Here is an 82,821-nt window from a genome sequence, read left to right as displayed (position 1 = left end):
GCCGCGTAGTAGGTCGGGCTGTAGTCCTTGCGCGGACCCGCGCCACCATTGTCGCGTCCGCCGGACTTCAGGCCTTCGCTGTGGAATTTCTTCACGGCGTCGTGGTCCTTGGCGCGGAATGCGATGTGGGCGCCGTCGGCCTTGCGGCCCTTGTTCAGATGCAGCCAGAGCGCCGGCTCGCCCTTCGGCCCGAAGCCGGCATAGCCGTCGCCGCTCGAGCAGAGCACGTAGCCGAGGGGACTGAGCACCGCGGTATAGAATTGCGTGCTGGCGTCGAGGTCGGCAACGCGCAATCCGATGTGGTCGTACATGATGGTCTCCATTGCAAAAGCGCGCCTCGTCATGGCGCGACATGGAGACGAACCTAGTCAGTTGAGGGCAAGCTGCTCTTGGAAAATCTTGCGCATCCCCCGGGAGGCCTGGCGAAACTTCGTCGGAGAGACGCCGGCGGCGCGATGGAAGGTGCGGACGAAGTTGGAGAGATCGCCGAAGCCGACGTCATAGGCGATGTCGGTGACCGCGATGTCATGATCTGTCAGCAGGCGAGCGGCGTGCCGCAGCCGCGAGCGCACGAGATATTGATGCGGGGTGACGCCGAGCACGTTTGAGAACAGCCGCAGGAAGTGGAACGGGCTGAGACCAGCCTGCCGCGCTGCGTCGTCGAGGTCGATGTCCTCTCCTGAATTCTCGTCGATCCACAGCGCGCTCTCCACCGCGCGGCGGCGGTCGCGTGCCGTCGGCGCGACCTGTTTGCGCGCTTTGCCCGAGACCACCTCGACGAAGCGGCCCGCAAAGATCTGGCCGATCTCGTCGATGCCTAAGTCGCTGTTGCCATCTGCTGCCGTCTGGGCCAGCTCGCCCAGTACCATCAGCTCGGGGAGCGGCGGCGTGGCGCCGACCTGCCAGACCTCGCGCCGTCCGCCGAGCGCTTCGACGAGGTCTTCGCCGATGAAGAACGACAGGCATTCGTCGCCGCTGACGTGCTCATGCGTGCAGGTGTATTCCTCGCCGGGATGGCCGACCAGAACGGAGCCCGCCACCAACTCGAAGAAGCCGGCCCGGCAATGGCAGCCGAAACTTCCTTCGCGGACATAGGCGAGCGAATGGCCGGTGCGGTATTCGGCAAACGGCTTGTCGTCCGGTCCCGCATCGCAGCGAAACCGCGACACCGTCATCGAAGGCGTCGTCTTCAGCGTGGTCGCTTCCATCCACCCCATCTAGGTATGATCCGGAAAAGTGTGTAGCGGTTTTCCGATAAGATCATGCCCAAAAATAGAACTAAAAGCGCGATCACAATCGCGCTTTTAGCTGGCGCGCGGCGGGGCAACGGGCAGCAGCACCTCGAACAGCGTCTTGCTGGCGACCGGATGGGCGCCCTCGAGCGAGAGCAGCCGGCGTTTCGAGATCACCCCGCCATAAGGCGAGATCCGGTCGGCGTAGTTCCCGACCTCGAGCACGCGGTGGCAGGGCACGATGATCATGAAGGGATTTTTGCCGATCGCCTGTGCCACCGAATGTGAAGCGCCAGAGGCGCCCAGAGCCTTGGCGATGTCGCCATAGGTGCGGGTCTCCCCGCGCGGGATGGCCCGGGCGAAGTCATAGACGCGCCGGTTGAAGGGCGGCATGCCGCTCATGTCGAGGCTGATGTCGGGGAGATCGGCGGCGTCGCCATGCAGGAATGCGGTGATCGCCTCGATCGCAAGCTCGGTGTTGCCGTCCGGCCGCTGCTCGCGGGCCTCGGGATGGGCCCGAAAAATCCGGCGGCGGGTGTCGAGCTCCCGCGCCTCCGGCAATTGCACGGCCACGATCCCGGCGCTGCTCCAGACGATGCCGCAGCGGCCGATCGCCGTATCGAATATCAGGTAAGACCGCCCCACCATGTGCACGCCCCACTCATGCACGTCCTTAGCCCGGACAAAGATCATAACACCGCCACAATCCGGCGCACCCAGAATCTTGCTAACAGCTTAAGAAGCGTGAGGCCGACTGCGCCAAAGCGCTTGGCGCGAGGCGCCGTCTCGGCTAATCAGGAGGAAGCGGATCACGCATCCCCGCGGGCGTAGTTCAATGGTAGAACGGCAGCTTCCCAAGCTGCATACGAGGGTTCGATTCCCTTCGCCCGCTCCAAGCGCTCGCTCTTCCAGCCAACGCTCGTATCTGCCGACGCGCGAGCGTCCGCTGCCGCTAGCTCGGCAAGCTCCGCAAGAAATCGATCATTGCCGCATTCACCTCGTTCGGCCGTTCCTGCTGGGTCCAGTGACCACAGCCAGGGAGCATCTGGATGTCACGGAGCAGCGGCACCGATTGTTTCATGTTGGCGAGGTGCTCGGCCGCACCGGGGAATGCGATGACCATGTCGTGGTCGCCGGCGATGAAGAGCGTTGGCACGGTGACCTTCAGGCCCTCGAAGGCGGCCATCAGCTCCCAGTTGCGATCGACGTTGCGATAATAGTTGAGGGGACCGCGAAATCCGCTGCGGGCGAACTCGGCGGCATAGAAGTCGAGATCGCTCGCGCTGAGCCATGACGGCAGCGGCACCGGCACCTTCGGCAGCATGCCGCCGGTCCGCGACACCATGCCGACGCCGACGGTCCTGCCGGCGCTCGCGGCCCTGGCGCGGATCGCGGCGGCGCCTTCGCCCGATCCGCCATAGAGCATCGCACCGAGTGTCGCGCGCGGATCCTTTTCGAACTCCGCCTCCGCCACGCCCGGCTCCTGAAAATACAATTGATAGAACTGCGCCTCCGCCGTCTGCGGCATCAGGCTGGTCGGGGGCGCCGGGCTCCGCGGGCGGAATGGCACGCTGAGGATGGCGGCCGCACGAAAACGATCCGGCCGCAGGCGCGCAGTGTGCCAGGCGATCGTTGCGCCCCAGTCGTGTCCGACGATCACGGCGGTGGGTGCTTCCAGTGCATCGAGCAATCCAACGAGGTCGCCGACGAGATGGAAGATCGTGTATTGATCGATAGCCTCCGGGCGGTCGCTCTTGCCGTAGCCGCGCATGTCGGGTGCGACCGCATGGAAACCGGCCGCGGCCAGCGCGGCAAGCTGGTGGCGCCAGGAGTACCAGCTCTCGGGAAAGCCGTGGCAGAGCAGGACGAGCGGCCCTTCTCCCTGCTCGGCGATGTTGAGGCTGATGCCGTTGGTCCTGATCATCCGCTGCGTTGGCTGGCTCATGTGACTGCCTCCCACGGGTGCTCGGTCGATCGCGGCATCCTAACCGGGTGTGCGAGGCGCGCAAAGATTCTAATATATTAGCCTCTCGATCCCGGCGTTCGCCGCGCGCCGCGCTAAGCTCCCCTTGCCTTGGCGGGTGCGGTCCATTTCGCCGGCCGATGTACGGAACAGGGACCATGGACCAGCAAAAGCTCGACCGCGCGATCGGTCGCCGATTGAAGACATTGAGGATGCATGCCGGCATGACCCTGAACGAACTCGCCGCGCGCTCGGGCGTCAGCCGCGCGATGATTGGGCGCGTCGAGCGCGCGCAGAGCAGCGCCACGGCTTCGCTGCTCGGAAAGCTCTGTGCGGCGCTCGAGGTCTCGCTGAGCGACGTGGTCGCGCTTGCCGAGAAGCCGCCGGAACGGCTGGTGCGGCTTGCCGACCAGCCGCAATGGCGCGATCCCGAGAGCGGCTATCGCCGCCGTCACGCCTCGCCGACGGATGCGGCTAGCGGCATCGAGATCATCGTCGTCGACCTGCCGGCCGGTGCGCGCGTGCCCTACAGCCCCTGGGGCCGCACCGCCTTCACCCAGCAGCTCCTGATGCTGGAGGGCGCGATCTCCGTGTATATCGACGCCAAGACGCTGCGCCTGCGCGAAGGCGATTGTCTCGACTTCGACGTCATGCGCGCGGTGACCTTCGAGAACGAAAGCCGGCAGGATGCGCGCTACGTCATCGTCATCCGGCGCGGAACAACTCAAGGGAAAGCCTGATGCCGCTGATCGTGCGCGATGCCACGCTGGAAGACGCCGCCGAAATTTTGGCGATCTACAATTTCGCCACGCTGAACACCACGGCAGTATGGACGGACGGCCCGTCGGACCTGGAGGCGCGGCGCGACTGGATCCGCGCCCGCGGCGAGGCGGGCTATCCCGTGCTGGTCGCAATGCGCGGATCGGATGTGGTGGGCTTTGCCTCCTTCGGCGACTTCCGCCCGTGGCCCGGCTATCGCCACACCGTGGAGAATTCGGTGTATGTCGACGAGCGCCATCACCGCTGCGGCATCGGTCGCAGCCTGATGGCCGCGCTGATCGAGCGCGCCACCGCCATGCGCAAGCACACGATGATCGCAGGGATCGAGGCCGCCAATGCGGGTTCGATCGCGCTGCATGCCTCGCTCGGCTTTAGCGAAGTGGCGCGCATGCCGGAGGTCGGCTGCAAGTTCGGCCGCTGGCTCGATCTCGTCTTCATGCAGAAGCGGCTCGCCACTGACATCGCGCCGTGAGATGAGGAGCGACATGCATATCCGTACCGGCGATACCCATGATCCGCGCGTCATCGCGCTGCTCGATTATCACCGGACAAGCGCGGCGGCGCAGACGGCGCCCGGCAGTGCGCATGCACTCGATCTCAGCGGCCTTCGCGCAGCCGATGTCGCGTTCTGGACCGGCTGGGATGACGAGACGCTGGTCGCCACCGGCGCGCTGAAGACGCTCGCGGCCGATCATGGCGAGGTGAAGTCGATGCACACGCTTCAGACCGCGCGCCGGCGCGGCTTTGGCGCGCTCATGCTCAGCCATATCATCGGCGAGGCGCGCGGGCGCAGCATGGCGCGGCTGAGCCTCGAAACCGGATCGTGGGATTATTTCAGGCCCGCGCACGCGCTCTACCGGGCGCACGGCTTCGTCGATTGCGGTCCGTTCGAGGGCTATGTCGAGGATCGCAACAGCCTGTTCCTGACGCTCAACCTGACCGGACGCTGAGCCGCGGCGGTGGCGGCCGTCCTTCCGCCCGTCCCTCAAAATGAGTTGCGTACCTCAGAAAACCTCTGCTAGCCTTCAGCCCATGAAGCAGGACGCGCCCGCCGCGCTGACATTGAGGGACATCGCAAGCCAGGCTGGCGTCAGCCTCGCCACGGTCGATCGCGTTCTGCACAACCGGCCCGGCGTGCGGCCGGACACGGTCCGGCGCGTCAAGGAGGCGATCGAACGCAATTCCTTTCAGCCGCATGTTGCCGCCGCCGAGCTCGCCCGCGGCCGCGCCCGACGCTTTGCCTTCGTGATGCCGTCGGGACCGAACCTCTTCATGCAGCAGATCCAGTCCTATCTCGGCGAGATGACGGCCTGGCTCTCGGCCCGCCGCCTCGCGGTCGAGATGATCGCGACCGACGTGTTCGACGCTTCCGTACTCGCATCTTCGCTCGAGGCTCTCGTCGGCACCTATGACGGCATCGCCGTGGTGGCGCTCGATCATCCCGGCGTGCGGGCGGCGATCAACGATCTCGTCGAGGGCGGGGCCAAGGTGGTGACGCTGGTCTCCGACGTGCCGTCGTCGCGGCGCCACCATTATGTCGGCATCGACAACATCGCTGCGGGGCGCACCGCGGGCGCGCTGGTCGGCCGGCTCGTGGGTCCAAGGTCAGATTTAAGCTCCGGCAAGGTCGCGATCGTCGCTGGCTCGCAGGGCCTGCGCGACCACGCCGAGCGCATCTTCGGCTTCAACCAGGTGATGGCCTCGGAGTTCGTGGAGCTGAGCGTGCTGCCGGTGCTGGAGGGGCGCGACGAGGACGAGCGTTCCTGGCAGCTATTGGCGCGGCTGCTCGCCAAACACCCTGATATCGTCGGCCTCTACAATGTCGGCGCGGGCACGCAGGGCGTTGCGAGGGCGCTGATGGAGTCCGGCCGCGACAAGCAGATCGTGTTCGTCGGACACGACGTCACGGTCCTGACGCGCAAGCTGCTGCTGCAGGGCGTGATGGATGCCGCGATTTCGCAGAACCCCGGGCACGAGGCGCGCGCCGCCGTGCGCGTGTTGCTTGCGCTGGCGCGGGGCGAGCCGATCTTGAGCGAACAGGAGAAGATCCGCATCGACATCGTGATGCGGGACAATCTGCCTTAGCCGGCAGAACGGATGCGTGAGGACGGCCCGTGCGGGACAGGCGACAGAGATCGCCAGCAGGGCCGGAAAGGGAGGACGAAACGTGTTTCTCGGACTGGACATCGGCACGTCCGGTGTGAAAGCGGTGCTCACGAGCGAAGCCGGCGCGATTATCGCGACCGCCGCGCGCGAGCTTGCGCTGTCGCACCCCGCGCCGCTGTGGTCGGAGCAGGAACCGGACGCCTGGGTCGAGGCCGCGGTCGGCGCGGTCGACGATCTCGCCGCCAGCAACCGCAGCGAGGTCGCGCTCACTCGCGGCATCGGGCTGTCCGGCCAGATGCACGGCGCGACGCTGCTTGGCGATGACGGCCGTCCGCTGCGCCCTGCCATTCTCTGGAACGACGGCCGCTCGCATGCCGAATGTGCCAAGCTGGAGCGGCGCTGTCCGTCGCTGCATGCGATTGCGGGCAATCTGGCGATGCCCGGTTTCACTGCGCCAAAGCTGTTGTGGGTTGCGGGGCACGAGCCCGAGATCTTCAGGCGCGTCGCAAAAGTGCTGCTGCCGAAGGCCTATGTCCGCTACCGCCTCACTGGCGAGATGGTCGAGGACATGTCGGATGCCGCCGGTACGCTGTGGCTCGACGTCGGCCAGCGCCGCTGGTCGCCGCTGCTGCTGCACGCCACGGGACTCGATCTGCATCACATGCCGCGGCTCGTCGAGGGCAGCGAGGTCAGTGCAGTGCTGGCTCCGGAATACGCGCAGCGCTGGGGCATGGCGAAGAATGTGGTGGTTGCCGGTGGCGCCGGTGACAACGCGGCGAGCGCGATCGGGCTCGGCGCGATCGCGCCCGGCGATGCCTTCCTGTCGCTCGGCACCTCCGGCGTCATCTTCCGTGTCACCGACCGGTTTGCGCCGGCGCCCGCTTCCGCCGTGCACGCCTTCTGCCACGCACTGCCCGGCCTGTGGCATCAGATGGGCGTGATGCTCTCGGCGGCGGCTTCCCTCGCCTGGCTTTCCGACGTGATGGCAACGCCTGCGGCCGCGCTGCTTGCGCCGCTCGGCGAGAGCGTCGAGGCGCCGAGCCCGATCAAATTCCTGCCCTACCTCGATGGCGAGCGCACGCCGCACAATGATGCTGCAGCGAGCGGCGCCTTCGTGGGCCTGCGCGGCGCAAACGGACGCGACCAGATCGTGCAGGCCGTGCTCGAAGGCGTCGCCTTCGCCGCGCGCGACAATCTCGCCGCGCTCGGCAGCGCCAGCTCGGCGATTTCGGAGGTCGATCTCGTCGGCGGCGGATCGCGCTCGGCCTTGTGGGCGCAGATCTGCGCCGACGTGCTCGGCATTCCCGTCCACCGCGTCGAGGAAGGCGAGGTCGGAGCTGCGCTGGGCGCCGCGCGGCTCGGACGCCTGGCCGCCACCGGCGAGGAGCCCGCGCAAGTCTGCACGCGGCCGCGGCGCCTCGCGAGTTTCACGCCGCGCGCGTCCACCGCTGCCGCCTATGACGACGCCTATCATCAGTGGCGAAAACTGTATCCCGCGCTGAAGGAGTTCTCGCTGTGAACGCATCCCCAAATTTCTTTGGTGCGACCGCGCCGGTCGCCTATGGCGGTACGAACGCCAAGGGCCCGCTCGCGTTCCGCTGGTACGACAAGGACCGCATCGTCCACGGCCGCAGGCTGGAGGATCATTTGCGCTTTGCCGTCTGCTACTGGCATTCGTTCTGCTGGCCGGGCGGTGATCCCTTCGGCGGCGAGACGTTCCTGCGGCCATGGCATCACGGCAGCGATGCCATGGCGATGGCGCGCGCCAAGGCCGATGTCGCCTTCGAGCTGTTCCGCCTGCTAGATGTGCCGTTCTTCACCTTCCATGACGTCGACGCGGCGCCGGAAGGAGCCTCGCTCGCCGAATCCGTCGCCAACCTCAACGCGATCGCCGATCTGTTCGAACAGAAGATGGCCTCCGCCAAGGTGCGCCTGCTCTGGGGCACCGCCAATCTGTTCACGCACCGTCGCTACATGGCGGGCGCCGCGACCAATCCGGATCCCGACGTCTTTACCTATGCCGCCGGACAGGTGCGCGCCGCGCTCGAGGTCACGCACCGGCTCGGCGGCCAGAACTATGTGCTGTGGGGCGGGCGCGAGGGTTACGAGACGCTGCTCAACACCGACATCGGCGGCGAGCTCGACCAGCTCGGCCGCTTCGTCTCGCTGGTCGTCGAGCACAAGCACAAGATCGGTTTCGAGGGCCCGATCCTGATCGAGCCCAAGCCGAAGGAGCCGACCAAGCATCAATACGACTTCGACGTTGCCACCTGCTACGGCTTCCTCCAGCGCTATGACCTCCTCGAGGACGTCAAGCTCAACATCGAGCAGAACCACGCCATCCTCGCCGGGCACTCGTTCCAGCACGAGGTTGCGCTTGCCGAGGCGCTCGGCGTGTTCGGCTCGCTCGACATCAACCGCGGCGATGATCTGCTCGGCTGGGACACCGACCAGTTCGCGATGAACGTTTGCGAGCTGGTGCTGGTGTTCCACGAGATGCTGAACCGCGGCGGCTTTACCACGGGCGGTCTCAATTTCGATGCCAAGATCAGGCGACAATCGATCGACCCCGACGATCTGATCCACGCCCATGTCGGCTCGATGGATGCCTGCGCGCGGGCCTTCCTCGCGGCGGCCGACATGCTCGATGCCGGCGCGCTCACGGCGCCGCTCGCCGAGCGCTATAACGGATGGGCTGGAGCTGAGGGCCGCGCCATCCTTGCCGGCCAGCGCTCGCTCGCCGATCTCGCCGATCGCGCGCTCGCCCCCGGCTTCGATCCGCAGCCGCGGTCGGGCCGGCAGGAATACCTTGAATCCCTGGTCAACCGGTACGTCTGAGCGAGGCCGCTGATGACAAACGTTGAAGCAACACGGCAGCCGGTCCTCGAACTGACCGGGATCGGCAAGGAGTTCGGCGCCATCCGCGCGCTGCACGACGTCGACATGCAGGTCTATCCGGGCGAGGTGGTCGGCTTGATGGGCGACAACGGCGCCGGCAAGTCGACGCTGGTGAAAATTATCGCCGGCAATTTCCGTCCCAGCCACGGCGAGATCCGCTTCGACGGCAATGCCGTGCATTTCTACCGGCCGATCGACGCCCGCGCCGTCGGCATCGAGGTGGTCTACCAGGACCTCGCGCTCGCCGACAATCTGTCGGCGGCGGCGAACGTCTTTCTCGGCCGCGAGCTCAAGCGCAAATTCGGTCCCATCTCGCTGCTCGACCACAAGGCGATGGCGGCGCGCGCGCTGGACTTGTTCGGCGAGTTGCGCTCGGAGACGCGGCCGCATGATCTCGTCAAGCAGATGTCGGGCGGCCAGCGCCAGGCGGTCGCGATCGCGCGGACGCGGCTGTCGAACGCCAAGCTCGTGATGATGGACGAGCCAACCGCCGCGATCTCGGTGCGCCAGGTCGAGCAGGTGCTGAGCCTGATCCACCGCCTGAAGGAGCAGGGCGTCGCCGTGATGCTGATCTCGCACCGCATGCCCGACGTGTTCGCGGTCTGCGACCGCGTCGTGGTGATGCGCCGTGGCGAGAAGCGCGCCGACAAGGCGATCCACGATACCAGCCCCGAGGAAGTCACCGCCCTCATCACCGGCGCGAAGGAGGCGGCGTAATGGCGATCCAGATCGAATCCCCTATCACCTTCACCAATGTCGGCAAGGCAAGATGGTGGCAGCGCGGTCTTCTTGCGACGCAGACCGGCTACGTCCTGCTCGCGCTCCTGGTGCTGCTCGCCATCATGCATTTCGCCAGCCCCTATTTCTTCACCGAAGGCAACATGCAGAACGTGGCGAAGAACTTTTCCTTCATCGCCATCGCAACCCTCGGAATCACCTTCGTCATCATCACCGGCGGCATCGATCTTTCCGTCGGTTCGATGATGTGCTTCTCCGCCATGATCACATCCATGGTCATGGTCGAGCTGTCGGCACCGGGATCGCTGTTCGTCCATTTGGCGGCTGACGGCAAGACCGTCGTCGCCAACGTGCCTGGATTGATTCTCGTGATCTCGGTGGTGGCGGGGCTGGCGGCCGCACTCGTCGTCGGGCTCATCAACGGCTTCTGCATCGCGACGCTGGGGCTGTCGCCATTCGTCACGACACTCGGCATGCTCTCGATCGTGCGTGGGCTCGCTTATGTCGTCTCCAACGGCCGCGGCAGCTTTCCGGGTGGCCCCGACGCCGACTATTTCTACGCGCTCACCTCGGGCGACCTGTTCGGCGTGCCCGCGCCGTTCATTTACCTCGTGATCCTCGCCCTCGTCATGGCGGTGGTGCTGCACCACACCACCTTCGGTCGTCACGTCTTCGCGCTCGGCGGTAACGAGAAGGCAGCCGAATTGACCGGCATCTCGGTCGTACGCGTGAAGATCGAGGTCTACGTGATCTGCGCGCTCGCCGCGGGGCTTCAGGGCATCATCATCTCCGGCTGGCTGGGATCGGCGCCGGCGAACATGGCGACGTCCTACGAGCTCAACGTGATCGCGGCCGCCGTCATCGGCGGTGCCAATCTTGCCGGCGGCATCGGCGGTCCGTTAGGAGCCATCGTCGGCTGCGTGCTGCTCGAGGTGATCCGCAACGGCCTCGTGCTTGCGCAAGTCAACTCCTACTGGCAGCAAACGCTGGTCGGCGTGATCATCATCCTGGCCGTGCTGGTGGACCGCATCCGCTCGCGCATGGCCTGACAAGAGTTACTCCGGGAGGGCAACGAATGCATCGTCTATCCGCCTTCCGGAGCCATGGTTTTCAAGAGGATAGGCATAATGTGGAGGGAACGTAATGAGGAAGATCCTGCTTGCCGGAATGGCCATCGCGATGATGGCGACCCCGGCGTTCGCCCAGACCTACAAGTTCGCGGTCGTACCCAAGGCGATGAACAATCCGTTCTTCGACGTGGCACGCGACGGCTGCATGAAGCGCGCGAAGGAGCTCGGCAACGTCGAGTGCATCTACAAGGGGCCGATCGAGCACGAGCCGGCGACGCAGGCGCAGATCATCCAGGACTTCATCACCCAGAAGGTGGATGGCCTGGCGATCTCGGTTGCCGACGTCGCGGCGATGACCAAGTCGATCGAGGCGGCGACCGCAGCCGGCATTCCCGTCATCACGTTTGACGCGGATGCGCCGGGCTCCAAGCGCATCGCCTATATCGGCACCAACAACAAGGACTTCGGCCTCGCGCTCGGCAAGCAATTGCTCCAGCTCCGGCCCGAGGGTGGCAAATATGCCATGGTCTCCGGCGGTCCGGGCGCGAAGAACCTCGCCGAGCGCGTCGATGGCGTCCGCGAGGCGCTCAAGGGCTCGAAATGGGTGGAGGTCGCGGGCTCGCCGACCTTCTGCAACGACGATTCCACGCTCGCGGTTCAGCAGATGGCGGACCTGCGCACCGCGACGCCGGACCTCGCCGCGATCGTGCCGGTCGGCGGCTGGCCGATGTTCGCGCCGGAAGGCTTCAAGGCTTTCGTCAACAAGAACAAGAAGGACATCGATTCCGGCAAGCTGACGCTCGTCGTCGCCGACACGCTCAAGATGCAGCTTGAGCTCCTGCGTGACGGCTATTCCAACGCGCTCACCGGCCAGCGCCCGTTCGAGATGGGCGTGAAGTCGATGGACGCCCTGCTCGCGATCAAGAAGGGCGAGAAGGTGCCGGAGATCATCTACACCGGCCTCGACCTCGTGACGAAGGACAACGTCGCGCAACTCTTGAAGTAGGAACGTCTGTCAGCCCCGACGTTCCTGCGCTTCCTCTCCCGCCTGCGGACCCGCAGGCGGGAGAGGCTAGGATTTTGCCAGGTGGAGGGTGAAATATGGTGATTGACGGGCATCAACATTTCTGGGACCCAGCGCGCGCCGACTATCCCTGGATGGTGGCGGCCGAACTCGCCCCGATCCGCCGCGCCTTTGGCCCCGCCGATCTGGCGCCGCTCCTGAAGCAGAACAGCATCGATGCGAGCATTTTGGTGCAGTGCCGGTCCTCGGTCGCGGAGACCGAGGAATTTCTGCGCATTGCTGCGGCGACGCCCTTCGTCGCCGGCGTTGTCGGCTGGGCCGATCTCACGGATGGCGCGCTCGATGAGACGCTCGACCGGCTGCGGGCCTCGCCGGAAGGCAAGAAGCTTGTCGGCATCCGCCACCAGGTCCATGACGAAGCCGATCCCGACTGGCTGTTGCGCGAGGACGTGCAGCGTGGCCTGATGGCGGTGTTCGCGCACGATCTCACCTACGATTTCCTGGTCCGCACCCGCGAACTTCCCGCTGCTATCGCCACCGCGCAGGCCTTTCCGCAAGCGCGTTTCGTGCTCGATCACGCCGCCAAGCCGCCGATCGCGGAAGGTTTCAGTCGCGACTGGGCCGACCGCATCGCCGCGCTCGCAGCCTGCGGCAATGTCTGGTGTAAGATCTCCGGCCTAGCGACGGAGGCCCGCTGGAACGACTGGGACGCGGAGCGCCTATTGCCCTACGTCGAGCACGTCGCCAAACGCTTCGGCGAGGATCGCCTGATCTTCGGCTCCGACTGGCCCGTGTGCCTGCTTGCAGGAAGCTACGGTGAGATCAAGGGCGCGCTCGATGAATGCCTGACGAAGCTGGGCCCACAGGTACGCAAGAAAGCATTCGGAGCGAATGCTCAGCGGGCGTATCGATTGCGCTGATGTGGCCGCGAGCACTTCCTTCCTTCTCCCCCTTGTGGGAGAAGGTGGCATAGGCGGCCTACGGCCGCCGTTCTTAAGAACGCCGATGCTTCGCATCGGCTATGTCGCCGGATGAGGGGTTGTTTCCGCAATTTCAAAAGCAAGAGGGCCGTATGCGGAGAGAGACCCCTCACCCGTCTCGCCGCTGCGCGGCGAGCCACCCACTCCCACAAGGGGAGAGGGAAAGAGAGCGTGTTCGCTCTCTCACGTGCCGGCAGGCACCTGATCCAAGAATCCCGTGATGCTCTTGATGCGGCCGTCTTTCAGTACGGCGAAATCGGTGCCCTTGATCGGGCTGTCGACGCCGTCGGGGCCGAGGCCCCAGGAAAAGCGCAGGTGCTCGCCATAGCCGTTTGGCTCGCCGATCAGCTTGAACCTGAACTCCGGAAAGCGCTGCTGCACGCCGGCGATCAGCGCATCGACGCCGTCATGGCCGTCACCGCGCATCAAGGGATCGACATAGCTCGCATCCGCCGTCCAGTTCTCGCTGAGCAGTTCGCGCCGTTTGCCCGGCGTGCGCTCGTTCCAGAGATCGATATAGCGGCGGGCGAGGGTGATGTGGTCGGTCATGGTGGCCTCCTTCGAAAAACGCCGGATGGTTCGGCTGTCCCTGACTATCGAAGGTTTGCGCGCGCCAATCGATTACCTCGGAGGTCATGCGCATGATCCGGAAAGGTGTGAAGCGGTTTTCCGACAAAATCATGCGCCAACAAAGAACTGAAGCGCGATGATATTCATCGCGCTTCAGGCGCGCGCAATTTTGTCCGGGCGACGCTTACTTCGCCGCGGTCACCATGATCTCGACGGTGTATTGCGGGGCGGCGAGCTTGGCTTCCACGGTGGCACGCGCCGGCGTGTTGCCGGGCGACACCCAGGCGTCCCACACGGCGTTCATTTCCTGAAAGGTCTTCATGTCGGTGATGTAGATCGTCGCCGACAGCAGTTTCGATTTGTCGGTGCCTGCCTTGGCAAGATGGCTGTCGATGGTCGCCAGAATGTCCTGGGTCTGCTTCGTCACGCTTTCACCGGCGGCCTTGCTGGCGACGACACCAGCGAGATAGACGGTGTTGCCGTGCACGACGACCTGGCTCATGCGCGGGCCGGATTCAAGACGTTGAATGCTCATGGGGATCTCCTGTTGGAATGGCGGCCCTGTCTAGCGCAGCGCCTTGTGCTGTGCCACCCCGGTGACGCATGCGTCGCCGGTGACGCATGCGTCGCGGCCGATGCATGCGCGGCCTAAAGCGCGATGAGATTGAAATCAATCGTCACCGCGCTTTAGGTTCTTGATCGTGCATGATCTTTTTCGGAAAACCGCTTCGCACTTTGCGCTAACGCGGCCCTTCGGGTCCGGATCATGCGCTAAGGAAAGCGGCTGAAGAACGCCCAGATCGTATCGGCGCCGTCGATGTCGCCGTTCTGCGGGCCGAGCAGGCCGTTCGCGAGCTTTGGGAAATTCGCGTCGGGGAAATGCCCGGGCATGCGATGACCGCCGCCATTGACGCGATAGAGCACGACGTCGCGCCCTTTCGGGCAGCGAGAGCCGATCTGCGTCACGGTGGACTCGTCGTGAGGATTCCTGTCGGGCAGATCGGTTGCCGTGGCATCATCAGCTTCGCAGCCATCGACACTGCGCCAGAATGCCAGCGTCTTCGTGGTCGACCAGAAACCGTTGGCCGCGAAATAGCTCGTGCCGCGGCCGCCGCCATAGGGGATCAGCGGATCGACGGTGCCGTTCATGATCAGCATCGGCAGCGGACGCGATGGATGGCAGGCGGCGGCCGATTCGTCGGTGAGGTTCATGATCACGCTCGCGGCGGCCGCGAACAGATCGGCGCGGTTGCAGGCCAGCGTCATGGTCATCGCGCCGCCATTGGAGATGCCGGTGATATAGACGCGGCGCGCGTCTGCCGTGCCGTCCTTCACGAGCTTGTCGACCAGGGCCACGATGAAAGCGATGTCGTCGGTGCCCTCGGGCGGTCCGCGGCCGGCGCGTCGTGCGTCGGGTCGCGCATCAGCCCAGGCGTTGCTCAGTCCATCAGGGAAAACCACGGCAAAGGAGTCGCGCCTGGCAATCAGCGGCCAGGATGTCCGCGTCACCATGTCGGCGCCGCGCTGCGTCTTGCCGTGCAGCACGATGACGAGCGGCGCCGGCTTGGTCGGCGCCCGCATCATGATGAACGTGCGGGTCACGCCATTGACGTCGATCGTGTCGGCCTCGGCATGTACGGCGAACAGCAGCATTGCAGCCACAACTCCAATGCCCCACCGCCACAGCACGATGTCACCCCACAGCCTTCGCCGCTGCGCGCCCGGCGTTGCGGCCCGAGAACAGGCAGCCGCCGAGGAACGTGCCTTCCAGCGAGCGGTAGCCATGCACGCCGCCGCCGCCGAAGCCGGCGGCCTCGCCCACGGCGTAAAGCCCGGGAATGACCTGGCCCTCTTGTCCGAACACGCGCGAGTCCAGATCGGTCTCGAAGCCGCCGAGCGTCTTGCGCGTCAGGATGTTGAGCTTGACCGCGATCAGCGGCCCGTGCTCGGGATCGAGGATCCGATGGGGAGCGGCGGTGCGGATCAGCTTGTCGCCGATATAGCGGCGCGCATTGTGGATATTCATGACCTGCGCGTCCTTGACGAAGGGATTGGCGATCTCACGGTCGCGCGCCTCGATCTGCATCCTGACATGGTCGAGCCTGAGGAGATCGTTGCCGGCAAGATTGTTCATGGCAGCCACGAGCTCCTCGAGCTTGTCGCGCACAATGAAGTCGACACCATGGCTCTTGAACGCTTCGACCGGCGCCGGCGCGCCCTTGTTGGTGGCGCGGCGCAAGGTCATGCGCCAGCTTTTTCCCGTGAGATCCGGATTCTGCTCGGAGCCCGAGAGCGCAAATTCCTTCTTGATGATGCTCTGGGTCAGCACGAACCAGGAATAATCATAGCCGGTCGACATGATGTATTTGAGCTGGCCGAGCGTGTCCGAGCCTGGGAAGAGCGGCGCCGGCAGGCGCGTGCCCGTGGCATCGAACCACATCGAGGAGGGACCGGGCAGGATGCGGATGCCGTGGCGCGGCCAGATTGGTGACCAGTTCTGGATGCCCTCGACATAGTGCCACATGCGGTCGCGGTTGATCAGCCGCGCGCCGACGCCTTCCGTGATGCCGATCATGCGGCCGTCGACGTGTTCGGGCACGCCGGAGATCATGAACTTCGGCGGCTCGCCCAGCCGCTTCGGCCAGTTCTGCCGCACCAGATCGTGATTGCCGCCGATGCCGCCAGAGGCAACGATCACCGCCTGCGCCTTCAACGTGAAGTCGCCGACTACCTTGCGCGAGGAGCTCTTGCCGCGCTCGACACTGTCAGGCTCGAGGATTTTTCCGCTCACGCCGTCGACCGTGCCGTTCGTGATGTTCAATGCATCGACGCGATGGCGGAACTTGAAGGTCAGCCGGCCCCTTCTGGCCGCCTCGCGTGCGCGGCGCTCGAACGGCTCGACGATGCCGGGTCCTGTGCCCCAGGTGACGTGAAAGCGTGGCACCGAATTGCCGTGCCCCATCGCGTCATAGCCGCCGCGCTCGGCCCAGCCGACCACCGGGAAGATGCGATGGCCCATCGCGCGCAGCCACGACCGCTTCTCGCCGGCCGCGAACGCCACATAGGCCTCCGCCCATTTCCTTGGCCACAAATCCTCGTCGCGGTCGAAGCCCGCGGTGCCGAGCCAGTCCTGCAATGCGAGCTCGAAGGAATCCTTGATCCCGAGCCGGCGCTGTTCCGGCGAATCGACCAGGAACAATCCGCCGAACGACCAGAACGCCTGACCGCCGATCGATTGCTCGCCCTCCTGATCGACGACGATCACGCGCTTGCCGGCATCGGCAATCTCGGTTGCAGCAACCAGCCCCGACAACCCCGCGCCGATAATGATGACGTCCGCCTGCTCAGCCATTGAGTTCCCCCTGTAGTCATCCGGATTGTCAGCCGCCGTCGCTGAGATCAAGAGGAGGGGCGCAAGAATCCGTTAACTTGTTCCACTTTGGGATTGGGCCGGCCAAGGGATCGGCGAAGTGCAGCGCGGGCGCAACACCGTATTTGAATTTGTTTTGAGCCAGCCCACGCGCCTAGACAAAACCACGGTTACGACGGACGCTGGCGCCGCATCATCACCTGACACACAGATTCGAATGGGACTGGGGCGGGGGACATGAAGTTTCTGACGGGGTTGCTCGCAGCGGTTCTCCTGTTCGCGGGCATGGGGGCCTCTCATGCGGTGGTTCGTATCGCGGACGACCGTGGCGGCCGCATCGGAACCTATGTCGACAGGTACCAGGACCTGCGGCAGTCCGGCGAGACCGTGATCATCGACGGGCTCTGCGCCTCTGCCTGCACCATCGTCCTCGGTGCCATCCCGCGAGACCGCATCTGCGTGACCTCGCATGCGACGCTCGGCTTCCATGCCGCCTGGGATTTCGGCTCCAACGGCCGCGCCGTCACCAATCCCGAAGCGACCCAGATGCTGTATGCGATGTACCCGTCGCACGTGAGGCGCTGGATCTCGCAGCGTGGCGGCCTCACCCCGCACATGATCTTCCTCAGGGGCAGGCAGCTCCAGGCGATGTACAAGCCCTGCTACATGGACGTGCAGGCCGCGCCCAGCCGGCCGTCGCGCCGGGCTCTTCCGCAAGCGGATGAGCTGGAGTCCGCCCGGGGCCAGCTGCTTCACTAATATCCATCAGAACGAGCTGATCCGGGGAGCTATTCTGGCCCGCCCGCGGCGCTTGCCCGGGCGTGGGCCAGCGCCTATTTGAAGGGCAGGGAACCGGCGCGCATCGCCCCGGTCATTGTCATGGCTCAACCACTGCAATCAGCACATCCGGTATCGGACAATTCGCCCACTGCCGGCAGGACGCCGTCCGTGCTGCTATTTGCGGGCGCAGGGCTTGGCGGTCTCGCCGTGCTCGCCACGCTGGCGCTGTGGTTCCACTACGGCACCCAGGTGTTTTTTGAAGTGATCAGGGCCGGCCTGTCCGCCTGCTTCTGATCCGTAAAATGGGATTCTCTCCACGATGAGCCGGACTGCCCGCCCGCTGGTGATCGCGACTGCCTTCGCCGCAAGCCTCGTCGTCGGTCTGCTTGTAATGTTCTGGGCTATGGGCGGCGTCAGCAAGGTGGCGCAGCCGGCCGCGATTGGCGGGCCGTTCACGCTCACCGACCAGAACGGCAAAACCGTCACCGACAAGAGCCTGAAGGGCAAGCCGACCCTGATCTTCTTCGGCTACACCCATTGCCCGGACGTCTGCCCGACCTCGCTGTTCGAGATCTCGGAGGTACTGCGCGCGATGGGCAAGGACGCCGACAAGGTGAACGCCTATTTCATCTCGGTCGATCCCGAGCGCGACACGCCGTCGACGATGAAGGACTATCTGTCGAGCTTCGATCCGCATCTGGAAGGCCTCAGCGGCGATCCCGCCGAGACCAGCAAGGTGCTGACGTCCTACCGCGTCTACGCCAAGAAGGTCCCGACCAAGGACGGCGACTACACCATGGACCACACCGCGCTGATCTATTTGATGGACCGCGATGGGAGGTTCGTCGCGCCGTTCAATATGAAGCGGCCCCCCGAAGAGGCCGCGACCGAGCTGAAGCGGTATCTCTGAGGTCTCAGATGGGCTGCAATCGGCGCTCGCGTTCCCGGCGGGATGGTCTATAAGGCCCTCCGATCTCAACGAAATCCCGCTAATCTCAAGCCGATGGCCCCATCGCAACAGGCGAAATCGCTCAAAACTGTCCGCCGCCTCCTGATCGGGATGGCGGGAGCCGGCGCCTGCCTTTTGTCGACTGCGTCCGGCGCACTTGCGCAGACCCCAGCCAAGCCAGCGCCCGGTGCTCCCCAGGCTTCCCCGCAGGTCGCGCCTCAAGCGGCTCCCCAGGCCGTGCCCGGCTTCTGGGACCCGCGCCGCCGGCCCGAACGGCCGGACCTGTCGCGCCTGACGGTGATCCGTTTCCTGACCGAGACCGACTATCCGCCGTTCAACTACACCGGCGCCGACGGCAATCCGGCCGGCTTCAACGTCGATCTCGCCCGTGCGCTCTGCGAGGAGATCAAGGTCACCTGCACGGTGCAGATGCGCCGCTTCGAGACGCTGGTCGATGCGCTCTCCTCGAACCGCGGCGATGCCATCATCGCGTCCATGGCGGTGAGCCCGCAGCTCCGTGCGCGCGCCGATTTCACCGATCCCTATTATCGCGTGCCGGCGCGCTTCGCCTCGCGCAAGGACGCGGTGATGCAGGAGATCCGTCCCGAATATCTCGAGGGCAAGAAGGTCGGCGTCATCGCGGGCTCCGCCCATGAAGCGTATCTCAAGGCGATGTTCACCGATGCCGAGCTGCACGGCTATCCCAATGACGAGGCCTTGCGCACCGCGCTCCGTCGCGGCGAGGTCGACTTCATCTTCGGCGACGCCATCTCGCTGGCGTTCTGGATCAACGGCACGGATTCCGGCGATTGCTGCGCCTTCTCCGGCGGCCCCTTCGTCGAGAGCCGCTTCTTTGGAGAGGGCGTCGGCATCGCCGTGCGCAAGGGCAACGATCTGTTGCGGCAGGCGCTGAACTGGGCGCTGTTCCGCGTCTGGGAAAAAGGCCGCTACACCGATCTGTGGCTGCGGTACTTCTCGGTGAGCCCGTTTTAGGTCAGTCGCTGCCACCTCCGCCGTCATTGCGAGGAGCGCAGCGACGAAGCAATCCAGAGTATTTCCGCGGAAAGATTCTGGATTGCTTCGCTTCGCTCGCAATGACGGTGTGTGAGGTTGTATCGCTCCACAAAATTGCATTCTGCGCGGAAATCGCTATTTTCCGCGGCCCGGAGGCCCCTTGAATGTCCGTTATTGATCCTGCCGCCAGCCCGAGCGATCTTCGTGCGCTCGCCGAACAATCCAACGCCTGGCCGTTCGAGCAGGCGAAGGCGCTTGTCGCGCGGCTGAAGAAGAGCCCGAAGGACGAGGTGCTGTTCGAGACCGGCTACGGCCCGTCCGGCCTGCCGCATATCGGCACCTTCGGCGAGGTCGCGCGCACCAGCATGGTGCGTCACGCCTTCCGCGTGCTGACCGAGGACAAGATCAAGACGCGGCTGATCGCCTTCTCCGATGACATGGACGGGTTTCGGAAAGTCCCCGACAACGTGCCCAACAGGGAGATGCTGGCGACGCATCTCGGCAAGCCGCTGACGCGGGTGCCGGATCCGTTCTCCAACGACTATCCGTCGTTCGGGCACCACAACAACGCCCGCCTGCGTGCCTTCCTCGACAGCTTTGGCTTCGATTACGAGTTCGCCAGCGCAACCGACTACTACACCTCGGGCCGGTTCGACGCGACGCTGCTGAAGATGCTCGCCGCCTACGACAAAGTGATGGCGATCATCCTGCCGACGCTCGGGCCCGACCGCCGCGCGACCTATTCGCCGTTTCTGCCCATCAGCAAGACCACGGGCGTCGTCTTGCAGGTGCCGATGATCTGCCGCGACGTCGCTGCCGGCACCGTCACTTACGTCGATCCTGATACAGGCGAAGAGGTCGAGACGCCGGTCACGGGCGGCCATGTAAAGTGCCAGTGGAAGGCCGACTGGGCGATGCGCTGGGTCGCGCTCGGCGTCGACTACGAGATGGCCGGCAAGGATCTGATCGACTCGGTGAAGCTCTCGGGCGCCATTGCGAGGACGCTCGGCGGCACGCCGCCCGAAGGCTTCAATTTCGAGCTGTTCCTCGACGAGAAGGGCCAGAAGATCTCGAAGTCGAAGGGCAACGGACTGACCATCGACGAATGGCTGCGCTATGCGCCGCCGGAATCGCTGTCGCTGTTCATGTACCGCGAGCCGAAAGCCGCGAAGCGGCTCTATTTCGATGTCATCCCGCGCAACGTCGACGACTATCAGCAGTTCCTCGACGGCTTTTCGCGGCAGGATGCCAAGCAGCAGTTCGGCAATCCCGTCTGGCACATCCATAACGGCCATCCGCCGAAGGCCGACATGCCCGTCACTTTCCAGCTTCTGCTGACGCTGGTGTCGTCGTCGAACGCGGAGAACGCCGAGACGCTGTGGGGCTTCATCGGCCGCTATCGCCCCGGCGTGAGCCCGCAGACGCATCCGAAGCTGGACGCGATGGTCGGCTACGCCATCAACTACTATCGTGACTTCGTCGCGCCGACGAAGCAGTTCCGCGAGCCCACCGATAGCGAGCGCGCCGCGTTGCAGGACCTGCGCGATGCGCTCTCGCAATTGTCGCAGGACGCCTCGGCGGAGGATATCCAGAACGTGGTCTACGAGATCGGCCGCCGCGAGCCGTTCCTCGACCAGGTCAAGAAGGGCAAGGACGGCCGTCCCGGCGTGACGCTGGACTGGTTCAACATGCTCTACCAGGTCCTGCTCGGCCAGGAGAAAGGCCCGCGCTTCGGCTCCTTCGTCGCCGTCTACGGCATCCAGAACGCCGTCAACATGATCGACGGCGCGCTGGCGAGGAGTGCGTGAGGGCGTGTAGCCAGGATGGAACGCAGCGAAATCCGGGAAGCACTATCTCCCCGATGTCGTCCTTGCGAAAGCCAGGACCCATACCGCGGAATCTATCGACTGCGTCTGGTCGCAGTCCCAAACGAGTTGTCTTCGCCAAACGACCTCCTGGGGTAATGGGTCCTGGCTTTCGCCAGGACGACATCGCGCAGTTGAGGCGCCACATCGGCCCCTCACTGGCTCGCCCACACGATCCTTGCGATCCAGGCGACATCGGCAACCGCAAGCGTGCGCTCGTTCTGCGCGCCATCGAGTGACTGCAATTCCAGCGACTTCGCCGTGCGGCGCTTCAGCGCCTTCACCAGCATCTCGCCGGCCCTCGTCTTTACCACCACGCGGTCGCCTTTGCGGATCGGCGTGCCCGGCGACACCAGGATGACGTCGCCGTCGCGATAGGGCGCGAGCGCATCGCCGGAAATCTCAAGCGCAAAGCTGTGATCGTCCTCCGCCGAGGGCAGCGCGACTTCGCTCCAGCCCTTGCCGGCGGGGAGGCCCTGCTCGTCGAAATGGCCGCTTGTCGCGGCCTGCGCGAAGCCGAGCAACGGAACCGAGCGGCCGTCGCGTACGCCATCGCCGATCAGCTGCACGAAGGTCTCGATCGACGAGCCGGCGGCCGCGAGCGCCTTGGCGATCGATTCGGTCGAGGGCCAGCGCTCCCGGCCGTCGGAGGTCACGCGCTTGGACTTGTTGAAGGTGGTGGGATCGAGCCCCGCCCGCTTGGCAAGCCCCGACGGCGACAGCCCGGCGCGCGCCGCGAGCCGATCCAGGGCGCCCCAGATCTGCTCGTGAGTCAGCATCCTCTGCGCTTTGGCCTGTCTGATCATCCTCGATCCGGCCCGCCTAGGAAAACTAGCCTCAAATGAACCGGTTTTCCGTTTTCGGTGCAAGAGGCGGCAGCCAAGTCTTGAGTTCGAAAGGTGCCGCCTTTACGGTCGCGCCCGGGTCTGGGACCCTTGGGGAGCGAAAACCCCAAGAGACTCAACGAGCAAGCGTAAGCAGGACACCGCAACAGGTGGTCAAGATCTATAAAATTTGTGCCGCTTCGGCCTGGCGGGAGGCCGAACGGCAGGGTGTGTACCGGGGCAGCGCGGATGACGCGCGCGACGGCTTCATCCATTTCTCCACCGCCGCCCAGGTTCCCGAGACCGCGCGAAAGCATTTCTTCGGGCAGCGCGCCCTGTTCCTGGTCGAGATCGACGGCGATGCGCTCGGCGACGCCCTGCGCTGGGAGCGCTCGCGCAACGACGAGCTGTTTCCGCATCTCTATGGCGAGCTCGATCTCGGTGCGGTGATCTCGATCATCAATCTCGCCATGCGCTCCGACGGCAATCACGACATTCCGGAGCTTGCACCGTGATCCGCGCGTTCGATGCTTTCTCGCTGCCTGTCTTGCGCTGGCTCGATCCGGAGGATGCGCATCGCCTGGCGATCCAGGGCCTGCGCTTCCTGCCGCCGACCAAGCCGCACGCCGATGATCCGAAACTGGCGGTGCGGGCCTTCGGCCTGAATTTTCCCAATCCGATCGGCATGGCCGCGGGCTTCGACAAGAGCGCGGAAGTGCCGGACGCACTGCTCAGGCTCGGCTTCGGCTTCGTCGAGATCGGCTCGGTGACGCCGAAACCGCAGGCCGGTAATCCGCGGCCGCGGCTGTTTCGCCTGGAGCGGGATGAAGCCGTCATCAACCGCATGGGCTTCAACAATGACGGCGCGACGATCGCGCTGCGGCGCCTTGCGGCGCGCGCTGAGAACGGCGGCATCGTCGGCGTCAATGTCGGGGCCAACAAGGATTCGCCCGATCGCGTCGCCGATTACGTCAAGCTGATCGAGACGTTTGCGCCGGTCGCGAGCTATTTCACCGTGAACGTCTCCTCGCCGAACACGCCGGGCCTGCGCAACTTGCAGGAGGGCGCGCTGCTCGACGATCTCCTTGCCCACGTGATCGACGCGCGCGAGCGCGTGCGCGAGACGGCCGGCGATACGCCGGTGCTGCTCAAGATCGCGCCGGATTTGAGCCTCGCCCAGCTCGACGACGTCGTGCAGGTCGCCCGCGCGCGGAAGGTCGACGGCATGATCGTGTCGAACACGACGATCGCGCGGCCGAGCACGCTGCGCGAGCAGATGCGCGCGAAGGAGCAGGGCGGTCTCTCCGGCCGGCCGCTGTTTCGCCTGTCGACGCGCATGGTCGCGGAGACCTATGTGCGCGTCGAGGGCGCGTTCCCGCTGATCGGCGTCGGCGGCGTGGATAGCGGCGGTGCGGCGCTGACAAAAATCCGCGCCGGCGCGAGCCTGATCCAGCTCTATTCGTCGCTTGTCTACAAGGGCCTCGGCCTTGTCGACGAGATCAAGCGCGATCTCGCCTCGACGCTGCTGCGCACCGGGCGCGACTCGCTGTCCGAGATCGTCGGCGCCGACGCCGCCACGCTCACGGCCGAGGACTGGCCGGGGATGTAGAAGGTCTCGTGCCCCGGATGCAGCGCAGCGCGCCGCTCTTCGCTGGCTTGGTGCGCTGCTGATCCGGGGCCCATAGTCGCTGGGTCCCGGCTCTGCGGAGCGGCATTATCGGACGATGCTTCGCATCGCCGGGGCATGCCGCACCGCGTCCGGGACACGATGGTCATGATTTGGCGAACGTCGCCCGAAACAGCGCCGGATAGCGCAGGCCCTGCAGCCCGCCGCGCGCGACATAGAAGCCGAGCAGCGCGGTCCACAGTCCGGCATTGCCGAACGCTTGCAGCGCCCACCACGTGCCCAGAAAAATTCCGAGCGAGGCGAGCATCAGATTGCGCATCTCGCGCGCCCAGGTCGCGCCGACATAAATGCCGTCGAAACCAAAGGCGAACACGCCGGGCAGCGGCGCCAGGATGATGAAGACGAGAAAATCGCGTGCGCTGCGGCGGACCTCCTCGCTCGCGGTCATCAGGTTGATCAGTGCCGGGCCGAACAGCGCAAAGAGCAACGCGACGACCAGCGCGAAGCCGACGCCCCAGAGCAGCACCAGCCGCGTCGAATCGGCAAAGCCGCGCGCATCGCGCGCGCCAAAAGTGCGGCCGCAGAGCTGCTGCGCGGCGTTGGCGAGGCCATCGAGGAAGAAGGCGCTGACCAGCAGGAAATTGTTCAGCACCGCATTGGCCGCGAGCGTGACATCGCCGGCCCGCGCGCCCTTGGCGGTGAAGAACAGGAACACGGTGATCAGCGCGGCGGTGCGCACCATGATGTCCGAGTTGACCGACAGCATCCGGATCAGCTTGGCGCGGTCGAACAACCGCGCGCGGGGAATGGCGAGACCACCTTTGGCGAGACGCCGCGCCACCATCGCGCTGAGCAGGAAGCCCGCGGCCTCCGCGATCACAGCGGCGATCGCCGCGCCCGCAATGCCGGTGTCGTAGACGAGCACCAGGAGCACGGTCGCCGCCACGTTGATGAGGTTGATCACGATCTGCTGGAGCAGCGCCAGATTGGCGCGGGCAAGTCCCACCAGCCAGCCGAGCACGACGTAGTTGGCGAAGGCCAGCGGCGAGGACCAGATGCGGATCGCAAAATAGGTCTTTGCCGCGCGCGTCACGCCCTCGCTGCCGCCCATCAGGCTGAACAGCACGGCGCCGAGCGGTACCTGAAGCGCGATCAGCGCGACGCCGATCAGTCCGGCCACGATGAAGCCGCGCACGAGAATTGCGCTCGTCTCCTCCGACTCGCCGGCGCCGAGCGATTGCGCAGTGAAGGCGAGCGTGCTCATGCGCAGGAAGGCGAACAGCCAGAACAGGCAGTCGAAGATCACCGACGCCATGGCGACGCCGCCGAGCAGCGCGGCGTCGTTCAGCCGCCCGATCGCGGTGGTCGAGACCACGCCGATCAGCGGCGTGGTGAGGTTCGCGACCATCGCCGGGCCTGCGATGGCGAACACCTGTCTTGTGGTGACCCTGGGATGAACCGGTGCGTGCATGTCAGAACACGAGCACCATGCCGTCCTCCGCCGCCAGATGCGGCACGTCGTCGAGACGCAACAGCACGTCGTCGCTCATATGGGTGAGGACGAGCCGCTTGGCGCCGATCTCGGGCAGATGCTGTTCCAGGGTCTTCAGGCTGAGATGGTTCTTGACCACCTTCTCGTACATGTAGGCTTCGGCGATGAAAAGGTCCGCGCCATGCGCCAGCGGAATGAGCGTCTCCGTCCATTCGGTATCAGCGCTGTAGGCGAGCACGCGGCCTTCGGCTGCGATGCGATAGCCGAGGAACGGCCCACCGGACTCGCCATGCACGACCGGATAGGGCGTCACCGTCACGCCACCGAAGCTGCGGCTCTCGCCGGGCGAGAGCGCGACGACGGAAAGCTCGAAGCGCTGCTTGGTCTTCGATGAGTGCTCGAACAGCGCCTCCATCACCTGCGCGAGCCGCATCTCGATGCCTTGCGGGCCGGCAATCACCAGCGGTCGCGTCCGCCTGGAGAACTGCGCGTCGAGCAGAAAGAACGGCAGGCCGGCAAAATGATCGCCGTGGAAATGCGTGATCAGGATCAGGTCGATTTCGTCGCGATCGATCTCGAGCCGCTTCAAGGCCGGCAGCGAGGAGGCACCGCAATCGATCAGGAAATTGACCTGCCTCCCCGTGACGTGAAAGCAGGTGTTGGCCCTGCCGCCCGAGCCGAACGCATCGCCGCAGCCGACAAAGCGCAATTGCATCGGCTGCGCACTCCTTCTCCCAATCTACCGGCCGCGCGGCGCGCCGAACAGGCGCGACAGAAACCACACTGGGATCACGATGACAGCGCCGAGCAGGAAGTAGCGCCACAGCCAGTTGACCGCGTCGAAGCCGAGGTCCCACAGCCGCTGGAACAGGAGGCGAATGCTGTGGATGATATTCCAGGGATCGAAACCGATCGCAGCGAGCACGACGCCGACCAGGATCGAGAGCAGGATCAGGCGGAATGCGACCGCCAGCGGCGAGCCACCGAGAAAGCGGTTCAGGCCATCACTGTGGCCGGCCGGCAAATCTCTGACGTCGTTGGCCATTCAAAAAAACTCCTCAGCGGATTCGATCCCCATTATAGGGCACGGCGAGGCAGATGGGGAACCCGCATCCGGCCGTCAATCGGCTTACGGGATTTTAATTCGGCAAGCGGAGTACGCCTTGGTTGCAGGATGATCGTGTCGCAGGCTCGGTGCAACCTCTCCCGCTTGCGGGAGAGGCGCAGGCCGCCACCGGCGGCCGTTCCTCTTAAAAGAACGCCGATGCAAAGCCTCGGCTATGGCGGAGCGCCGGGTGAGGGCTCTCGCCTCTGGGAATCCCAATGCGGAGACACCCTCACCCCAACCCTCTCCCGCAAGCGGGAGAGGGGGCGCACCGCCGCCCTGGCCGCAATCCAGCCTCATTGCGCTTTCACGCCTCAATCTCCGCCACCTCCGCCTTCAGCATCTTTTCCAGCGTCTCCAGCCGGTCCGCCTCGCGTGGCGGCTTGTCCCAGCGCAGGCGGCTGATGCGGGGAAAGCGCATGGCGACGCCGGATTTGTGCCGCGGCGAGCGCTGCAATCCTTCGAAGGCGACCTCGAGCACCAGCCCCTTGTCGGGCTCGTGCACAACATGGCGCACGGGGCCGAATTTTTCCGTGGTGTTGCGGCGGACGAAGCGGTCGATCTCGAGCAGCTCCTCGTCGGTGAAGCCGAAATAGGCCTTGCCGACCGGCACCAGCTCGTCGCCACCTTCGCCGCCGGTCCAGACGCCAAAGGTGTAGTCGGAATAATAGGACGAGCGCTTGCCATGGCCGCGCTGCGCATACATCAGCACGGCATCGATGATGTGCGGGTCGCGCTTCCATTTCCACCATTGCCCCTTCGGCCGCCCCGGCAAATAGGGTGCATCGCGCCGCTTCAGCATGACGCCTTCGACGGCCTCGGCATCCTCGCCGGCGCCGGCACTTGCGGGATCGGCGCGCGCGGCGGTGAGTGCGTCCCAGCTATCGAAGGGCACGGTCGGTGAAAGGTCGATGCGGGAATCGCCCAGCTTCTTGATGAAGGTTTCGAGATGCTGGCGCCGCTCGGCAAAGGGCAGCTCGCGCAGATCGTTCTCGTCGTCGCCGAGCAGATCATAGGCGCGCAGGTGGATCGGAAAATCCTTGATCAGCTTTGGCGAGACTACCTTGCGGTTGAGGCGCTGCTGGAGAACGTTGAAGCTCTGCACGCGACTGTTGCGCACGACGAGCAGCTCGCCGTCGATCGCGCCGGGCAGGTGCAGCGAGGGCACGAGGTCCGGAAAGCTCCCCGTGATGTCCTCGCCGGTGCGCGAATAGAGCCGCGCCGTGATGTGGCCGCGATCGTTGCGGCCCGCCACCGCCTGCACGCGGATGCCGTCCCATTTCCACTCGGCAACGTAGTCGGCGGGATCAAGGCTTTGGAAATCTGAGTCCTCGATCGCATGCGCGAGCATGACGGGACGGAACGGCGCGGGGTCGCGGTTGACGGGCTTTTCCGCGCGGCCCTCGAGCCAGGCGAACAAGTCGAGATAGGGCGGGACGAGGCCGGGCCAGATCAGCTCGATCTCATGCGGATCCTTGTCGCCGAGTGCGGCCGCCGCGGTTTTTGCCAGGCGTGCGGAGACGCCGATGCGAAGCGCGCCAGTGACGAGTTTGAGCAGCGCCCAGCGGCCGGTCTCGTCGAGCTCGTCGAGCCAGCGCGCAAGCTGGCCCGGCAGCTCGGTCTTGCCGAGCGTGCGCAGCGTGGTGACGACGTCGGTGAGGGTTGGGGGTGGTGGGTGGTTGTGGTTGCGTGGGCGGAGATGGTGGCTGTCATCTCCCCCGGGGCACCCCCCTCCCTGTCCCTCCCCCGTAAGGGGGGAGGGAGCGGTGGAAGCTTTGCCTGCATCACGTGACGATACGTCGACAACCGTAACGGTTTCGCTCACCACTGCTTCAGACTTGTTGTTCGACGAGTCGCTCTCACGTCGCCCCGCGTCGCGCTGCACTCCCTCCCCCCTTGCGGGGGAGGGTGGGGGAGGGGGGTAGCCCAGGAAAGACTGGCCGTCGTTGACGACGCCCTTCGGCCACATCAGCGCAACTGTTTCCGAGAGATCGCCAACGTAATCATACGACAACCCGAACAACACCGGATCGGTACGCGCCGCAATCAGGTCGCGGATCAGCCCAGGCTTGGCGTGCTTGAAGCTCAGCGCGCCGGTCAGCGCCGCCAGCGCATAGCCGCGGTCGGGATCGCCGACCTCGCGAAAATAGCCGGTGATCAGCCGCAGCTTGTTGTTGCGGCCGGGCTCGTAGGCGAGACGGTCCAACAGTTGGGCGAAGCGGTTCATGCCTCGGCCTCGCTTGCGAGCTGCGTCTCGCTCTCCTCCTCGTCGCCATAGCCGACGAGATCCAGCGGCTGCGCGGCCAAGCCCTTGGTTTTGCACCAATGCACCAGCGCGTCTTCCTGGCCGTGGGTGACCCAGATTTCGCCGGCGCCGGTCGCAGCAATGGTCGCCGTGAGGCCGTCCCAATCGGCATGGTCGGAAATCACCAGCGGCAATTCCACGCCGCCCTGCCGCGCTCGCGCGCGCACCCGCATCCAGCCCGAAGCAAATGCCGTGACCGGATCGGGAAACCGCCGCGTCCAGATATCGGAGGTGGGGGAGGGCGGTGCCAGCGTAATGGTGCCGGCGAGATCGGTCTTCTTCGTGCCCTTCACCGGGCGTAGCTCGCCGAGCGCGATGCCGCGGCTCTGGTAATAGTGCGTGATCGTCTCCATCGCGCCATGCAGATAGATCGGCGTGTCGTATCCGGCCGCGCGCAGCAGTGCGATGACGCGCTGCGCCTTGCCGAGCGAATAGGCGCCGACGAGATGCGCGCGCTCCGGAAACAGCTCCACGGAGGTGAGCAGCTTCTTCACCTCGTCCGCCGCATCGCCGTGGCGAAATACCGGCAGGCCGAATGTCGCCTCGGTGATGAAGACATCGCAGGGCACGAGTTCGAACGGCGCGCAGGTCGGGTCCGGCGCGTCCTTGTAGTCGCCGGAGGCGACGATACAGGTGTCCTTACAGGTCACCGCGATCTGCGCCGAGCCCAGCACGTGGCCCGCGGGGTGAAACTTCACCTTGACGTCGCCGAGCCGGATCTCCTCGCCATAGCGGATCGCCTGCGTCGTGCCGGCAAAGTTCTCGCCATAGCGCAGGCGCATCATGTCCAGCGTCTCCTGCGTCGCCAGCACGGCGCCGTGGCCGGCACGCGCATGGTCGGAATGGCCGTGGGTGATCACGGCGCGCTCGACCGGGCGGACAGGATCGATATGGAAGCCGCCCGGCTTGCAGCACAGGCCGGCAGCAGATGGCAACAGGATGTCTTGCGGGCGCATTTCTGTCATATAGGCTGCACGCCCGTTTCATTCGAGTCATTGGCCCGCGTCGTCTTCTGGTTCCAAAAATGCCCCTGCGTCTGTTCCTGTCCTCCGGCGATCTGATGGCCGACCGCCGTTTCGAGTTCGCGCGCGACCTGCAGCTGAAGGGCGATTTGCCGGCCGCAGCTGACCTGCTGGAGCAGGCGATCGAGCTCGCGCCGAACTTCACATCGGCCTGGTTCACGCTCGGCGAAATCTTTCAGCAGCTCGGCGAGCGCGACAAGGCGACCGCGGCGTTTCGCAAGGCGCGCGACTCTGATCCTGAGGACCAGCATGGCGCCGGCCTGCATCTGATGCGGCTCGGCGAGGCACAGATGGCGGAGATGCCGAAAGCCTATGTGCAGGCGCTGTTCGATCAATACGCGCCGCGCTTCGAGCATGCATTGATCAACGATCTCGGCTATCGCGCCCCCGCGCTGATCTTCAAGGCGGTGCTGGCCGCGCGCGTCGCCGCGAAGAAGCCGGCCTACTTCAAGTGCGCGATCGATCTCGGCTGCGGCACGGGGCTCGCGGCCAGTGCCTTCGCAAAGCAGGTCGACCATTTCATCGGCATTGATCTTTCGCCCGGCATGATCAAGGAGGCGCGCGCCACCGGCCTCTATGCCGAGCTGGAAGTCGCCGACATGATCGACGGCCTGCGCAGCAAGCCGGACGCGAGCGCGAGTCTGGTCGTGGCTGCGGATGCGTTCGTGTATCTGTCCGATCTCGCGCCGGTGTTGATGGAAGCAACGCGCGTGCTCGCAGCCGGCGGTACGCTCGCCTTCACGCTCGAGACGCATGACGGCAGCGGCGTCGTCCTGGGCGAGGGGCTGCGCTATGCCCATGCGGCGGAATATGTGCAGGCTGCGATCGCGAATGCCGGCCTCAAGCTGCTAACACTGGCGCCGGCCTCGCCGCGAAACGAGAACAACGAGCCGGTGCGCGGCCTCGTCATCGTTGCCGAGAAAACTTGAGTCTAGGCGCTGGGGCTGCGGCAAATTGAGCGTCATTGCGCCGCAAAAGCGCAGCCTTGCCACTTGCGATGCGTGCCTTGATGTCCGCACAATGCGCAGCATCAGGGAGACAACGCCAATGACAAAAAATCCATCGCGGCGCGATTTCAGCGCCGGTGCATTTGCCACAATCGCAGCCTCGACCTTGCCGGCGCCCTACGTTTGGGCTGCGGAGAAGAAATATGATGCGGGCGCGAGCGACACCGAGATCAAGATCGGTCAGACCGTGCCGCATTCCGGCCCCGGCTCGCTCTATGGCGTGCTGGGTCGTGTCGGCGAAGCCTATTTCCAGATGCTGAACGAGAAGGGCGGCATCAACGGGCGCAAGGTCAAATTCCTCACCATGGACGATGCCTACAGTGCGCCGAAATGCGTCGAGGCGACGCGGCGCCTCGTCGAGCAGGAGGAGGTGCTGGCGCTCTATGGCTCGCTCGGTACCGCGCCGCAGACCGCTGTTCATAAATATCTGAATTCCAAGGGCGTGCCGCAGCTCCTGCTCAATACCGGCGCGTCCAAGTGGAACAACCCGAAGGAATTCAAATGGACGATGGCGGGCCTGCCGCTCTATCCGACCGAAGCGCGCATTCTCGCCAAGCACGTCATCAGCGTGAAGCCGAATGCCAGGATCGGCATCCTCTACCAGAACGATGATTTCGGCCGCGACTTCCTCGGGCCCTTCAAGAAGGTGCTTGCGGATGCCGGCGGCACCGCGCAGGTGATTTTGGAGCAGACCTACGACCTGACCGATCCGACCATCGATTCCCAACTCATCAATCTCTCCAAGTCGGGCGCCGACGTCTTCTACAACATCTCCACCGGCAAGGCGTCGTCGCAGTCGATCCGGAAAGCGGCCGAACTCGGCTGGAAGCCGCTGCAATTGCTCTCGGCGGGCTCGACCGGCAAATCCATCCTCGGCGCCGCCGGCTTCGAGAACGCATCCGGCATCGTCGCGATCCGCTATTCCAAGGACGCCGGCCCCGGCCCCTGGGAGAATGACAAGGACGTGATCGCGTTCGACACGTTACGCAAGAATTATCTGCCAAACGTCGATCCCGACAACACCATCGCCTATGCCGGTTACGGCCAGGCGGTGAGCATGGGCGAGATCCTGCGCCGCTGCGGCGACGAGCTCACGCGCGAAAATGTGCTGAAGCAGGCCGCGAACCTCAAGGGCTTCCATTCGCCGTTCTTCCTCGACGGCGTCGACTACAGCTACACGCCCGACGACTACACGCCGATGAAGACACTGTTCATCTCGACCTTCAACGGCAAGGACTGGCAGGTCTCCGACAAGCCCGTGACGGAGTAGCGGGCGCGCGCTGACGCCGCCTCTCCCTCTCCCCGTTCTTACGGGGAGAGGGTCGGGGTGAGGGGCTGCATCCGCATTCACGGTGATAGATGGACTCGTGGAAGCTCCCCCTCACCCGGAATTCAAGCTGTGCTTGAATTCCGGCCTCTCCCCGCGAGCGGGGCGAGGCGACGGACCCACCCCTCGACGAACCCGTCCCCACGGCTTACCTCTATCGCCGTGCCGCCCCGTATCCTCACCGCCTCGGCCGAGCCGGCCGCACCGTTGCCCGACCGCTTCCAGACATGGTTCGCGGCCCGCGGCTGGTCGCCGCGCGCGCATCAATTGGCGCTCTTGGAAAAGGCCCGCGAGGGTCGCTCCGCGCTGCTGATCGCACCAACCGGCGCCGGCAAGACGCTGGCGGGATTTCTGCCGACGCTGGTCGAACTCTCTTCTCCCTCCCCCCTTGAGGCTCGGGGAGGGGGGTGGCCCCGGGCATCGCTGCGTGCCGACGACAAACACAAGCTCATCTCCACCGGCCGGGCCGTTCAGCGCTGCGGCGGTTTGCACACCCTCTACATCTCCCCGCTGAAAGCGCTCGCCGTCGACATCGCGCGCAACCTTGAGCGGCCGATTGCCGAGATGGGACTGCCGATCAAGGTCGAGACCCGCACGGGTGACACGCCGGTGTCGCGGCGGCAGCGCCAGCGCCGCTATCCGCCGGACATCCTTCTCACGACGCCAGAGCAGCTCGCATTGCTGCTGTCCTCCGACGATGCGCCGTTCCTGTTCTCATCGCTCAAGCGCGTGGTGCTCGACGAGTTGCATGCGCTCGTCACCTCCAAGCGCGGCGACCTGCTGTCGCTCGGGCTTGCGCGGCTGTGGCGGCTTGCGCCGGAGATGCGCATGATCGGCCTGTCGGCGACGGTGGCCGAGCCGGACTCGCTGGCGCGATTCCTCATGCCGCAGCCGGCCGGAAAGGCTGCCGCCGCCGCTGATATCGTCATGGCCGGCGGCGCGGCCGCGCCGATCGTCGAGATGCTAGATACGAGCGAGCGCCTGCCCTGGGCCGGCCACACTGCGCGCCACGCGCTGGCCGAGGTCTACGAGCTGATCAAGGCGAACAAGACCACGCTGGTCTTCGTCAACACCCGCAGCCAGGCCGAGATGCTGTTCCAGGATCTCTGGCGCATGAACGACGACGGACTTGCGATCGCGCTGCATCACGGCTCGCTAGACGTCGCGCAGCGCCGCAAGGTCGAGGACGCGATGTCGGCGGGCAGACTGCGCGGCGTGGTCTGCACCTCGTCGCTGGATCTCGGCGTCGACTGGGGCGACGTCGATCTCGTCATCAATATCGGCGCGCCAAAAGGCTGCTCGCGCCTGATGCAGCGCATCGGCCGCGCCAATCACCGCCTCGATGAAGCCTCGCGCGCGGTGCTGGTGCCGGCCAACCGGTTCGAGGTGCTGGAGTGCCGCGCCGCGATCGATGCGATCGCGGAGAATGCGCAGGATACGCCGCCCTTGCGCATCGGTGCCCTCGACGTGCTGGCGCAGCACGTGCTCGGCCGCGCCTGCGGTGAGCCGTTCTTCTCGGGCGAACTCTATGACGAGGTGCGCACGGCGGCGCCATACGCCGATCTGTCGCGGCAGGATTTCGACGACGTCGTCGATTTCGTCGCCACCGGCGGCTACGCGCTGAAAACCTATGAACGCTTCGCGCGCATCAAGCAGGACAAGCAGGGACGTTGGCGCGTCGCCAATCCAAAAGTGCGGCAGAGCTATCGCCTCAATGTCGGCACCATCGTCGAGGAGCCGATGCTGAAAGTCCGGCTGGTGCGCTCGCGCTCCACAGGGACCGGCTCGACCGGCGCGATTGCGCGCGGCGGCCGCGTGCTCGGCGAGATCGAGGAATATTTCATCGAGGGCCTTAGCCCCGGCGACACCTTCGTGTTCGGCGGCGAGGTGGTGCGCTATGAGGCGCTGGCCGAGGACCAGGTCTACGTCTCCCGCGCCCATGACGCCGATCCCAAGGTGCCGTCCTATATGGGCGGCAAGTTTCCGCTGTCGACTTATCTGGCCGAGCGCGTGCGCCGGCTGCTGGATGACAAGCGCGCGTGGGGTGCCCTGCCGGAGCAGGTGCGCGACTGGCTGTCATTGCAAAAGGATGTTTCGCGCGTGCCCGCGGTGCGCGAGCTCCTGGTCGAAACTTTTCCGCGCGGCAACAAGCACTATCTCATCTGCTATCCCTTCGAGGGGCGGCTCGCGCACCAGACGCTCGGCATGCTGCTCACGCGCCGGCTGGAGCGCGCCCGCGCCCGGCCGCTCGGCTTCGTCGCCAATGAATATGCGGTCGCGATCTGGGGGCTGGATGATGCCTCCTTCATGATCCGCAATGGCCAGCTCGATCTCAACGCGTTGTTCGATCCTGATATGCTCGGCGACGACCTCGAGGCCTGGCTCGCCGAATCCGCGCTGATGAAGCGGATGTTCCGCAACTGCGCGCTGATATCCGGCCTGATCGAGCGCCGTTTCACGGATGAAGACAAGAGCCGCCGGCAGGTGTTGTTCTCGACCGATCTCGTCTACGACGTCCTGCGCAAGCACCAGGCCGATCACATGCTGCTGCGCGCCGCGCGCGCCGATGCCGCGACCGGCCTGCTCGACCTGCGCCGGCTCGGGGACATGCTCGCGCGCATCCACGGTCACATCACGCACCGGGAACTCGACCACGTCTCCCCGCTCGCCGTCCCCGTGATGCTGGAAATCGGCCGCGAGTCAGTTTATGGCGAAGCTGCAGACGAGCTGCTGGCGGAGGCCGCCGACGAGCTCGTCAAAGAGGCGATGTCGTAGACTGTCCGCAGAATGAATCCTTGGGGCGCAATTCCTGCCAAGTCGTCAAGCCCGGCCTTGACCGAGCAGGCGGCCATTTCGATCACGTCGACGCGCACGCTGGACGTCGCCGGCGCATCGTTCCATGCCGATCTCTCCGGCGCGCTGTTCTGGGACGAGCAGCGCCTGCTCGTCGTTTCCGACCTGCATCTGGAAAAAGGCTCGAGCTTCGCTGCGCGCGGCGTGCTGCTGCCGCCTTATGACACGGTCGCCACGCTCAGTCGTCTTGCGGCCGTGATCGCGCGGCACGATCCGCGGATCGTGATCGCGCTCGGCGACAGTTTTCATGATCGCAGCGCCCATGAGCGGCTGTCGATTGAGGATCGCGACGCCATGACCTCGCTCCAGAGCGGCCGCGACTGGATCTGGATTTCAGGCAATCACGACCCGGCGCTGCCGCGCGATCTCGGTGGCACCGTCGCCGACGAAGTCGCGATCGGCCCGATCATTTTCCGTCACGAGCCGACCGGCGCGTGCGGCGAGATCGCCGGCCATCTCCATCCCAAGGCGCGCGTTACCGCACGCGGCCGCTCCATGGAGCGGCGCTGCTTCGCCTCCGACGGAATGCGCGCCGTGATGCCGGCCTTCGGCGCCTATGCCGGCGGTCTCAGCATCCGCGACGCGGCGTTCGCAAAAGTCTTTGGCGAGCGACACTTCACCGCGCATCTCCTCGGCGACAATCGCGTGCACGCGATTGCAGCGTCGCGGTGTTGTTGAGGACCGCACTTCGTAGGGTGGGTTAGCGAAGCGTAACCCACCTCTTTCGCATCCGGGGAGACAGCGGTGGGTTACGCCGTGCGGACTGCGCTCCGCGCAGCCGCGGGGCCAACCCACCCGACGAATCCCGCAGTATCACGCCGCCTTCGCCTGCACCGTATCGCAGAACTCCGCCAAGCGATCCGCAAGCCGCAGCGTCGCGGGGCTCGCGCCCGGGGAGGCCATCAGCGCGACCTCCGTCTCGTTGATTGGCGCAAAGCCGTCCTTCGCTGTCAGTACGCGGTGATCGGACTGGATCGCCATCTCCGACAAGATGCTGAGGCCCATGCCGGCGGCAACCGCCGCCTGGATGCCGGCGAGGCTCGATGACGTATAGGCCATGTGCCAGGGCCGGCCGGCGCTTTCCAGCGCGTGGATGGCGCCGGCGCGGTAGAGGCAGCCGAGCGGAAAACCGATCAGCGGGACCGACGAAACGTGGGCTTGAACCGGATGGCTCTTGCTGGTGACCCAATGCACCCGCTCGGGCCACACCGCGATTGCGCCCTTCTCGCCCGCCTCGCGCTTGAACAGCGCCAGATCAAGCTCGCCGCGTTCGAGGTCGCGGGACAGGTTCCTGCTCTGGTCGGCACGCACATCCAGCCGCAGGCCCGGATGCGAGCGCGAGAACGTGCCGAGCAGTTTCGCTAAGCGATAGGCGGCGAAATCCTCGGGGATGCCGAGCCGGATTGCGCCTTCGCTGCCCGGCTGGCTGAGCACGTCACGCGCCTCCTCGGCGAGCGACAACAGGCGGCGCGCGTAGGACAAAAGCCGCTCGCCGGCCTCCGTCGGGCGCACGTCCTTGCCGTCACGGTGCAGCAGCACCTGGCCGACATCCTCCTCCAGCCGCTTGATCTGCTGGCTGACCGTCGATTGCGTGCGATGGACGCGTTCGCTGGCGCGGGTGAAGCCGCCGGCATCCACCACGGACACGAAGCTGCGGAGGAGCTCCAGATCGAGCATATCAGCCTCCATTTATAAATCCACTGGACGGCAGTTAATCATTTAATTTCCAAATGACAAGGGGCGTCCCTAGATCAAGGGTCCAAGAAAACTGCCAAGAGAATTCGCATGTCCCTCGCGCCCTCGATCGCCGTTCCCCGCGCCCGTTTCAATCCGCTCCCGCTTTACATCTGCCTGTTCTGCCTGCTTTGGAGCTTTGCCTTCGTCGCCGGCAAGATCGGCGTCACCGACTGCCCGCCGCTGACCCTGCTCGCGGCGCGTTTCTCGCTCGCCGGCATTTTGATCTTCGCCATCTCTGCATTTCGTCGCGACGCGTGGGACATGACTTGGCGTGATGCTGCGATGTTCGCGGTGCTCGGCATCGCCAACAACGCGCTCTATCTCGGGCTCGGCTATACCGGCCTGCAATGGGTCTCCGCGGGCCTCGGTGGTCTGATCGTGTCGGCCAACCCGGTATTCACGGCGGCGCTCGCCGCGCTGCTGCTCGGCGAGGGCATGACCTGGCGCAAGGCGAGCGGCCTCCTGCTCGGCGTCGTTGGGGTCACCTTCATCGTCTGGCATCGCCTCGCGGTCGGCACCGACAGCCTGCACGGAATCATGTTCACGCTGGCCTCGCTCGCCTCCATCGTCGCCGGCACCATCCTGTTCAAGCTGTTCGCGCCGAAGGGCAGCTTGTGGATCGGCAACGGCATCCAGAACATGGCGGCCGGCATCGTGCTCACGCCGATCGCGCTGACGTTCGCTGATGTCCACGCCATCCAGTACACGCCCGGCCTCCTCGGCGCCTTCGCCTTCCTGGTGCTCGGCGGCTCGATCCTCGCTTATCTGCTCTGGTTCCATCTCCTCAAAGTGTGTGGCGCGACCGCGGCCAGTGCCTATCATTTCCTGATGCCGCCGCTCGGCATGCTGTTCGCGTTCCTCGTGTTGGGGGAGCATGTCGAGGCGCGCGATCTCTTCGGGATCCTTCCGGTGGCGATCGGCATTTATCTCGTGACGCGTCCCGCCCAAACCCTCGCAACCAGGTCCGCCGCGTAACAGGAGCCCGTCATGCCCATTTCCATCACGCTGATCGGCGGCCCGACCGCGCTGATCGAGATCGACGGCTTCCGGCTCCTCACCGATCCGACCTTCGATGGTCCGGGCGCCTATCAGCTGCCGCATGTGAAGCTGGAGAAGACGATCGGGCCAGCGTTGAAAGCCGACGCGATCGGCCCGGTCGATGCCGTGCTGCTCAGCCATGACCAGCATTCGGACAATCTCGACAATTCCGGCCGCGAGCTTCTCTTCAAGGTGAAACGCGTGCTGACGACGGAAGCGGGCGCAAGACGGCTCGGCGGTCACGTCGAAGGACTTGCGCCATGGGACACGACGCAGGTCAGGGATCGCGACGGCAACACGCTGACGATTACCGCAACGCCCGCGCGCCACGGTCCGGCCGGCATCGAGCCACTGTCGGGCGATGTCATCGGCTTCGTCGTGTCCTCCAGCAACAAGGACAGCCGCGCGATCTATATCAGCGGAGACACCACCTGGTTCGACGGTGTTGCGGAAGTAGCGCGCCGCTTCGATTGCGGCGTGGTGCTGCCCTTTGCCGGCGCTGCGCAGACGCGCGGGCCGTTCCATCTCACCATGGACACCAACGACACCATCGAGACCGCGCGCGCCTTTCCCGATGCGGTGATCGTGCCCGTCCATACCGAAGGCTGGGCGCATTTCCGCCAGAACGGCGAGGACCTGCGCAAGACCTTCGACGTCCTCGGCTTCGGCCCGCGCCTGCGCCTGCTCGAGCCCGGCGTACCTACGGTGATCGAGGCGCCCTAAACAGACTCCGCTGTTGTCACTGCGAACAGCGAAGGCGAGCTGCTCCCCCAACGTCGTCCTGGCGAAGGCCAGGACCCATTACCCCGACTTCGAGTTGTTGCGGCAAGCCGTGGCCACCGCGTTTTCTAACAACAACAGCCTGTGGTAATGGGTCCTGGCTTTCGCCAGGACGACTCCGAGATATTGGTGTCCACCTGCGCCCATAACGAGCGCCCGCCTCAATCCTTCCTGAACACGATCGACGCCGCCCAGCCGCACATCAGCGCCAGCGCGGCCGTCACCAGCCCATACGCCAATCCGTTCTGCCGCGCGCTGGTGGCGACGAACTGCTCGAAGCCGACCTTGACGATCTCGAACGCCGTCTCGGTCTTGGTCACGAGCGCGCCGTTCGCGAACAGTTTGATTTCGACCTCATAGGTTCCGATCGGCACTTCCGCGGGCAGCGGAATGCCGGTGCGGAACAGCGTCGGCGTCAGGAACGTCACCGCCGACGGATCCTCGCGGTAGAGCCCGCGCTGCGTGCGCAGGCGGATGAAGGCGCTGCGGAACGCGTCGTCCGGCACCACGTCGGCATAGTCGGTGCCGACGCGCTGGGTCAGCAGCACGTTGTTGAGCCCGATCTGCTGGCGCCGCGCGATCTCGGGCGAGGTGATCTGGTCGAAGGGGCGATTGGCGAACAGCGCGAGATAGCTCGGCACCTGCAAGAATTGCCGGTAGTCGGTGTTGATCCAGATGCCGAACTTTCGTTCCTTGCGGCGCGTCACCATGTCCGCGCGCGGGCCCAGCACGGTGACGACGAGATCGTAGGCATTGCGATTCGCAGGCGTTGCCGCATCCCTCTCCACCGAGCCGAACAGCACCAGCTCCTCGCCGGAATAGTTCGGCGTCACGGTGACGCGGTGGTTGGAGACCGACACGATCAGCCGCTCGGCCCGCGCGGCGCCGCCGAGCAAAAGCATCAGGAGGGCAGCGATGATTGCGCGCGCGATCATCCCGTCACTCCGATCTCGCGGATGGTGAAGAGGTCTTCGGGACGGAGCACGAGCTCGACGGCGAAGCGCAGGCCGACGGCGAGGATGAGCAGGCCCAGGAGCAGCCGCAACTGCTCGCCGCGGATCTTCTGCCCGGCGCGTGCGCCGAACTGCGCGCCGGTGACGCCGCCGACCATCAGGATCAGCGCCAGCACCGCATCGACCAGATGATTGGTCATCGCATGCAGCATGGTCGCGACCAGCATGGTGACCAGCGTCAGGATCATCGACGTGCCGATCACCGTCGAGGTCGGCACCCGCAACAGATAGATCATGATCGGCACCAGGATGAAGCCGCCGCCGATGCCCATGATGGCGCCGATGAAGCCGATGATGATGCCGACCACGACCACGGGGATCACCGACAGATAGATCTTCGAGCGCTTGAAGCGCATCTTCAGCGGCAGGCCATGGATCCAGTTGTGCGTGCGCCGCGGCGGGACAGTGCCGCGCCGCGTCCGCATCATCGCGCGCAGGCCTTCCGAGAACATCAGGCTGCCCACGGTCGTGAGCAGCACGACGTAGGAGAGCGCGATCATCAAATCGAGCTGGCCGAGCGCGCGCAGCTGCGTGAAGGTCCAAACCCCGAGCGCGGTGCCCGTCACGCCGCCACATAACAGCACGGTCGCGAGCGCCGGGTCGATCGCGCGCCGCCGCCAATAGGAGATCGCGCCGGAAAAGGACGAAGCCGCGATGTGGCTCGCGACGGAAGCGACCGCGACCGCCGGTGCAATGCCGACGAAGATCAGCAGCGGCGTCATCAAGAATCCGCCGCCGATCCCGAACATGCCCGAGACGAAACCGACCGCGGCGCCCATCGCGAGCACCAGGAACACATTGACCGGCAGATCAGCGATGGGGAGGTAAAGCTGCATCGGGCACGTTCCGGCGAGACGGATCGGATTGCGGAATGCTCGCGGGAAGGCGGAACGATTGCCGCGTCCCTCATTAGCCGAATTTGGCGCGCGGAGGGACAAGGAATTTTCCGGCGTGCGGCGTTTTCGCCCGTGGTCCGATCAGGACCACCCGGCATGGTGAATAGTTCAGATTAACGCGAGCCGATCCTCAGGGCTTGCCGACGGGATCAGTGATCAAATTCATCGCCAGGGCGTGGTCGGGCGCGAGCCAGCGCACGTCCCTGGTTTGTGACATGGCCTCGACGATCGAGGAGGAGACACCCATGCGCGTCACGTAGCCGAGCACTGCGCCGGCCGTGCGCTGGGCGTCGGCGACGGGGTCGCTGACTGCGGCTGTGTTCACGAACCGATGAACCCCGAGTGCCGATCCTTCGACGCCATAGCGGATCTTGCCGCCGGCATAGACGAGCACGCAGGCGCTGGCGCAATAGGCCGGCCGTACCCGGCCCGAGGCGTCGGCGACACCGACGGCGGTCGAAAGCCCGCGCGCGCGGATCGCCTCGCCCATGATGACGGCCTGGTTGAGGTTGCCGCCCGGCGAGGACAACAGGACTAGATCGCCGGGGACGAGATGCGCATCATCCAGCCGGTCACGCAGCCAGTTCGCGGCTGCCGGCCCGATCTCGCCGCTGACGGCGAGTGCGCGCCGGCCGCGCGCGGCGCCGCCGAGATCGACATTGGCGATGACGGCCGAGCTCAGGCTCGGCGAGACATACTGGTCTCTCCAGTAGGCCCAGGCCTCGGGCCGCGACACGTCGCGATAGGCACGGATGAGCACACCTGACGACAGGAGCAGGAAGATGACAACCGACCAGAACAGCCGCCTGCGCGCCGGCAGGGGCACCGGCCCCTCGACTGTCAGCCGTCGGGCTGCCGCGCGCGGAGGTGCGATACGCGGACCGGTGGGAGAGCTGCGGAAGGAGCTTTCCTCCCGGCGATCAGTCTCGGACAAGGCGACCTCTTGCTGCTGGATACCGCGCGCGGGTGTCCCGCAGTTCTACACGGCATCAGCAGCGAGGTATAGGACGGCGCAACCGCAGGTCGCGAGAGGATTTCGCCTTAGAACGGGGTGAGATTGCCAACCACGAGGGACGTGCGCTCCCTCTCCCGCTTGCGGGAGAGGGTTGGGGTGAGGGTGTCGCCACAATCGAGACTCCCAATGTGGAGACAGCCCCCACCCGGCGCTTCGCGCCGACCTCCCCCGCAAGCGGGAGAGGTGCAGCGAGTCTGTGGCAAGATCGAGCTAACTAAATTTCTTGATGCGCTAATGCACCAGCAAGGCCTGACGCTTGGTCGCGACAGGCTTGGGCGCGGGCTTGGCGCTGGCCTGCGCCGGGGCGCTGTCCCAGCCGCCGGCGGGCGTTGCGACGTTGACGGCATCATCCGGCTGCGGCTCGGCGCTGAACGTCTGGATTGCGAGCTTGGCAGCGGCGAGCGACTGCGGGTCGAGGCGCTTGGCAACGTCGTCGCGCTTGGTCGCCGCATCGGAGTCGCCCTGGGCTGCGGCGAGGCTGAACCATTTGTAGGATTCGGCAAGGTTCTGTTCGACGCCGATGCCACGGGCATAGAGGATGCCGAGATTGTACTGGCTGTCGGCGACGCCGCGATCGGCGGCCTTGCGGAACCACTGCGACGCGCTCTTGTAGTTGGCGCCGCGTCCGCCGCCGTCGGCGTCGAGCACCGCGAGATTGTGCATAGCCTTGGCATTGCCGCGCTCGGCGGCCTGCGTGTAGTAGCGGCGGGCGATGTCGGCGTCTCTCTTCACGCCGAGGCCCTTCTCATAGAGCGTGCCGAGCCGGAAGGTCGCGAGCACCACGCCGGCCTGCGCCGCGCGGTCATACCATTTGACTGCTTCCTCGTAATTCGCAGCCACGCCTTTGCCTTCGGCGAAGCGTACGCCGATCTCATAGGCCGCGGTCGCATCACCCTTCATCGCGGCGGCGCGCAGCACCGGACCGCCGATGCCGTCGGCCAGCCGCTCGCTCGGCGGCACCTGGACGGTGCCGAGCCGCGCGCGCGACGGCGTCGTCGGGATCGCGCCGGTGATGTCGCTATTTCCAGCCACCGCCGGTGGGGGCGGGATCTCGACCGACGCGGCGCTGCCGGAGCTCGCGGGAGCGGCATTGTTCAGGGATTGCCGGCCGAGCGGGGTCGGCGAGGTCATCGACGGCGTGACCTGCTCGGGCACGGCGGGCTTCGCGCTGTTCTCGGCGGGGGCAGGGGCTTGCGGCGCGGGCGCGCTTGCGGGGGTCTCCATCGCCGGCACCGGTGGAGTGCTGCCGCCGCCCTCGAGCAGGTTCATCGCCATCTTGAAGGTGCCGAGCACGATCACGACCACGCTTGCGCCGACCAGCAGCGAGCGGATCTTCGAGGTGATGGTCGAGCCTTCCTTGCCCTTGTCCAGGGCAGCGCCGCCTGCGGCAGCCTTGCCGCCACGGCCGGGCTTCTCGGGCTGCGCGGCGGCCGCCTGTGCGGCCCTGCGTGCGGCGGCGATGAAGCTCGACGACGACACCGGCTCCTTTGGCGGGGCGGGAATTTCGCTGATCGCGCTTTCGGACGCGGCAATGCGCTCCGACGGCGTGGCGGCGCGTCCGCTCGGCCGCGTGCCCGGCTCCAGCGGATGATCCGGCGGCAGCTCCGGTGCGATCGCAGCGCGCGCAGGCGCGGCATGCGGCTCCAGGATTTCGCTGATCGCGCGCGGCGGCACGGGCGCTGTGACTTGCGGTGCCGCCGGGACCGGCGGCGGAGCAGCCGGCGTTGCGGCGTGGAATTCGCGCGGTGCGGCGACGAAGGCCGCCTGCGCTGCGGCCGGATTGGGCAGATCGGGCTTGATGTCGGCTCTGGGCGGCTGCGTCGGCATTGCGCTGCGCGCCGGTTCGGCCGGCATCGCCGGTGCTGCGAAGGCCTGCGGCGCGGCCTGAGGTGGCGCGCTGCGCACCGCGCGCAGGTCGCCCTCGATCATCGAAAGGCGATCGACGACATGACCGAGCGTGCTGTGCACCGCGTCGAGCGAGTCCTGCGTGTGGCGGTTGGTCTCGGCCTGGCTGAAGCGGATGTCGGAGAGCTCGCGCTTGACGAGATCGACCACGCCGGAATCGGAAGCCGGCGCCGAGCTGCGGCTCTCGGCGAGCGCGGCATAGGTCGCCTGCTGCCGCTCCAGATGCCGCAGGATGTCGTGCAGGCCGTCTTCGACGCGGCTCAGATTGCCGTTGCGCGGATCGGAGGCAACCTCGATCCGCTCCAGGAGATACGACACGCGCTGCTCGAGATGCGCGAAGGTGGAGGCGGAGTCGCCGCCGACCTGCATGCGGTCGAAGCGATCGGACAGCGCGCGGATCGCGTTCTCCAGATGCTCGGTGCTTTGGGACGGCGCAGGCTGCTCGCGCGTCTCCAGCGCCGCGGTGAGCGCGGCGATGCGCTGCTCCAGCACCGCAAAACTGTCGCCGCTGGGGGCGGAGGCGCGGCTGATCTGGTCGACCTTGGACGACAGCAGCTGCACGTCCTCTGAAAGCCGTGCCAGCGCCTCGTTGGAGGCGACGTTGGAGACGATGCCGCGCAGCGCCGAGATCGCGCCTTCGAGCTGCTGCACCGTGCCGGGATCGTCATTGGCGCGCAGGATCAGGTCGAGCTTGCCGCCGAGATTGCGGATCGCCTCGTCATAGCCGGTGAGCTGCTCGGCCGGCGTCAGCGTGCGCAGCACCTGCTTGATCTCGGACAGCGCGTGCTCGACGCCGGCGAGCGCCTGGCCGTCGGTGCTGGAGGTGCGCGTCTCATCAATGCGACGATGCAGCGAGCGGATCTCGTTTTCGATCGATTCGATCGCGCGGCGCGGCATCGCCTCGGTGATGACGTGGCGGATCTCCGCAAGCTCGTTGCGGAACGCCGTGATCGACTGCTCGATGTGATCGGGGCGCTGCAGCGCCTCGATCTGGCTGGTGATCTTGAGGAGATGCCGTTCGAGCGCGGAGAAGTCGGAGCTCGGCTGCGGAGGCGGCGGCGCGTAGGCGGGGGCAGGGGGCGCCAACGGGGGAGACATTGCGGGAGCCATCGGCGCGGCGGGCGCAATCGAAGGCGCCGCGCGCGGCGGCATCTGCCGGGGCGCAAAGCTGTCGAGCTCGTTCTGCCGCGCGCTGATTTCGGCCACCGCAACGTCGAGCGAGGCGGGGCTGAGCGGCGGCGAGTTGCGATAGACCTGTGCTGCCGCGCGCTCGACCACCTCGGCCTGGCGCTGGCGCGTCTCGACCGGAGCGGGCCGCGATGCCTGCGCCTGCGGCCGCGAGATCTGCGACAGCCGCGCGTCCAACCGCGAGATCGCATCGTTCAGCTGACGCGCGACGCCCTGCTCGCGCGACGTGTCTTGGCGCGGCGCGGGCTTCGAGATGCGCTCGATCTGCTGGGTGATCGCATCCAGCCGCTGGTGGATGTCGGCGACGTCGCGGCTTTCCTGACTCGGTGCCAGGTGTGGGGCCTGCGGGGCTTGCGGGCGCTGCTCGTAAGGTCCGCGGAAGTTCGGCGGGATGGTGTCGCCGAGGGTGGAGTTCAGCCAATCGTTGAGTGACATGCCGGCACGGCGCGCGGCTGCTTCGGCCCGCTCCCTGACGGATGGATCGATGCCGTCAACACTCCACGATACGCGCGAATTCATGACTTCTGTCCGGTTCCGACTTCGGCACCCCACCCGATGCCTCCAGCTTTCCCGCGCGTCCCAGTTGCAGAGACAATTCCATTCGGCGCGGGTCGTCTGCCTCAAAAACCGACTTTTCTCTGTTACGGTAAATAACGGGTTAAGGAAGCCGTCGCCGCTGTCTTAAAGTTGGGCGCAGGGAACAGGAGTGGCGCATTGTCGGTGCGCTCCCTCTCCTGCTTGCGGGAGAGGTTGTTCGAGCCCGCGGCTCGCTCCCGATTTGCCACATTCACCGGTGTCATGCCCCGCGAAGGCGGGGCGTCCAGTACGCCGCGGCCTATTCGATTCGATCATGACCGTCTCGGAGTACTGGATCGCCCGGTCAAGCCGGGCGATGACGGCGGAGTGGCTGGCGGCGGCATTGCCTCGTGTCACGCTTGGTTGCTCAGCCCTTCTCGCGCTTGCCCTCGTCGATCGGCACCACGGTGCCGCGCGCGTTCATGGTCGACAGCGCCTCGAGCGCTTCCTCGCAGAAGTCGGCCACCATCTGCTCGTGCCGGGCGCCGAGGCGGAGCAGCAGCAAATTGCCGAGGTCGAGCACGCCCGACGCCTCTCCGTCCGGAAAGCGCTTCTTCAGGATGCGCTCGTAATTGGCATGGCGGTCGCGGTGATGCTCCAGGCGGGCCATCAAATCGGTGCGCAGGGGCTCGATGTCGATGCTGTCGAGGGCATGGAGGCGGACGAGCAGGTCATCCTTGGTCGAGGCCGGGGTGCTCGGGCGCGCGGCCCAGTGCCGCAGCGCTGTTCGTCCCTCCTCGGTAAGCGTATAAACCAGCTTGTTGGGCTTGCCGGACTGCACGACCTCGCGGCCCTGGATGTAGCCGCGGTCGCGCAGCTTGGAGAGCTCGCGATAGATCTGCTGGTGGTCGGCCTTCCAGAAGAAGCCGATCGAGGAGTCGAAAGTCTTGGCGAGCTCGTAGCCCGTCATCGGACGTTCCGTCAGGCATGCGAGGATTGCGTCGCCCAGCGCCATGACACGGCTCCCTTAAGACGTACCCGACCAATTGACTTGACTTTATGCATATCCACGCATATGCGTCAATGTGCATATGACGGTCGGCCTGTTGCCCAGCCGGCGTCGGCCTTCGCGCTACTTTGCATGGGGTTGTTTTCAAGCTTTTTGCCAACGCCTTTTATCAAAGGAGGCACCCTGAGAATGACCGGCCTCGATTCCTGGTACGGCTACATGAAGTCCCAAGAGCACGCTGGAGACCGCGCTGCGGCGCGCGCCGAACTGTGGGACCTGCTTCATCCCGACGCCGTCTTCGAAAGTCCCGTCGTGCACACGCCGCAGCGCGGGCGCGACATCACCTTCAAATATCTGTCGAGCGCCGAGACGGTGCTTGGCGGCCCCAGCTTCCGTTATGTCGGCGAGTGGAAGAGCGCGAGCGGCGCCGTGCTCGAATTCAAGACAGAGATCGACGGCATCGAGATCAACGGCGTCGACATCATCACCTTCGATAACGAGGGCCGCATCACGCATTTCAAGGTGATGGTGCGTCCGCTCAAGGCCATCAACATGCTGCACCGCCTGATGGCGGAGCAGCTCGCAGCCCAGTGAGGCTTTCGCCGAACTGCGTGCTCGATACCACCTGCCCTGAGGTTGCAGAAACCGCTAGACTCGCGACTAGGACTGCGCCGCAGGGCATTTTAAAGAATACCACCACTTAACGGCTCCATGCCGGGAGAACGCCATGCCGATCTACAAAGCCCCCGTCGAAGACGTGAACTTCCTCTTCAACGACGTCTTCCAGATCGACCGCTACGACAATCTGCCCGGCTTCTCCGACGCATCGAGCGATGTGCGCGAGGCGATCCTGGGCGAAGCCGCCAAGCTCGCCGAAGAGGTGCTGCAGCCGCTCAACCGCGTCGGCGATCTCGAAGGCTGCAAGCGCGCTGACGACGGCAGCGTCACCACGCCGAAGGGTTTCAAGGACGCCTTCAAGCAGCTCGCCGAAGGCGGCTGGCTCGGCCTCTCCGTGCCGACCGAATATGGCGGGCAGGGCCTGCCGGTGGCGTTGAGCCAGGCGGTCAACGAATTCCAGTGCTCGGCCAACATGGCTTTCGCGATGTATGGCGGCCTGACCATGGGCGCGACCGCGGCGCTGCTCGTGCACGGCAGCCCCGAGCAGAAGAAGACTTACGTGCCGAAGATGGTGGCGGGTGAATGGACCGGCACCATGAACCTGACCGAGCCGCATTGCGGCACCGACCTCGGCATGCTCCGCACCAAGGCGGTGCGCCAGGCCGACGGCAGCTTCAAGATCACGGGCACGAAGATCTTCATCTCGGCCGGCGAGCATGATCTTGCTGGCAACATCATTCACCTCGTGCTGGCCCGTATCGAGGGCGCGCCCGCCGGCATCAAGGGCGTCTCGCTGTTCGTGGTGCCGAAATTCCTGGTCAATGCCGACGGCTCCGTCGGCGCGCGCAATGGGGTGGTCTGCGGCTCGATCGAGCACAAGATGGGCATCCACGGCAATTCCACCTGTGTGATGAACTACGACAACGCCACCGGGTGGCTGATTGGCGAAGAGAACAAGGGCATGCAGGGCATGTTCGTGATGATGAACGAGGCCCGCCTCGGCGTCGCAGTGCAGGGTCTCGCGCAGTCCGAGGTCGCCTATCAGAACGCGGTTGCCTATGCGCGCGAGCGCATCCAGGGCCGCGCGCTCACCGGTACAAAGGCGCCGGACAAGGCGGCCGACCCGATCATCGTGCATCCCGATGTGCGCCGCACGCTGCTGTCCATCCGCGCCTTCAATGAAGCCGCGCGCGCCTTCGTGGTGTGGACTGCCTTGAAGAGCGATGTCGCCCACCGCTCCGAGGATCCCAAGGACCGCCAGGCCGCCGACGATCACATGGGCCTGATGACGCCGGTGCTGAAGGGCTTCCTCACCGACTACGGTTTTGCCAACGCCGTGCAGGCGCAGCAGATGTATGGCGGCCACGGCTACATCGCCGAGCAGGGCATGGAGCAGTTCGTGCGCGATGCCCGCATCGCCATGATCTATGAAGGCGCCAACGGCATCCAGGCGCTCGACCTCGTCGGCCGCAAGCTGCCGCGCGACGGCGGCCGCGCCATCATGGCGTTCTTCGGCGAGGTCGGAGCCTTTGCCAAGGAGAACGGCGGCGACGAGGCGCTGAAGCCTTTTGTCGCGCCGCTCTCGACCGCGCTCGGCCATCTCCAGCAGGCCACCACCTGGCTGATGCAGAACGCGATGGCGAAGCCGGACAATGCCGGTGCCGCCGCAACCGATTACCTGCATCTCTTCGGCTTCGTCGCGCTCGGCTACATGTGGGCGCGGATGGCGAAAGTCACGCAGGCCAAGATTGCCGAGTCCGGGTCCACGCCCTATCTCTCGACCAAGCTCGTTACCGGCCGTTTCTTCATGGAGCGGATGCTGCCGGAGACCGCGGCCAATCTCGCGCGCATCCAGGCCGGCTGCGCCACCGTCATGGAACTGCCGGCGGAAGCATTTTAAGCCCGCTTCCGTCGCCAGGTCCCAATCGCATTGAACATCACATCAGGAGGGCGTCATGCCTGAGGCATTCATCTACGACCACGTTCGCACACCGCGCGGCCGCGGCAAGCCGGACGGCGCGCTGCACGAGGTCACGGCGTTGGCGCTCGCCACCGTGCCGCTGCAGGCGCTGAAGGAGCGCAACAACCTGCCCGTGGACTCCGTCGATGACGTCGTGCTCGGCGTGGTCGATCCCGTCGGCGAGGCCGGCAGCGACATCGCGCGCTTCGCGGCGCTCAAAGCCGGCCTCGGCGAAGCCGTCCCCGGCGTGCAGATCAGCCGCTTCTGTGCCTCCGGCCTCGATGCCGTGAACTTCGCTGCTGCCCAGGTCATGAGCGGCCAGCATGAGCTGGTGATCGGCGGCGGCGCCGAATCCATGAGCCGCGTCGGCATCGGCGCGTCCGGCGGTGCATGGCCGATGGATCCCTCGATGGCAGTGCCGGCCTATTTCATGCCGCAGGGCGTCTCGGCCGATCTGATCGCCACGAAGTACGGCTTCTCCCGCGACGACGTCGACGCCTATGCCGTGCAGAGCCAGCAGCGTGCCGGCAAGGCCTGGGACGAAGGCCGCTTCAACAAGTCGGTGGTGCCGGTGAAGGACATCAACGGCCTCACCATCCTCGCCAAGGACGAGCATATGCGGCCCACCACGACCATGCAGTCGTTGGCGCAGCTGCAGCCGTCCTTCACCATGATGGCGCAGATGGGCGGCTTCGACGCGGTGGCGGTCCAGTCGCATCCGGAGATCGAGCGCGTCAATTACGTGCACCATGCCGGCAACTCTTCCGGCATCGTCGACGGTGCCGGCGCCGTGCTGCTCGGCAGCAAGGAGGCGGGTGCGAAATACGGCATGAAGCCGCGCGCAAAGATCCGCGCCTTCGCCAATATCGGCTCGGAGCCGGCGATGATGCTGACCGGTCCGGTCGACGTCACCGAAAAGCTGTTTGCGCGTTCGGGCATGAAGAAGTCGGACATCGACCTGTTCGAGCTCAACGAGGCCTTTGCTTCCGTCGTGCTGCGCTACATCCAGGCCTTCGAGATCGACAACGCCAGGATCAACGTCAATGGCGGCGCGATCGCACTCGGCCATCCCCTCGGCGCAACCGGTGCGATGATCCTGGGCACCGTGCTCGACGAGCTCGAGCGCACCAACAAGTCGACCGCGCTGGTGACGCTGTGCATCGGCGGCGGCATGGGTACCGCGACCATCATCGAGCGGGTGTAACGAGCTGCCGTAGGGTGGGCAAAGCGAAGCGTGCCCACCACTGATGTCTCCGCGAATGATGGTGGGCACGGCGCAAGAGCGCCTTTGCCCACCCTACGAGATCACAGTCAACCGCCGCGCCGAAAGACTGGCTGCGGCACCGAGGAGCAACCAACATGGCTTACAAGAACTTCAAGGTTGAGACCGACGCCGACGGCATCGCGCTCGTCACCTGGGACATCCCGGGCCGTTCGATGAACGTGCTCGACGAGACCTCGACCAGCGAGCTCGATGCGATCGTGAAAGAGACCACCGCGGATGACGCGGTGAAGGGCGTCGTCATCACCTCCAGCAAGGAGGCGTTCTGCGCCGGCGCCGATCTGTCGATGCTCGAGGGCATGAACCAGGCCTACGCCAAGGTCTTCAAGGAGCAGGGCGAGACGGCCGCGAACCAGATGCTGTTCGACCAGAGCCGCCGCTTCTCGCAGGTGCTGCGTTCGATCGAGACCTCCGGCAAGCCGTGGGCGGCCGCGATCAATGGCCTCGCGCTCGGCGGCGGCTTCGAGATCACGCTGTGCTGCCACTATCGCGTGGCGGCGGAGAATCCCAAGACGCGTCTCGGCCTGCCCGAGGTCAAGGTCGGCCTGTTCCCCGGCGCCGGCGGTACGCAGCGCGTGCCGCGCCTGGTGCCGCCGCAGGACGCGATGACCATCCTGCTGAAGGGCGATCCCGTCGCGCTCGACAAGGCCAAGCAACTCAACCTGATCCACGCCATCGTTCCCGCGGCCGATCTCATCAAGGCGGCAAAGGACTGGATCAAGGGCGGCGGCAAGGCGGTCGCGCCCTGGGACGAGAAGGGCTTCAAGCTGCCCGGTGGCCCGGTGTTCTCCAAGAACGGCATGATGATGTTCCCAGCGGGCAATGCCATCTACCGCCGCGAGACCTACGACAACTATCCGGCCGCGCGAGCGATCATGAGCTGCGTCTATGAGGGCCTGCAGTTGCCGATCGACGCCGCGTTGCGCGTCGAGTCGCGCTACTTCACCTCGGTGCTGCGCTCCAAGGAAGCGGCTGCGATGATCCGCAGCCTGTTCCTGTCGATGCAGGAGCTCAACAAGGGCGCGCGCCGTCCGAAGGACGTGCCGCCGACCAAGGTGAAGAAGATCGCCGTGATCGGCGCCGGCTTCATGGGCGCCAGCGTCGGCTACGTCTCGGCCCGCGCCGGTCTCGACGTCGTCCTGATCGACCGCGACCAGGAGAGCGCCGACAAGGGCAAGGCGCATGCGCAGAAGGTGATTGAGGAGCAGATCAAGAAGGGCCGCGCCAAGCCCACGGATGCCGAAGCGCTGCTCGCGCGCATCACGCCGACCGCTGATTATGCTGCGCTGAAGGACGTCGACCTCGTCATCGAGGCGGTGTTCGAGGATCGCAAGGTCAAGGCGGAAACGTTCGCCAAGGCGCAGGAGTATCTGAAGTCCGACGTAATCTTCGCGTCGAACACGTCCACGCTGCCGATCACCTCGCTCGCCGAGAGCTTCAATGACCAGGGCAAGTTCGTCGGCATCCACTTCTTCTCGCCGGTCGAGAAGATGATGCTGGTCGAGATCATTCTCGGCAAGAACACCGGTGACGTCGCGCTGGCGACCGCGCTCGACTACGTCCGCACCATCGGCAAGACGCCGATCGTCGTGAACGACAGCCGCGGCTTCTTCGCCAACCGTTGCGTCGGCCGCTATGTCGCCGAAGGCAACGAGATGTTCCTCGAAGGCGTCCCGCCGGCGATGATCGAGAATTGCGCCAAGATGGCGGGCATGCCGGTCGGCCCGCTCTCGCTGTCCGACGAAGTCGCGCTCGACCTCGGTCTGAAGATCATGAAGGCGACGGAAGCTGATCTCGGCCCCAACGCCATCAACCCCGATCAGAAGAAGCTGATGGTGGAGATGGTCGAGAAGCAGGGCCGGCTTGGCCGCAAAAACAGCAAGGGCTTCTACGACTATCCGGAGAAGGGCAAGGGTCAGAAGAGCCTGTGGCCGGGGCTGTCGGCGCTCCAGCCCAAGCAGCTCGATCCTGATACGCTCGACGTCGAGGAGCTGAAGCAGCGCTTCCTGGTGGTGCAGGCGGTGGAGGCCGCGCGCACGGTGGAGGATCACGTCATCACTGATCCGCGCGAGGCGGACGTCGGCTCGATCCTCGGCTTCGGCTTCGCGCCGTTCACCGGCGGCACGCTGTCCTACATCGACTTCATGGGCACGAAGAAGTTCGTCGAGCTCTGCCACAAGCTGGAAGCCAAATACGGCTCCCGCTTCACGCCGCCCAAACTGCTCGAGGAGATGGCGGCGAAGGGCGAGACCTTCTACGGGCGCTTCGCGCCGAAGAAATCGGCGGCGTAAGACTCCGCTGTCGCTATGTAGTGAAAAGGCCGGATCACCGATCCGGCCTTTTTTTGGTTTTCGACCTGCGCGTTCATTCCAGGCAGTCTTCCGGATAGAGCGCATGACCGGAGACGCGTTCATCGCCCTTGCTGGCGGTCCAGCTGCCCTTGTTGCCGCGCGCAACGCGCACCTCGAAATGCCAGTCGTTCTGGTTGGTGAACGCGATCTCCGCGCCGTCCTTCCGTTCGGTGTATGTGCAGCGATATTCGGTGGGCCGATCGGGAAACACGATCTGGCCCTCTCTGCTCTCGAACGCGGCGCTGGTCATCCCCGGGTGAAGCGTGAAGACACAGTCGCGTTGCGGCGCGACAGGTTGCGACAGTAGCAGCATGGCGAGGTACGTCCCGGAGGACGTCATGAATACGATCAGGTTCATCAGTGGATATTCTCGCGTGAGGATGTTCAGCCCTTGGTCGCTGCGACGGATCATGCAGTTCGCGGCATCGATGCGATTTTTGCGTGCAACTGCTGCCTGGCACCCCGCGTCAGGTGCCATCACGCATCCGCGATGACACACTCCGGCCGCGCCGCGTCCGCAGGGACGCCACGCCCACGGCGTACTGGCACCGCTCTTGCTACCGTTCCCACCAGCAAGCCGGTAAGGCGACGATCAGCAATGAAGGTGTCCCCCAATGAACTCACTGGTGTCCCAAAAGAGTGCGGCCGGCATCGCGCTCCAATTCACGCCCCTGTCCTTTGTGAGTGGCCTGCTGACGCGCCGAAAGTCCTTGCGTCAGCGCCGCAAGGTTCCGTCCTGGGCGGGATTGACGCTACTCGTACTGGTCGCGGATATTCTTCTGGCGGTGTTTGCCTGGAAGGCCGTCGACTTCGTCCTCCATTGAGTGTTTCCCCCGGTGCAGGTGGAACGTCGCCAGCAGATAGGCGAGCTGGCTGACGACGAGGCACCCGACGATCACGGACACACCGGCGAAAAACTCAAAGCCCGCGGACTGAAGAGCGATCGCGGACACGACCGCGACCAACGGCGAAGCCAGCGCCAGCGCCCAGACCCGGAACAACAGACCTGTCGCCAGTCCGACGACCAGGCTCGCAAGCAGGAGGGTGACGGCAACGGTCACAGTTCCAATTCCACTTCACCAACGCCCCCTGCAATCGATAGTTGGCCAACCCGGTCGCTCACGCAACAATGGTGTTACGCACGCCGTTCACAAGGCCGGTTATTATTAACTGCGACAATGCTGTTCAATTGCTCCCGACGCGGCTCGCCTGCAAACGAGCAATCCAACGAACAAAAAAGAAGAGCCGGATCACTGATCCGGCTCCTTGTCACTGAACCTCGATCGACGGTCTCACGCCGCCTGCGCGAGCCCTTCGCGCTTCAGTGCTTCCTGCACCTTCGGCCGCGCGGCGACGCGGGCCTTGTAGGCGAGGAGGTTCGGCATCGCCGAGAGGTCGAACTTCATCCGCTCGGCCCAGGTCAGCATGGTGAAGAGATAGCCGTCGGCGACCGTGAACTGCTTGCCCATGAGGTAGTCGCGTCCGGCGAGCTCACCGTCGATATATTTCAGCTTGCCCATCACGCGGTCCTTGAAGAAGGCCTTGGCATCGTCGGCCAGCACCGGCGAGAACTGCGGGCCAAAGCTCTTGTGTACCTCCGAGGTGAGGAAGTTCAGCCACTCCAGCAGCTTGTAGCGCTCGGAACTGTCGCGTGCAGGCGCCAGGCTTTTGGCCGAGGCCTGATCGGCGATCATCTGGACAATGACTGGGCCTTCGGTCACGATCTCACCGCTATCGAGGCTAAGCGCCGGCACTTGGCCCTTCGGGTTGACCTTCAGATAATCCTCACCGTTTTCGAGCTTCTTGGCGCGGATATCGACCTTGACGAGTTCGTAGGGCAGGTCGGCTTCCAGGAGGGCGATGTGGGGGGACAACGAGCACGCTCCCGGCGAGTAATAGAGCTTCATGGAATTTTCTCCTGCCGATGGTTGGTTGGGGCGAAAGAACGCCTACATGCATCTGCATGGAATAGTCAAGATTGATGCAGGTGCATCAAGTGCGCTAAGAACAGGCTACACACTTGAGCGGGACCATGAAACGCAGACCATCGACCGAGGCGACGTCCGCCTGGATCCGCCTGATGCGGGTGCAGAGCCGCGTGCTCGACTGCGTGGAGCAGGACCTGAAGAAGGCCGGTTTCCCGCCGCTCGCCTGGTATGATGCGCTTCTCGAGCTGTCGCGCGCGCCGTCGGGCGAGCTGCGCCCCGTGGAGCTCGAGCGCCAGATGCTGATCCCGCAATATTCGACCTCGCGGTTGATCGACCGCCTGGTCGACGAGGGCCTCGCCGTGCGCCGCGAATGCAAGATCGACAAGCGCGGCCAGTTCGTCGAGATCACCGAAGCCGGTCGCGAGTTGCAGAAGCGGATGTGGGGAGCCTATTCCGCCGCAATCGAGAAGTATGTCGGCTCAAAACTGTCCGATGCGGATGCCGTCAAGCTCAGCGGTCTGCTCGACCGTCTCGGTTGCTCCTGCGGCGAGATGAAGCTGCCGGTCGCCAACGAAAGCACACCGTTGCGATGACTCCGCAGCAAACCAACATGTCCGCGCAACCGGTTGGTTCGCGGACCATCCCTGTCACCCGCGCGTTCGGTCGAAGCGCTTTTGATTAGAGTTTGATATGGCGCGAGACCAGATCGATATGACGCCGCTGCAGTCACGCGACGAGCTCGTCGCGTGGTTCGAGGCCGGCTGCAAGCCGCTCGACGACTTCCGCATCGGCACCGAGCATGAGAAGACGCCGTTCACGCTCGAAGGCCGCCGCCCGGTTCCTTACGAGGGTGCGCGCGGCATCGGCGCGCTGCTCGAAGGCATGAAGCTCCTGCTCGGCTGGGAGCCGATCATGGAGAAGGGCAACATCATCGGCCTCTACGACGTTACCGGCGGCGGCGCGATCTCGCTCGAACCCGGCGGGCAGTTCGAATTGTCCGGCGCGCCGGTCGAGACCGTGCACCAGACGCAGAGCGAGCTGATGGCGCATCTGGCGCAGGTGCGGGAGATCGCGACCCCGCTCGGCATCGGCTTCCTTGGCCTTGGCATGACGCCGTCCTGGTCGCGCGCCGACATTCCGGTGATGCCGAAAGGCCGCTACAAGATCATGACCAACTACATGCCGAAGGTCGGCAAATACGGCCTCGACATGATGTACCGCACCTGCACGGTGCAGACCAATCTCGACTTCTCCTCCGAAGCGGACATGGTCAAGAAGCTCCGCGTCTCGCTTGCGCTTCAGCCGGTCGCAACTGCCCTGTTTGCCAATTCGCCGTTCACCGAAGGCAAGCCCAACGGCTTCCTGTCCTTCCGCTCGGAAATCTGGCGCGACACCGACAATGCACGCTCCGGCATGCTGCCTTTCGCGTTCGAGGACGGCATGGGCTTTGAGCGCTATGTCGACTATGCGCTCGACGTGCCCATGTATTTCGTCAAGCGCGGCGAGGACTACATCGACGTCTCGGGCTCCTCCTTCCGCGCCTTCTTCGACGGCCGCAACAACAACCTTCCCGGCGAGCGGCCGACGCTGTCGGACTGGGCCAATCATCTCTCGACCATCTTCCCGGAGGTGCGGCTGAAGCGTTACCTCGAGATGCGCGGCTCCGACGGGGGTCCGTGGGGCCGGCTGCCGGCGCTGTCGGCGTTCTGGGTCGGGCTGCTCTATGACAACGTCTCGCTCGATGCCGCCTGGGATCTGGTGAAGCACTGGAGCGCGCATGAGCGCCAGGCGCTGCGCGACGATGTGCCGCGCTTCGGCTTCAAGGCCCGGATCAAGGACCGCTATCTCTTCGAGATTGCCAAGGAATGCCTGGTGCTGGCCCATGCCGGCCTGCGCCGCCGTGGCCGGATCGACCAGCTCGGCCGGGATGAGACCCGCCATCTGGAGCCACTGGACCGCATCATCGATTGCGGACGGACCCCGGCCGAGGAGATGCTGGAGAAATTTCACGGCGCCTGGAAGGAATCCGTGGAACCGGCCTACGAGGACTACGCGTTCTAGTTCAGCCGGACGAGCGGCGCGCCGCCGTTCATCGCCCGTACAGGTTTGCGGCGATCAAATGACCGGCTGAAAAATCCAAGCGCGTTCAATAACTCGAAAGCTGTTCTAATGGGGAAAGGCCGCCTGCCAGGGGCCTTGATGGCAAAGGTCATGGCAAGAGCCGTGACGAGGGTCGTGGCACAGGGTATGGCGTGGGTCATGCTGCTGGCAGTCCTGCCTACCATCGTGCCGGCGAGTGCCCAGACCGCATTCGACCGGCCCGGCGGCGACTATTTCAACACGCCCGTTGCGTCAGGCGATCCCGAGGACTGCGCGCTGCTGTGCGAGCGCGACCGGCGCTGCCGATCCTGGAGCTTCAGCTATCCCGACGTCGAGGGCGCGCCTGCGGTGTGCTGGCTGAAGAACACCGTGCCGCCGCGCAGCCCGGCGAATTGCTGCATCTCCGGCGTCCGCGGCGCGGGCGTGATCGAGCCGCGCGTCGAGGGTGTCGAGACGTCGATCGATCGTCCCGGCGGGGACCTGCGCAATTTCGAACTGAAGGTCGACGAAGGCGAGGACGCCTGCAAGGCCGCCTGCGTCGCCGACAACAAGTGCCGCGCCTTCACCTTCGCGCGCCCCGGTTATACCGGGCGCGCCGCGAAATGCTTCCTGAAGAAGGAAATCAAGCCGCCACGCAGGAAGGCGGGGTTTACGTCGGGCGTGGTCAGGTAGGGATACTCTCGCGCCCCGGGCGCAGTGCAGCACGCAGTGATGCGCTGCTGAACCGGGGCCCACGTCGCTGGGTCCCGGCTCTGCGTCGCGTCACTGCGTGCCGCGCCGCGTCCGGACACGAGACCTACTCCGCCGCAATGATCGCGATCTCCGGCCATAGCGATTTCCATCGCTGAGTTTTCGCCGCGTAGTTCGTCGCGGAGAAATTCGCGCCCGGATTGGGACGCGCGATCAACCCCGCGACGTCGTCGAACCCGTGCGGCGCATAGACGTCGTAGCGATCGCCTGCACGCCGGATGCCGATCTGTGTGTTCTGCGTCAGGAAACGGTCGATGCCGTCGGTCGAACAGGTCAGCGGCGGATAGGGCAGGCCGTGCTTGTCGGGGTACCACAGATGCACGCGCGCCTGGTTGCGCGCTTCGATCTTCGCGCCGAGATGCGCAAGGCTGGCGTCCAGCTTGCGGATCACCGCGTCTTCCGCTTCCCACGAGGTGTCAGGGTCGAAATAGAACACGTCGTAGTCGGCGATGCCGTGATCGATCGCGCGGCCCGTGATCACGTTCCACGCCGTCTGCACCAGGCATCCCGACACCAGCCAGGCATCCGGCAGCGCAAGCTGCGCGAGCGCGTCGGTGATCGCGACGTTGACGGGATTGCGCAGCGCCAATGCGAGGAATTCGTCGCGGGTCATCGGGAATCGTAGAGTGGGCAAAGGCGCGCACTTCGCGCGTCGTGCCCACCATCTCTCCAGGATTGCGACAGAAGTGGCGGGCACGCTTTCGCTGTGCCCAGCCTACGATCTTCCGGCTCCGTGCCTCACTTCACCGCGGTGAAGAACCGGGCCATCCGGAAGCCCGAGAGCCAGGTCCACATCGGCTGGCTGCGCATGCCGAGATCCCAGGAGCCGAGTACTGCGTCGGCGCGGCCGACGAGATTGTCGATCGGCAACAGCCCGACGCCGCCGGAGCGCAGCGACACGCGGCTGTCGGCGGAGTTGTCCCTGTTGTCGCCGAGCACGAAGAGATGCCCGGCCGGCACCGTCACTTCCGGCGTGTTGTCGAGCGGGCCGTTGTCGCGCATCTTGAAAATGAGATGCGAGACGCCATTCGGCAGCGTCTCGACATAGCGATAGGCGGGCTCGTTGCCGCCGTTGTCGTCCTCAGCCTGGCCGACGCCATCGGGCTTCAGCTCCGCAGGACGGTCGTTGATGAAGAGCTGGCCCTGCCGCATCTGGATGCGGTCGCCGGGCAGACCGACCACGCGCTTGACCCAGGCCTGCGAGCGGTCGCCGGGCCAGCGGAACACGACGACGTCGCCGAGCTTCGGCGTCTCGGCGAAGACGCGGCCGGTTTCCGGCAGGTTGATCTGGATCGGCAACGACGAGGTGCCGTAGCCATAGGGGAATTTCGAGGCGAGCAGCGCGTCGCCGATCAGCAAGGTCGGCTCCATCGAGCCCGACGGCACGTAGAATGGCTCGGCCAGCGCACCCTTGGCGATGAACACGGCGGCGACGATGCCGGCAAGCTGCACGAGCTGTCCGCGCCAGGTGCCGCTCTTGCCGCTGTTCTTGCCGCCGCTCTTGCCGCTGCTCTTGGGCTTGGTTGTTGCAGTCATTTTCTCAACGCTCATGCGCCCGTACCACCCACCGTAATCCGTTCCATCAGAAGCGTCGGCTGGCCGACGCCGACCGGCACGCCCTGGCCGTTCTTGCCGCAGGTACCGATGCCGGTATCGAGCGCGAGATCGTTGCCGATTGCGCGGATGCGATGCAGGTCGGTCGGCCCGTTGCCGATCAGCATGGCGCCCTTCAGCGGCGCGCCGATCTTGCCGTTCTCGATCTTGTAGGCCTCGGTGCACTGGAAGACGTATTTGCCCGAGGTGATGTCGACCTGGCCGCCGCCGAAATTCGCGGCGAAGACGCCGTTCTTCACCGAGGCGAGGATCTCGCCCGGCTCGCGGTCGCCCGCGAGCATGTAGGTGTTGGTCATGCGCGGCATCGGCACATGGGCGTAGCCCTGCCGGCGACCGTTGCCGGTCGGTTTCATGTTCATCAGGCGCGCGTTCTGGCGGTCCTGCATATAGCCGACCAGGATGCCGTCATCGATCAGCACCGTGCGGTTGGTCGGCGTGCCCTCGTCGTCGATCGACAGCGAGCCGCGCCGTGAGGCAATGGTGCCGTCGTCGACCACGGTGACGCCCTTGGCCGCCACCTGCTGGCCCATCAGCCCTGCAAACGCCGAGGTCTTCTTGCGGTTGAAGTCGCCCTCCAGGCCATGGCCGACCGCCTCATGCAACATGACGCCGGGCCAGCCGGCGCCAAGCACCACGTCCATCTCGCCGGCGGGCGCCGGCACGGATTCCAGATTCACCAGCGCCTCGCGCAGCGCGCCGTCAGCTGCGTCGCGCCAGTTCCTGGTCTCGATGAATTCGGCATAGCCGGCACGGCCGCCATAGCCCTTGCTGCCGCTTTCCTGACGATCGCCCTGGCCGGCGACAACGGAAATGTTCACGCGCACCAACGGGCGGATGTCGCGATAGCTCTCGCCATCGGGGCGGAGGATTTCAACCACCTGCCAGGTCGCCCCTATACTCACGCTGACCTGCCGCACGCGCGGATCCTTGTCGCGCAAATACGCGTCGATCTCCGCGAGCAGCTTGACCTTGGCTTCAAAACCCGGCGCATCCAGCGGATTGTCGTCGGCATAGAGCCGCACATTGGTATGCGGCGGCGGCGCGGCAAAGCTTCCCGAATAGCCGCCGCGGACTGCTGCGACCGCATCGGCCGCGCGGATCAGCGCCGGCAGCGACACGTCGGAGGAATGCGCGTAGCCGACCGCGTCGTCTTTCACGGCGCGCAGGCCAAAGCCCTGCGAGGTGTCATAGGTCGCCTGCTTCAGCCGCCCATTGTCGAACATCAGCGCTTCGGTCTGGCTGTATTCCAGGAACAATTCGCCGTCGTCGGCGCCCGAAAGCCCGCGCGCGACTTCGTGGCGAACCTGGTCGCGATCGAGATTGGCGCGGTCGAGCAGGGAGGTCGTGGCAGGGTTGGTCATCGGCGATCCATTATCGGGAGATGTGGGGCAAGATAATGGTTTCAAAAGCGTTCGGCGAGGGGGGCGGGCCGTCACATTACTGAAACGACATGGTCGGGATCGCACCCGGCCAGCCTTTCGATTGGCCTCGTCTTAAGCCGGTTTTCAAGGTTTTCAGCCTATACGGGCGCACACCTGTGTGAACCGGCGGCCAAAGCATGTGGAATTCCCTGCTTGCATTCTGGGATCAGTATCACGGCCTGATCATCGGCTTTGCCGTGCTGGCTCTGGTCCTGTTCGTCAACCAGCTCATCTACCGCCGTGGCTGGAAATCCTACCCCACGCGCGAACAGTACGTCGCGGCCCATCCAGGCTCAGCGACGGCGGGCGGCGTCGTCTGCGCCAAGTGCCGACAGAAGGCGGCCGGAATGGCTGTCGCCAGTGCCGGCCGCATCTACCGCTGCACCTGGTGCGAGACGGAGCTTTATCGCGTCGACAGGGCGTGAGGTGCGGGCGAGCGGCCCACACTCCCGTCATTGCGAGCGCAGCGAAGCAATCCAGACTGCAATCCGCGGAAAGACTCTGGATTGCTTCGTCGCAAGAGCTCCTCGCAATGACTCGAGTGGCTAGGGTCCACTCCATCACCGTCACCACCGCGCAATGGCGAAGCCATTGTCGCTGGAGGTGCTGGAGCGTAGCGGAGGGCTCGAAGGGCGACGGCCCGGCCGGCCATTCTGCCGTTCATCCTTCGAGGCGAGCCTTGCGGCTCGCACCTCAGGATGTCGGGACTGGCATCGCCCTACGGCAACTTGTCATAGCCCTCGCCGAGCCCGTTCAAGCTGAGCGGGAAGCCGATGCCTTCCTCGGGGGTTTCGAAGATGATGAAGGTCGCGGTCTTGGCTGAACGGAGTTGGCCGAGCAGCTTGTCCTCCAGGACGACCTCGGCGACGCAGCCGTTTGGCAGGCAGCGGACAAAGCCGGCGCGGCCGACGTCCTGGTTGTCGAGCTTCAGCCCGAGGCCGGAGGGCAGCAGCACGCCGAGCGGCGCGACCACCCGCATCAGGCGGCTCTTCTGGTCGGCGGTCTTCAGCACGATCACGGTCAGGCCGGCATTGGAGCGGTCCTCGGCGACAACGCTCTGGATCAGGGCGCATTGCTCGGCCTGGGCCCCCGGCGGGGTGTCGCAGCGGATCTGCCAGTCACCATGGACCGAGCGCACCGCGCCTTGCGCATGCGCAAGGCCCGGCAGGAGGAGGACGGCGGCCACCAGAAAACAGGCCAGCGTGCCAAAATGGCGGTAAGGAGCGGGTTTCGCCATGCGTGTCGAAAGCCCCATCGGGGTCGATCCCTCTGTTCGCAACCTGCTTGGGCGGCTTCGCTTTCACTCAGGTACGGAAATGACGGCGGCTTGAAGGCGGATCCCAAGCAACCAACAAGCAAATCTCGCGCCGCGCCGGTCGCCTTTTCCCGCGCGAATCAGGCTCCTGCGGGGGCGGCCGATCAGTGCCTACAGCGGGCAATCCTGCTGTCAAGCCGCGACACTCCCGGGACCGCTCATTTTGTCTGAAATATCTTGCGTGTGATGGCTGGCAGACCGGGCTCAAGACTGCATTGCGATACATCAAGAATTATGGTTTGAGAGGCTTGATTTCGGCGTTCTAGCGATCTGGCCCCAATTCCTCTTAGAGGTATTCTTGCGCGGCGGTTTGTCGGACGGGCGGATCGAATAAGCGTTCCCCAAAAATAGGGGAGCGCATTGGGGTGATTTCGTAAGGGGAGCGCGAGCGGCATGAGGATGTCGATGGGCCGGATGGGCCGGCACTTGCTGGGATTGGCCGTAGCTGGCCTGACGCTGGCCACTGGTGGCGCGGCATTTGCCGAGCTGGGTCAGCCGGCGCCGTGGGAGTGGACACTCCAGCAATCCGGTTCCCCGGTGATGGACAACATCGTCTGGTTCCACAATTTCCTGTTCGTGCTCATCACCGTGATCACGCTGTTCGTGCTTGCGCTGCTGGTGATCGTGGTCGTGAAGTTCAACGCGAGAGCCAATCCGGTGCCGTCGCGGACCACCCACAACACGCTGATCGAGGTGCTCTGGACGCTGGTGCCGGTGCTGATCCTGGTCGGCATTGCGGTGCCGTCGTTCCGCCTCCTGTTCCTCGAGCTCGACGTGCCGAAGGCGGACCTCACCATCAAGGCCACCGGCAAGCAGTGGTACTGGTCCTACGCCTATCCGGACAACGGCAAGTTCGAGTTCGACTCGCTGATGGCGCAGGACAAGCAGCCCCGCCTGCTCGGCGTCGACAACGAGATGGTGGTGCCGGTCAACAAGGTGATTCGCGTCCAGACCACCGGCGCCGACGTCATCCACGCCTTCGCGTTGCCGGCCTTCGGCGTCAAGATCGACGCGATTCCGGGCCGCCTGAACGAGACCTGGTTCAAGGCGACCAAGACCGGCATGTATTACGGCCAGTGCTCGGAGCTCTGCGGCAAGGACCATGCCTTCATGCCGATCGCGATTCGCGTGGTCAGCGACCAGGAATTCGCCTCCTGGGTTGATACGGCGAAGAAGAAATTTGCGAGCGGTGGCACGAGCACTTACGCCTCCGCGGCCGGCCCGGCGCAGTAAGCGCCGGTTCAGGGGACGAAAGGGCGGGACCTCTCGGGGTCCGAACGGGACGCAAGGCAGGATTTGAAAATGGCAACGAGTGCAGCGACACACGGCGATCACGCCCAAGACCACGCACACGACGATCACGGCCATCCGACCGGATGGCGGCGCTACGTCTATTCGACCAACCACAAGGACATCGGCACGATGTACCTAATCTTCGCGGTCATCGCGGGCATCATCGGTGCGGCGATGTCGATCGCGATCCGCGCCGAGCTGATGTATCCGGGCGTGCAGATCTTCCACGAGACCCACACCTACAATGTGTTCGTGACCAGCCACGGCCTGATCATGATCTTCTTCATGGTCATGCCCGCGATGATCGGCGGCTTCGGTAACTGGTTCGTGCCGCTGATGATCGGTGCGCCGGACATGGCGTTCCCGCGCATGAACAACATCTCGTTCTGGCTGCTGCCGGCCTCCTTCGCGCTGCTGCTCTGCTCGACCTTCGTCGAGGGCGAGCCGGGCGCCAACGGCGTCGGTGCGGGCTGGACCATCTACGCGCCGCTGTCGACCACGGGTCATCCGGGCCCGGCCGTCGATTTCGCGATCCTGTCGCTGCACCTTGCCGGTGCCTCCTCGATCCTGGGCGCGATCAACTTCATCACCACGATCTTCAACATGCGCGCACCGGGCATGACCCTGCACAAGATGCCGCTGTTCGTCTGGTCGATCCTGGTGACGGTGTTCCTGCTGCTGCTGTCGCTGCCGGTGCTCGCCGGCGCGATCACCATGCTGCTCACCGACCGCAACTTCGGCACCACCTTCTTCTCGCCGGACGGCGGCGGCGACCCCGTGCTGTTCCAGCACCTGTTCTGGTTCTTCGGCCACCCCGAGGTGTACATCCTGATCCTGCCCGGCTTCGGCATGGTCAGCCAGATCGTGTCGACCTTCTCGCGCAAGCCCGTGTTCGGCTATCTCGGCATGGCCTACGCCATGGTCGCGATCGGCGGCATCGGCTTCGTGGTGTGGGCGCACCACATGTACACGGTCGGCATGTCCTCGGCGACGCAGGCCTATTTCGTCGCCGCGACCATGGTGATCGCGGTGCCCACGGGCGTGAAGATCTTCTCGTGGATCGCCACGATGTGGGGCGGCTCGATCGAGTTCCGCGCGCCGATGATCTGGGCGGTGGGCTTCATCTTCCTGTTCACGGTCGGCGGCGTCACCGGCGTCGTGCTGGCGAATGCCGGCGTCGACCGCGTGCTCCAGGAGACCTACTACGTCGTCGCGCACTTCCACTATGTGCTGTCGCTCGGCGCGGTGTTCGCGATCTTCGCCGGCTGGTACTACTGGTTCCCGAAGATGACGGGCTACATGTACAACGAGACGCTCGCCAAGGCACACTTCTGGGTCACCTTCATCGGCGTCAATCTGGTGTTCTTCCCGCAGCACTTCCTCGGCCTGTCGGGCATGCCGCGCCGCTATGTCGACTATCCCGACGCGTTCGCGGGCTGGAACCTGATCTCCTCGATCGGCTCCTACATCTCCGGCTTCGGCGTGCTGATCTTCCTCTACTGCGTGTTCGACGCCTTCATCCGCAAGGAGCGGGCGGCCGACAATCCCTGGGGTGCCGGCGCAACCACGCTGGAGTGGACGCTGCCCTCGCCGCCGCCGTTCCACCAGTTCGAAGTGCTGCCCCGCGTGCAGTAAGCAACCCTTCGCCGCGGCGCCTGTTACGGGCGCCGCGGCTCTATAACGAAGCGAGTAGGTTTAAGTGTCGGTCCTCGATCAGAACGCTGTCGATATCAGGATCTCCGAGGCGGAGGTCGGCGACTACATCGCGCTCTTGAAGCCGCGGGTGATGTCGCTCGTGATCTTCACCGCGCTGGTCGGGCTGATGCTGGCGCCCGGGCATTTCCACCCCGTGCTCGCGATCACCTCGCTGCTCTGCATCGCGGTCGGCGCCGGCGCCTCCGGTGCGCTGAACATGGCGCTGGAAGGCGACATCGACGCCAAGATGTCGCGCACCGCGAACCGGCCAATCCCGCGCGGCCGCATCACCAAGCCCGAGGCGATGACCTTCGGCATGACGCTCGCCTTCTTCTCGGTGATGACGCTCGGCATTCTCGTCAACTGGATCGCGGGCGCGCTGCTTGCCTTCACCATCTTCTTCTACGTCGTGATCTACACGATGCTGTTGAAGCGCTGGACCGCGCAGAACATCGTGATCGGCGGCGCCGCCGGCGCGCTGCCGCCGGTGGTCGCCTGGGCCGCAGTGACCGGCACGGTCGACGTCGAGCCGCTGCTCCTGTTCCTCATCATCTTCTTCTGGACTCCGCCGCACTTCTGGGCGCTGGCGCTGTTCCGCTCCGACGATTACGCCCGTGCCGGCATCCCGATGCTGCCCAACGTCTCCGGTCCCGACGCGACGCGGCTGCAGATCCTGCTCTACACCGTCGTCCTGATCGCGGTGGCGGCGGCGCCCTGGGCGCTCGGTTATTTCGACTGGATCTACGGCGTCACCTCGCTGGTGCTCGGCGCCGGCATGCTGGTGCTCGCCAGCAACGTCTATATGCGGCGCGAGCGCAGCCAGTCGCTGCGGGCGACGCGCAAATTGTTTGCTTTCTCGATTCTTTATCTGTTCGCGCTGTTCGCGACCCTGCTCGCCGAGGTCGTGTTCCGCGCCCTTGCTCCGATGGTAGGGGGCGCATGACGCTGGCATGCCCGACAAACCCGAGCCAGATGGAATCGTCCTCACCGAGGCGCAGAAGAGGAGCCGCCGTCAGCGCTCGATCGCGATCGCGCTCGCGCTCGGCGTGCTCGTGGTGCTGTTTTTCGCGGTCACCATGGTCAAGGGACCAGCGGTGCTAGTTCGGCCATTGTAGGAAAGATGGATCAGAAGCCGACCATATCGCGGGATGAGAGCCGAAGGGCCACGAAGGGGCGTGGTCTTTTCAACGGTCTTGGCCGCGACGCACTGGTCGCCTCGATCTGTGGCGGCGTGGTCGCACTGATGGTCGGCGCCTCCTACGCGGCCGTGCCGTTCTACAACTGGTTCTGCCGCGCCACCGGCTTCAACGGCACCACTCAAGTCGCGACCTCCGCGCCTACCACCGGGCCGATCGCGCGCAAGATCGCGGTGCGCTTCGATTCCAACGTCGCGCCGGGCCTGCCCTGGAAGTTCGAGCCCGAGCAGACCGAGATCGAGGTCAATGTCGGCCAGGTCACGACCGTCTACTACACCGTGACCAACCAGGCCGCGCGCACCACCGCGGGGCAAGCGGCCTACAATGTCGCGCCGCTGACGGTCGGGTCCTATTTCCAGAAGATCAACTGCTTCTGCTTCACCGAGCAGACCATGGCGCCCGGCGAGAAGCGGGAGATGCCCGTGGTGTTCTATGTCGATCCATCGATCATCGACGATCACGACAATGACGGGCTGGGCACGATCACGCTGTCCTATACGTTCTATCCGGTGCGCGAGCCGGCGGTGAAGCCGCTCGCATCCGGCGAGGATGACAAGCGCAAAGGCAATCTTTGATCGCCGGGCTCAGATCCGGGGATTGGAATTAAAGGGGATAAGTGCCTGACGGGCACGGGCTAAGGAGAGAGACGGAAATGGCGACCGCGCAAGGCAAGCATCACGACTATCACCTGGTCGATCCGTCTCCGTGGCCGGCCGTCGGCTCGGTCTCGGCCTTCGTCATGGCATTCGGCGCCATCGCCTGGATGCACCACATGTTCGCGGCTGCGCCGATCATCTTCGGCTTCGGCACCGTCGGCGTGCTCTACACCATGGCGAGCTGGTGGGGCGACGTGATCAGGGAAGCCCAGTACAAGGGCGACCACACCCGCGTCGTGCAGCTGCACCACCGCTACGGCATGATCCTGTTCATCGCCTCCGAGGTGATGTTCTTCGTCGCCTGGTTCTGGGCCTTCTTCAACTCGGCGCTGTTCCCCGACTTCTCCATCCAGGCCACCCGTGACGCAGTCTTCGGTTGCGGACTGGGCACCGCGGCCGGCGCCTGCAGCGTGCCCGGCACCTGGCCGCCGCACGGCATCGAGACCTTCGATCCCTGGCACTTGCCGCTCCTCAACACGCTGATCCTCCTGACCTCCGGCACCACCGCGACCTGGGCGCACCATGCGCTGCTGGAGAACGACCGCCAGGGCCTCAAGTACGGTCTGATCCTTACCGTGCTCCTGGGCGCGACCTTTACCTGCGTGCAGGCCTATGAGTACAGCCACGCCGCGTTCTCCTTTGCCGGCAACATCTACGGCGCGACCTTCTTCATGGCGACCGGCTTCCACGGTTTCCACGTGCTGGTCGGCACCGTGTTCCTGCTGGTGTGCCTGGCGCGCGCCTATGCCGGTCACTTCACGCCGAAGCAGCACCTCGGCTTCGAGTTTGCCGCCTGGTACTGGCACTTCGTCGACGTGGTCTGGCTGTTCCTGTTCATCTGCATCTACGTCTGGGGTCGCGGCGCCGAGACCATGGCCCACGGCGCGCATTAACGCCCCGTCGATCGTGATACAAAGGGGCGGCCTCAAGGGCCGCCCCTTTTGCTTAAGGTGGGGAGAGGCGAAGGAAAGTGCATGACCGAGTATCCTCCCACGACCGTTTTCCAGAGCGCGATGCGCGGACTTGCCTGCAAATGCCCGCGCTGCGGACGGGGCAAGCTCTATGCAGGCTTTCTCACGCTCGCTCCGTCGTGTGAGGTCTGTGGCCTCGATTACGCCTTCATCGATTCCGGCGACGGGCCGGCGATCTTCATCATCATGCTGGCCGGCGCTATCGTGGTGGCCTGCGCGCTGATCGTCGAGGTCAAATACCAGCCGCCGTTCTGGCTGCATGCGGTGCTGTGGCTGCCGCTGATCCTGGCCACCACGCTGTTGCCGCTGCGCGCCATGAAGTCTCTGTTGATCGCGCTGCAATTCCACCACAAGGCGGCGCCGGGCCGGCTGGTCGATCGCGCGAAATGAACGGGACCGCGACGCGCCGCCGCGGCGTGGTGGGCTTTGGCCTGTTCACGCTCGCCATGATCGCAGCCTTCATCGCGCTCGGTGTCTGGCAATTGCAGCGCCGCGTCGCCAAGCATGAATTGATCGCAGCGCTGACCGAGCGGCTTGCAGCGCCGCCGGTCGCGCTGCCGCCGCCTCTACAGTGGAGCACGCTCAACGCGGCCAATGACGAGTTTCGCCGCGTGAGCTTCACGGCCACCTACGCGCCGCTTCCAGACGCCATGGTCTACAGCTCCGGCTCGGCCGTGCGCAAGGATGCCGCCGGTCCCGGCACCTGGGCCTTCCTGCCGGCACGGCTGCCGACCGGCGAGATGATCGTGATCGATGCCGGCTTCGTCGAGAATACGATGCAGGATCGGTCCGTCGAGGATCGTGCTGTAACCAAGCTCGTCACCGGCGGGCCGGTCGCGCTCACCGGATACTTGCGTTTTCCGGAAGCGCCGGGCTGGCTCACGCCTGCGGAGAATCGCACCAAGCGGCTGTGGTTCGTGCGCGATCAGCATCTGATGGCAAGTGCGCTCGGCTGGGGCGCGGTCGCACCATTCTACATCGATCTGGAACAGCCTGCGCCCGAGAACGGCATCCCGCGTCCCGGACCGCTCGACGTGCATCTGAAGGATGATCATCTGCAATACGCCATCACCTGGTTCACGCTCGCCGCCGCGGTGCTGATCGCGTTCGGCGTATGGGTGAGGGGACGGCGGCGGAGCTGATCCACCGGTTTCCGCGGCGGAACCCGGAATCTTCCGGGCTTTACCATTCAGCGTTCATTCGCGACTGTGGCCAAAAGCCGCGAAACGAATTCGCGTTAGCAGATCGGGATGGACGCGTGAGTGACTTCGACCAGATGGGCATTGTCGTCGACTGGCTGGACGCCTGTCGCAAGGGCGACCTCAGGTCGCTGATCGATCTCTACACCGATGATGCCAGCCTCGAATGCCAATGCGGGGGCACGCATCTCTACCACGGCCGCAGCGAGCTCGAAGCTTATTGGGGATCGCGGCTTGGGGCACTCTCCTCTGCCGGATTCGGGCTCGAGGACATCAGCCCCGCGCCGCAGGGCGTCGAGCTCGAATATTCGATTGCCGGCTCGTTGCGCATCCGCGCCAGCTTCGGCTTCAGCGCCGATGGCAAGATTTCCCGGACCACCTGCGCGCCGGCGCGGCAGAATCCGATGGACTGCTCTGCCTGCTAGCGGGGGAATGGCCCCGCGCCGCCAAATATGCAAACGGGCGCAGCCAGATGCACGTAGGGTCTTCCCCATTTAGTTAAATTCTAACGCAGGTCGCATTTTCACTCTTTCCAGTTGTTCCCGCTGGCTTATCTGTTTGGGAAAGCGAGCACGAACAATGCAAGACATCGTCAAGCCGGCCACGCGGATATTGATCGTCGACGACCATCCGGTCGTCGTATTCGGCTGCAGGTCGCTGTTCGCGTCAGATCACTCGATCCGGATCGACGAGGCCAGTGATGCAAAGTCCGGTCACCGCGCCTTCGTCAGCAAGCGTCCCGACGTCACCCTGATCGACATCAGCCTGCCTGACGTCTCCGGCTTCGAGCTGATGCGCCGTATCCGCAAGGACGATCCGGACGCCAAGATCATCATGCTCAGCACCAACGACGATCCGGCTTTTGTGGTCCGGGCGGTCGAGATGGGCGCACAGGGCTATGTCTCCAAGGGCGACGACATCAAGATCCTGGTCAAGGCGGTGCGCAAGGTCGCGGCCGGCGACAATTTCATCTCGCCGCAACTCGCGGAGGCCGTGACCTTTTCCGGCGCGGCGATCAAGGCGAACCCGGCCTCGCAGATGACGCCGCGGGAATTGGAAATCCTGCGGCTGTTAGGGCGCGGCGACAAGATCGTCGAGGTCGCCGAAGCGCTCGGCATCTCCTACAAGACCGTCGCCAACACCACGTCGCTGTTGAAGCAGAAGCTTGGCGCGAAAAACCACTCTGACCTGATCCGGATCGCGGTGGCGGTCGGGATGAACTGAGTTCGGTCGTCCCAACTGAACGGCCTTCCAGCGGCGGGAAAAAATAGCAGGCGTGTCACGCCGAGCTTCAAAGCGGAGCGCGATCCGCGATCATCGCTTTGGCAGGTTGCGGGAAAAGTTGGAACGTTCTCCGGCGCAAACCGTTTTTCCCTTGACGATGAGATGACACCCGACCAAAAGCTCACGGCGAATGATTTGACGAGGCCCTGGCCCACGAACCGGCCTCTGAACATGGGTAAAACCGGTCTGCACACGTAACGACAGACCCTTCCAGGAGAGGGCTGCGGCACCGCCGCAGCCCTTTTTCTTGCGCCGCTTTAGGCCGGGGGCGACACGGGAAGCGGTTTCCCGATGCGGCAAAACGCTTTATGGTGCCCTCCAGCTTGCTGCGGCAAGAGAAAGTAACTTCATTAAAATCAAAGGTTTAGGCGATCGGCCGGCCTTTGGAGGGCGGTTTGACTCGATATATCTCCACACGGGGCGAGGCCCCCGAGCTTGGCTTCTGCGACGTGATGCTGACCGGGCTTGCCCGCGATGGCGGGCTCTATGTGCCCCTCGCCTGGCCGCAGCTCTCGCCAGAGACGATCGCGGGATTCTTCGGCCGTCCCTATTGGGAGGTCGCGGTCGACGTGATCCGCCCGTTCACCGGCGGTGAGATCTCGGATGCCGATCTCGGCCGCATGGCGAACGAGGCCTATGCCACCTTCCGCCACCCGGCCGTGGTGCCGCTGCGCCAGATGTCGCCGCATCAATTCGTGCTGGAGCTGTTTCACGGTCCGACGCTCGCCTTCAAGGACGTCGCGATGCAGCTGATCTCGCGGCTGATGGATCACGTCCTCGCCAAGCGCGGCCAGCGCACCACCATCGCGGTCGCGACCTCAGGCGACACCGGCGGCGCCGCCGTCGAAGCCTTCGCGGGCCTGGAGAATGTCGACCTCATCGTGCTGTTTCCGCACAACCGCGTCTCCAACGTGCAGCAGCGCATGATGACGACGACGGGCGCCGCCAACGTGCATGCGCTCGCCATCGAAGGCACGTTCGACGATTGCCAGGCGCTGGTGAAGGGGATGTTCAACCATCACCGCTTCCGCGACACCGTCGCTCTGTCCGGAGTCAACTCGATCAACTGGGCGCGCATCGTGGCGCAGGTGGTCTACTACTTCACCTCCGCGGTCGCGGTGGGCGCGCCGGCGCGGCAGGTCGATTTCACGGTGCCGACCGGCAATTTCGGCGACATCTTTGCGGGCTACGTCGCCAAGCGCATGGGGCTTCCGGTGCGCACCTTGCGCATCGCCGCCAATGTCAACGACATCCTGGCGCGCACGCTCAAGACCGGCATCTACGAAGTGCGCGAGGTGCACGCCACCGCGTCGCCCTCGATGGACATCCAGATCTCCTCGAACTTCGAGCGGCTGATGTTCGAGGCGAGCCGGCGCGATGCGGCCGGCGTCCGCCGGCTGATGGATTCGCTGAAGCAGTCGGGACGCTTCGTGCTGCCCGACGCAACGCTCGCTGCGATCCGCGAGGAGTTCGATGCCGGCCGCGCGGACGAGACCGAAACCTCGGCTGCGATCCGTGCCGCCTGGCGTGAGGCCGGCGAGCTCGTCGATCCCCATACCGCAGTGGCCCTCGCGGTGGCCGATCGCGACACCACGGACACGACGGTGCCCAATATCGTGCTGTCCACCGCGCATCCCGCCAAATTCCCCGACGCGGTCGAGGCCGCCTGCAGCATGCGGCCGCAATTGCCGGCCTGGCTCGACGGCTTGATGACCAAATCCGAACACATGAAGGTGATGAAGAACGATCAGGCCGAGGTGGAGCGGTTCGTGTTGTCGGTTAGCCGCGCCGCAAAGCAGGGAGTTGCCGGATGAGCGTCGAGATCTCCAAGCTTGGCTCCGGCCTCACCGTCGTCACCGACAACATGCCCCATGTCGAGACCGCCGCGCTCGGCGTCTGGGCCGGCGTGGGCGGCCGCGACGAGAAGTCGAACGAGCATGGCATCTCGCACCTGCTCGAGCACATGGCCTTCAAGGGGACCACCCGGCGCTCCTCGCGCGAGATCGTCGAGGAGATCGAGGCAGTCGGCGGAGATCTCAACGCCGGCACCTCGACCGAGACGACGTCCTACTACGCGCGGGTGATGAAGGCCGACGTGCCGCTGGCGCTCGACGTGCTCGCCGACATCCTCGCCAATCCCGCCTTCGAGCCGGAAGAGCTCGAGCGCGAGAAGAACGTCATCGTGCAGGAGATCGGCGCTGCGCAGGACACGCCCGACGACGTCGTGTTCGAGCATCTCAACGAGCTCTGCTATCCCGACCAGCCGATGGGCCGCTCGCTGCTCGGCACCGCCAAGACGCTGCGCGGCTTCAACCGCGACATGCTGCGCGGCTATCTCTCCACGCATTATCGCGGCCCCGACATGGTGGTGGCTGCCGCAGGCGCGGTCGACCACCGTCAGGTCGTGGACGAGGTGGCGAAGCGGTTTGCGAGTTTCGAGGCGACGCCAGGGCCGAAGCCGGCGCCTGCGATGTTCGGCAAGGGCGGGGCCAAGGTGGTGCATCGCGAGCTCGAGCAGGCGCATCTGACGCTGGCGCTGGAAGGCGTGCCGCAGACCGATCCGTCGCTGTTCTCGCTCCAGGTCTTCACCAACGTCCTCGGCGGCGGGATGTCGTCGCGGCTGTTCCAGGAGGTGCGGGAGAAGCGCGGGCTGTGCTACTCGATTTACAGCTTCCATGCGCCCTATACCGATACCGGCTTCTTCGGGCTCTACACCGGCACCGATCCGGGGGACGCGCCGGAGATGATGGAGGTCGTCGTCGACATCATCAATGATTCGGTGGAGACGCTGACCGAGGCCGAGATCGCGCGCGCAAAAGCACAGATGAAGGCGGGCCTCCTGATGGCGCTGGAGAGCTGCTCTTCGCGCGCCGAGCAGCTCGCGCGGCATGTGCTGGCCTATGGGCGGCCCCAGACGGTGCAGGAGCTGGTGGCTCGAATCGATGCCGTCAGCGTCGAATCGACGCGAAATGCGGCGCGAGCGCTATTATCGCGGAGCCGCCCCGCGGTCGTTGCATTGGGCAGCGGCAGGGGTCTGGACACGGCAGTGTCTTTTGCGGAAGGATTGACCCGGGCGCGAGCCAAGGCAAGGCTCCACTAGGAGCTATGCCGAAAGGGCTCATGCTGCGCCCCGGGAAGCATCACATGGCCCTTTTTCGCTTGCCATCCAGTGGACCCGCCGCCCTCGCCCCGCGCGGCAACGGGCTGCTGTTGCGTGCGCCGCAGATGTCCGACTTCCTGCAATGGGCGCATCTGCGCGAGGGAAGCAGGGACTACCTGACGCCCTGGGAGCCGATCTGGCCGTCCGATGATCTCACTCGCTCGGGCTTCCGCCGGCGCCTGCGCCGCTATGCCGAGGACATCGCCGCGGACCGCTCCTATCCGTTCCTGATCTTCCGGGAACTCGACAGCGCCATGGTCGGCGGCATTACGCTTGCCAATGTCCGCCGCGGCATCGTCCAGGCCGGCACGATCGGCTACTGGGTCGGGCAGCCCTACGCCCATCGCGGCTATATGACCGCGGCGCTGCGGGTGCTGCTGCCGACCCTGTTCGGCGAGCTCAATCTGCACCGGGTGGAGGCCGCCTGCATCCCCACCAATGCGCCGTCGATCCGGGTGCTGGAGAAGTGCGGCTTCTCCCGCGAGGGGCTGGCGCGCCGCTATCTCTGCATCAACGGGGTCTGGCAGGACCATCTGTTGTTCGGCTTGCTGCACGAGGATTTCCGCGGCTAAGCAGGCCGAAAGTTACCGTGTCGTGTGCCTTGGGTTCGCCGATTTTGGCGATATAACGCGCAGCAGGCCGGCGATCTGCCGGGACATTGTCATGGAGTATGGTCCCTTGAAGGTGAGAGAGCTTCGGTCCTCGCAGACCGCGCTGCGGCGAGGTCCGGTGATGGCGCTGGCGTTGTCGATTGTGTTCGCGGCGGCCTCGCCGGCTACGGCGCAGTCGCTGACTGACCGGTTCAAGAGCCTCTTCGGCGGATCCTCGGACGAGCAGGCGCCCCAGACCACGACGCCGGCACCCGGCCAGCCGGCCGACGCCCAGACCGAGGTCGATTGCCCGCCGGTCACGGTGCGTTCGGGCGCGTCCACCTATGCCGTGGCCGTTCCCGGCAAGCAGGCGGTCGGCAACGACGTGCGCTACCAGGCCTCGATCACCAAGATGGCGCGCGAATGCGTCCGCAACGGCAGCGAGATCACCGCGCGGATCGGCATCCAGGGCCGTATCGTCGCCGGCCCCGCCGGTGCGCCGTCGTCTGTGGAGATTCCGCTGCGCGTCGCGGTGGTGCAGGGCGGTGTCGGCGAAAAGGTGATCGGGTCGAAGGCCTATCGCACCACGGTGGCGATGTCCGAGGACGGCAGCGTGCCCTTCACCTTCGTCGCCGAGGACATGGTCTATTCGATGCCGTCTGCCGCGACCGCCGATTCCTACATCTTCTACGTCGGCTTCGACCCGCAGGCGTTGTCGGGATCGTCGAAGGCGCCGGCGAAGAAGAAGAAATAAGCGGGTAGCTGGGGCCATCAATTCGGCTGTCATGCCCCGGCTTGACCGGGGCATCCGGTACGCCGCGGCTTCTCCGTATTCGTCACCGCCTCTGGAATACTGGATCGCCCGCCCCAGTGCGCAATTGCGCACAAGGCGGGCGATGACGACGAGAATCTGGAAAGCGTGCGAGCCCAACAACAGCCCACAAAAAAAGCCGGCGCTCATCGCGCCGGCTTTTCGATTTGTGAGGAAGCTCGCCTCAGTTCAGCTTCTGCCGGACCTCGGTGATGCCCTTGGCGAGGAGGTCGTCCGCGACCTTGCCCTTGACCGACTGCGACAGGATCGTGGAGGCGGCCTGGACGGCGGCCTCTGCGGCTGCGGCGCGGACGTCGGCGAGCGCCTGGGCCTCGGCGAGCGCGATCTTGCTCTCCGCGGTCTTGGTTCTGCGGGCGACGAAATCCTCCATCTTCGCCTTGGCTTCGGCCGCGATGCGTTCGGCTTCGGCCTTTGCGTTGGCGATGATGTCCTGGGCCTCACGCTCGGCGGAGGCGCTGCGGGCCTTGTAGTCGGCGAGCACCTTGGCCGCCTCCTGCTTGAGGCGCAGGGCGTCGTCGAGCTCGGCCTTGATGCGCTCGGCGCGGTGGTCGAGCGTGGTCAGCACGGTCTTGTGAATGCCGAGATAGCCAAACACGACCATCAGGATCACAAAGGCGACGGCGACCCAAAATTCAGGTTCGAAGAACATCTCGACTAACCTTTCAGGGACGCATCGACCGCGGCGTTGACCGACGCAGCGTCGGGAACGACGCCGGTCAGCCGCTGCACGATCGTGCCGGCCGCATCGGCCGCGATGCCGCGGACGTTGCCCATGGCAGTGGCGCGGGTCGAGGCGATGGTCTTCTCCGCCTCGGCGAGCTTTTTCGCCAATTGCTCTTCCAGCGTCTTGCGGTCGGCTTCCGCCTGCGCATTCGATTTTTCGCGGGTCTCGTTGCTGATCGCCTGGGCGCGCGAACGCGCCGAAGCGAGCTCGCCTTCATAGGCCTTCAGCGCCGCGTCGGACTGGTCCTTCAGCTTCTGCGCCTCGGCCAGATCACCGTCGATCTTGTTCTGACGCGCCTCGATCGCGCCGCCGACACGCGGCAGCGCAATGCGCGACACGATCAGATAGAGCGCGACGAAGAAGATCGCGAGCGACACCAGTTGCGATGGAAAGGTGCTGCTGTCGAACGGCGGAAAGCCTCCGCCGTGGTGACCGCCCTCGGCCTCGGTGTGAGCATTGGCCTCCGGGCCTTTTGCCCCGCCATGACTCTCAGCCATGGAGATCTCCTGTTGCTGTCATGCGCGCCGCCCGTAGGTCGGGCGGCGCGAACACGTCCTCAGAGCGGAACGAACAGCAGAAGCAGCGCGATCAGCAGCGAGAAGATGCCGAGCGCTTCGGTCACGGCGAAGCCGAAGATCAGGTTGCCGAACTGGCCCTGGGCGGCCGACGGATTGCGCACTGCGGCTGCGAGGTAGTTGCCGAAGAGGACGCCAACGCCGACGCCCGCACCGCCCATGCCGATGCACGCGATGCCCGCGCCGATAAGTTTTGCTGCTGCCGGATCCATTTTTGACTCCTTGGAAGAAAGATTGGGTTGTGGGTGGATATTCCCCGGACCGCTCAGTGTCCGGGATGAAGGGCGTCGTTGAGGTAGATGCAGGTCAGGATCGCGAACACGTAGGCCTGGAGGAACGCGACCAGAAGTTCGAGCGCGGTGAGCGCGACGGTAAGGGCGAGCGGCATCACGCCGCCGATCCAGCCGACGGCGCCGAGCGAGACGCCGAGCATGGCGACGAAGCCCGCGAACACCTTCAGCGCGATGTGGCCGGCCAGCATGTTGGCGAACAGACGCACGCTGTGCGAGACCGGCCGCAGTAAGAACGACAGGATCTCGATGAACATCACCAGCGGCAGGATGTAGCCGGGAACGCCGTGCGGCACGAAAATACTAAAGAATTTCAGGCCGTTCTTGTAGACGCCGTAGATCAGGACGGTGAAGAAGACCAGGAGCGCGAGCGTCGCGGTAATGATCAGCTGGCTCGCGACCGTGAAGGTGTAGGGGATGATGCCGATCAGGTTCGAGACGGCGATGAACATGAACAGCGAGAAGATCAGCGGGAAGAACTTCATGCCTTCCGCGCCGGCGTTGCTGCGGATCATGGTCGCGACGAATTCGTAGGAGATTTCGGCAACCGACTGCAGGCGGCCGGGAACGAGCTGGGTGCCGCTGGCGAGCATCAGGAGCGAGATCACCGCCACCGCCACCAGCATGTAGAGCGACGAATTGGTGAAGGCGATCGCGTGATTGCCGATATGGCCGATCGTGAAGAGAGGCTCGATATTGAACTGATGGATCGGGTCGATTGTCATCCGCGCGGCATCTCTCGGTCTGCCGGGCAAGCCGGCTGGTCTCGGTCAGCCGGCCGGGCCGGCCCGTACCGGCGAGGCCGGCACGATCAATTCCTCTGGCCTGAGGGGCTACGAACCACTGCGCCTGTTTTGACCCGCGCCCGCCGATCTCACCACGTTCACCACACCAGCCACGAAGCCGAGCAGCGTGAACACGATAAATCCGAAAGGCGACGTCGACAGCAAGCGGTCGAAACCCCAGCCAATCCCCGCTCCGACAATGACCCCGGCGATCAACTCGGAGGATAGCCGGAAACCAAGCGCCATCGCCGAGGCTCTGGCCGCTCTGTCTCCACCTTCACCTTCGGGTTGCTCGGTCTTGATCCTGCGGTCGCGAAATTCGGACAACCGCTGATTAAGACTTCCGAGCCTTGCGGAAAGCGCAGCTTCCTCAGGCGATTTATCGCCATTTCCATTCTCGCCGTGCCCCGTGCCTGTAGTCATGCAACGAAGACCCGAAACGCCGCGGTTGAATGGAAATTACGCCCGCCACCCTCGAAAGCCGCGCGGACCATACTGACCGCACATAATCAAGTCAAGCCAAGTCACGATTGCGTCGTTTTCGTTTATCTATTTGATATTACTTGCGATAACGCCGCGTTCCCCAGCGCTACACACAGCGTGACGCCGCACCGCAGCAGCTCGCGCCGCAATCAGCGGGCCTTGCCCGGATTTGGCCGCTGTGCGGATACCGAACGAGGTACGGAAATCAGTCATCCCGCCGGCGCGTTTTTCGCGTGCGGGGTGTAGGATTGCGGACAGGTCAGATCATTTCCGACGGAGCAGCGCCATGAGGTCAGCGACGTCATCCAGGACATCGTGGTTTTCGGCGGCCGTCATCGCCGTGGCTGTCGCGGCGGGTGGCGGTCTCGTTTTCGCGCAGGCGGCGCCCGACAGCGAGAACGGCCGCTACACGATGACGCCGACCCCGGACGGCGTGTTGCGGCTCGATACGCGCACGGGGGTCGTGTCCACCTGCTCGAACAACGGGGCGGGCTGGGCCTGCTACGCCGTACCCGACGAGCGCTCCGTGCTCGATGCCGAGATCGGCCGCCTGCAGGCCGAGCTCGAGAAGCTGAAGGCGCAGGTGGCCGCCGGGCCGACCGTCTCCGGCAAGGTCGAGGAGGCGCTGCCGAAATCTGACTCGCTGAAGAAGGCCGAGCCGAAAGCTGCGGAGAACAATCGCAAGATCGAGGTCCCGTTGCCGAGCGATCAGGACGTCGACCGCGTGGTGTCATTCCTGGAGCGTGCCTGGCGACGATTGATCGAGATGGCCAACCGCGTGCAGAAGGACGTGTCGGGGAAGATTTGAGGACCCGCTGGCGCGCCGATGCGTTGAGCCTTCGAAGGGTGGGCAAAGGCGCGTCAGCGCCGTGCCCACAGTCTTTTCACGATTGCTATAGAAGAGGTGGGCACGCTTCGCTTTGCCCGCCCTACTATGGCGTTCGATAGAGCGAGACCTTTCATGACATCGACCACGCGCTCCGCGCCATCGACCGTGCAGTCCGCGACGATCAGCACATCGTTGCTGACGGTGCACACTTCAGGCCGCGGTTTTATCGATCTCACCGCGGAAGCCGAGAAATTCGTGCGCGACGTTCATGCGCGCGAGGGCGCGCTGACGCTGTTCATCCGTCATACCTCGGCATCGCTGACGATCCAGGAGAACGCCGATCCCTCCGTGCTCGTCGATCTCACGACGGCGCTGTCGCGGCTCGCGCCGGAGAATTCCGGGTGGGTGCATGACCTCGAAGGGCCGGACGATATGCCGGCGCATATCAAGACCATGCTAACGGGGACATCGCTCCAGGTGCCGGTCCTGAAGGGCGAACTGGCACTCGGCACCTGGCAGGGGATCTATCTGGTCGAGCATCGCAAGGCGCCGCACCGCCGCGAGGTCGTGCTGCAATTCATCGGCCAGACCGGCATGGGCTGACAAAACAAAACCGGCCGCGGGATGCCGCGGCCGGTTTGCTATTGGCTTGCGCCGCCGGCGGCAGGCGCCGGCAGCTTGCGCGATCAGGTCGCCTTGATGTCGACGTCCTTGGTCTCAGGCAGGAACAGGAAGCCGACCACGGCGGTGATCACTGCGAACACGATCGGATACCAGAGGCCGGCATAGATGTCGCCGGTCGAGGCCACGATCGCGAACGCGGTCGCCGGCAACAGACCGCCGAACCAGCCGTTGCCGATGTGGTAGGGCAGCGACATCGAGGTGTACCGGATTTTGGTCGGGAACAGCTCGACCAGCATCGCCGCGATCGGCCCGTACACCATTGTGACGAAGATCACCAGGATGAACAGCAGGCCGATGATCGCGGCCACCTGCGGACGGAAGATGTCGAACGGATGCGCCATCTTAACGATGCCGGGGTCACCCGCCTTGGGATAACCGGCTGCCTGCACCGCCGCGAGGACGGCCGGGTTGCTGTCCTTGGCGTTGGCGTAGGGCACTTCCTTGCCGTTGACGACGACCTTGACGCCGGAGCCGGCCGTGCCCGGCATCGTCACGTATTTGACCGACGACTGGGACAGGAAGGCGCGCGCGGTGTCGCAAGGTGCGGTGAAGACGCGGGTGCCGACCGGGTTGAACAGGTCGCCGCAGCCCGCGGGATCTGCCCACACCTCGACCTTGCCCGATTCGATCGCCTTTTCCAGCGCCGGGTTGGCGTTGGTGGTGATCATCTTGAAGATCGGGAAGAAGGTCAGCGCCGCGATCAGGCAGCCGCCGAGGATGATCGGCTTGCGGCCGATCTTGTCGGACAGTGCGCCGAACACGACGAAGAAGCCGGTGCCCAGCAAGAGCGACCAGGCGATCAGCAGGTTCGCGGTGTAGCCGTCGACCTTCAGGATCGATTGCAGGAAGAACAGCGCATAGAACTGGCCGGTGTACCAGACCACGCCCTGACCCATGGTGCCGCCGAGCAGGGCGAGCAGCACGAGCTTGCCGTTCTGCCAGTTGGCGAAGGCTTCCGTCAGCGGCGCCTTGGAGCTCTTTCCTTCTTCCTTCATCTTCTGGAAGATCGGCGATTCATTGAGGCGGAGCCGGATCCAGACCGAGACACCAAGCAAGAGCACGGAGACCAGGAACGGAATGCGCCAGCCCCACTTGGCGAAGTCGGCTTCGCCGGTCGCGGTGCGGGTGAACAGGATCACCAGCAGCGACAGGAACAGACCGAGCGTCGCGGTGGTCTGGATGAAGGAGGTATAGTAGCCGCGTTTGCCGTTCGGCGCGTGTTCGGCAACGTAGGTCGCCGCCCCGCCATACTCGCCGCCGAGGGCGAGACCCTGGGCGAGGCGCAGCGCGATCAGGATCACGGGAGCTGCGAACCCGATCGTCGCGGCGTTCGGCAGCAGGCCGACGATGAAGGTCGACAGACCCATGATCAGGATGGTGACGAGGAAGGTGTATTTGCGGCCGACGATGTCGCCGATGCGGCCGAACACGATGGCGCCGAACGGGCGCACCAGGAAGCCTGCCGCGAAGGCCAGCAGCGCGAAGATGTCACGGGTCGCCGGCGGATAATCCGAGAAGAATTGCAGGCCGATGATGCCGGCGAGCGAACCGTAGAGGTAAAAATCGTACCACTCGAAGACGGTGCCGAGCGAAGAGGCGAGAATGACGAACCGTTCGTCCTTCGTCATCCCTCCCGCACGAGCCTGGGACACAGTCATTGTCGACATGTTGAGTTCGCTCCCCGAAAATCGTTTCCTCGCTCCCAGGTGTCCGGACGCGGCCGAACAGCCTCTGGGCTTGCCCCAAAGGTAACATCGCCGTGAAACCCGCCCCAATACGACTTTCGGCCTTTCGCACTGACGCGTGCCTGACGGCTGCTGGCATGCAATGCCGCGGGAGGTAGAAGATCGGGATTAACCCCTTTGCGGCAAAGGGATAATGTGTGCTTGCATGCCACGGCCGCTCGGGGAAGAATTGACCCGCCGGTGCCTCGGCTAATTGGCCCGACCACAACGACAGCAAGAGATCGATGAACGCTCCCGCAACCCGCCTCGTCATCGCCGATGATCATCCCCTGTTCCGCGATGCGCTGCGCCAGGCCGTGGCCGGCGTTCTGACCTCGGCGAGGGTCGACGAGGCTGGATCGTTCGAAGACCTGACCAAGCTCCTGGAACAGGATTCCGACGTCGACCTGGTCCTGCTCGACCTGTCGATGCCGGGAATTTCGGGCTTTTCCGGCCTGATCTATCTGCGTGCGCAATACCCGGCGATCCCGGTGGTCATCGTCTCGGCGTCCGACGACAGCGCCACGATCCGCCGCTCGCTCGACTTCGGCGCTTCCGGTTTCATTCCCAAGCGGTTCGGCGTCGAGACCCTGCGTGACGCCATCCTGAAGGTGATGGACGGCGACGTCTGGGTGCCGCCGGACACCGACCTCAACTCCGCCGCCGATCCCGACATGATGCGTCTGCGCGATCGCCTGGTGACGCTGACGCCGCAGCAGGTGCGGGTGCTGATGATGCTGTCGGAAGGTCTCCTCAACAAGCAGATCGCCTATGAGCTCGGCGTCTCCGAGGCGACCATCAAGGCCCACGTCTCCGCCATCCTGCAAAAGCTCGGCGTCGAAAGCCGCACCCAGGCCGTGATCGCCGCCGCCAAGATCGCCGGCGGCCAGTGGAAGCAGGGCACGCCGACGGAGTAGTCGGATGCCGGCCGGATTGATGCGTCTCTCAGGCTTGCTCGTCGGCGTTCCGCAGCAAGGACTGCAACTCCACGCGCTGGATCTTGCCGGCCGCGCCACGGGGAATTGCCGCGACGGAGAACAGACGGACCTTGCCCGCAATGCCGCGCTGGCGAAGGATGTCTTCAATCCGGTCGGCGCGCGCGTCCTTGCAATCGACCGTTGCGACCCAGATTTCCGGACCGCCGCCGGCACCGGCTGATTCGACCATGAGAGCCGCAGCGTCGGCGGCGTCCCACTCCAGTCGCACCAGATGCTCGATCTCGTAGACCGGCGAGACCTCGCGCGCCGCGGCCGAGGCAAAGTCGGCCGGTCGTATGTCCGAGGTCCGGCCGACCACGAAGACCTCTTCCGCAGCTGTGACCCAGCCAACGTCGCCGTGATCGGTCCAGGAGTCTTCGCCGCGGTCCGGATTGGGTTTGACGCGGGCCTTGACGATGCCCATTTCGCCGGGGGCACATTGGCTGCCGTCTTCCTTGAAACCGGCCATCTCGAACCCGGGCAGCACATGGCCGATCAGTCCGGGGTTTTGCAGCACCTTGCTGGCCGGCGCTTCAGCCAGCACGCCAAGCTCCGAGGTGCCGTAGCGGCAGGCGATGTTCTTGCACAGATAGACGGCCGCGCCTTCCAGCAAGGCGCGTGTGGGAATGCCGCCGGCGACCACGGTCGTGCGCAGGCTTCGCACGAGCGCACCGGTTTTTCGGGCCACGCGAACCAGCGAGACCAGTTGCTCGGTCGCGGTATAGAGCATGTCGATGCCGAACAGCTCGATCATCCGGATCGCCTGGTAGGGCGATGCTGCGAAGCACAGCGTCTTGCGGCGCGAAGCGCCTGTCCAAGCCATAAGGCAACGGGTTCCACACCGATAGTGCCCAATTTCTGAATAGGCTGTGCCCGTCGCGCCTCATTGTCTGGGCCTATGGCGACACGGATAGGCATGTGCCGCCCGATCGCACGGCCGACATGAACGAGGGTTCACATGGATGGTGGAGGGTTACTCCGCAGCCACCATCTGCTGCGTGCGCCATTGGCCAAGCAAAGCGCGCAGTGAAGCCGGCTTCACCGGCTTGTTCAGCACCGCGATCTGCTCCTCGCGCGCCGCGAGCTGCACGGCCGGGCTGCGGTCGGCGGTGATCAGGATGGCGGGGATGTTGTCGCCGAAGCGGCGGCGGATGTCGCGGATGGCGGCGATGCCGTTGCCGCGGTCGAGATGATAGTCGACGAGCAGGCCCGTCACGTTGCGGCCGGCCGCCTCGATCGCGCTGATCGCGCCCTCGGGATCGGCGACCGCGATGACCTCGGCATCCCAGGCCTTCAGCAGCGTGCGCATGCCGTCGAGGATCGCCGCGTCGTTCTCGATGCACACGATCAGCGCGCCGGCAATCGGTGTGCGTGCGAGCGGCGTGGCGCTGGTCACGGCCGCGGTATGGGTCGCAGCCTTCGCGGTCGGCACCGTCACCGAGAACATCGAGCCGCCGCTCGCATTGGCATCGATGGCGATGCCGTGCTTGAGCACTCGCGCCAGGCGCTCGACGATCGACAGGCCCAGCCCCAGGCC

At 65.2% G+C, this 82,821-nt stretch carries 83 protein-coding genes and 1 tRNA gene; 49 read left to right on the top strand and 35 right to left on the bottom strand.

Annotated elements, in window-relative coordinates; translation table 11 throughout:
- From Q2941_RS21870 to Q2941_RS21860, 3 genes are all read right to left on the bottom strand, one after another.
- A partial coding sequence (locus tag Q2941_RS21870; RefSeq protein WP_458193678.1) for a VOC family protein occupies positions 1-311 on the bottom strand: 311 nt, incomplete at its 3' end.
- Positions 312-368: 57 nt separating this feature from the next.
- On the bottom strand, positions 369-1,208 hold the full coding sequence (locus Q2941_RS21865) for a helix-turn-helix transcriptional regulator (protein ID WP_458193677.1): 840 nt from the start codon (positions 1,206-1,208) through the stop codon (positions 369-371).
- Between the two features lie 96 nt (positions 1,209-1,304).
- A complete protein-coding gene (locus Q2941_RS21860) occupies positions 1,305-1,880 on the bottom strand; it encodes a methylated-DNA--[protein]-cysteine S-methyltransferase (RefSeq protein ID WP_458193681.1) in 576 nt (191 codons plus the stop codon).
- A gap of 173 nt (positions 1,881-2,053) precedes the next feature.
- Between Q2941_RS21860 and Q2941_RS21855 the strand changes: the two genes are divergently transcribed.
- A tRNA-Gly gene (locus Q2941_RS21855) sits at positions 2,054-2,127 on the top strand.
- A 57-nt stretch (positions 2,128-2,184) separates the two neighbouring features.
- On the opposite strand, the gene Q2941_RS21850 is transcribed toward Q2941_RS21855, so the two are convergent.
- Complete coding sequence (locus Q2941_RS21850) at positions 2,185-3,177, bottom strand: alpha/beta fold hydrolase (protein WP_458193676.1); 993 nt, start codon at positions 3,175-3,177, stop codon at positions 2,185-2,187.
- Positions 3,178-3,353: 176 nt separating this feature from the next.
- Between Q2941_RS21850 and Q2941_RS21845 the strand changes: the two genes are divergently transcribed.
- The 10 genes from Q2941_RS21845 to Q2941_RS21800 all read left to right on the top strand — a co-directional run bounded on the left by Q2941_RS21845 (position 3,354) and on the right by Q2941_RS21800 (position 12,731).
- Positions 3,354-3,935, top strand: coding sequence for a helix-turn-helix domain-containing protein (locus tag Q2941_RS21845; protein WP_254109276.1), 582 nt, complete (start codon positions 3,354-3,356; stop codon positions 3,933-3,935).
- Positions 3,935-4,447 carry a GNAT family N-acetyltransferase gene (locus tag Q2941_RS21840; protein WP_458193675.1) on the top strand — a complete coding sequence of 171 codons (513 nt, stop codon included), beginning with the start codon at positions 3,935-3,937 and terminating at the stop codon, positions 4,445-4,447. Before Q2941_RS21845 ends, Q2941_RS21840 begins: the two co-directional genes overlap by 1 nt.
- Before the next feature lie 13 nt (positions 4,448-4,460).
- On the top strand, positions 4,461-4,925 hold the full coding sequence (locus Q2941_RS21835; protein ID WP_458193674.1) for a GNAT family N-acetyltransferase: 465 nt from the start codon (positions 4,461-4,463) through the stop codon (positions 4,923-4,925).
- Positions 4,926-5,007: 82 nt separating this feature from the next.
- Entirely contained in the window at positions 5,008-6,060 is a 1,053-nt protein-coding gene (locus Q2941_RS21830; protein WP_027521492.1) for a LacI family DNA-binding transcriptional regulator, read from the top strand.
- Between the two features lie 82 nt (positions 6,061-6,142).
- Positions 6,143-7,600, top strand: a complete 1,458-nt coding sequence (gene xylB, locus Q2941_RS21825) for a xylulokinase (RefSeq protein ID WP_458193673.1) — start codon at positions 6,143-6,145, stop codon at positions 7,598-7,600.
- Positions 7,597-8,919: a xylose isomerase gene (xylA, locus tag Q2941_RS21820; RefSeq protein ID WP_458193672.1), complete on the top strand. Its 1,323-nt coding sequence runs from the start codon at positions 7,597-7,599 to the stop codon at positions 8,917-8,919. The genes xylB and xylA overlap by 4 nt, the downstream gene beginning before the upstream one ends.
- Positions 8,920-8,931: 12 nt before the next feature.
- Positions 8,932-9,696: an ATP-binding cassette domain-containing protein gene (locus Q2941_RS21815; protein WP_027521489.1), complete on the top strand. Its 765-nt coding sequence runs from the start codon at positions 8,932-8,934 to the stop codon at positions 9,694-9,696.
- Positions 9,696-10,766: an ABC transporter permease gene (locus tag Q2941_RS21810; RefSeq protein ID WP_027521488.1), complete on the top strand. Its 1,071-nt coding sequence runs from the start codon at positions 9,696-9,698 to the stop codon at positions 10,764-10,766. The genes Q2941_RS21815 and Q2941_RS21810 overlap by 1 nt, the downstream gene beginning before the upstream one ends.
- Before the next feature lie 94 nt (positions 10,767-10,860).
- Positions 10,861-11,793 (top strand): sugar-binding protein, encoded by a 933-nt coding sequence (locus Q2941_RS21805; protein ID WP_027521487.1) that lies wholly within the window; start codon positions 10,861-10,863, stop codon positions 11,791-11,793.
- A 95-nt stretch (positions 11,794-11,888) separates the two neighbouring features.
- Positions 11,889-12,731, top strand: a complete 843-nt coding sequence (locus tag Q2941_RS21800) for an amidohydrolase family protein (protein ID WP_458193671.1) — start codon at positions 11,889-11,891, stop codon at positions 12,729-12,731.
- A 243-nt stretch (positions 12,732-12,974) separates the two neighbouring features.
- Here Q2941_RS21800 and Q2941_RS21795 read toward each other — a convergent pair whose 3' ends face one another.
- The 4 genes from Q2941_RS21795 to Q2941_RS21780 form a co-directional block, all read right to left on the bottom strand.
- Complete coding sequence (locus tag Q2941_RS21795; RefSeq protein ID WP_458193670.1) at positions 12,975-13,340, bottom strand: nuclear transport factor 2 family protein; 366 nt, start codon at positions 13,338-13,340, stop codon at positions 12,975-12,977.
- Positions 13,341-13,545: 205 nt separating this feature from the next.
- Positions 13,546-13,896 (bottom strand): RidA family protein, encoded by a 351-nt coding sequence (locus Q2941_RS21790; protein ID WP_027521484.1) that lies wholly within the window; start codon positions 13,894-13,896, stop codon positions 13,546-13,548.
- Between the two features lie 236 nt (positions 13,897-14,132).
- A complete protein-coding gene (locus tag Q2941_RS21785) occupies positions 14,133-15,014 on the bottom strand; it encodes a CE1 family esterase (protein ID WP_458193669.1) in 882 nt (293 codons plus the stop codon).
- A 40-nt stretch (positions 15,015-15,054) separates the two neighbouring features.
- The gene (locus Q2941_RS21780) at positions 15,055-16,713 is read right to left on the bottom strand and encodes an FAD-binding dehydrogenase (RefSeq protein WP_254109265.1); all 1,659 of its coding nucleotides are present in this window, start codon (positions 16,711-16,713) and stop codon (positions 15,055-15,057) included.
- 255 nt (positions 16,714-16,968) lie between these two features.
- On the opposite strand from Q2941_RS21780, the gene Q2941_RS21775 reads away from it, so the two are divergent.
- The 5 genes from Q2941_RS21775 (at position 16,969) to Q2941_RS21755 (ending at position 21,282) form a co-directional block, all read left to right on the top strand.
- The gene (locus Q2941_RS21775; RefSeq protein ID WP_027521481.1) at positions 16,969-17,490 is read left to right on the top strand and encodes a Clp protease/crotonase-like domain-containing protein; all 522 of its coding nucleotides are present in this window, start codon (positions 16,969-16,971) and stop codon (positions 17,488-17,490) included.
- Positions 17,491-17,679: 189 nt separating this feature from the next.
- Positions 17,680-17,805: a hypothetical protein gene (locus tag Q2941_RS21770; RefSeq protein WP_256375267.1), complete on the top strand. Its 126-nt coding sequence runs from the start codon at positions 17,680-17,682 to the stop codon at positions 17,803-17,805.
- Between the two features lie 25 nt (positions 17,806-17,830).
- Positions 17,831-18,421, top strand: coding sequence for an SCO family protein (locus tag Q2941_RS21765; protein WP_458193668.1), 591 nt, complete (start codon positions 17,831-17,833; stop codon positions 18,419-18,421).
- A gap of 93 nt (positions 18,422-18,514) precedes the next feature.
- A complete protein-coding gene (locus tag Q2941_RS21760; protein WP_027521478.1) occupies positions 18,515-19,453 on the top strand; it encodes a transporter substrate-binding domain-containing protein in 939 nt (312 codons plus the stop codon).
- Between the two features lie 185 nt (positions 19,454-19,638).
- Complete coding sequence (locus tag Q2941_RS21755) at positions 19,639-21,282, top strand: lysine--tRNA ligase (RefSeq protein ID WP_458193667.1); 1,644 nt, start codon at positions 19,639-19,641, stop codon at positions 21,280-21,282.
- Between the two features lie 212 nt (positions 21,283-21,494).
- On the opposite strand, the gene Q2941_RS21750 is transcribed toward Q2941_RS21755, so the two are convergent.
- Positions 21,495-22,145 (bottom strand): S24 family peptidase, encoded by a 651-nt coding sequence (locus Q2941_RS21750; RefSeq protein WP_027521476.1) that lies wholly within the window; start codon positions 22,143-22,145, stop codon positions 21,495-21,497.
- Between the two features lie 188 nt (positions 22,146-22,333).
- Here Q2941_RS21750 and Q2941_RS21745 point away from each other — a divergent pair, with 188 nt between their 5' ends.
- Positions 22,334-22,678 (top strand): DUF952 domain-containing protein, encoded by a 345-nt coding sequence (locus Q2941_RS21745; protein ID WP_027521475.1) that lies wholly within the window; start codon positions 22,334-22,336, stop codon positions 22,676-22,678.
- Positions 22,675-23,772, top strand: coding sequence for a quinone-dependent dihydroorotate dehydrogenase (locus Q2941_RS21740; RefSeq protein WP_027521474.1), 1,098 nt, complete (start codon positions 22,675-22,677; stop codon positions 23,770-23,772). Before Q2941_RS21745 ends, Q2941_RS21740 begins: the two co-directional genes overlap by 4 nt.
- Positions 23,773-23,935: 163 nt before the next feature.
- Here the strand turns inward: Q2941_RS21740 and Q2941_RS21735 are convergent, their stop codons facing one another.
- The 5 genes from Q2941_RS21735 to Q2941_RS21715 form a co-directional block, all read right to left on the bottom strand.
- The gene (locus Q2941_RS21735; RefSeq protein WP_458193666.1) at positions 23,936-25,261 is read right to left on the bottom strand and encodes an MATE family efflux transporter; all 1,326 of its coding nucleotides are present in this window, start codon (positions 25,259-25,261) and stop codon (positions 23,936-23,938) included.
- Position 25,262: 1 nt separating this feature from the next.
- A complete protein-coding gene (locus Q2941_RS21730) occupies positions 25,263-25,997 on the bottom strand; it encodes an MBL fold metallo-hydrolase (protein WP_458193665.1) in 735 nt (244 codons plus the stop codon).
- A 24-nt stretch (positions 25,998-26,021) separates the two neighbouring features.
- Complete coding sequence (locus Q2941_RS21725; protein WP_027521471.1) at positions 26,022-26,327, bottom strand: DUF6460 domain-containing protein; 306 nt, start codon at positions 26,325-26,327, stop codon at positions 26,022-26,024.
- Between the two features lie 367 nt (positions 26,328-26,694).
- Complete coding sequence (locus tag Q2941_RS21720) at positions 26,695-28,614, bottom strand: ATP-dependent DNA ligase (protein WP_458193664.1); 1,920 nt, start codon at positions 28,612-28,614, stop codon at positions 26,695-26,697.
- Positions 28,611-29,648 (bottom strand): ligase-associated DNA damage response exonuclease, encoded by a 1,038-nt coding sequence (locus tag Q2941_RS21715; RefSeq protein ID WP_458193680.1) that lies wholly within the window; start codon positions 29,646-29,648, stop codon positions 28,611-28,613. The genes Q2941_RS21720 and Q2941_RS21715 overlap by 4 nt, the downstream gene beginning before the upstream one ends.
- A 68-nt stretch (positions 29,649-29,716) precedes the next feature.
- Here Q2941_RS21715 and Q2941_RS21710 point away from each other — a divergent pair, with 68 nt between their 5' ends.
- From Q2941_RS21710 to pdeM, 4 genes are all read left to right on the top strand, one after another.
- Entirely contained in the window at positions 29,717-30,643 is a 927-nt protein-coding gene (locus Q2941_RS21710; RefSeq protein WP_458193663.1) for a class I SAM-dependent DNA methyltransferase, read from the top strand.
- Positions 30,644-30,761: 118 nt separating this feature from the next.
- Positions 30,762-31,991 carry an ABC transporter substrate-binding protein gene (locus tag Q2941_RS21705; protein WP_027521467.1) on the top strand — a complete coding sequence of 410 codons (1,230 nt, stop codon included), beginning with the start codon at positions 30,762-30,764 and terminating at the stop codon, positions 31,989-31,991.
- 219 nt (positions 31,992-32,210) lie between these two features.
- Positions 32,211-34,823 carry a ligase-associated DNA damage response DEXH box helicase gene (locus Q2941_RS21700; RefSeq protein ID WP_458193662.1) on the top strand — a complete coding sequence of 871 codons (2,613 nt, stop codon included), beginning with the start codon at positions 32,211-32,213 and terminating at the stop codon, positions 34,821-34,823.
- Positions 34,824-34,880: 57 nt separating this feature from the next.
- Positions 34,881-35,579, top strand: a complete 699-nt coding sequence (gene pdeM, locus Q2941_RS21695; RefSeq protein WP_245287954.1) for a ligase-associated DNA damage response endonuclease PdeM — start codon at positions 34,881-34,883, stop codon at positions 35,577-35,579.
- Between the two features lie 135 nt (positions 35,580-35,714).
- Here pdeM and Q2941_RS21690 read toward each other — a convergent pair whose 3' ends face one another.
- A complete protein-coding gene (locus Q2941_RS21690; protein WP_458193679.1) occupies positions 35,715-36,578 on the bottom strand; it encodes a LysR family transcriptional regulator in 864 nt (287 codons plus the stop codon).
- Between the two features lie 108 nt (positions 36,579-36,686).
- Between Q2941_RS21690 and Q2941_RS21685 the strand changes: the two genes are divergently transcribed.
- The gene (locus Q2941_RS21685; protein WP_027521463.1) at positions 36,687-37,613 is read left to right on the top strand and encodes a DMT family transporter; all 927 of its coding nucleotides are present in this window, start codon (positions 36,687-36,689) and stop codon (positions 37,611-37,613) included.
- Positions 37,614-37,625: 12 nt separating this feature from the next.
- The gene (locus Q2941_RS21680) at positions 37,626-38,399 is read left to right on the top strand and encodes an MBL fold metallo-hydrolase (RefSeq protein WP_027521462.1); all 774 of its coding nucleotides are present in this window, start codon (positions 37,626-37,628) and stop codon (positions 38,397-38,399) included.
- A gap of 218 nt (positions 38,400-38,617) precedes the next feature.
- Here the strand turns inward: Q2941_RS21680 and Q2941_RS21675 are convergent, their stop codons facing one another.
- The 5 genes from Q2941_RS21675 to Q2941_RS21655 form a co-directional block, all read right to left on the bottom strand.
- The gene (locus Q2941_RS21675; protein WP_027521461.1) at positions 38,618-39,388 is read right to left on the bottom strand and encodes a TIGR02186 family protein; all 771 of its coding nucleotides are present in this window, start codon (positions 39,386-39,388) and stop codon (positions 38,618-38,620) included.
- The gene (locus tag Q2941_RS21670) at positions 39,388-40,305 is read right to left on the bottom strand and encodes a sulfite exporter TauE/SafE family protein (RefSeq protein WP_027521460.1); all 918 of its coding nucleotides are present in this window, start codon (positions 40,303-40,305) and stop codon (positions 39,388-39,390) included. The genes Q2941_RS21675 and Q2941_RS21670 overlap by 1 nt, the downstream gene beginning before the upstream one ends.
- Positions 40,306-40,495: 190 nt before the next feature.
- Positions 40,496-41,299, bottom strand: a complete 804-nt coding sequence (locus Q2941_RS21665; RefSeq protein ID WP_458193661.1) for a COG3904 family protein — start codon at positions 41,297-41,299, stop codon at positions 40,496-40,498.
- A gap of 312 nt (positions 41,300-41,611) precedes the next feature.
- Positions 41,612-44,992, bottom strand: coding sequence for a tetratricopeptide repeat protein (locus tag Q2941_RS21660; RefSeq protein ID WP_458193660.1), 3,381 nt, complete (start codon positions 44,990-44,992; stop codon positions 41,612-41,614).
- 424 nt (positions 44,993-45,416) lie between these two features.
- Positions 45,417-46,004: a PadR family transcriptional regulator gene (locus Q2941_RS21655; RefSeq protein WP_027521457.1), complete on the bottom strand. Its 588-nt coding sequence runs from the start codon at positions 46,002-46,004 to the stop codon at positions 45,417-45,419.
- Between the two features lie 183 nt (positions 46,005-46,187).
- Between Q2941_RS21655 and Q2941_RS21650 the strand changes: the two genes are divergently transcribed.
- The 4 genes from Q2941_RS21650 to Q2941_RS21635 all read left to right on the top strand — a co-directional run bounded on the left by Q2941_RS21650 (position 46,188) and on the right by Q2941_RS21635 (position 52,149).
- Positions 46,188-46,592, top strand: coding sequence for a nuclear transport factor 2-like protein (locus Q2941_RS21650; RefSeq protein ID WP_027521456.1), 405 nt, complete (start codon positions 46,188-46,190; stop codon positions 46,590-46,592).
- A 133-nt stretch (positions 46,593-46,725) separates the two neighbouring features.
- Positions 46,726-48,516 (top strand): acyl-CoA dehydrogenase C-terminal domain-containing protein, encoded by a 1,791-nt coding sequence (locus Q2941_RS21645; RefSeq protein ID WP_254109252.1) that lies wholly within the window; start codon positions 46,726-46,728, stop codon positions 48,514-48,516.
- A gap of 55 nt (positions 48,517-48,571) precedes the next feature.
- Positions 48,572-49,780, top strand: a complete 1,209-nt coding sequence (locus Q2941_RS21640) for an acetyl-CoA C-acetyltransferase (protein WP_027521454.1) — start codon at positions 48,572-48,574, stop codon at positions 49,778-49,780.
- A gap of 155 nt (positions 49,781-49,935) precedes the next feature.
- Positions 49,936-52,149, top strand: coding sequence for an FAD-dependent oxidoreductase (locus Q2941_RS21635; protein WP_027521453.1), 2,214 nt, complete (start codon positions 49,936-49,938; stop codon positions 52,147-52,149).
- A 73-nt stretch (positions 52,150-52,222) separates the two neighbouring features.
- On the opposite strand, the gene Q2941_RS21630 is transcribed toward Q2941_RS21635, so the two are convergent.
- The 3 genes from Q2941_RS21630 to gstA form a co-directional block, all read right to left on the bottom strand.
- The gene (locus Q2941_RS21630) at positions 52,223-52,567 is read right to left on the bottom strand and encodes a hypothetical protein (RefSeq protein ID WP_458193659.1); all 345 of its coding nucleotides are present in this window, start codon (positions 52,565-52,567) and stop codon (positions 52,223-52,225) included.
- A 394-nt stretch (positions 52,568-52,961) separates the two neighbouring features.
- Positions 52,962-53,270 carry a hypothetical protein gene (locus Q2941_RS21625; protein ID WP_458193658.1) on the bottom strand — a complete coding sequence of 103 codons (309 nt, stop codon included), beginning with the start codon at positions 53,268-53,270 and terminating at the stop codon, positions 52,962-52,964.
- A gap of 231 nt (positions 53,271-53,501) precedes the next feature.
- Entirely contained in the window at positions 53,502-54,116 is a 615-nt protein-coding gene (gstA, locus tag Q2941_RS21620; RefSeq protein ID WP_458193657.1) for a glutathione transferase GstA, read from the bottom strand.
- A 125-nt stretch (positions 54,117-54,241) separates the two neighbouring features.
- Between gstA and Q2941_RS21615 the strand changes: the two genes are divergently transcribed.
- The 3 genes from Q2941_RS21615 to Q2941_RS21605 all read left to right on the top strand — a co-directional run bounded on the left by Q2941_RS21615 (position 54,242) and on the right by Q2941_RS21605 (position 56,909).
- Positions 54,242-54,730, top strand: coding sequence for a MarR family winged helix-turn-helix transcriptional regulator (locus Q2941_RS21615; protein WP_027521449.1), 489 nt, complete (start codon positions 54,242-54,244; stop codon positions 54,728-54,730).
- Positions 54,731-54,827: 97 nt separating this feature from the next.
- Positions 54,828-56,198, top strand: coding sequence for a glutamate--cysteine ligase (locus Q2941_RS21610; protein WP_027521448.1), 1,371 nt, complete (start codon positions 54,828-54,830; stop codon positions 56,196-56,198).
- Positions 56,199-56,306: 108 nt separating this feature from the next.
- Positions 56,307-56,909 carry a PAN domain-containing protein gene (locus Q2941_RS21605; RefSeq protein ID WP_254109248.1) on the top strand — a complete coding sequence of 201 codons (603 nt, stop codon included), beginning with the start codon at positions 56,307-56,309 and terminating at the stop codon, positions 56,907-56,909.
- A gap of 124 nt (positions 56,910-57,033) precedes the next feature.
- On the opposite strand, the gene Q2941_RS21600 is transcribed toward Q2941_RS21605, so the two are convergent.
- The 3 genes from Q2941_RS21600 to tldD all read right to left on the bottom strand — a co-directional run bounded on the left by Q2941_RS21600 (position 57,034) and on the right by tldD (position 59,962).
- The gene (locus tag Q2941_RS21600; RefSeq protein ID WP_458193656.1) at positions 57,034-57,600 is read right to left on the bottom strand and encodes a nucleotidyltransferase family protein; all 567 of its coding nucleotides are present in this window, start codon (positions 57,598-57,600) and stop codon (positions 57,034-57,036) included.
- Positions 57,601-57,725: 125 nt separating this feature from the next.
- Positions 57,726-58,538 (bottom strand): signal peptidase I, encoded by an 813-nt coding sequence (gene lepB / locus Q2941_RS21595; protein WP_027521445.1) that lies wholly within the window; start codon positions 58,536-58,538, stop codon positions 57,726-57,728.
- Complete coding sequence (gene tldD, locus Q2941_RS21590; protein WP_027521444.1) at positions 58,535-59,962, bottom strand: metalloprotease TldD; 1,428 nt, start codon at positions 59,960-59,962, stop codon at positions 58,535-58,537. Before tldD ends, lepB begins: the two co-directional genes overlap by 4 nt.
- A 197-nt stretch (positions 59,963-60,159) precedes the next feature.
- Between tldD and Q2941_RS21585 the strand changes: the two genes are divergently transcribed.
- Positions 60,160-60,447 (top strand): hypothetical protein, encoded by a 288-nt coding sequence (locus Q2941_RS21585; RefSeq protein WP_458193655.1) that lies wholly within the window; start codon positions 60,160-60,162, stop codon positions 60,445-60,447.
- A 293-nt stretch (positions 60,448-60,740) separates the two neighbouring features.
- Here Q2941_RS21585 and Q2941_RS21580 read toward each other — a convergent pair whose 3' ends face one another.
- Positions 60,741-61,277, bottom strand: coding sequence for an invasion associated locus B family protein (locus Q2941_RS21580; RefSeq protein WP_027521442.1), 537 nt, complete (start codon positions 61,275-61,277; stop codon positions 60,741-60,743).
- Between the two features lie 453 nt (positions 61,278-61,730).
- On the opposite strand from Q2941_RS21580, the gene coxB reads away from it, so the two are divergent.
- From coxB to Q2941_RS21510, 14 genes are all read left to right on the top strand, one after another.
- Positions 61,731-62,570: a cytochrome c oxidase subunit II gene (gene coxB / locus Q2941_RS21575; RefSeq protein WP_027521441.1), complete on the top strand. Its 840-nt coding sequence runs from the start codon at positions 61,731-61,733 to the stop codon at positions 62,568-62,570.
- 69 nt (positions 62,571-62,639) lie between these two features.
- On the top strand, positions 62,640-64,265 hold the full coding sequence (ctaD, locus tag Q2941_RS21570; RefSeq protein WP_254109244.1) for a cytochrome c oxidase subunit I: 1,626 nt from the start codon (positions 62,640-62,642) through the stop codon (positions 64,263-64,265).
- A gap of 64 nt (positions 64,266-64,329) precedes the next feature.
- Complete coding sequence (locus tag Q2941_RS21565) at positions 64,330-65,268, top strand: heme o synthase (protein ID WP_254109243.1); 939 nt, start codon at positions 64,330-64,332, stop codon at positions 65,266-65,268.
- Positions 65,269-65,275: 7 nt separating this feature from the next.
- A complete protein-coding gene (locus Q2941_RS21560) occupies positions 65,276-65,440 on the top strand; it encodes a hypothetical protein (RefSeq protein ID WP_027521438.1) in 165 nt (54 codons plus the stop codon).
- A 5-nt stretch (positions 65,441-65,445) separates the two neighbouring features.
- Positions 65,446-66,096, top strand: a complete 651-nt coding sequence (locus tag Q2941_RS21555; protein ID WP_254109242.1) for a cytochrome c oxidase assembly protein — start codon at positions 65,446-65,448, stop codon at positions 66,094-66,096.
- A gap of 77 nt (positions 66,097-66,173) precedes the next feature.
- Positions 66,174-67,070: a cytochrome c oxidase subunit 3 gene (locus Q2941_RS21550; RefSeq protein WP_027521436.1), complete on the top strand. Its 897-nt coding sequence runs from the start codon at positions 66,174-66,176 to the stop codon at positions 67,068-67,070.
- 81 nt (positions 67,071-67,151) lie between these two features.
- Positions 67,152-67,538: a DUF983 domain-containing protein gene (locus Q2941_RS21545; RefSeq protein ID WP_027521435.1), complete on the top strand. Its 387-nt coding sequence runs from the start codon at positions 67,152-67,154 to the stop codon at positions 67,536-67,538.
- Positions 67,535-68,290, top strand: coding sequence for an SURF1 family protein (locus Q2941_RS21540; protein WP_027521434.1), 756 nt, complete (start codon positions 67,535-67,537; stop codon positions 68,288-68,290). Before Q2941_RS21545 ends, Q2941_RS21540 begins: the two co-directional genes overlap by 4 nt.
- Positions 68,291-68,406: 116 nt before the next feature.
- A complete protein-coding gene (locus Q2941_RS21535) occupies positions 68,407-68,772 on the top strand; it encodes a nuclear transport factor 2 family protein (protein WP_027521433.1) in 366 nt (121 codons plus the stop codon).
- Positions 68,773-68,926: 154 nt separating this feature from the next.
- A complete protein-coding gene (locus Q2941_RS21530) occupies positions 68,927-69,571 on the top strand; it encodes a response regulator transcription factor (RefSeq protein ID WP_027521432.1) in 645 nt (214 codons plus the stop codon).
- 455 nt (positions 69,572-70,026) lie between these two features.
- Positions 70,027-71,445, top strand: a complete 1,419-nt coding sequence (gene thrC / locus Q2941_RS21525) for a threonine synthase (protein WP_027521431.1) — start codon at positions 70,027-70,029, stop codon at positions 71,443-71,445.
- Positions 71,442-72,731 (top strand): M16 family metallopeptidase, encoded by a 1,290-nt coding sequence (locus tag Q2941_RS21520; protein ID WP_027521430.1) that lies wholly within the window; start codon positions 71,442-71,444, stop codon positions 72,729-72,731. The genes thrC and Q2941_RS21520 overlap by 4 nt, the downstream gene beginning before the upstream one ends.
- Positions 72,732-72,775: 44 nt before the next feature.
- Positions 72,776-73,363 (top strand): GNAT family N-acetyltransferase, encoded by a 588-nt coding sequence (locus Q2941_RS21515; RefSeq protein WP_027521429.1) that lies wholly within the window; start codon positions 72,776-72,778, stop codon positions 73,361-73,363.
- Between the two features lie 91 nt (positions 73,364-73,454).
- A complete protein-coding gene (locus tag Q2941_RS21510; RefSeq protein WP_035661294.1) occupies positions 73,455-74,135 on the top strand; it encodes a hypothetical protein in 681 nt (226 codons plus the stop codon).
- 241 nt (positions 74,136-74,376) lie between these two features.
- On the opposite strand, the gene Q2941_RS21505 is transcribed toward Q2941_RS21510, so the two are convergent.
- The 5 genes from Q2941_RS21505 to Q2941_RS21485 form a co-directional block, all read right to left on the bottom strand.
- Positions 74,377-74,862, bottom strand: coding sequence for a F0F1 ATP synthase subunit B family protein (locus tag Q2941_RS21505; RefSeq protein WP_027521427.1), 486 nt, complete (start codon positions 74,860-74,862; stop codon positions 74,377-74,379).
- 5 nt (positions 74,863-74,867) lie between these two features.
- Positions 74,868-75,434, bottom strand: coding sequence for a F0F1 ATP synthase subunit B (locus tag Q2941_RS21500; protein WP_027521426.1), 567 nt, complete (start codon positions 75,432-75,434; stop codon positions 74,868-74,870).
- A 59-nt stretch (positions 75,435-75,493) separates the two neighbouring features.
- A complete protein-coding gene (locus tag Q2941_RS21495; RefSeq protein ID WP_027521425.1) occupies positions 75,494-75,724 on the bottom strand; it encodes a F0F1 ATP synthase subunit C in 231 nt (76 codons plus the stop codon).
- Between the two features lie 53 nt (positions 75,725-75,777).
- Positions 75,778-76,527 carry a F0F1 ATP synthase subunit A gene (locus tag Q2941_RS21490; protein WP_027521424.1) on the bottom strand — a complete coding sequence of 250 codons (750 nt, stop codon included), beginning with the start codon at positions 76,525-76,527 and terminating at the stop codon, positions 75,778-75,780.
- 108 nt (positions 76,528-76,635) lie between these two features.
- Positions 76,636-77,010 (bottom strand): AtpZ/AtpI family protein, encoded by a 375-nt coding sequence (locus Q2941_RS21485; protein ID WP_027521423.1) that lies wholly within the window; start codon positions 77,008-77,010, stop codon positions 76,636-76,638.
- 346 nt (positions 77,011-77,356) lie between these two features.
- On the opposite strand from Q2941_RS21485, the gene Q2941_RS21480 reads away from it, so the two are divergent.
- Positions 77,357-77,878: a hypothetical protein gene (locus tag Q2941_RS21480; RefSeq protein WP_458193654.1), complete on the top strand. Its 522-nt coding sequence runs from the start codon at positions 77,357-77,359 to the stop codon at positions 77,876-77,878.
- 153 nt (positions 77,879-78,031) lie between these two features.
- Entirely contained in the window at positions 78,032-78,502 is a 471-nt protein-coding gene (locus Q2941_RS21475) for a secondary thiamine-phosphate synthase enzyme YjbQ (RefSeq protein WP_027521421.1), read from the top strand.
- 83 nt (positions 78,503-78,585) lie between these two features.
- Here the strand turns inward: Q2941_RS21475 and Q2941_RS21470 are convergent, their stop codons facing one another.
- Positions 78,586-80,211, bottom strand: coding sequence for an MFS transporter (locus Q2941_RS21470; protein ID WP_254113497.1), 1,626 nt, complete (start codon positions 80,209-80,211; stop codon positions 78,586-78,588).
- Between the two features lie 341 nt (positions 80,212-80,552).
- Between Q2941_RS21470 and Q2941_RS21465 the strand changes: the two genes are divergently transcribed.
- A complete protein-coding gene (locus tag Q2941_RS21465; protein WP_027521419.1) occupies positions 80,553-81,224 on the top strand; it encodes a response regulator transcription factor in 672 nt (223 codons plus the stop codon).
- Positions 81,225-81,252: 28 nt separating this feature from the next.
- Here the strand turns inward: Q2941_RS21465 and Q2941_RS21460 are convergent, their stop codons facing one another.
- Together Q2941_RS21460 and Q2941_RS21455 are read right to left on the bottom strand one after the other, a co-directional pair.
- A complete protein-coding gene (locus Q2941_RS21460) occupies positions 81,253-82,107 on the bottom strand; it encodes a class I adenylate-forming enzyme family protein (protein ID WP_254109240.1) in 855 nt (284 codons plus the stop codon).
- Positions 82,108-82,257: 150 nt separating this feature from the next.
- A partial coding sequence (locus tag Q2941_RS21455; RefSeq protein ID WP_458193653.1) for a response regulator occupies positions 82,258-82,821 on the bottom strand: 564 nt, incomplete at its 5' end.

This window comes from Bradyrhizobium sp. UFLA05-153 (genome assembly GCF_054185185.1).
This window is presented reverse-complemented; position numbering and strand designations above follow the sequence as displayed.

Coding starts and splice junctions, on each gene's coding strand:
- Q2941_RS21865 (WP_458193677.1), bottom strand. CDS start 1,208: ATGGAAGCGACCACGCTGAAGACGACGCCTTCGATGACGGTGTCGCGG.
- Q2941_RS21860 (WP_458193681.1), bottom strand. CDS start 1,880: ATGGTGGGGCGGTCTTACCTGATATTCGATACGGCGATCGGCCGCTGC.
- Q2941_RS21850 (WP_458193676.1), bottom strand. CDS start 3,177: ATGAGCCAGCCAACGCAGCGGATGATCAGGACCAACGGCATCAGCCTC.
- Q2941_RS21845 (WP_254109276.1), top strand. CDS start 3,354: ATGGACCAGCAAAAGCTCGACCGCGCGATCGGTCGCCGATTGAAGACA.
- Q2941_RS21840 (WP_458193675.1), top strand. CDS start 3,935: ATGCCGCTGATCGTGCGCGATGCCACGCTGGAAGACGCCGCCGAAATT.
- Q2941_RS21835 (WP_458193674.1), top strand. CDS start 4,461: ATGCATATCCGTACCGGCGATACCCATGATCCGCGCGTCATCGCGCTG.
- Q2941_RS21830 (WP_027521492.1), top strand. CDS start 5,008: ATGAAGCAGGACGCGCCCGCCGCGCTGACATTGAGGGACATCGCAAGC.
- Q2941_RS21815 (WP_027521489.1), top strand. CDS start 8,932: ATGACAAACGTTGAAGCAACACGGCAGCCGGTCCTCGAACTGACCGGG.
- Q2941_RS21810 (WP_027521488.1), top strand. CDS start 9,696: ATGGCGATCCAGATCGAATCCCCTATCACCTTCACCAATGTCGGCAAG.
- Q2941_RS21805 (WP_027521487.1), top strand. CDS start 10,861: ATGAGGAAGATCCTGCTTGCCGGAATGGCCATCGCGATGATGGCGACC.
- Q2941_RS21800 (WP_458193671.1), top strand. CDS start 11,889: ATGGTGATTGACGGGCATCAACATTTCTGGGACCCAGCGCGCGCCGAC.
- Q2941_RS21795 (WP_458193670.1), bottom strand. CDS start 13,340: ATGACCGACCACATCACCCTCGCCCGCCGCTATATCGATCTCTGGAAC.
- Q2941_RS21790 (WP_027521484.1), bottom strand. CDS start 13,896: ATGAGCATTCAACGTCTTGAATCCGGCCCGCGCATGAGCCAGGTCGTC.
- Q2941_RS21785 (WP_458193669.1), bottom strand. CDS start 15,014: ATGCTGCTGTTCGCCGTACATGCCGAGGCCGACACGATCGACGTCAAT.
- Q2941_RS21780 (WP_254109265.1), bottom strand. CDS start 16,713: ATGGCTGAGCAGGCGGACGTCATCATTATCGGCGCGGGGTTGTCGGGG.
- Q2941_RS21775 (WP_027521481.1), top strand. CDS start 16,969: ATGAAGTTTCTGACGGGGTTGCTCGCAGCGGTTCTCCTGTTCGCGGGC.
- Q2941_RS21765 (WP_458193668.1), top strand. CDS start 17,831: ATGAGCCGGACTGCCCGCCCGCTGGTGATCGCGACTGCCTTCGCCGCA.
- Q2941_RS21760 (WP_027521478.1), top strand. CDS start 18,515: ATGGCCCCATCGCAACAGGCGAAATCGCTCAAAACTGTCCGCCGCCTC.
- Q2941_RS21755 (WP_458193667.1), top strand. CDS start 19,639: ATGTCCGTTATTGATCCTGCCGCCAGCCCGAGCGATCTTCGTGCGCTC.
- Q2941_RS21750 (WP_027521476.1), bottom strand. CDS start 22,145: ATGATCAGACAGGCCAAAGCGCAGAGGATGCTGACTCACGAGCAGATC.
- Q2941_RS21735 (WP_458193666.1), bottom strand. CDS start 25,261: ATGCACGCACCGGTTCATCCCAGGGTCACCACAAGACAGGTGTTCGCC.
- Q2941_RS21730 (WP_458193665.1), bottom strand. CDS start 25,997: ATGCAATTGCGCTTTGTCGGCTGCGGCGATGCGTTCGGCTCGGGCGGC.
- Q2941_RS21725 (WP_027521471.1), bottom strand. CDS start 26,327: ATGGCCAACGACGTCAGAGATTTGCCGGCCGGCCACAGTGATGGCCTG.
- Q2941_RS21720 (WP_458193664.1), bottom strand. CDS start 28,614: ATGAACCGCTTCGCCCAACTGTTGGACCGTCTCGCCTACGAGCCCGGC.
- Q2941_RS21715 (WP_458193680.1), bottom strand. CDS start 29,648: ATGCGCCCGCAAGACATCCTGTTGCCATCTGCTGCCGGCCTGTGCTGC.
- Q2941_RS21710 (WP_458193663.1), top strand. CDS start 29,717: ATGCCCCTGCGTCTGTTCCTGTCCTCCGGCGATCTGATGGCCGACCGC.
- Q2941_RS21705 (WP_027521467.1), top strand. CDS start 30,762: ATGACAAAAAATCCATCGCGGCGCGATTTCAGCGCCGGTGCATTTGCC.
- Q2941_RS21690 (WP_458193679.1), bottom strand. CDS start 36,578: ATGCTCGATCTGGAGCTCCTCCGCAGCTTCGTGTCCGTGGTGGATGCC.
- Q2941_RS21685 (WP_027521463.1), top strand. CDS start 36,687: ATGTCCCTCGCGCCCTCGATCGCCGTTCCCCGCGCCCGTTTCAATCCG.
- Q2941_RS21680 (WP_027521462.1), top strand. CDS start 37,626: ATGCCCATTTCCATCACGCTGATCGGCGGCCCGACCGCGCTGATCGAG.
- Q2941_RS21670 (WP_027521460.1), bottom strand. CDS start 40,305: ATGCAGCTTTACCTCCCCATCGCTGATCTGCCGGTCAATGTGTTCCTG.
- Q2941_RS21660 (WP_458193660.1), bottom strand. CDS start 44,992: ATGAATTCGCGCGTATCGTGGAGTGTTGACGGCATCGATCCATCCGTC.
- Q2941_RS21655 (WP_027521457.1), bottom strand. CDS start 46,004: ATGGCGCTGGGCGACGCAATCCTCGCATGCCTGACGGAACGTCCGATG.
- Q2941_RS21650 (WP_027521456.1), top strand. CDS start 46,188: ATGACCGGCCTCGATTCCTGGTACGGCTACATGAAGTCCCAAGAGCAC.
- Q2941_RS21645 (WP_254109252.1), top strand. CDS start 46,726: ATGCCGATCTACAAAGCCCCCGTCGAAGACGTGAACTTCCTCTTCAAC.
- Q2941_RS21640 (WP_027521454.1), top strand. CDS start 48,572: ATGCCTGAGGCATTCATCTACGACCACGTTCGCACACCGCGCGGCCGC.
- Q2941_RS21635 (WP_027521453.1), top strand. CDS start 49,936: ATGGCTTACAAGAACTTCAAGGTTGAGACCGACGCCGACGGCATCGCG.
- Q2941_RS21630 (WP_458193659.1), bottom strand. CDS start 52,567: ATGAACCTGATCGTATTCATGACGTCCTCCGGGACGTACCTCGCCATG.
- gstA (WP_458193657.1), bottom strand. CDS start 54,116: ATGAAGCTCTATTACTCGCCGGGAGCGTGCTCGTTGTCCCCCCACATC.
- Q2941_RS21615 (WP_027521449.1), top strand. CDS start 54,242: ATGAAACGCAGACCATCGACCGAGGCGACGTCCGCCTGGATCCGCCTG.
- Q2941_RS21610 (WP_027521448.1), top strand. CDS start 54,828: ATGGCGCGAGACCAGATCGATATGACGCCGCTGCAGTCACGCGACGAG.
- Q2941_RS21605 (WP_254109248.1), top strand. CDS start 56,307: ATGGGGAAAGGCCGCCTGCCAGGGGCCTTGATGGCAAAGGTCATGGCA.
- Q2941_RS21600 (WP_458193656.1), bottom strand. CDS start 57,600: ATGACCCGCGACGAATTCCTCGCATTGGCGCTGCGCAATCCCGTCAAC.
- lepB (WP_027521445.1), bottom strand. CDS start 58,538: ATGAGCGTTGAGAAAATGACTGCAACAACCAAGCCCAAGAGCAGCGGC.
- tldD (WP_027521444.1), bottom strand. CDS start 59,962: ATGACCAACCCTGCCACGACCTCCCTGCTCGACCGCGCCAATCTCGAT.
- Q2941_RS21585 (WP_458193655.1), top strand. CDS start 60,160: ATGTGGAATTCCCTGCTTGCATTCTGGGATCAGTATCACGGCCTGATC.
- Q2941_RS21580 (WP_027521442.1), bottom strand. CDS start 61,277: ATGGGGCTTTCGACACGCATGGCGAAACCCGCTCCTTACCGCCATTTT.
- coxB (WP_027521441.1), top strand. CDS start 61,731: ATGAGGATGTCGATGGGCCGGATGGGCCGGCACTTGCTGGGATTGGCC.
- ctaD (WP_254109244.1), top strand. CDS start 62,640: ATGGCAACGAGTGCAGCGACACACGGCGATCACGCCCAAGACCACGCA.
- Q2941_RS21560 (WP_027521438.1), top strand. CDS start 65,276: ATGCCCGACAAACCCGAGCCAGATGGAATCGTCCTCACCGAGGCGCAG.
- Q2941_RS21555 (WP_254109242.1), top strand. CDS start 65,446: ATGGATCAGAAGCCGACCATATCGCGGGATGAGAGCCGAAGGGCCACG.
- Q2941_RS21550 (WP_027521436.1), top strand. CDS start 66,174: ATGGCGACCGCGCAAGGCAAGCATCACGACTATCACCTGGTCGATCCG.
- Q2941_RS21545 (WP_027521435.1), top strand. CDS start 67,152: ATGACCGAGTATCCTCCCACGACCGTTTTCCAGAGCGCGATGCGCGGA.
- Q2941_RS21540 (WP_027521434.1), top strand. CDS start 67,535: ATGAACGGGACCGCGACGCGCCGCCGCGGCGTGGTGGGCTTTGGCCTG.
- Q2941_RS21530 (WP_027521432.1), top strand. CDS start 68,927: ATGCAAGACATCGTCAAGCCGGCCACGCGGATATTGATCGTCGACGAC.
- Q2941_RS21520 (WP_027521430.1), top strand. CDS start 71,442: ATGAGCGTCGAGATCTCCAAGCTTGGCTCCGGCCTCACCGTCGTCACC.
- Q2941_RS21515 (WP_027521429.1), top strand. CDS start 72,776: ATGGCCCTTTTTCGCTTGCCATCCAGTGGACCCGCCGCCCTCGCCCCG.
- Q2941_RS21510 (WP_035661294.1), top strand. CDS start 73,455: ATGGAGTATGGTCCCTTGAAGGTGAGAGAGCTTCGGTCCTCGCAGACC.
- Q2941_RS21505 (WP_027521427.1), bottom strand. CDS start 74,862: ATGTTCTTCGAACCTGAATTTTGGGTCGCCGTCGCCTTTGTGATCCTG.
- Q2941_RS21500 (WP_027521426.1), bottom strand. CDS start 75,434: ATGGCTGAGAGTCATGGCGGGGCAAAAGGCCCGGAGGCCAATGCTCAC.
- Q2941_RS21495 (WP_027521425.1), bottom strand. CDS start 75,724: ATGGATCCGGCAGCAGCAAAACTTATCGGCGCGGGCATCGCGTGCATC.
- Q2941_RS21490 (WP_027521424.1), bottom strand. CDS start 76,527: ATGACAATCGACCCGATCCATCAGTTCAATATCGAGCCTCTCTTCACG.
- Q2941_RS21485 (WP_027521423.1), bottom strand. CDS start 77,010: ATGACTACAGGCACGGGGCACGGCGAGAATGGAAATGGCGATAAATCG.
- Q2941_RS21480 (WP_458193654.1), top strand. CDS start 77,357: ATGAGGTCAGCGACGTCATCCAGGACATCGTGGTTTTCGGCGGCCGTC.
- Q2941_RS21475 (WP_027521421.1), top strand. CDS start 78,032: ATGACATCGACCACGCGCTCCGCGCCATCGACCGTGCAGTCCGCGACG.
- Q2941_RS21470 (WP_254113497.1), bottom strand. CDS start 80,211: ATGACGAAGGACGAACGGTTCGTCATTCTCGCCTCTTCGCTCGGCACC.
- Q2941_RS21465 (WP_027521419.1), top strand. CDS start 80,553: ATGAACGCTCCCGCAACCCGCCTCGTCATCGCCGATGATCATCCCCTG.
- Q2941_RS21460 (WP_254109240.1), bottom strand. CDS start 82,107: ATGGCTTGGACAGGCGCTTCGCGCCGCAAGACGCTGTGCTTCGCAGCA.